Genomic DNA, 115,343 nt, shown 5'->3' with positions numbered 1-115,343 from the left:
TTATATCGAATTACCGACAAAATCTACCGATATTGACCGATAGCGAGAGAAATAAAAAACCGCCGCATTATCATAATGCGGCGGTTTTTTCATGCTATAAAAACGTTCTCTGTACTTTTTCCCAGAAGGAATTGTTTTTTAATTTAACTGTTTTAATTTGTTTATCGCTTAAGCGTACAACAGCTTTTTCTACTTGTTTAATGCTAAGCGCTTCATTATCCATACCGATAACAGGATAATCGTTACCGTCTGGTCTTAGTTTTAAAGTTAGTGTACGCTTGTGATTTAAAATGAACGGTGAACCGAGCGTACGATATGTGTTGTTATTTAATGATGCTAGTTCGCTTACTTGGAAGCATGGGATAAGCGGATCAACAACGGCACCATGTAATGATTTATTGTAAGCTGTACTTCCTGTTGGGGTAGAAACAACTAAACCGTCCCCTCTAAATGTTTCGAAATATAGATCATCAACGTGAACATCTACAACGAATGTTTTAATGATGCTAGAACGTAATGAGAACTCATTTAAACAATGGAAAGATGTACTGTGATCTACATCTACCTGAATTGTTGGGTATTTTCGCACTTCAATTTCATTTTTTGTAATTTCTTGAAGGGCTGTATCAACGTGATCAATATGGAAATCGCAGTAGAACGAAATTTCATCTTTCGTAGAAATCCCTGCGTATAAGCAATCTTCTCTAAAACCAGTTTTACGAACGGCTTGTAAGAAAGTTGCATCATCTCCAACACTGACGATAGCGTTTGCATTTTTTGGATGATCTAATATGGTGAATCCATTCTCTTCCAAAATACGATAGATTGGTTTCATTTGTTCAACGAGCGTTGCTTTGTCATCACCATAAAAGAAAAATAAATTGCGACGATCTGCCATTATGTATCCCTCCACTGCAGTTAAATTTTCTGTTTTTCGTGCTACATATCATCCAAATAGGTCCGTGAAGATATGTTCAAATAATATATTTCGATATAAAATGTCAAAAACCCTTTTATTTTTAGAAAAATTTTTATATTCAATCTTATGAGATTCTGTTTAATGATGAATAAACTTGTCGATAATGGGTACGGAGTGAAAGGATGATACGTATGAAGTGGCTCGCAATTGGAATAATAATTCTTCTCCTTTTTATTTTGCTTATACTATTGTCGAAAATAAAGCTTAAAGTGACATTTTTATATTCAGAAATGGAAAAGCAATGTTTGTTTCAAGTGAAAATATGGATGATTCGATATACATTCGATGTATTGGAAAGAATTGAAAAGCAACAGAAGAAGACAGGACAAAAGATCGAGAAAGCTGAAGAGGACGGCGGATTAGATAATAAAATTATAGCGCAACTTGATAGTATGGGGGAGCTGATAAAAAAGCTGCAAGAAGTTCATACTATTGTTAAAGATTTTCTCAAACGAGTGAAAATCAATGGTTGGAGATGGCACACGCAAATTGGTGCAGGTGATGCAGCTAGCACCGGAATTGTCACTGGATATGCATGGGGGACAAAAGGAATGGCTGCTGGAGTTGTAGGACAATATATGCATATTGTCGATGTACCAGAATTTGAAATTACGCCTGTTTTTCAAGGGAAAGGATTTGCGTCAAGATGTGAGTTAACAGCATCTTTTCGTATATTCCGTACTGTAAAAACAGCGGTGAAATTGCTCATGTTTATGAGAAAGCAAAGATCTGGTATGACAGAAAAATCTGTTCAAGCATAGGGGGGATATAGAATGGACCATCCAATTCAAGGTTTAATGACAACCGCAATGCAGCATTTAAAACAAATGACTGATGTAAATACAATTGTTGGTGATCCGATTAAAGCGGCAGATGGAAGTGTAATTCTTACCGTTTCGAAAGTTAGTTTTGGATTCGCCGCTGGTGGAAGTGAATTTGGTAAAGAACAAGCAGGCCGTCATCCATTTGGCGGGGGAAGTGGTGGAGGAGTTTCTATTAATCCTGTTGCTTTTCTTGTTATAAATGGAGACGGTGTAAAAGTGTTGCATTTAGATAAGCAAACACACGTCATCGATAAAATAATTGAATTAGCGCCACAAGCTGTTGATAAAGTGAAGGAAATGATGGATAAACGAAAAGAAGACGATCCTGAATTTCAAATTTAACGAATAAAGAAGCTGATCAATGGATTGGCTTCTTTAATTTTTTTGTAAATAAAGCGATTTTATTTGCATTATCGATAGGGACAAACTATCATTTACAGTGTACATATTTTGTTTAAATAAGGGAGGATTTTCAAGTGGCAAACGTAACTTTTAAAGGTAATCCAATGACTTTAGTTGGAACAGAAGTTAAAGTTGGCGAGCAAGCGCCAAACTTCCAAGTATTAGCAAACGACTTATCTCCAGTAAGTTTAGAAACATACAAAGGCGAAGTGAAATTAATTAGTGTTGTACCTTCAATCGACACAGGTGTGTGTGATGCACAAACACGTCGTTTTAACCAAGATGCAGCAGGTATTGAAAACGCGAAAGTATTAACAATTAGCGCTGACTTACCATTCGCTCAAAAACGCTGGTGTGCAGCAAACGGTTTAGAAAATGTTGTTACACTTTCTGACCACCGTGACCTTTCATTCGGTGAAGCTTACGGCTTAGTAATGAAAGAGCTTCGTTTACTTGCTCGTGCAGTATTCGTAGTAGATAGCAACGACAAAGTAGTTTACGCAGAGTACGTAAGCGAAGGTACAAGCCATCCAAACTATGAAGCAGCATTAGAAGCAGCTAAGTCTGCAAAATAATGTGAAGGAAATGACCTCTTATAAAGAGGTCGTTTTTTCTCATATATTGCTGCGTAACGGTACCAATATATGAGAAAAAACGTTATATCGCATATAACTGAAAGGGGAGCTCTTTGCAGGAGGTCGCTTTTTCTTTTTGGAAAAAAACACTTTGTGGTATGATATAAGTTATGTGTAAAAGAGAGAAGGAGGAATGTACGTGAGTCAGACAGTAGAAACATTATTTTCTATTTTTGATTCTTCTGCGGTAGTTTTACGTAAAGAATTAGATGTAACATATTTAGAGGCGCTTGTAGAAACAGGTGATAACTTGTTTGAAGGAGCGATTTTACAAGAGGAATTATCTGAGTCAGCAATTGAAAGGCTGAATCGTGAATATAGTACGTTTAATGAAGAAACATATAAAGGTGAAGAAATTCGTAAAGCATTTCAGTTAGCCATTTTAAAAGGAATGAAAGAAGGCGTACAAGCGAATCACGAAATGACGCCTGATGCAGTTGGCATGTTCATGAGCTACTTATTCCATAAATTTATGCAAGGTCAAAACGAAATTACGGTGTTAGACCCTGCAATTGGAACAGGTAACTTAATGACTACAGTGTTTAATAGCGCCAAAGAAGGACTAGCAATGAGTGGGTTTGGTGTAGAAGTGGATGAAGTGCTAATTAAACTTGCTTTAGTAAATGCGAATTTACAAAAGCATGCAATCGAATTCTTCCATCAAGATGGACTAGCGCCACTTTATATCGATCCGGTTGATGCAGTCGTTTCAGACTTACCGATTGGTTACTATCCAAATGAAATCGGTGCAAGTGAATATAAGTTAAAAGCAGATGAAGGAATGTCGTATGCACATCACCTATTTATTGAACAAAGTGTGAAACATACGAAAGAAGGTGGGTACTTATTCTTCCTAGTGCCAAACTTCATCTTTGAAAGTGATCAAGCACCAAAATTACATGCATTTATTAAAGAAACATGTTTTATTCAAGGGTTATTACAGCTACCTGTTTCCATGTTTAAAAACGAGAAAAATGCAAAAAGTATATTTGTTCTTCAAAAGAAAGGCCCTAGTGTAACGATGCCAAAACAGGCGTTATTAGTGGAGTTACCTAAATTCTCCAACATGAAGGCGATGGAGAACATTATGGATCAATTAAATACTTGGTTTGCAACGCATAAATAAGGTTAGGTATATGTAACAGGGTTAGTAATTCAGGTAGTACAGTTTTATATGATATGTCATATTTTTAAATATATACTAGATTTAACTGAATTTTTTTGAAATCTGTAATATATATTTTTTCTTGGTGTTACAATTTTTTCACTTGAAATATATGTCGGACGATGTTTAAATTAAAATCGTGAGTATAAAATTTGCTAATGATGAAACGTTTTCATATGCAGTGAATTTAATTAGATAAAATCGAGCGGTTTGTGGAAACATCCACACAACTACCAAGAGAAAAAGGGGCGAAAGACTAGATGTCAAAAATCATCGCGATTAACGCAGGAAGCTCTTCCTTAAAGTTCCAATTATTTGAAATGCCAAGTGAAACAGTATTAACAAAAGGTTTAGTAGAACGTATCGGTTTAGAAGATAGTATCTTCACTATTACTGTAGATGGCGAAAAACAAAAAGAAATTACAAACATTCCAGATCACGCAGTAGCAGTTAATATGCTTCTTAAAAAATTAACTGAAAACGGAATCGTTAAATCTCTAGATGAGATTGGCGGTATCGGTCACCGTGTTGTTCACGGCGGCGAAAAATTTGCTGACTCTGTTTTAATTACTGATGAAGTATTAGCTGATATCGAAGAATTAAGCGATTTAGCACCACTTCATAACCCAGCAAACCTTGTTGGTATTAAAGCATTCCAAGAAGTATTACCAAACGTACCAGCAGTAGCAGTATTCGATACAGCATTCCACCAAACAATGCCGGAATCTGCATTCCTATACAGCTTACCATATGAGTACTATGAAAAGTTCGGCATCCGTAAATACGGTTTCCACGGAACTTCTCATAAATACGTAACTGAGCGTGCGGCTGAATTATTAGGTCGTCCACTTGAAAGCTTAAGCTTACTTTCTTGTCACTTAGGTAACGGTGCAAGTATCGCAGCAGTAGAAGGCGGTAAATCTATCGATACTTCTATGGGCTTCACTCCACTTGCTGGTGTAACAATGGGTACACGTTCTGGTAACCTTGACCCTGCGTTAATTCCATATATCATGGAAAAAACAGGCCAAACAGTAGAAGAAGTAGTTAACGTATTAAACAAGAAGAGTGGTATGTTAGGTCTTACTGGTTACTCTAGTGACCTACGTGACATCATTGCGAAAGAAGAAGAAGGCGACCACCGTGCGAAAGTAGCACTTGATGTATTCGTAAGCCGTATCCACAAATACATCGGTTCTTACACTGCTCGTATGAAAGGTGTAGACGCAATCATCTTTACAGCTGGTGTAGGTGAAAACAGTGCGATTATTCGTGAGCGCGTATTAGAAGGCCTTGAGTACATGGGCGTATACTTCGACGTAAAACGTAATAACGTATTTGGTGAAGAAGCATTCATCAGCTTCCCACACTCTCCAGTAAAAATTATCGTAATTCCAACTGACGAAGAAGTTATGATCGCTCGTGACGTACTACGTCTTGGAGATATTGGTTAATATATTATATAAAAAAAGACGAAATCCTATAGGATTTCGTCTTTTTTCTTTTGGATATAGTTTAAAATTCCATCTGGATAGAGTACTTTTTCATTCTGAATGAAAGTTGTAATGGGAATCCATTTCGCATACGATACTGTTTGCTCATCTTGTATATTCATTTTTTCATTTCATATAGTGATGTGTCTAATAAGCATACAGAATATAGTTGAATGATTTCATGACCCATTTCTCCATCAAGATGAAAGATGTTTTCTAAGCATCCTAAATAATTTGTGATTTCCACTTCTGTATGAAGCTCTTCTTTAAATTCACGAATAACGGTATGTGCTGATTTTTCACCAAGTTCAATTGATCCACCAAGAGGTCGGTAAAATGTTTCATCGCCTGTATGATATTCTTGTACGAGAAGGCGACCTTGATGTATAGCAAGACCAAAAGCTTTTGCACGTGGATACATATTGCAATCACTCCTTATTTATTTTGTATAAGGATGATTATAATGTGTTTTGTAATAAAAGGTGTCGTGTATTTAAGCTTGTGGTCTAATCGTTATCCCATCAAATAAGTCACTCCAAAATGCTTCATTATACTGAAATACATCCATAATAGGGCATTTTATAACACAAATGTTTTGTAATCCCCAATCGTCTTGGGTGATAGTTGGCACATCTTCAGGAATGAGTAATAGGACAGAGAATGTATGTTTAGCTATTTGAGATAAAATGTGTTCCAAGGAACGTGCTTCTTCGTATGTTCCTCCCGTTCGAATAAACAATGTGGATTCTGCCGTTTCAATTGTAGTTAGAAAACGATGAATTCGATGCTCATAGTTTAACTTAATTTCTGTATAAGAAGGCCAAGAAGTTGGTGTGTTTACATCTGTTTTAAAATCATGGCAGGAGTCGATTTCATATAGGTTATCACGGAGCCTTAATTTCGCATCATCATCCCAAAATGAGATGAAGGATAAGTTTTCGAATTGCAAAAAACGGTCAAATCGATTTTGTAATAATACATTCACTTTTTCTAATGAAGGGCTTAGCATAAAATCGATAACACCAAAAAATGGTGATAATTTGAATTGATATAAAGCCCAAGCAGGCCAGCAGTTTTGTCCTAAGCTGAATACTGCATTATATTCTTTTTTTATATTGGATAGATTCATGTGGTTCATCTCATCCTTTTTGTTAATATTTTATGTCATTAAAAAATGGTATGTGAATAAAGATAGACAAGCATATTTGCAAAGAATAAGCAGAAATATGTTACAATAGAAAAAAATCGAACGAGGTGGTTGTTACGATGCGATCGAAGCGAGAACAAGCCATTTTAGACAATATAAAAGAATGGGAATTGCAATTAGTTGAGCAAGAAGCGACTGACTTTCAAAAAGTGTTTGATAAATGGGTACATACGACAATTGCGAAATTACCTGAGAAAAAACGACAAGATTTCTTTACGAAAGCAGATGGATGGCTCTTTCATTTGCATGCATTGATTCAAAGTTCACAATCACAGTTAGATGCGCGTAATCGTATTTTAGGAACATCGAGATTATTTGATGAATCGATTGAGCAACTAGAAGATTTAAAAGCGTTATCTATTGATCAGTTAACATACATAGCAGAGCAGCAAACAGCACGACATCGTTTATATTCATTCGTACAAGGCGGAGCAACGGGTGCTGGAGGTTTATTATTATTAACGGCTGATTTTCCAGTTATGATTGCGTTAAATGTGAAGGCTGTCCAACTTATTGCCACATCGTTTGGACATGATGTGAACAAGCCTTATGAAATGATGCTTGCGTTAAAGGTGTTTCATGCGTCATTACTACCAGGAAGACTTCAGCAATATGCATGGTACAATTTACTGCAAGAGTTAGAGCAAGAAGATTCGTTCTTTTATGAAGGAGACGAAGCGGTGTTACAACCAGCTTCTACTGAAGTTGTGTTAAAACAAATTTTGAAAACATTTTCGATTTATGCTCTTCGTCGTAAATTATTCCAAGGTATTCCGGTAATTGGAATGGCAATCGGGTCTACAGTGAATTATCGTTTAACGAGAAGCGTTACTGAATTTGCAAATAGATTTTATCAAGTGCGCCACATAGTCGAGAAGGAAAAAAGAGCGTAAAAAAAGCGAGAGGCCGAAGCCTTTCGCTTTTTTAATTTGTTGCATGCTTTTTGGACATTGGAATAGATACTGGTTGCTTTTCTGCTTTCTTCTCTGCTTTTGGATAATAAATTAAATCCAATGTTTTTGCCTGTACGGCAATCGAAAGAATAGTAAAAGCAATTTCTGTCCAATTTAAATAATATAATGAAAGCGCAAGAACAATCGCGTCAAAGACGAAGAAAATTTGCCCAATTGTAAAACGAGTTCGTTTACTTAATACAATTGTTAAAATATCGTCCCCGCCGGTTGCACCGCCAAATCGCAATATAAAACCGAGTCCAATACCAGCTAATGCACCGCCAACTACTGCAGCTATAAATAAATTGTTTGATAAATCGACCGTAAATGGAGAATAATTTTCCATAAGAGAATAAAATACTCCGAATGAAATCGAACCTAGGAATGAATAGCCAACCATTTTTCTACCTAAAAATGAAGCACATAGTAAAATAATTGGGATATCCATAATTACAGTTGAAATAGATGGTGAAATATCATAAAAATTTTGGATGAATAGTGCAATTCCTACAAAGCCACCTTCTGTTAAGTGGTTTTGGAAGTGAATGTGATATAGCGCTGCTGCTAAAATAAATGAACCGATTAAAACCATAAAAATTTCTTTAATAATTTGTCGACTTTGGATGTTCCTCATCGTTATTCCTTCTTTCCGTAGTTAGTAGTCCTGTTTGTGTTGTAAACTAACTACGAGCTCACATGTAGCTTTCAGTTAGTTTACGAAAAAACTAACTACGCTATATGTCGCTGAAGAAATAACGAATAATCCTCTCGTCCATCAATTCTCCCTACCTTCGTTTTAGTTTAAGTCTTAAAACGACTAAACAAAACGTGGAGTAGGATTCTTCATTTAGCAATCCTGCTCTTCTTTGTTTTGTTTAGCTAGTAACAATTAAGTCCTAAACAAAACGCTATGTGTAAGAAGAGTCTTTTTTTTGCCAAATTATCCTTCGGGCAATCATAATTTCCCCACTCTCGTATTTTTTTCGCTAGACCAAAGTATCTGAGCTGAAAAATACGCTACGTGTATGATTCGTCAATACGATGCCACATGCTCCTTCGAGCGATCATGATATCAAAATCCCTTCCTTCAAGATTTATATTATTATATCATACTTTCAAAAAATGTATGCGGATGGAAACCGACAATAAACGGAGGGAATCTACAAAAATTGTTATGTTTAAATATTTTTGTAGAAAAGCCTAAGTTATTTCGCTAAGTCGGACAGGTTTTTAGTTTGTCCAATAAGTAAGAAAAGAAGAATTTTTATTCAGTTGTATTCTTTTCATCACTTTTATCTTTAAAAAACGTATCCCAGCTAATCACACTTAAAAACGTTAAAGCGATAATAACGAAAGCGCGCATAAATTTTAGACCTCCTTTTGTACACAGTATATGAATCGTTCACTTTGGAATGTGTCATTTTTTTACAAGTCTTAACTATTATGAGAGTATATTAATATAGACAGATGAAGGGGAGAGTGAAGATATGCTAAAAGACATGTTCAAAAGAAAAGAATTAACATGCGTTTCATGTCAGAAAAAGATTCAATATGAAGAAGAGTTAGTTGCTTTTGTAAAGTTGCCGAAAGAAAGAAGTATATTAGTCGGCCCATTTGATGTGTGTTTGGCGAAAACAGCACAAGAAATATATTGTAAATCGTGTTACGACAAAAAAGCATGACCCAAAGTAATTGAGGGGCATGCTTTTTTCATTGGTGTGCCTTCCCCTCAGATACATTTTGAGTGAGGCGATACCAAAGCCAAAGGTCATTAATGATGGAAGCAAGATCGGCAATTTCTGAATTCAGTTTGCAAGAAATTTCGAAGTCTTCTTCGTTATTTAAATGATGCTGTTTTGCATTAATAGAATGCTCGAGTTCTTTTATTCGATCAGGAATCTTTCCGCGAACTTGTTCCCATTTCAATAAAATAGCATGCTGCATTTTTTCGGGGATATCTTCCCAATCTTCTTGTAAATGAGGAATTTCAATTCCTAGATGATCATCGTATAAGAAATACTTTTCCATAAGTTCACCCCCGTTGTTCTGCTTATATTGTACATAAAAACAGAAAGAAGTTCGACGGAATTGTTTGAAAAAATTTGAAAATGACTCTTGATACATTTTGTAAAAGGTGTTAAAGTGTGAATTATTATAAAAGAAAATGAATATTTATTCTTTAGGGGGATGCAAAATGGAGAAGAAAAAAGTGGTATTAGCATATTCCGGAGGTCTTGATACTTCCGTTGCAATTAAATGGTTACAAGAGAAGAATTATGATATTATCGCGCTTTGTTTAGACTTAGGGGAAGGTAAAGACTTAGCATTTGTAAAAGAAAAGGCACTTTCAGTAGGTGCAATTAAATCATATATGATTGATGTTCAAGAAGAATTTGCAAATGAATATGCATTGATGGCGATGCAAGCGCACACGTTATACGAAGGGAAATACCCTCTCGTTTCTGCGTTATCACGCCCGCTTATCGCGAAAAAATTAGTAGAAATTGCAGAACAAGAAGGGGCGACTGCAGTTGCGCATGGATGTACAGGGAAAGGGAATGATCAAGTCCGTTTTGAAGTTTCTATTCAAGCATTAAATCCTTACTTAGAAGTGATTGCGCCTGTACGTGAATGGAAATGGTCACGTGAAGAAGAAATTGCCTATGCAAAAGAAAATGATGTACCAATTCCGATTAATTTAGATAGCCCTTTTTCAATCGATCAAAATTTATGGGGACGCAGTAACGAATGTGGCATTTTAGAAGATCCATGGGCAGCGCCGCCAGAAGATGCATATGAGATGACATTGGCATTAGAAGATACACCGAATAAACCAGAGTTTGTAGAAATCGGTTTTGAAGCAGGCGTACCGACGACTTTAAATGGTACTGCATATTCACTTTCAGAACTAATTAAAACGTTAAATGCACTTGCTGGAAAACATGGCGTTGGACGTATCGATCACGTAGAAAATCGTCTTGTTGGTATTAAATCGCGTGAAGTATACGAATGCCCAGCTGCAATGACGTTAATCACAGCACATAAAGAGCTGGAAGATTTAACGCACGTAAAAGAAGTAGCGCATTTTAAACCGGTGATTGAGCAGAAAATAACAGAACTTATTTATAACGGCTTATGGTTCTCTCCTTTAAAACAAGCACTTCATGCATTCTTACAAGAAACGCAAAAGAATGTAACAGGTACAGTGCGTGTGAAATTATTTAAAGGTCATGCGATTGTAGAAGGACGTAAATCTGAGTACTCTTTATATGATGAAAAACTAGCAACGTATACTGCCCAGGACGAATTTAACCATGATGCAGCAGTTGGATTCATTTCATTATTCGGTTTACCGACGAAAGTATACAGCCAAGTGAATCAAAAGAAGGTGGAAGCGTGAGCAAACTTTGGGGCGGACGTTTTACAGAAGAAGCAGAAGCATGGGTTGAAGAGTTCGGAGCATCCATCTCCTTCGATCAACAATTAGTAAATCAAGATATAAACGGGAGTATTGCACACGTAACGATGCTAGCAAAGCAAGGTATCGTTACGAAAGAAGAAGCAGAGAAAATAAAGGTGGGTCTTCAATATTTATTAGAAGAAGCGAAACAAAATAAATTACATTTTTCAGTTGAAGCAGAAGATATTCACTTAAACATTGAAAAAATGTTAATTGAACAAATCGGTGAAGTAGGAGGGAAACTTCATACTGGCCGAAGCCGTAATGATCAAGTAGCGACTGATATGCATTTATATTTAAAAGAAAAAGTAGAACATATTATAAAAGCTACAAAACAATTGCAAACTGTTCTTGTTCATCAAGCAGAAAATAATATTGAAACCATTATGCCTGGTTATACGCACTTGCAGCGTGCCCAACCAATTTCATTTGCACATCATATTCTCGCTTACTTTTGGATGTTAGAGCGTGATGTGAATCGCTATGAAGACTCATTAAAGCGCATTAACATTTCGCCATTAGGAGCAGGAGCGTTAGCTGGGACAACATTCCCGATTGACCGAGAATATAGTGCGGAACTTCTTGGATTTAATGGAATCTATGAAAATAGTTTAGATGCAGTGAGCGATCGTGATTTCATACTGGAGTTTTTAAGTAACTCATCTATGCTCATGATGCACTTATCACGCTTTTGCGAAGAACTTATTTTATGGAGTAGCCAAGAGTTTCAATTTATTGAAATGAGCGATCAATACGCAACGGGAAGCAGCATTATGCCGCAAAAGAAAAATCCAGATATGGCGGAACTTATTCGTGGTAAAACTGGCAGAGTATACGGTAATTTATTTAGTTTACTTACAGTCATGAAAGGATTACCGCTCGCGTACAATAAAGACTTACAAGAAGATAAAGAAGGAATGTTTGATACAGTAAAAACAGTAGAAGGGTGCCTTCATATTATGGCAGGCATGCTAGAAACGATGACTGTCAACAAAGAAAAGATGGGGCAAGCTGTAACCAAAGATTTTTCTAACGCAACAGAAATTGCTGACTACTTAGCAAGTAAAGGACTACCATTCCGTCAAGCTCATGAAATTGTTGGGAAGCTAGTGCTACACTGCACACAAAAAGGAATTTATTTATTAGATGTACCACTTGCAACGTATAAAGAAATGAGTTCGTTATTTGAAGAAGATTTGTATGAAGTTCTTTCACCGTATGCAGCTGTAAAGCGTCGTAACAGTGCTGGCGGAACAGGGTTTGAGCAAATTGAAAAAGCTTTGGAGAAGGCGAAGGGATTAATTGTAGAGTTTGTAGGTATTAAATGATGCATAATATAGAAGGTAAGGTGCTTTTTGAAAAGTACCTTACCTTTTTGTATTTAGATTTTTAGGGGAGTATCTATCATTTCATAGTTATGTTTCATAATCATAAAATGATGTTTTTCATGTATCGCTAATAGTTGAATAGATTGAATCAGGTTAGGGTAGTGAGCAATTGGATCTAAAAATACGATATGTCCTGCAATATTTTCTTCTATATTTTGAACGAGCTTTTTTATTTCATCTGTTTCACGTGTAAGTAATTGTTCTAATTCAGTTACATTCATAGAGTGATAGACTTTTTTTGAGGGGATTAAAATCCAAGGAGCTTTCATTCCTTTGCCATGCTTTTCTTTATATTCGGCATAAATGTCATGTATGTCAGTTGCAAATGGGGCATTTCTTCTTAGTTTTGCATAAGGGATAAGAGTGAAAGAGAATTTAATCGCTATTTTGAGCATCTTTGCAATTAAATATAAGTGATAAAAGTGTTCACCAGTAGACCATTTTTTGTCCGCTGTTCTATACCATAGTTCTTCTTGTGATAGTGAATGGAGCTGAGGAAGGAACTCGTTCCTTTGTACATGTAATGTATGAAAATGTTTTGATATATTTTCAGATTTCATATTTTCGTATCCTCCACACTTTTTCCTAATTATAACATTTTTCGTGTGAATGTAAGTAAGCCTAGAGCAATGTGCTCCAGGCTTATAATGTATCGATTAATCATATTTATGTCGATCTTCCGTAATTCGAATATACTCAATATCCATTAAATCTCGTAGTAATGCACCGTTACTTAGTTCAATTCCTTGTGTCTCTTTAAAATGTGCACGAATTGTCTCTAACATTTCAATTTCTTTTCCATTTACATCTAAAATAATACGTTCAGAATCATCCATATAGCATCCTCCTTTTTTAAACATATATATTTTGTCCGTCTATTTCTAAAAAATGTATGTTAACCTAAAGTTAGGAAATAAGAAAGGAATGGAAAATGAGACGTATTTATTTTGTAGGGTTAATTTTGTACACGCTAATCGTATTACACGGTGCATTCCCAACTATCTTTTCATTTGAGGATGTAGAAACAGTACACGTTGGGATATTTATCTTTATTCTATTTGTAGTAGATTGCTGTATTTCGATATGGCTTTCGAAAAGAAAACATGTACAAAATAAAAAAGAAATGGAACGGAAAAAGAGAAAACGTTCCTTTTGGATGATGACATACTGTTTGTCTTTATCGCTTACTGCTGTTTTTTTTAGTGAGCATATTCCATTAGAAAGATTAGATATTGGATTTGGAGCGTTTGTATTTGCATACTATTTTTTCATGCACTTTCTTCCTTATATGAAAGAAAAGCGAGGAGAAGAGGAAGATCCGCTTGTAGAAGAAGCGAGAGAACAAGAGCATAAGAGAATAGAAGAAGACATACAGAAACTCGGAGAACAAAAATGGTATTTAAAATCTAAAATCATATATGTTCTTTGCTTTATCACGCCCCCAATCGGTTATTTGTATGTGTTCTTGCTTCGTAAAAAAATGACAGAAGATGCAAAGCAAACATACTTAACGGTTGCGACAATCATGATGGCATTATGGTCTTTGAAGTTCTTACCGCCATATGTGCTGGCAGTAGCTGTTGTAGTGATTGTTTGTCTTGTGTTTATAGTGAAGTATGTGAAATGAAGAAAAACAAGAGCCTGTGTTATTATGCTAATAGATAGATGAAAGCAAGAAATGTTATACTATAATTTGCTTATTCAGTAATAATAGGAGGGATAATAATGGTTCAATCAATAGTTCATATTGCATTGGTAGTAAAAGACTACGATGAGGCAATAGAGTTCTATACAAAGAAACTAAATTTCACATTAGTCCAAGATATATATCAGCCAGAGCAAAACAAAAGATGGGTAGTGGTATCTCCTCCTGGTTCAGTCGGCACCACAATATTACTGGCTAGAGCATCTAAACCTGAGCAAGATTCCTTTATCGGTAACCAGTCAGGCGGCAGAGTTTTTCTTTTCTTAAATACTGACGATTTTTGGAGAGATTATAATGAAATGATTTCAAGAGGAATAGAATTTGTGAGAGAGCCGAAAGAGCAAGAATATGGAATAGTTGCAGTATTTAAGGATTTATATGGTAATTTATGGGATTTGTTACAACTAAAAGATAACCATCCAATCGCTCAAAGAATTAAGTAGAATACAGTTTAAACTTGATTAAACAATCAATTGACAAATGAGGATTTTAAAATCCATGTCGTGAAAAAAAGGAGTGAATTACCCACTCCTTTTTTCTTTTCTTATCATTGTTTAACAACATGTATTTATCGTTCATTCGAGCCTCAAGCTTCATTTCCCTTATCCTTCAGTAAAACATGTGGACTTGGTGTTTTATTTATAAATTAAAGATCACCTTGCTCCTCATCACCACGAACAACAAGGACATCGCATTTCGCATAGCGAATAATATGTTCAGAGACGCTACCAATTAGGAAACGCTCAACAGCATTTAAACCAGTTGCACCACACATAATTAAATCCACTTTATTGTTTGGAGCGATTTCTTTTGAAATTTTAGATTTAGGATTACCGAATTCTAATACAGTTTCAATTTTTTCAAGGCCAGCTTCAAGTGCAGTTTTTTTGTAGTCTTCTAATAAATCTTCTGCAAATAGATTTGCACGTTCAGCAATTGCACGGCTATAAGCTTCTACTGCTGAGTATGCTTTTACATCAACGATATGAGCAATTGTTAATGTTGCATTGTTTCGTTTAGCGACTTGAATTGCTTTTTTAAAGGCTTTTTCTGCTTCTTTAGAACCGTCCACCGCGATTAAAATATTTGTATATGTATTATTCATAGTAAATTCCTCCCAATCATTTTTATTACCGTTTACAACTTTATTATAAAACAAATTTTGGTAATGTGCTTGTCGGAAACGTTACAGAATTTTGAAAACTTTGTTTTAATTCATTTTAGTTGTAATTGGTGCGAGAACTTGTTACATATGAAGTATAGCAATTTAAAAGGAGGCATGTTTGTGAGACACGCGCTCATTACAGCCGGTACGAAAGGTTTAGGAAAGCAAGTAACAGAAAAGCTATTGGCTAAAGGATATTCAGTAACAGTAACATATCATAGCGATATAGCGGCTATGGAAACGATGAAAGAAACATATAAAAATATGGAAGAGCGTCTACAATTCGTGCAAGCGGATGTCACGAAAAAAGAAGATTTACATAAAATAGTAGAAGAAGCGATAAGCCGTTTTGGCAAAATTGACTTTTTAATTAATAATGCTGGTCCATATATATTTGAACGAAAAAAGTTAGTTGATTATGAAGAAGACGAATGGAATGAAATGATTCAGGGTAATTTAACAGCGGTGTTTCATTTGTTGAAACTTGTCATTCCTGTTATGAGAAAACAAAACTTTGGCCGTATTATTAATTACGGATTCCAAGGAGCAGATAGCGCACCGGGATGGATTTATCGTTCAGCTTTTGCGGCAGCGAAAGTAGGACTTGTTTCATTAACGAAAACAGTTGCTTACGAAGAAGCAGAATATGGTATCACTGCAAATATGGTATGTCCTGGTGATATTATTGGTGAAATGAAAGAAGCGACAATTCAAGAAGCGCGTCAGTTGAAAGAACATAACACACCAATCGGTAGATCTGGAACAGGTGAAGATATCGCAAGAACGATTTCGTTTTTATGTGAGGACGATTCCGATATGATTACCGGTACAATTATTGAAGTAACTGGTGCAGTAGATGTTATTCATAGACATCGATAGAGCGAAATAAAGTGAGGTTTCGAATAATTGGACAGTTTATCTTGTACGCTGAGAAGCGCAGATAATACTGTCCTTTAATATAAAATTAAATCTATCGGAAAACTTGTATTATTTTTTGTCAAATATTGAGATATTATGTTAAAATATAAGAGCGTAGAAAGCGCTTTAAAAAATGATTCAGGGGTCATTTCATAACTCAAGGGGGAACTAATAATGCGTATCGGTATTCCAACAGAAATTAAAAACAATGAAAACCGCGTGGCAATGACGCCAGCGGGAGCAGTACATTTAGTACACAATGGTCATGAAGTTTTTGTTCAAAAAGGAGCAGGTATAGGATCAGGCTTTACAGATGAAGAATACGTACAAGCTGGTGCGAAACTTGTTGAAACTGCTGAAGAAGCATGGAATCAGGATATGGTTATGAAGGTAAAAGAGCCAGTTGCAAGTGAATATGGTTATTTCCACGAAGGTTTAATTTTATTCACATACTTACACTTAGCTCCAGAACCAGAATTAACGAAAGCATTAATTGATAACAAAGTGGTATCAATTGCATACGAAACAGTGCAATTAGACAATCGTTCTTTACCATTACTTGCACCTATGAGTGAAGTAGCTGGTCGTATGTCTGCACAAATCGGTGCACAATTCCTTGAGAAAAACAAAGGTGGTAAAGGTATTTTACTTGCAGGCGTTCCAGGGGTAAAACGCGGCAAAGTAACAATTATCGGCGGTGGTCAAGCTGGTACAAACGCAGCGAAGATTGCAGTAGGTTTAGGTGCAGATGTAACAATCATCGACTTAAGTGCAGAACGTCTTCGTCAACTAGATGACATTTTCGGTAACCAAGTAAAAACGTTAATGTCTAACCCATACAACATTGCAGAAGCTGTAAAAGAATCTGACCTTGTGATTGGTGCGGTATTAATTCCAGGTGCAAAAGCGCCAAAACTTGTAACAGAAGAAATGATTCAATCAATGGAACCAGGTTCTGTCGTTGTAGATATCGCGATTGACCAAGGTGGTATTTTCGAAACAACTGACCGTATTACAACTCACGACAACCCAACTTACGAAAAACATGGTGTTGTTCATTATGCAGTTGCTAATATGCCAGGTGCGGTTCCACGTACATCAACTCTTGCATTAACAAACGTAACAGTACCATATGCAGTACAAATTGCGAACAAAGGCTACAAAGATGCTTGCTTAGGTAACACTGCATTACTAAAAGGTATTAACACATTAGACGGATATGTAACATTCGAAGCAGTTGCAGAAGCACACGGCTTACAATACGCTGATGCGAAAGAGCTTCTTGAAAAAGCTCCTGCTTTATCATAATAGAAATACATGTAAGCCCCTCCTTTTGTAAGGAGGGGCTTTTTATTTGAGTTAATTGTCTAGTTTCTTTACAATTTTCAATCCGAACATCATTGTAAAGAAAAGAATGCCGAATAAGTAATACAAGGCATACTCAACTCGTATCATCGAATTTTTGTCAGTGATATATAAAATAAATAGTATCGCAGAACCGATTAAATGAGAGAGGCCGAAAATTTGCGCCATAAGTTTTAAACTCATCTTCTCGATTCTTTCATCCATTTCAGGTAATGGATACTTCTCGGGAGCGCTCTTTTTTTTCTTAAAGAATATTCGTTTCACTACGAATAGTATCAAGGCTAAGAGTATGTATACGCCAGTGAATAGAAGAACAGAACTAATCTTTTCTTCATCATTACTATTGAAATAAAGAAAAGTTGAACCTAACAATAAAATGGTAAGATGCGAAATGAACTCTTGATTAAAAGTATTTTTCATTCTTTTTCCTCCCCAGTTTTATCTAATTGAAATAAATCTTCTACTTTACAGTTGAAAAACTCACATAATTTCAATGCTAATTCTAAACTTGGGTTGTATTTGTTTTTTTCGATAGCGATGAGGGATTGTCTAGTGATTTGAACAGAGGAAGCTAATTGTTCTTGGGTGATGTCTCTAACGACGCGGAATTGTTTCACCTTATTTTTAATCAAATATACAAAGTCTCCTTTTTGTAAAATTGTTACATTTATTATATCCATTTTTAGGTAATAAGTAAATAAAACTTTACAAAAAGTAAACAAAACTTTACGTGAAATATAGCTTGTTATGATGTTGTTTTTTGTGATAATTTGGAATTGAATGAAAAAATAAGTCAAAAGAGGGGGATTGGATGGGAAGAACTATGGAAACAGTAAATCTATTAGAGTTAACACAAGATATTAAAGATCAACATAAAAACTTCGTCGTTTCAAATATAAATAATCATTGCTTACGAATCGCTGTATTTACTGGTGAATATGATTGGCACTATCATTCTAATTCGGATGAATTATTTATTGTATTAGAGGGAGAACTACTTATCGATTTTGAAGATGGAGAAACAGCGGTTTTAAAGCCGAATGATTCGATCTTAATTCCAGCATGCACGATTCATAGAACGAGAGCATTAAAGAGAACAGTAAATCTTTGTTTTGAAAATATAGAAGCTGATACGATTAAAGTGGAGCAATTATGAAAAAATTATCTGTAGCCGAGTATAGAAAAATCATTCCGATTTTAGAAAGTAATACAAGAACGACGACGTTTGCTTATGCGGTATGTGACCAAGTGATAGATGGTGAGATTTTTGCCAACGAGAAGTTAACAGCAGGATTAATTCGTACAGCTAACGGTATCTATTATTTATTTGGTGATACGGATGATCAAAATTATAACGAAGATTTATTTATGTATTTAAAAGTGGCTATTGAAAAAACAGAGAAGAGATTTACACTCTTCACTTCAATTGAAGAGTGGGAAATAATGATTGAAGGGCGTTTTAGTAATGTACTTCGGAATATGCCGCGAATGAAATTCCAAAGAGACATTTCTGAAGAGAGAAAACGAGATGCAAACAAAAATACATATGAAGTGAAGCGTATTGATAAAAGTGATATAGAACGAAGCAGTGAATTTACAGAGGAGTACTACAAAGAATATTGGGGATCAAAAGAAATGTTTTTGAACGGTGGTTTTGGATTTTGTATAGAACAAGATGGGATGATTATAGCTGAATGCGTCTCAATATTTAGAGGGAATAGTTTTGCTGAAATTGATATTGCAACGCATAAAGCATATCAAGGGAAAGGATTAGCTCAAGCTGTTGCAACGCGGTTCATTGAACATTGCATGCAAAATGATATTACACCGTGCTGGGATTGTTATGTAGATAATATTCCTTCGCAAAAATTAGCTCGTAAATTAAGCTTTCATAATCCAATAGAATATAGATTGTTTGTACGGAAGAAAACGGGGGAATAAAAATGAATGTGGAGTTAACGAGATTTAAAGTGAAGCAAGGTAAAAGTCATCGTGTAGATGAATGGATGCAGCTTCTTAATGACAATATGAAAGAAGTGCTTTTGACACTAAACGACGAAAAGATGTACGTTGAGACAATTTTCCGGGAAATAAGAGATGGAGAAGAGTACTTATATTGGTATTCTGTGCAAGGAGAAGGCGGGGCTCTTGTCGAAAATTCTCATCATGAAGTTGATAAAAAGCATTTGGAATTTTGGTATGAGTGTATTGATGAAGAAGCACCCTCTGTTGATATGAAAACAGAAGTCGTTATGATTCAAGATGTTGTGAAGGAAGCGATGAAATAATAGAATAGTATGTTGGAGAGAAGCGCATCAAAATAGATGTGCTTTTTTATTTTGAAAAAAATTATAGAAAAGCTGTATACATTTTACGCTCTCAAACGTTGAGTATATAGAAAGGAGAGCAGGATGAGCTATGATACGTTTGAAACATTATTAATAGAGAAGTCAAAAGCTGTGTTTGGATATTTAATTAAGATTGGAGCAGATAGAAAAGAAGCAGAGGATATTGTGCAAGATACGTTGTACAAAGCTTTATTACTTATGGAGGAAATACCGTTAGAGCATTTAACACCGTGGCTCTTTAGAGTTGCGATAAATCAGCACCGAGATTTACACAGGAAAGAAAAAAGACTAAATCCCATTGCGATTGAATCTGTCGTTCTTATTGGTCAAAAGTCGTTAGATGAAGTGCTTTTAACAAGTGAATTACAAGGTGAGGTACAAGAAACATTGGAGACGATGACGGAGGATTATCGTCATATTTTACTGTTGAAATATGAATATGAACTATCTTATAAGGAAATTGCCATTTTATTAAGTATGAAAGAAGAAACAGTGAAAACAAGTTTGTACCGTGCAAGAAATCAATTTAAAAAATTGTATAGGAGGAGAAACGATGAGTCGGAAGGACTTTGATTTGAATATGGATGATAAGCAGATGAAAGTTTTGATGAAGAGAGCGAAGCGGAAGCAACTTTGGAGAAATTGGCTTATTTCTATTTGTGCGTCCATTATTGTTATAGTAAGTTTGTTTTTGGGAGCAGCTTACTTTTCTCAGCAAACGTTTAGAAAAATGGAAAGAGAAATGAATGCACTACATAGGGTTCAAGGGCCTAATATCCGTTTCAGCGGAAGCATGTATTTAAGCCTTGGTATGACAGGAAGTACAGTAATATATAACTCTTATAAAAATATAGCCGGTCAACCAGTGAAATGGGTAAATGATATATACGAATCTGGTATATGGGATTATAGTATGAAACACTACAATGGTGAGCTTGTTAGTTTAGATGAGGAAAAAAGAGGTGAAGAGGCTGTTACGATACCAGATTATAATGTGCAAACAATGCAAAGGGAAATGAGGTTTTATTTACCTTTCGTTACTTATAAAAATTATGTAGATGACTTGAAAAATATTGGGGATTTGCAAAATAAAGTTGCAGAAGTAGCCTTATCTTTTGATAAATCGTATACAGCTGAACAAATTACTGAGATGCTTCCGAAAAGTGTACAGCCAGTTTGGTTTTGGGTAGATACATATAATGAACAGAAAAGTGATTCTTATGTAGGGTTAAAAGATCCTAAAAATGGCGCAATATTAAATGCGGAAATGGCTAAAAATGTTTTTGGATTTGAAGGAAGTTATGCAAAAGTAAAAGAAGATGTGAAAAACGATTTAACAATAAACTCAAAAGAGTTTCTATACCAAATGAAGTATTTAGCAAAAAATAGTGAAGGTATACCAAGTGATTATTTTGAACAATATTATAAAGAAATAAAAAACACCAAACCAAAAGACTTACCAATATACGGTGTAGTTGTAACAGGCAAAACAGAGGATTTACAAAGTTTACAAGGAGCACCATATATTAAGGCGGCTGTTAGAGGTGTAACAGTTGAGAAATATTAATCACAAACGATTAATGTGAATAATCAGAAAATTTATGTTATAATATGGGAAAAGGAGGTTCATATGAGGCAAATACATGGAGCAATTTATATTTACATAACAATGTTTTTCGTGGCTATATCTTATGGATTAGGGCACGTGTATTCGCATCCTATACTAACTTTTTTAAGTGGAGCATGTATGGCGTTTGCGCTTCTTGTCCACCTTTTCTCAGTTTGGATCGTGAAATTTCAATTAAATATTAGTGAAATAGAAGAAGGCACTTTTTAAGTGGCCTTCTTTTTTTAATAATATTTTGGAAGCTCTTGTAGCAATTTTTCAATTTCGCATTCGGTTTCTTTACATATAGACAGTGTACGTAGTCTAAAAAATAAGCCACGTAAGAAAGATTTTATATTTCCGTATAAGTACTCATACGATTTAATATGTAATGTTTGTTTTTGGGCGGGTAATTGAGCTACTAAATCATGAAGGGCTAATATGAGAGCCTCTTCCTTTAAACCATTTTGTAGCATTGAGACAATCGGATAAACGAGGCGCTCGTCTTCTTCATATTTGTAGTAAATAGAATGGACACAAACTTTGTTTAATAAAGTTTGTAATATTTCTTCGTAATATAAAGTTTCCAGCTTAGGACTACGAACGAGCGCCTCAAATGTATCAGAAGCATGAGCGATACTATGTGCCCAGCCGTGGTCTTGAACATATCCACGGAAATCATGTTCATTGTTCATATATAGAATCAATTGATCTTTTACAATTAAAATATCATTCTGTGATAAGAAATTATATTTTGTATCAGCATCAATAATGAGCGCAAGTAATAATGTCGTAAATGCGCGGGTAAATACAGCATCTTCGTCATCCGAATGAATGCTATACAATAAATATTTTTCACTAATGCTTTCTAATAATAGTTTCTGTAATTGTGTGTGTGAAATGTAGTCCTTTTTGATGAGATGATAAAAAGTAGAGTAGATGAGTTTGTCTCTTAAATAGCTATCAGTAACACCGATATGTTTAAGCATATTTGAACTTAAAGCATCAATGTTAATTGTGTTATCCATTATGTAATTATTATTACGAATTTCTTCTAACTGTTGTTGTAACATATAAACCTCCTGTTTTAGAAAATTCTGTATTTTTATAATATAATAAGAGGAAGAAATAGACAATAAATAAATGCTTTTGAATGGAGGGGTATTATGAAGAGAGCATTATTCTTTTTTATTACTATTTTCTTTTTAGGGAGTTGTTCAATTTGGTATGTTACTTTTTCTAGCGAGAGCAAAAGTTGGACGGGACAATATAAGGGCCATATTAAGGACGACAGTGAAGATGGAGTGTTTACGTTTCAGTATAAGGGCGGAGATGGGAATACAGAATTTAAGAATTTAGAGATTGCTATTAATGGAGCCTTTAGCACAATGACACAAACGTCAGAAGTTCATAAAGGAGCAAAGGTTGAAATGAAGTCTTCTTGTGTCAGTTGTGCGCCCCTATCCAAAGATGAACCGATAGAGGTTGTGATTAAATGGGATGATAAGTATGAGGAGAAGATGGTGTTAAATTTGAAATAGCCTAGAGTAAGGAGTTAAAAATGAATAGGCATATGAAAAAAATAATGTTTTTAAGTTTATTTCTAATCATATTATCAGCGTGCACTACAAAACAAGTAGAGGTAAAAAAAGTACCTGAAGAAGGGTATGTCATAGTAAGAAATGACACGGTATTTTTCGTCAATGATAAAACGTATGAAACAAAAATAGAGTTACAAAATTATATAGAACAACAAATGAATAAAGAGTATCCATCACATATAGTTTTGAGCTTTAAAGATAAAGGTGCATATAAACAGTTAAAAACAGGGGATAAAATAAAAGTATGGACTTCTCAAACGCTTGAAAGCTATCCAGCAAAAATGATTGTAGAGAAGTTTGAAATATTAGAGAAACAGAAAAAGGCAGCAATCACGCTGCCTTTTTTCTTATTTCACAAATTGTAATTCTTTCGGGAACTTCGTTAAAATTTCTGATCCGTCTTTTGTGATATAAATATCATCTTCAATACGAACGCCACCTACGTTTGGTACGTAAATACCTGGCTCGATTGTGAAGACCATACCTTCTTTTAATGGAGACTCGTTACCAGCTTTCACATCTGGATATTCGTGTACGCTAATTCCAAGTCCGTGACCAAGGCGGTGCGGGAAGAAGTCGCCGTAACCTGCATCTGCGATCACAGAACGAGCAGCGTTGTCGATTGCGCCAAGTGTAACACCTGGTTTACATGCTTCAACTGCTTGTAGTTGTCCAGCAAGTACAGTGTTATAAATGCGAGTTTGTTCTTCTGAAAGTTCACCGAATGCTACTGTACGTGTAATATCAGAGCAATAACCTTCAATGATTACGCCTAAATCAAATAGTACGAAATCGCCGCGTTTCATTTTGTTTGCACCTGGAATACCGTGTGGAAGAGCAGAGTTTGCACCTGCTAATACCATCGTATCAAATGACATTTTATGTATGCCCTTTGTTTTTAATTCGTGTTCAATAATTGCTAGTACTTCTAGCTCGCTACGATCTTCTTTAATTGCATTTACACCAACTTCAACAGCGTAGTCCGCCATTTTAGCTGCTTCACGTAAAATAGAAAGTTCTTTTTCATCTTTAATTAAACGAAGTTCGCGAACTTTTTCTTCAGCTGATTTGAAAGCTGCATTTGGGAATAGTTTTGTTAATTCTTCGTAACGTTCTACGTTTAAATGTTCTTTTTCAATTGCAACTGCGTTTGCATTGATGCCGCGGTCTTTAATTGCTTTTGCAATCATATCCCATGGTCTGTCAGTATCAGTAAATCCGATAATTTCATGTGCCCAGCCAGCGTTACGCGCTTGACCTTCTTCCATTTTAGGACAAATTAAAATAGGCTCTTTTTCTTGGAATACAAACATACCAAGAAGTCTTTCGTGTGGTTCACAGTGGAAGTTTGTCATGTAGAAAACGTTTGGTGTAGAAGTTAAGAACGCAGCTTCTACGTTTTTTTCTTTTAGCCATTGCATTAAATTTTCTAATCTAGCATTCATCGATTGGCACCCCCGAGATATTTAATTACAAATATAACTTTACATCGGAGGAAAGCGTTATGACAAGTAAATAGATGTTAGAAAAGACAGGGAATTTAAAAATCATGTAGAATAAAAAGTGAGAATGTGAATAGGGGAGGAATGTAGTAATGAAAGTATCTTATCACGGGCATTCAGTTGTAAAGATTGAAACGAATGGAAAAGTGATTTTAATTGACCCATTTTTAACTGGAAATCCTACAACAGATTTAAAGGCTGAAGATGTTAAAGTAGATGCGATTCTTTTATCGCATGGACATGGTGATCATGTTGGAGATACAGTAGAGCTTGCGAAGAAAAATAATGCAGTTGTTGTGGCACCATTTGAACTAGCGACCTTTTTAAGTTGGCAAGGTGTGAATACACATCCGATGCATATTGGTGGTTCGCATGAATTTGACTTCGGAAAAGTGAAGTTTACACAAGCATTCCACGGTTCTAGTTATATTGATGAAGAAAATAAGACGATTACATATACAGGTATGCCAGCAGGAATTTTATTTACAGCAGAAGAGAAAACTGTGTACCATGCAGGAGATACCGCTCTATTCTCTGATATGAAATTAATTGGGGAACTGAACAACATTGATCTAGCATTTTTACCAATTGGTGATAATTTCACAATGGGACCAGAAGATGCTGTTTTAGCAGCAAAATGGGTTCAGGCGAAAACTGTTGTACCGATGCATTACAATACGTTCCCAGTAATTGAACAAGATCCACATCAATTTGTAGAAAAGCTACAAAATTGTACAGGGAAAGTATTAGAGGCTGGAGAAAGTATTACACTATAGAAAAGAAACCCTTCATTTGAAAAGACAAGTGAAGGGTTTTTTACGTGTGTAGGACAGCTTTTAAAGTTTGTACTTGTTTTGGTGATTCTTTTCTTTTTGGAAGTGGTTGTTCAGGAGTTTCATTCAATTCCATTGCAACTTTTTTCCCGTCTACGAAAGCTAAAAATACAGCACCTACAACTTCTAATAATTTTTTCATCATGTATCCGCTCCTTTGTTTCATTTCTTGTCTTCATTGTATATTGAAGCGGCTGGACAAACTATCGAACGAGATGACAATACCATTACATTGTTGTAATAGAAGAAGTAGTATAATGTAAGGCGTATTTTGTTATAAAAAAAATAGTACAGACATACAAAGAGAGAGTGTAACAGTTTTGAAAATATAGTATACTAAAAATACAACACATGAAGAATTTAGGGAAAAGAAAGTATGGTGAAACCATTTGGCTACCAAGCATAACCAAATTTTAGAACATATTAATGGCCTGCCAGTAGGGCATAAAATTTCTGTAAGGCAAATTGCGAAAGATTTGAGTGTAAGTGAAGGGACAGCTTACCGGGCAATTAAAGATGCAGAAAATAAAGGATATGTTAGTACAATTGAACGTGTCGGAACAATTCGAATTGAACAAAAGAAGAAAGAGAATATTGAAAAACTGACATATGCAGAAGTCGTTAACATTGTCGATGGTCAAGTACTTGGGGGCAGAGAAGGACTACATAAAACGTTAAATAAATTCGTAATCGGGGCAATGAAATTAGAAGCGATGATGCGCTATACAGAAGCTGGAAACTTACTTATTATCGGTAACCGTACGAACGCACATCAATTAGCGCTAGAAGCCGGAGCTGCGGTATTGATTACGGGTGGATTTGATACGGAAGATCATGTGAAGAAATTAGCAGATGAATTAAAACTGCCGATTATTTCAAGTAGTTACGATACATTTACAGTTGCGACGTTAATTAACCGTGCGATTTACGATCAGCTTATTAAGAAAGAAATAGTACTCGTTGAAGATATTTTAACGCCAATTGAAGAGACGTTATATTTAAAGCCGAATGATACAGTACAGCAATGGCATGCGTATAACGAAGAGACGATGCACGGAAGATATCCAATTGTTGATGAAAACAAAAAGGTATTAGGTATTGTAACTTCAAAAGATATGATCGGTGTAGCGAAAGAAACACCAATTGATAAAGTGATGACAAAACATCCAATTACGGTAAATGGAAAAATGTCTGTCGCGGCTGCGGCACGTATGATGGTGTGGGAAGGTATTGAGTTACTGCCTGTTGTTGATGAAGGAAATAAACTGCAAGGTATTATTAGCCGTCAAGATGTACTTCAGGCGTTGCAAATGATTCAGCGTCAACCACAAGTTGGGGAAACAATCGATGATATTGTAACGAATCAATTCATGACACCAAAAGAAGCAAAAAATGAACATCTATATCAATTTTCAGTGACGCCGCAAATGACCAATTCAATCGGAACGTTATCTTACGGTGTATTCGCAACGATTGTGACGGAAGCAACGAATCGCGTTATTCGTGCGCAAAAGAAAAGTGATTTAATTGTTGAGAACTTAACAATTTATTTCGTAAAACCAGTTCAAATTGACAATGTTGTATCGGTTCATCCGAAAGTATTAGAAATTGGACGTAAATTTGGTAAGGTGGATGTAGAAGTACATCATGAAGGCAATGTTGTCGGGAAAGCATTACTTATGGTGCAGTTGATCGATAAATAAAAAGATGGAGCAAGCCGCTTTGGTTTGTTCCATTTTTTTTTAAGAACGCTATAGTAGGGAGTTTTTAAATGTAGTCAGCAACTGAATCTATCACGTTCTGTTTCATATTTATAAGTAGGGGCACGCAATCACTTGAAGATGCTTGAACAATAATTGTTGAGGTGTCGAATGGGAGTAATAGTTCTTGTTTTAGGGGTAGTATTTGCAATAACTTTTCATGTGTTAACACATAGAAGAATGGATTCAAATAAAAAGAAATTGTATGTAGTGAGTTTGGTTTTCGCTATTATTTGTTCCTCTATCCTTACAACTGGAGAAAATAAGAGTGATTTTCTTTACTTTGGTATACCAGCAGAAAATTTCATTTATTATGGTGGATGGGAAATTTCGTTTAATCCATTAGGTTTTTTCTTTAACTTTATTTGGTTTTGAAGTTAATACTTAAGCTACGTAAGAGTTCGGATAAAGAAGTGAAAAAATAGAAGGATATGTATCAATGTGGATAGAAAATTGGTTGTTAGTCGATTACGCTACTAATCGTTAAAAGATAACAATCGTGGAGTTGGATAGGGAAATGATTCTTCACTATATGAACTAGGGGGAAAAGAATGGATTTTCACACTAAAGAGCAGTTATGTAAGCAATATAATTTAAATAGTCTTACGAAAGTTTCATTGTTGCATGGGGGAGAAAATCAAACATATATATTCGAATCGGGCAAAAATAAATTTGTAGTTAGGCAGTATAGAGAAGGACGTTATATAGCCGAGCAAATAGAGGCTGAAATACATTGGTTAATAGCGATGCAAAAACAAATGTTAGTACCAGAAGTAGTTGCAAATAAAAATGGTGATTGGATCACATCTGTTATGAAAGATGAGGGAAGTATTCGGTATTTTGTTGTCTTTAGGTTTATAAACGGAAGTGAAATTTTAGAACCAAGGGATAAGGACTATGAAAAACTTGGGTCACTAATGCGAATGTTTCATGAAAAAACAAATGAAGTGCTCAAAAGAGTGCCGCAAACTTGGAGAGGTTACGAAAGGCCAATATATAGTGAGCAAAAGCTAATCCACGAGCCTTTACAGCGATTACTAAATGCTTCATTTCTATCGCATGCTGATAAGCATAAATGCATGAAAATTGCAGAAAGAATACAAGAGCTCACAAATTCAACTCAACTAGGAGAAAAACAATTTGTTCATGGTGATATGCACTTTGGTAATGTTCTTGTAGACAAAGAGGATTGGTATTTACTTGATTTTGATGAATGTGGATTTGGGTATAAAGAGTTTGATATTGGTGTTCCGAGATTACATTTAATTGCTTCGGGACAGTTAGAAGACATATGGGGGAATTTCATGATGGGATATGGGGAAAATATTTCGGAAGCAGCCATTCGACTTGGGACTGCCTCAAGAATTTTTTATATGGCGGGAAAGATTCCGTTAAGGCTTGATATCGAGCCTATTAGAAAAGATCCTGGTGCTTTTATTAGGCGATATGTTCAGTACGCTGAAGAGGAATTATGTGGTGAGACAATTGTATAACTAAAAAACAGAATATTAATTCAATTAGGTTTTATACTATGTTATAATTATATTGTAATAAAATGGATTTTGAGAAGGTGGTATGCATTATGTCATCAGCAGTGCTCTTTTTTGGTGGAATCGCACTATTTTACTTTCTTGTGATGATACCGTTTCAATATTTATACTTACAAGGTTTACATGAAAAAAAGAAACGAACAGGATTATCTCAGCGAGAACTGTATGAAAAAATGTCTTTTGAGGAAGAACAATTACATTTTCACGTACAAGGAAATCCCTTTAATATACCATCTGCGTTTGTCGCATATATGATTTTAAAAGTTAGGGGACGTAAAAAAGCATCACAATATTGATGCTTTTTTTACGTTGCTTCAGACAGATTCAGCTTCTTCAACGGCTAATGGTAAGAAATGTTTGTATTGGCGAAATCCATTAAATACACTTGCACTACCAAATAGAACAAATAAAACACCAACGATAATACGAGCGGTTGAAAGTTCTAAAAAGAATTGGTTTATCCCGAAGAATAAGACGAATGAACCGAGTGCCATTGCGGATTTTCCTGAGAGCCAACCTTTCTCCATTGGGCGGTTTGTACGAAAGTATTTTGTTTTGTAGAAGAGGTACAACATAAATGAGACGATAATACAGAAGACTAATACTGGCATAATGCACACTCCCATCGCTTTATGAAAAATAATAGTGGAGAAAAAAGAAATATCTAAACTTTCTAACTTTTATTATAAAGCAATTGTTCGCATGTATGAAATACTTTCCGTTATAATGGAAGATAAAGTGAAGAAGTTGAGTAAAAAGGAGATTATACATATGCATGAGCAAATTTTAGGAGCAATTAAAGAGTTTGATACAATTATTATTCATCGTCATGTACGTCCAGATCCAGATGCGTTAGGTTCACAGGGTGGTCTTGGTACCATTCTACAAGAATCGTTTCCAGAGAAAAATATTTATACGGTTGGGTATAATGAGCCGTCACTAGCATACTTACGAGTAATGGATGATATTGAAGATAGTGTATATGAAAATGCACTTGTTATCGTATGTGATACTGCGAACCAAGAACGTGTTGACGATCAACGCTATGCAAAAGGGAAGATGTTAATTAAAATTGACCATCATCCGAATGAAGATCCGTACGGAGATATTACGTGGGTAGATACGACAGCAAGTTCTACAAGTGAAATGATTTATGAGTTTTATAGTTATGGAAAAGATAAAGGATTACAGATAACAAAAGAAGCAGCTCGTCTTATTTTAGCGGGTATTGTTGGGGATACAGGTCGTTTCTTATTCCCGAATACAACAGCGAAAACACTTCGTTATGTAAGTGAACTTGTTGATATGGATGTGAAATTCACAGATTTATACAATGAAATGTATAAGACGAAAGAAAAGATTGCTCGTTTGAACGGCTATATTTTACAAAACTTTACGATGGTAGAAGAAGGAGCAGCTTACATTAAATTAACGAAAGAAGTATTAGAAAAGTTTGATGTACTTCCTTCTGAGGCATCTGGCGTTGTTGGAGCACTTGGTAATATTGATGGATTAAAGTCGTGGGTTCTATTTTTAGAGGAAGATGATGTGATTCGTGTTCGTCTTCGCTCAAAAGGACCAGTGATAAATAAATTAGCAATGCAATATAATGGCGGAGGGCATCCGATGGCTTCTGGTGCAAAAGCATCTTCTTGGGAAGAAGCGGATCGTCTTTTTGCTGATTTATGTGAGTTGTGTAGATAAAAAATTGTATATTGAACGAAAAAAGAAGGAGGGCGTTTAAGCCCTTCTTTTTTTGTTTTTAAATTTAAATATCAATAAATAGGGATTTTTTGTTATTTATGAGATTAATTTGATGGAATAATAAAAAACTCCCAAAATCGTCTTTTTTTATGTTTTAATGGGGAAGAAGCTAACAAATACAAATCAACACTCACTTTGAACTATTAATTTGATGGGGGAATGTATATGCATCATAATTTTAGACATCGATTCCGAAGGAAAAATAATACTCTGAACAAAACTACTTCATTTAAGGATAAAACATCATCATTTCCAGACCACATATCTCCCCAAGTAGAAAGCATGCAAAAAAAATATGAAGAAGCTGAAGAGCAAATCGCTCATTTGAAAAATATTATTTTTCATCAAGAAAGATTATGTTTAGTAGGCAGGTTTGCTGCTGGAATAGCTCATGAAGTAAGAAATCCTTTAACGATTATAAAAGGTTTTATGCAATTATTACATAAAGATTTGGAGAGGATCGACAAAAAGGATTATGCGGAGATGGTTATTTCTGAAGTGAATCGTGCGAATCATATTATTGAAAATTTTTTAACCGCTGCAAAATTCAATGAATCCTCAAAGAAGAAAGTGTACTTAAAACAGTTCTTTGCAGAAATTGATGCACTAATACAAAGTGAAGCTTTATTAAGAAATATTCAAATCTCTATAAATCTTGAACAAGTGGAACCAAATTGTGCTACGCAGATGGATTCTCAAGAGATAAAGCAAGTATTCCTCAATTTACTAAAAAATAGTGTTGAAGCGATTGAAGATAGTCCCAATAAGAATGAAGGGTATATTTGTATCAAGGTAATTCAAAAAAATGAATATATCAAGATTAGTATAAATGATAATGGAAAAGGAATGGATGACGCAGTTTTAACAAATTTGTACACCCCTTTCTTCACAACGAAAGAGGAGGGAACGGGATTGGGTATGGCTTTATGTAGAGAGATTATACACAATCATAATGGGAAGATAGAGGTTGAGAGTGAAGCAGGAGTAGGGGCAAGGTTTGATATATATTTGAATCGTTCTGAATAGGTTGAAATAAGCGTCTAATGACCTATTAGTAAACCCAGAAATATAAAGAGAACGTAGGGGGGAAATGCAATATCTAGTGGAACCCTCATGACGAGAATAAAATAAAAAGCCCCTCCATTTATCGAGTTATATGTGTCGATAAGGTGGAGGGGTTTTATTTTTCTTTTTCTATAGCAATGCTAATTTCAAGCACGGTATCAAAAGATATTGTATCGACTTTAAATCGGTATAGACGATCGTAATGTTTATACGTTTTATTTTCGATTGCTTTTTTGAGCAGGTCTTTATTTTTTGCGATACTTTGTATGTTTTTCGTTAAAAGGTGCTGGAGGTCATTATGAATAGAAGTGGTCATATTTTCGAGTGTAAGATTGTCTAAATCGTATTTTTCTCGATTGATTATTTTTATTTTAATCTCTTGAATAGTTAAGAGTCGTTTATTTTCTGTATTCAATTTTTCTTGATCTTCGAGAAGGACGTGGAGCTTTGCTTCTTGTTTTTCTATAATTTCTCGTTGCTCTGCTATTTTACTAGCTTGTTCTTCTTGAAAAACACCGTATATGTACAAAAAAATAAACCAGCTCAATACGCCTCCAACAGCAGCACCAGCTAAAACTAAATACCATTTTTTTGCTGTATTGGCACTTGGTACTCTCATACATGTTCCTGCGTTAGCCATTTAATAATAGTAAGACCTGTTTGCATACCACCCGTTGCGAAAAAAATAAGGAGAATTTGTTTTACGATATCTTTCATATCTCCGCCAAAGAAACTTCTTTCAAAGCTATAAAAAGTATCAAATGTTCCGCCAATTGCTGCAACGAGTGCCCAAATCCTTAAATTTTGGGCGAATTGATTAATGTAGGTTAGAGTTGGTTTTCCGATAAGAAATGCACCAAATCCGCCAATTAATGAACCACCGAGTATAACCCCAAAGGCAATAAAATAACTAATAATAAGCAGAGAGAAAAAAGTGTGTTCTCTTACATCCATCGTCATTCCCCTTTCTTCTTCATATATATGGACAAAGTATAAGAAGTATGTTTTGATTTCCGCTTTCCTCATCACCTATAATAAAAGTAGTCAAATTGGTAAAGAGAGGGTACAACAGTGAAGTTTGTGCATTTACAATGTCAAACCGTTTTTAGTTTATTAAAAAGTGCTTGTAAAATTGATGAGCTTGTAGTCAGGGCGAAAGAACTTGGTTTTTCATCACTCGCTATTACGGATGAAAATGTTATGTATGGCGTTATTCCGTTTTATAAAGCATGTAAGAAACATGGTATACAGCCTATTATCGGCTTAACAGCTTCTATTTTTAGTGAAGAAGATGAAAAGTCTTATCCGCTTGTTTTACTTGCTGAAAATGAAATAGGCTATCAAAATTTATTAAAGATTTCTAGTAGCATTATGACGAAGTCAAAAGAAGGTATTCCGAAAAAGTGGCTTGCCCATTATGCGAAAGGATTAATTGCTATTTCGCCAGGTAAAGATGGAGAAATTGAACAATTATTATTAGAAGACAAAGAGAGTGAAGCTGAAGAAGTAGCTCGCATGTACCAAAGTATGTTCAGCAATTTTTATATGAGTTTGCAGCATCATGCGATTCAAGATGAACTGCTTTTGCAAGAGAAATTACCTGCATTTATGAGTAGGATAAATGTTCCAGTCGTTGCAACAAACGATGTACGCTACATCAATCAAAGTGACGCACTTGTTCATGAGTGCTTATTATCTGTTGAAAGTGGATCGAAAATGACGGATCCAGATAGACCGAGGCTGAAAACAGATCAATATTATTTAAAATCATCAGATGAAATGGAAGCACTATTTTCTCACGTAGAAGAGGCGATTTACAATACAGTAGAAATTGCAGAACGTTGCAGAGTAGAAATACCGTTTCATGTAAATCAATTACCGAAATTTCCTGTTCCAGCTAACGAGACGAATGATATGTATTTACGCCGTGTTTGTGAAGAAGGATTGCAGAAACGTTATGGTACGCCGAAAGAAGTACATATCCAGCGTTTAAATCATGAATTAAACGTTATTTCTAGTATGGGGTTTAGCGATTATTTCCTCATTGTATGGGATTTTATGAAGTATGCGCATGAGAATCATATTTTAACAGGACCAGGACGTGGATCGGCAGCTGGCTCACTCGTTTCTTACGTATTAGAAATTACAGATATTGATCCGATTGAATATGATCTATTATTTGAAAGATTTTTAAACCCCGAACGTGTGACACTTCCAGATATTGATATCGATTTCCCAGATATAAGACGTGATGAGATGATTCGATATGTGAAAGATAAATATGGTCAGCTTCGTGTTGCACAAATCGTAACGTTTGGGACACTTGCAGCAAAAGCGGCAATTAGAGATATTGCGCGTGTAATGGGGCTTCCGCCGCGAGATATTGACATATTCTCAAAACTTATCCCATCAAAGCTTGGTATAACGTTAAAAGATGCATATGAGGAGTCGCAATCACTCCGTGAGTTCATACAAGGGAATCTTCTTCATGAGCGTGTGTTTGAAATTGCAAAACGTGTAGAAGGCTTACCACGTCATACGTCTATTCATGCAGCTGGCGTTATTATGAGCCAAGAGCCGTTAACAGGAAGCGTTGCAATTCAAGAAGGGCATAACGATGTGTATGTGACGCAATATCCAGCTGATGCATTAGAAGAACTTGGTTTGTTAAAGATGGACTTTTTAGGATTACGTAATTTAACGTTACTTGAAAATATTATAAAGTTTATCGTGAAAAAAACGGGGACACAAATTGATATAAGAAATTTACCACTTCAAGATGAAAAGACGTTCCAATTGTTAGGTAGAGGGGATACAACAGGTGTATTCCAGCTTGAATCAGGTGGTATGCGAAATGTACTTCGTGGGTTAAAACCGAATGAATTTGAAGATATTGTCGCTGTTAACTCGTTATATAGACCAGGACCAATGGAACAAATTCCGACCTTTATTGAATCAAAGCATGGAAAAAGAAAAATTGAATATTTACATCCGGACTTAAAGCCGATTTTAGAAAGAACGTACGGTGTAATTGTATACCAAGAACAAATTATGCAAATTGCGTCGAAATTAGCAGGATTTTCGCTCGGAGAAGCAGATTTATTACGCCGTGCAGTGAGTAAAAAAAATCGTGATATTTTAGATCAGGAACGTAAGCATTTTGTGCAAGGGTGTTTACAAAATGGTTATGACGAGACATCTGCAGAGAAAATTTACGATTTAATTGTAAGATTTGCGAATTACGGTTTTAACCGAAGTCACGCAGTTGCCTACAGTATGATTGGATATCAGCTTGCCTACTTAAAAGCGAATTATACGCTGGAATTTATGACAGCACTATTATCAAGTGCAATTGGAAATGAAGATAAGATTGTGCAGTATATACGAGAAACGAAGCGAAAAGGTTTTCACGTTTTACCGCCATCTCTTCAGAGGAGTGGTTACAATTTCCAAATAGAAGGCAATGCGATACGTTACAGCTTGCTTTCCATTCGAAACATCGGAATGGCTACAGTGACAGCATTACTTGAAGAACGAGAGAAAAAAATATTTGAAGATTTATTTGAATTTTGTCTTCGCATGCCATCAAAGTTTGTAACAGAGCGAAATTTAGAGGCGTTTGTCTGGTCTGGATGTTTTGACGATTTTGGTGTTTCGAGAACAAATTTATGGAAAAGCCTTAAAGGAGCGTTAGAGTACGCAAATCTTGCACGTGATTTAGGAGATGCTGTTCCGAAATCGAAATACGTACAAGGAGAAGAGCTCTCTTTTATTGAACAGTTAAATAAAGAAAAGGAAGCATTAGGCTTTTATTTATCAAGCTATCCGACAGCGCAGTATGTAAAGTTAGCGAAAGAATTAGAAATTCCATCTCTCGCTCAGGCGATGCGGCATAAGAAAAAAGTACAAAGAGCAATCGTGTATATAACCAGCGTGAGAGTAATTCGTACGAAAAAGTTGCAAAAGATGGCGTTTATTACATTTTGTGATCAAAATGATGAAATGGAAGCAGTTCTTTTCCCTGAAACGTATATACATTTCTCAGATAAGTTACAAGAAGGTGCAATTGTATTAGTTGACGGCATGATTGAACTTAGAAATCATAAGTTGCAATGGATTGTAAACGGGCTATATCCGTTAGAAGAAATGGATGTGTATGAAGAAAAGAAAGACGCATCTGTTTACGTGAAATTGCCGTCTCAGTATGAGAAAAAGTTGTTAAATCAGGTTACTAAAATATTGTTTGACTATTCGGGTTTTGCGAAAGTACTAATTTATTATGAAAAGGAACATAAAATGGTACAATTATCACGAAGTTTATCGATTCATCCAAGTGAAGAATGTTTAGGAGCACTTCGTGAAATTGTCGGGGAAGAAAATGTGGTTGTGAAAATATAATGGACAATTTCCCTACACTTCGATTATTATAGTAGTAGTGTTCGTGGTCAGACCACTTGGAGAAATTGATATCAGCTAGAATAATTTGAGGAGAGTGGATAGTTTGTCAACACTTCGTGAAGAAGCACTTCACATGCATAAAGTGCATCAAGGAAAATTAGAAACTGTATCAAAAGTAAAAGTAGAAAATGCAAAAGATTTAAGTCTTGCATATTCTCCAGGGGTTGCAGAGCCTTGTAAAGAAATTTATGACGATAAAAGTAAGGTATATGAATATACGATGAAGGGAAATATGGTAGCAGTTGTGACTGATGGAACGGCTGTACTTGGTCTTGGTAACATTGGACCTGAAGCATCTCTTCCAGTAATGGAAGGTAAAGCTGTATTATTCAAGAGCTTTGCTGGTGTAGATGCATTCCCAATTGCCTTAAATACAAACGATGTAGATAAAATTGTTGAAACTGTAAAATTAATGGAGCCAACTTTTGGCGGCGTTAACTTAGAGGATATCGCAGCACCAAACTGCTTCATTATTGAAGAACGTTTGAAAAAAGAAACAAATATTCCTATCTTCCATGATGATCAACACGGAACAGCTATCGTAACAGTAGCAGGTCTTGTGAACGCGCTAAAATTAGTTGGAAAGAAAATGTCTGACATTAAAGTTGTCGCAAATGGCGCAGGTGCAGCAGGTATTGCAATTATTAAACTTTTATATCGCTATGGTGTACGCGACATTATTATGTGTGACCGTAAAGGTGCGATCTATGAGGGTCGTCCTACAGGTATGAATCCTGTGAAGGATGAAGTTGCAAAATATACAAATAAGAATCGTATCGAAGGTTCTTTAGCTGATGTTGTACAAGGTGCGGACGTATTCATTGGTGTATCTGCAGAAGGTGCATTAACAGAAGAGATGGTTCGTACAATGAATGACGATGCAATTATTTTTGCAATGGCGAATCCAGTTCCAGAAATTATGCCAGAATTGGCAAAAGCAGCGGGCGCAGCTGTTGTTGGAACGGGTCGTTCTGACTTCGCAAACCAAGTAAATAATGTACTAGCGTTCCCTGGTATTTTCCGTGGTGCACTTGACGTACATGCGACACAAATTAACGAAGAAATGAAGATGGCAGCTGTACAGGCCATTGCTGAGCTTGTAGCAGAAGATGAGTTGAATGCAGACTATATCATTCCTGCACCGTTTGACGCGCGTGTAGCGCCTCAAGTGGCAGCTTACGTTGCGAAAGCTGCAATGGAGACAGGAGTAGCTCGCCGTCAAGTAGATCCAAATGAGATTGCTGAGAAAACAAAACAATTAGCGCTGATTGGTAAAGAATAAGCGAGGAATTTCCATTGACATCATCAAATACAAAAGTATATCTCGAAATTGTAAAAAAAATCCGTTCCATTATGGAAGAAGATGGATTGGTGGCGGGGGATCGTTTGCCGTCTGAGCGTGAGTTAAGTTCACGTTTAAACGTAGGGCGTTCCTCTGTAAGAGAAGCATTGCGTGCTTTAGAACTGGTAGGATTGATTGAAACGAGACGTGGTGAAGGGACGTTTATTCGAAACTTTTACGATAACGGTCTTGTACAATTGATTGCGCCATTCTTGCTGCAAGATGAGAAAACAATTCGTGATTTATTACAAACAAAACGATTGCTTGAGAAAGATATGATTCGAATTGTATGTAATTTACCGAAAGAAACGTTTTCTAAAGTGCTAAGTAAATTACACAAAGTACTTGAAGAAAATGAAAACTCAATTCCAATGCTTCATCAAACGTTCTTTAAAACACTTATTGAACAAGTCGATAATTATTTACTTTATCGCATTTGGATGATCGTAAATGATTACGTATCAACTCTTTCTTGTAAAGTTTCAGGAGATACTATCGATATGTATAGAAAGCTTTATGCTACTTTGGAAGAAAAACAAGAAAATGATGCACTAAAAATTTACGATGAATTAGTAGAGAACATACAGTTTCACTCGTAATGTATAAAATTTGTCGAAATGACCATGACACGTTATGACAAACATTCTATCGCGTAGCGGTTAAAGTTAAACGTAAAGAGTGAGGTTATTAGACAGATTGAGAAGATAAGGCTAACATCAAACTTTGGTGTTAGCCCAATTTTCTTCTTGCGCTAACCTTAGCTCTCAACGAAGGGGGTCAAATTGTGCTAAGAGATTTATTCGTGAAAAAGAAAAAGTACGCTGCAATACCTTCAGAACAAGTACGAAAAGATGTACCGGATGGCGTTATGACAAAATGTCCGAAATGTAAAAAAATCATGTATACGAAAGAGGTTCTAAAAAACTTAAAAGTATGTGTGAATTGTGGATATCATCATCCTATGAATGCATGGGAACGTCTTGATAGTATATTGGACGAAGGGTCATTCCGTGAGTATGACAAAGAAATGGTTTCATTAAATCCACTCGAGTTTCCAGGATACGAAGAGAAACTAGAGAGCGATCGTAAGAAGACTGAATTGAACGAAGCGGTTGTAACTGGTGAAGGAACAATTGATGACATGCTTGTTGTTGTTGCAGTAATGGATTCTCGTTTTCGAATGGGCAGCATGGGCTCTGTTGTAGGAGAGAAAATTGCCCGTGCAGTTGAAAAAGCATACGACTTACAAGTTCCATTTATTATCTTTACTGCGTCGGGTGGTGCTCGTATGCAAGAAGGGATATTAAGTTTAATGCAAATGGCAAAAACAAGCGTAGCTTTGAAAAAGCATAGTAATGCAGGAGGATTATTTATTTCTGTTATGACTCACCCAACGACGGGCGGGGTTTCAGCGAGTTTCGCTTCACTTGGTGATTACAATCTTGCAGAGCCAGGTGCACTTATCGGATTTGCTGGTAGACGTGTAATTGAACAAACAGTGCGTGAGAAACTACCGGAAGATTTCCAAACGGCAGAATTTTTATTAGAGCACGGTCAATTAGATGCGGTGGTGCATCGTGATGATATGAGAGAATCGCTCCGTAAGATTTTAGAAGTTCATCAAGGAGGGGAAATGGCTGTATGGCAGAGCTAGAATTTGAGAAACCAGTTGTTGAGCTAAGAAATAAGATTCGTGAACTGAAAGACTATACGAAAAACAGCCAGATGGACTTCAGCGAGGAGATTCGTATTTTGGAAGACAAGTTAGAAAAATTAGAGGAAGATATATACGGCAATATGAAAGTATGGGACCGTGTTCAAATTGCTCGTCATGCAGAACGACCGACAACGCTCGATTATATTGAGCACTTATTTACTAATTTTTTTGAATGTCATGGAGATCGCCTATTTGGCGACGATGCAGCGATTGTCGGCGGCATTGCGAAATATAAGGGGATGCCAGTAACTGTAATTGGGCATCAACGCGGAAAAGATACGAAAGAAAATATTCGTCGTAATTTTGGGATGCCTCATCCAGAAGGATATCGAAAAGCATTGCGTCTAATGAAACAAGCGGAAAAGTTTAATCGTCCTATTATTTGTTTCATCGATACGAAGGGAGCTTATCCTGGGAAAGCAGCTGAAGAACGTGGACAAAGTGAAGCGATCGCCCGTAATTTATTTGAAATGGCGGGTTTAACTGTACCTGTTATTTGTATTGTTATCGGTGAAGGTGGTAGTGGTGGTGCGTTAGGCCTTGGAGTAGGAGATTACATTCATATGCTGGAAAATTCCACGTATTCTGTTATTACACCAGAGGGTGCGGCAGCAATTCTTTGGAAAGACGCTGGTAAAGCAAAAGAAGCTGCAGAAGCGATGAAAATTACAGCATTAGATTTGAAAGAATTAGGTGTAATTGACGAAATCATTCCAGAGGCAAAAGGCGGAGCACATCGTAATATTTTAAAACAATCAGAAAATATAGATTTAATGCTTAAGAAAACTTTTGAACAATTAAGTGGAATTTCGAAAGATGAATTAATCGAAAAACGTTATGAAAAATATATGAAAATTGGGCAAGTTTCGTTTTCAAACGCTTCCATTGGGATAAAATAATAAAAGCGTGCGTTCCTCTTCGCGAATGCACGTTTTTATTATGAAAAGACACATCTTCTCCATTGTGTTTTTATATTTTTTCGTGTTATTTTATTATAAGGCAAATAATCTTTATGAGGTGAGTACAAATGAAACGTATTGGTGTATTAACAAGTGGTGGAGATTCACCTGGTATGAATGCTGCCATTCGTGCAGTTGTTCGTAAAGCGATTTTCCATGATATTGAAGTATATGGTATTTACCATGGATACGCTGGTTTAATTTCTGGTCATATTGAAAAATTAGAACTTGGTTCTGTTGGCGATATTATCCACCGTGGTGGTACAAAATTATATACAGCAAGATGTCCTGAGTTTAAAGATCCAGAAGTACGACTAAAAGGTATCGAGCAATTAAAGAAACACGGTATCGAAGGACTTGTTGTTATTGGTGGAGATGGTTCTTACCAAGGTGCTAAAAAATTAACTGAACAAGGATTCCCATGTGTTGGTGTACCAGGTACAATCGACAATGATATTCCTGGAACAGACTTCACAATTGGTTTCGATACAGCTTTAAATACTGTTATTGATGCGATTGATAAAATTCGTGACACAGCTACATCTCATGAACGTACATATGTTATCGAAGTAATGGGACGTCATGCTGGAGATATCGCATTATGGGCTGGTTTAGCTGATGGTGCTGAAACAATTTTAATTCCAGAAGAAGAGTATGACATGGAAGATGTTATTGCTCGTCTGAAGCGTGGTAGTGAACGTGGTAAAAAACACAGTATTATCATTGTGGCTGAAGGTGTTGGAAGTGCAATTGACATCGGTAAGCATATTGAAGAAGCAACAAACTTTGATACTCGTGTAACTGTGTTAGGTCACGTACAACGTGGTGGATCACCAAGTGCACAAGACCGTGTATTAGCAAGTCGTCTTGGCGCAAGAGCAGTTGAATTATTAATTGCTGGTAAAGGTGGACGTTGTGTAGGTATTCAAGATAATAAACTTGTTGATCATGACATTATCGAAGCGTTAGCTCAAAAGCATACAATCGATAAAGATATGTATCAATTATCTAAAGAATTATCCATCTAATCGGCTTAATGTCGGATATTTGGGAACGGTTTCATAATTTTCGGAGGTGCAATATGCGTAAAACTAAAATTGTATGTACTATAGGTCCTGCTAGTGAAAGTATTGAGAAATTAGAACAATTAATCGAAGCGGGTATGAACGTTGCTCGTTTAAACTTCTCTCATGGTAGCCATGAAGAGCACGGTGCTCGTATTAAAAATATTCGTGAAGCTTCAAAGAAAACTGGTAAAACAGTTGGTATCTTACTTGATACAAAAGGTCCAGAAATCCGTACTCACGACTTCGTAGACGGACAAGCTGAGCTTGTAACAGGTGCAGAAGTAGTTCTTTCTACTGAGCAAGTATTAGGTACTGCAGAGAAGTTCTCTGTATCTTATGCTGGTCTTTATGACGATGTAGACCCAGGTTCTCGTATTCTAATCGATGACGGTCTTATCGAACTAGAAGTAATCGAAAAGGCTGACGGAAACATCCGTACAAAAGTTCTTAACAGCGGAACTGTAAAAAATAAAAAAGGTGTTAACGTACCAAACGTAAGCATTAAGCTTCCTGGTATCACTGAAAAAGACGTAAAAGATATCGTTTTCGGTATCGAGCAAAAAGTTGATTTCATCGCAGCTTCATTCGTACGTAAAGCATCTGACGTATTAGAAATCCGTGAATTATTAGAAGAACATAAAGCTCAATACATCCAAATCGTACCAAAAATTGAAAACCAAGAGGGTATCGATAACATCGATTCAATCTTAGAAGTTTCTGACGGTTTAATGGTAGCTCGTGGTGATATGGGTGTAGAAATTCCACCAGAAGAAGTGCCATTAGTACAAAAACGTCTAATCAAAAAATGTAACGTGTTAGGTAAACCAGTTATTACTGCGACACAAATGTTAGATTCTATGCAACGTAACCCACGTCCAACTCGTGCGGAAGCAAGTGACGTAGCTAATGCAATCTTTGATGGTACAGATGCAATCATGCTTTCAGGTGAAACAGCTGCTGGTCAATACCCAGTAGAAGCAGTAACAATGATGGCTAACATTGCGGTACGTGTTGAAAAATCATTACAGTATGAAGATATGTTCAAAAAACGTATTAAAGAGTTCACTCCAACAATTACAGATGCAATTAGCCAATCTGTTGCGCATACAGCACTTGCTCTTGATGTAGCTGCAATCGTAGCTCCAACAGAAAGTGGATATACTGCAAAAATGATCTCTAAATACCGTCCGAAATCTCCAATCGTAGCTGTAACATCTGACGAGCAAGTAGGACGTCGTCTTGCACTTGTTTGGGGTGTACAAGCATTTATGGCTGGAAAACGTGCAGCGTCTACTGACGAAATGTTAGATACTGCAATTCAAACAGGTATGGATGCAGGTCTAATTGGACTTGGAGACACTGTAGTAATCACTGCTGGTGTACCAGTTGCTGAAACAGGTACAACAAACTTAATGAAAATCCACGTTGTTGGTGAAGAAGTTGCAAAAGGACAAGGAATCGGTCGTAAAGCTGCAAAAGGTAAAGTAGTTGTAGCGAAAACAGCTGCTGAAGCTGTAGCGAACGTAAACAAAGGTGATATCCTTGTTACAACAAGCACTGATAAAGATATGATTCCTGCAATTGAAAAAGCTGCTGCTCTAGTTGTAGAAGAAGGCGGCCTAACAAGCCACGCGGCTGTTGTAGGTGTATCAATCGGTATTCCTGTTATCGTTGGTGTAAACGGCGTAACAGCAACTTTAAAAAATGGCCAAGAAGTAACAGTTGATGCGGCACGCGGAATTGTTTATAATGGACATGCGGAAGTGCTATAAGTAATACGGAGAGAAGGATCGGAGTCCTTCTCTTTTTTTTACACAAAATGAGGTATAACTAGCTTGAGACGTCTGAAATTGCTTTTAAAAGCTATTTATTATGAGGTTTGATATATGAAATCTGTTCAGCTTTTATATGGTGTATATGAGCGTTGTGAGGGCGTTTAAAGTGATGGTATATGAGAGGAGTGTAGAACTATGAAGTGGTTACTATTCTTGTTTATTTTAATACCCGCGATTGAGATTACAGTCTTAATTGGATCGAGTCATGTAATAGGTTTATGGTCTACGTTCGCTATGATTGTATTTACGGGTGTTGTAGGTGTCTATTTGGCGAAAAGACAAGGATTTAAAGTACTTGGAGAGATTCAATCTAAGTTGAATAGAGGAGAAATGCCAGGAGCGGCAGTACTCGATGGTATTTTTATCTTTGTAGGAGGTATTCTTTTGGTACTTCCTGGATATGTAACGGATATAATAGGTTTGATCTTTGTTATCCCTGTGACGAGGGCTTTATTGAAGCCATTTGTTATGAAATGGATGGAATGGAAGTTTAGAAAGAACTCTACTATTATTGTTCAGAAATAGTGCTTAGATTATAGCGATCTAAGCACTATTTTTTTTGCTCGCAAAAGGATGAGGAGGGTGATTAAAGCTAAGTTAATTAAAGATGCACTTTATCCTACCTTAACATCTGGTAAGTGCGAAGGAGTTAAGTGGAAATCGGACTGCTTATGAAAGTTCATAATCGGTGGTGGGCAAAATTCTTATTAATTGTTGACTTACTTTATTGTATTCGCTATGTGTTTTGTTATTGGATATGTGATTTGGGGAGTTGGTAGCTTTTAATGAGTGTGCTGCAAGGAAAAAATGTGAACTCAAACTTGTTTTTGTATATAAAAAGAATCAATTGCCATCGAAAAAGTTAGATACGAGTAGGGAAGTTATTAGTTTAAGTCTCATTCCACGCTATTTTGTATATTTATTCATTTACATAAAAAGTAATAAATGTAAGTAATAATTATAAAAATAATAGAATAAATATGTAAAAAGACCTCGGAATATGCGTTTTTTATACAAAAAAACAAGAGAATGATCCTTTTTGGGTGCAATTCTCTTGTTGGATGTAATGAGTATGAAAAATAAGTACAAGGAATAATCAGTGGGAAATTCCCACTGATTACATGTAAGTTTTTGTTGTATATGAATTAGAAACTATTATTTTGAAGGTGAGCCTTTAATATATTTCCACAAATCATGGAATACACGAGCTTTGTGCAATGTATTAAGTAGTACTAAGGTGACTGGACCGATGATTAATCCTAAAAAGCCAAAGAGTTTAAAGCCGACAAATAGAGCAATCAGTGTTGCTAATGGATCGAGGCCGATATTAGAAGAAAGTACTTTAGGCTCCATAATTTGTCTTTGGACAATCACGACGATGTATAAGATGAGAAGACCGATGGCGAAAGCAGTGTCGCCAGTGAAAAATACGTATATAACCCAAGGAACGAAGACGGCGCCTGTTCCTAGATACGGGAGTAAATCTACAACCCCTGTAATAATCGCGATAGTAATGGCGTATGGTACGCGTAATATTAACAGTCCGATTAGTACGATAACAGTTGTCATAGATACGAGTGTAAGTTGAGCTTTAACAAAACCAAATAAAGCTTTTCTTAAATCAACAAAAATAGTTTTTCCATAGCCATGAACACGATTTGGCAAAAATTTTCTTACTTTCTGAGCAAGACGGTGCCAATCGTAACTAATGAAGAAAGTGGCTAATAAAACGAATACAAGAACAGTCAAAGTTGTTGGTAATGCACTAATGAAATTTGTTAACCCGCTTATAATAGCAGTTAAAAGTTCTTTCATTTGTGTCGTTGCTTCGGTTCCTAAGTTTTGAATGTTTTGTGTAATCGTATAGCGCTGTGGTTCTCCAAGGTGATTAAATTTAGAAATTAAATCATCATAGAGAGGCATAATATGATTAAGTGCAAATTGTTGCGCGAATGCAACGATATCTGGAAACTTTACTGTAACAAGTTGTAGTAAGTATGTTGTGGCAGATATTGCTTCTGTTACAAGATATGTAACGAGTCCGACGATAGCTCCGAATACGAGAATTAAGCTAACGAGTACTGCTAGTGCGCGAGGAAATTGTAGTTTTTGATTAAGGAAATTGACGACAGGATTAATCAAATAAGCAAATGCGAAAGCGATAATAAAAGGGTAGATAAGTCCTGACATATATAGTAATGCATAGAACCCGGCTACCGTTGCTACAATGACAAATATGAGTCGCAATATTATATATAGTAAGTTTCGGTTCAAAGATGTATACCTCCCATTCCAATTTGGATTATCCTAATTCGTTCAACTTATAACGAGTGTGTCGCCACTGATTAAAGTTTCACTTTATGTTATAGTGGAATGATGGATTTTTCCTGCTTTTTCAGTGCATGAGTGACTGTAAAAGCTTGGTGTTGATGCTTCTACTATATGGTAAAAACTTCATTTTCTCTTCTTTTTATTTTACCTGTTTCTTATTAGAAAAGAAAGGAGAGACGACCGTTTTTAAAAATGTATACACGCTTAAATTTTTTGATGGTGAAAGTCTCAGTTAGTCATTTTAAAATACATAAAAAATGAAGTGATTATTGTTGCATATACATCGATATAGCATGTATAACGATAGGTTTAAAGGTATTTTTGTTTGGAAATGAGTTCATTATTTTCAGAAAGGAAGTGCAAACATGATTAGTCAGTCAACGTTATTTTTATTCATACTACTTATTATAGGACTTATTGCGAAAAACCAATCGCTTACTGTAGCTATTGGTGTGTTGTTTTTATTGAAATTTACGTTTTTAGGAGACAAAGTCTTTCCTTATCTACAAACGAAAGGGATTAACCTTGGTGTTACTGTTATTACAATAGCAGTGCTCGTACCGATTGCGACGGGGGAAATAGGTTTTAAACAACTTGGAGAAGCGGCGAAATCGTATTACGCATGGATTGCTTTAGCTTCAGGGGTAGCGGTTGCTTTGTTAGCGAAAGGCGGCGTACAATTATTGACGACGGATCCTCATATTACAACTGCGCTCGTTTTCGGTACAATTATAGCGGTTGCTTTATTTAATGGAGTTGCTGTAGGTCCATTAATTGGGGCTGGAATTGCCTATGCAGTTATGAGTATTATACAGATGTTTAAATAAGGAATTTTATAGTAATATAAAATTTTTGAATTCTTTCTGTTCACAAAAGTCAGATAATTGTTTATAATAGGATTAGAAACTTTGAAAAGTTACATAACAGCAGAGACTTTACACCAGATAAAATAAAAACAACATAAAACAATTTTATAATGATATTGTTTTATGTTGTTTTTATCATAAAACTCTTCGGAATTAATTTTCCTCACTAACTTGTTGTTTTGAGCGTGAGGATTCGGGGAGACATTCACGCTCATGCTTTCCATGTAAACAATGGACATAAGAGGGGAACATCGCAACAAATTTGCATGATCGTGCATTTTGCTTGCCTAAAGAGTGAACGGGCGTTCATAATTCAAAAGGGGAGCAAATAGATATAAGGAGCAAGGTTGGGAGAATTTTCAGGAAAAGGAGAGAATGTCATGACTGTTATTCGAGGTTTAGAAGGGGTAGTAGCAACAACATCATCTGTGAGCTCTATTATTGATGATACATTAACGTATGTTGGGTATAATATTGATGATTTAGCTGAGAATGCTACATTTGAAGAAGTAGTGTACTTATTATGGCATCGCAAGCTTCCTAATGAACAAGAACTAGCGAAATTTAAAGAAACTGTATCGGAATACTATAAAGTTCCAGGTGAGATTTTAACATATTTGAAACAAGTAGATTTAAAAATTGCACATCCGATGTCTGTTTTACGAACTGCAATTTCCATGCTATCATTATACGATGAGAGCGCTGAAATTATGGATGAAAACTCCAATTATTTGAAAGCGGTTAAATTGCAGGCTCAAGTAGGAACTTTAGTTGCTGCTTATGCAAGAATTCGTAAAGGTTTAGATGTTGTTGAGCCTAGAAACGATTTATCATTAGCTGCAAACTTCTTGTATATGTTAAATGATCGCGAGCCAAATGAAGTTGAAATTGAAGCTTTTGATAAGGCGCTTGTACTTCATGCAGATCATGAGTTAAATGCTTCTACATTTACTGCACGTGTTTGTGTAGCTACACTGTCAGATGTATATTCTGGTATTACGGCAGCAATCGGTGCGTTAAAAGGTCCTCTTCACGGCGGGGCAAATGAAAATGTAATGAAGATGTTAACTGAAATTGGCGAAGAAGAAAATGTAGAATCATATATTCATAATGCTCTTCAAAATAAAGTGAAAATCATGGGCTTTGGCCACCGTGTATATGAGCAGGGTGATCCACGTGCGAAACATTTACGCGAAATGTCCAAGAGATTATGCGTGCTTTTAGGAGAAGACAAATGGTATAATATGTCTATCAAAATTGAAGACATTGTAACAAAAGAAAAAGGTCTTCCACCAAATGTTGATTTCTATTCAGCTTCTGTATACCATTGTTTAGGAATTGACCATGACTTATTTACACCTATTTTTGCAATTAGCCGTATGTCAGGCTGGTTAGCTCATATTCTAGAACAATATGAAAACAACCGTTTAATCCGTCCACGTGCTGATTATAATGGACCAACACATCAAGTGTATGTTCCAATTGCACAACGATAAGCGAAAAACACTATTTTGATAGTGAAAATACGCTTTCAAAAGTCTGATTTTTTCGGAAAGACGTAATGATTAGAATATTTTAATTTGAATAACGGTTTGAACTGAGGGGTTATTCCCTCAGTTTCATACATATGAAATTTCAAACATGGGGGTTATCACATTGACGACAGGTGAAAAAATTACTGTAACTAACGGTGTTATGAATGTACCAAACAATCCGATTATTCCATTTATCGAAGGAGATGGAATTGGTCCTGATATTTGGGCAGCTGCATCTCGTGTACTAGAAGCAGCAGTTGAAAAAGCTTATGATGGTGAGAAGAAAATCGTTTGGAAAGAAGTGCTTGCAGGGGAAAAAGCATTCAACCAAACAGGCGAGTGGTTACCAGAAGAAACTTTAAATTTAATTCGTGAATATTTAATCGCGATTAAAGGTCCACTTACAACTCCAGTTGGCGGTGGTATTCGTTCTCTAAACGTAGCACTTCGTCAAGAATTAGATTTATATGTATGTCTACGTCCAGTTCGTTATTTTGAAGGTGTTCCTTCACCTGTAAAACGTCCGGAAGATACTGATATGGTTATTTTCCGTGAGAATACAGAAGACATTTATGCTGGAATTGAATATGCACAAGGATCTCCAGAAGCAGAAAAAGTTCTTGCTTTCTTAAAAGAAGCAATGGGTGTTAATAAAATCCGCTTCCCAGAAACATCTGGTATTGGTATTAAACCAATCTCAGAAGAAGGGACAAAGCGTCTTGTTCGTGCTGCAATTCAATATGCAATTAACGAAAAACGTTCTTCTGTTACATTAGTTCATAAAGGAAACATTATGAAATTTACAGAAGGTGCTTTCAAAAACTGGGGTTACGAAGTAGCGGAACAAGAATTCGGCGACAAAGTATTTACTTGGGCTGAATATGACCGTATCGTTGAGAAAGATGGTAAAGATGCAGCGAATAAAGCGATGGCAGACGCTGAAGTGGCTGGAAAAATCATCGTAAAAGATTCTATTGCAGACATCTTCTTACAACAAATTTTAACTCGTCCACGTGAGTTCGATGTTGTTGCAACAATGAACTTAAACGGAGACTATATCTCTGATGCACTTGCTGCACAAGTAGGTGGAATTGGTATTGCACCTGGTGCAAACATTAACTATGTGACTGGACATGCTATCTTTGAAGCTACACACGGTACAGCTCCAAAATATGCAGGTTTAGACAAAGTAAACCCATCTTCAGTTCTTCTTTCTGGTGTATTATTATTAGAGCACTTAGGATGGAACGAAGCTGCGAAATTAGTAACTGCTTCTGTTGAGAACACAATTGCTTCAAAAGTAGTAACTTATGATTTCGCACGCTTAATGGAAGGTGCAACAGAAGTGAAATGTTCTGAGTTCGCTAATGAACTTATTAAAAACATGGATGTAGCGATAATCAAAAACGCATAATTAAAGCGGGGGGTAAATTATGACAATCAAACGCAAGAAAGTTTCAGTCATCGGTGCAGGATTTACAGGAGCAACAACAGCATTCTTATTAGCACAAAAAGAACTTGCAGATGTTGTATTAGTGGATATTCCACAACTGGAAAATCCAACAAAAGGGAAAGCGTTAGATATGTTAGAAGCGAGCCCAGTACAAGGTTTTGATGCTAACATTATTGGAACATCTGATTACGCAGATACTGCTGATTCTGACGTTGTCGTTATTACAGCAGGTATTGCACGTAAGCCTGGTATGAGCCGTGATGACTTAGTAGCAACAAACTCTAAAATTATGAAAAGTATTACGCGCGACATTGCAAAACATTCACCAAATGCGATTATTCTTGTATTAACAAATCCAGTTGATGCAATGACATATTCTGTATTTAAAGAAGCAGGATTCCCGAAAGAGCGTGTTATCGGTCAATCGGGCGTATTAGATACAGCTCGTTTCCGTACATTTATTGCACAAGAATTAAATCTTTCTGTGAAAGACATTACAGGATTTGTTCTTGGTGGTCACGGTGACGATATGGTACCTCTTGTACGTTATTCTTATGCAGGTGGCATTCCGTTAGAAACGTTAATTCCGAAAGAGCGTTTAGAAGCAATTGTAGAACGTACCCGTAAAGGTGGCGGCGAGATTGTAGGCTTATTAGGAAACGGTAGTGCATATTACGCACCAGCTGCTTCTTTAGTTGAAATGACAGAAGCAATCTTAAAAGATCAACGCCGTGTATTACCGGCTATTGCGTACCTTGAAGGTGAATATGGTTATAGCGACCTTTACTTAGGGGTACCAGTAATTCTAGGTGGTAACGGAATTGAAAAAATTATTGAATTAGAACTTCTTGCAGATGAAAGAGAAGCGTTAGATCGCTCTGTAGAATCTGTACGTAATGTTATGAAGGTTCTTGTTTGATAATTAAATATAAGCGGAAAAAGATTCGGGGCCCCGAATCTTTTTCTACTATTTATTCAAATGTTTTTTTGAAATAATATGAAAACGCTATCATTTGGTGTATCCTATAATGAAACTATAGATTTATACTATACATTGCCCTCATCATAGTAAATTTCGGATTAGGTATCGGTTTTAGTAGGATAATAAGGTGGAAAAATCGGAGGGGGTTGTAACATGTTAAAGAAAAAAGTTCAAATTGGTCGTAGAATGGATGAAATTACAGTAGGAGAGAAATTATCTATCACTGAAAAAATTGAGGATAAAGATTTGTTATTGTACTTAGGGTTAACAAATGATGCCAATCCATTATATATTCAGCATGATTACGCATCCCAAACTCCGTATGAAAAGCCGATTGTACCAAGCATTATGCTAACGGGAATGATTACAACGGCAGTTACGAAATATTTACCAGGTCCAGGTAGTCATATTACAAGGAAGGACCTTACGTTCGTGAAGCATGTTCACCATTATGAAACGTTACAAATCCACTTTGAAGTTGTGGCTGTTTCCGAGGAGGAACATACAATTGATATGCTTGTATCTGCCCATGATGAAAAAGGAGAAACGGTTGTAAAGGGCTCTTTAACAGTAACGCCACCTTTTAAATCAGTTTCTATTATGGAAAAAGCATTAGATAATTTTTAAAACATGAAAATATGAATAGCGCTAGCATACCTTTCTATAAGGGGGCTAGCGCTATTTTTAGTTGAAGAATCCTTGTGTGAATCCTTCGGCGAAATCGGAACAACCTGTTTTAATCGTGTCCCAGCTTGGGGCGTTGAATGTAAGAATGCACGTTACTATTAAAGATAGAATAGGTAGCACTAGTCGCATAATAGAGTCTCCTTATCTTTTATATCAGGATTTTTAGATTAACAATATTTACTATATCGTGATTTGATAATTGAAGTCAATTGAAGGAGTGGTTTTTTAAGATGAGGTGGAAAAAAGAAGACGTTATCTTTGAAACGATGAGAGAAGCTGAAGTGTGGGCAGACGCGGTCGCGAATGAAATGTACGGAAGAGTATTTGATGGATATGAAACACTAGACTATAAAATAGCGTATGCTCTTGCTTTTTTTTAGCGCAAAATCGAGAATTTAATATTTATACGAATGTGGAGTTTAATAACGATATAAAAGTGTATAAAGTATGGATAATAACAAATTAATTAAGCCGAGTATAATTGTTTTTAGGAATAATGATAGTACAAATGAGCTCCATGTATAGACAATTATATTGAGAGGGACCTTGTTTTCTAGTATGATGAGAATAACGGGGAAAATACTAGGATGAAGAAGGTTTCAAGTCTATAACTTGGAGGAAAAGAATGAACAATCGTATTTTAGTAGTTGATGATGAGGAGTTTATCTTAACTTTAATTGAATTTAATCTACAACAAGCTGGGTTTGAAGTGATAACAGCGATGGATGGAGAAATGGCGCTTCAAAAGGCGACAACAGAACGCCCAGATTTAATTATATTAGATTTAATGCTTCCAAAAATGGATGGTATGGAAGTGTGTAAAGAATTACGATTGCAGCGCGTTATGACGCCGATTTTAATGTTAACAGCAAAAGATGATGAATTTGATAAGGTGCTAGGTCTTGAACTTGGGGCAGATGATTATATGACGAAGCCGTTTAGCCCGAGGGAAGTTGTTGCGCGTGTGAAGGCAATTTTGCGCCGCACGAAATTGCAACAAGAAGAACAAGTTAAAGAAACATCAGATGAAGAGAGCATCACAATTGCTGAACTTAAAATTTTGCCGGAATTTTATGAGGCTTATTTCCAAGGAAGAAAGCTTGAATTAACACCAAAAGAATTTGAACTACTTGTTTATCTTGCGAAAAATAAAAGTCGCGTGTTGACACGTGATCAATTATTAAGTGCTGTATGGAACTATGATTTTGCTGGTGATACACGAATTGTTGATGTTCATATTAGCCATTTGCGCGATAAAATTGAACAAAATACGAAAAAACCGACGTACATTAAAACGATACGTGGTTTAGGATATAAATTAGAGGAGCCAAAAGGGGATGAATAAATTTCGTTCCAGGCTTCTTTTTACATTTGTTTCTCTTATTGTTTTTATTTTAGTTGGACTAGGTTTATTACTGGAAACTGTGTTTGAAAACTACTATATAGAACATGCCAAAGAGAGAATGGTAAAAGAGACAGAGTATGTTGCGGTATTAGCAGAAGAACAGGGTTTTGATGATGTTTTAAAAAATCCATATGTATTTGAAAAGTTAGAAGAAAAAATACAGGCTTCTATTGCATTTGTAGATGAAAAAAAGAAAGTGCAATATAGCGGCGGAGAGCAGTCTGCGTTTAGCCAAGGGATAATTAAAGAACTTACTTCTGAAACAACGAAGCAAAGAAATAAAGTCATTACGAAAGAAACAGATCAGAATAATGAATTTTACCATGCTGTGTTCGTTCAAGATGTGGCAGGGAAACAAGGGTATATTTTGGTGAAAAGTACAATTGAGCCTTTGAAAGCTGTTCATCAAAAAACGTGGGGATTATTAATTATCGGATTTGTTATCGCTTGTCTTGTAGTCGTATTTTTAGGTATGAAAATTACAGGGCAATATATTAGGCCGATTGAATCCGTTACGAAAGTGGCTATCGAATTAGCGAAGGGAAATTATAAAGCACGCGCTTATGAAAGTCATTCGGATGAAACAGGAATGCTGAGTAAAGCGATTAATATTTTAGCTCGTAATTTACAAGAGATGACACTTGAGCAAGAAATGCAACAAGATCGTCTGCATACGCTAATTGAAAATATGGGCAGCGGAATGATTTTAATTGATAGCCGCGGTTATATAAACCTTGTAAACCGTTCGTATAAGGAGACTTTCCACGTAACAGATGAAGAATATTTAGATCGTTTATATTATGAGTCGTTTCATCATACAGAAATTATAGAGCTAGTGGAAGAAATCTTTATGACAGAAGTGAAAGTGCGTAAACAAATGTTATTGCCGCTTGGAATTGAGCGAAAGCATTTCGAAGTATATGGAGCACCGATTATCGGGACGAACCATGAATGGAAAGGGATTGTCCTTGTATTCCATGACATTACTGAGCTAAAGAAATTAGAACAAATGAGAAAAGACTTTTTAGCGAATGTTTCTCATGAACTAAAGACACCAATTACTTCTATTAAAGGTTTTTCAGAAACGCTCTTGGACGGTGCGATGGATAATAAAAAATTCTGCGAACATTTCTTGCACATTATTTTAAAAGAAAGTGAACGCATGCAAGGGTTAATTGAAGATTTATTAGATTTATCAAAGATTGAGCAACAAGGATTTAAATTGAGTATGGGGACCGTTGATATGAAGGGACTTCTTGAAGACATTCATATGGTGCTTGATAATAAAGCAGGAGAAAAAGAAATTTCTTTACAAGTAAATGCGCTAAAAGGAGTCTCAGTCATTGGAGATCCAAGTCGTTTGAAGCAAATCTTTATTAATTTAATGAATAACGCAATCGTATATACGCCGGCTGGAGGCGTTGTTTCTGTAGAATTAGCAGAAGATAAATATAATGCTTATATAAAAGTATCAGATACGGGAATTGGTATTAGTAAAGATGAAATTCCGCGTATTTTTGAACGCTTTTACCGGGTGGATAAAGCGAGAAGTAGAAATACTGGTGGTACAGGCCTTGGGTTATCAATTGTAAAGCATTTAGTTGAGGCGCATCACGGTACGATTACAGTGGATAGTGAAGTTGGGGAAGGGACAACATTTACAGTTGTTTTACCAAAATCAGCAACTGAAAAATAGGATGAAGGATGTTTACAATATATTAACAATGGCTTAATTAAATATTAATAAAGCTCTGTTAATATAATACATGAAAACCCCTTCATCCAAGGAGTAATTTTGGACGAGAATAGTTATGCTGTTCTCGTCACTTCCCTTTTATATTAGTAAACGTTTGTATATATAATAGAAAATAGCCGTTATTTTTCTTCTCTCTATTAGTCATGTTAATATAGAGAGAGGAAAGGAACGGTTTTTTTCTGTGAAAAAAATCATTTCAAATTTGTATGGGGAGGTTTCTGTTTTGGAAAAAAAGGTCGTATTAGTAGATGGTAATAATATCGCGTATCGTGCTTTCTTTGCACTACCGCTTTTAAATAACGACAAAGGTATACATACGAACGCAATTTACGGTTTTACAATGATGTTAATGAGAATATTAGAGGAAGAAAAACCGACGCATATGTTAGTAGCGTTTGATGCGGGTAAAACAACGTTCCGTCATAAAACGTATAGTGATTATAAAGGAGGACGTCAAAAGACTCCACCTGAATTGTCAGAGCAATTCCCGTTTATTCGTGAGATGCTTGATGCATTCAACGTACCGCGTTATGAATTAGAAAATTATGAAGCGGATGACATTATGGGAACGCTAGCGAAAGAAGCGAGTGAACAAGGGTTTCATGTAAAAGTTATTTCAGGAGATAAAGACTTACTGCAACTTGTTTCAGATAATACACTCGTATGTATTCCTCGAAAAGGGATTACGGAAGTAGATGAATATACGAAAGAAGCCTTATTTGAGAAATACAGCTTATCACCAAAGCAAATTATCGATATGAAAGGTTTAATGGGAGACCAATCAGATAATATTCCAGGGGTACCAGGAGTTGGTGAAAAAACTGCGATTAAATTGTTAACACAGTTTGGAACGGTTGAAGAAGTGTATGAAAACATAGAGCAAGTAAGCGGAAAGAAATTAAAAGAAAAACTGGAAGCAAATAAAGACCAAGCTCTTATGAGTAAAGATCTTGCAACGATTATTACAGATGCGCCGATTACAGTACATGTGGATGATATGGAGTATAAAGGGTATGAAGCAAGTGATGTCATTCCAATGTTCGAGAATTTAGGATTTACATCTCTTTTAAATAAATTAGGTGTCACGCCAGAAGAAACGGCTCCAGCTGAATTAGATGATATTACATTTGATATTGTGGAAGAAGTTACAGAAGAAATGCTTCAGCAAGATAGTGCGCTTATTGTTGAAGTGCAAGAAGATAACTATCATAAAGCGGACATTCAAGGTTTTGGTATTCAAAATGAAAATGGCTGTTACTTTATTCAGAAGGACATTGCATTTGCATCGGATGCTTTCAAAGCGTGGCTTGCAGATGGAGAAATGAGAAAGCACACATTTGATGCGAAGCGTGCGATCGTGGCACTTAAATGGAATGATATAGATATGCAAGGGATTGACTTTGATCTATTAATCGCTGCTTATTTACTTGACCCAGCTGATACGGATAAAGATTTCCGTACTGTAGCGAAAATGAAAGAAACGCATGCCGTGAAATCCGATGAAGAAGTTTACGGAAAAGGTGCAAAGCGTGCGGTTCCAGAGCTAGAAGTAGTAGCGGAGCATGTAGCTCGTAAAGTGCACGTATTATATGATGTAAAGCAAACATTCGTAGAAGAGTTACAAAAGAATGAGCAATATGAACTGTTTACAGAGTTAGAATTACCACTTGCGCGTGTATTAGCTGATATGGAAGTAAAAGGTGTAAAAGTTGATACGGAGCGTCTTCGTAATATGGGAGAAGAACTTGCGGGTAGATTAAAGGAAATGGAACAGGAAATTTATAAGCTTGCGGGAACAGAATTTAATATTAATTCACCGAAGCAGCTTGGTGTTATTCTGTTTGAGAACTTAAACTTACCGGTTATTAAAAAGACGAAAACAGGTTATTCTACGTCAGCTGATGTACTAGAAAAGCTTATGGATCGCCATGAAATCATTCCAAACATTTTACATTATCGTCAATTAGGGAAACTAAATTCAACTTATATCGAAGGTTTATTAAAAGTTGTACATGAAGATTCATCTAAAATCCATACTCGTTTCAATCAAGTATTAACACAAACAGGTCGATTAAGTTCAACGGATCCGAACTTGCAAAATATCCCGATTCGATTAGAAGAAGGAAGAAAGATTCGTCAGGCATTCGTTCCATCAGAAGAAGGATGGATTATGTATGCGGCAGATTATTCACAAATTGAACTTCGCGTATTAGCTCATATTGCAAATGATAAAGGGCTAGTGGACGCGTTCCAACATGACATGGATATTCATACGAAAACAGCTATGGATGTATTTGGCGTTGAAAAAGATGAAGTAACTTCAAATATGAGACGACAAGCGAAGGCTGTTAACTTCGGAATTGTGTATGGTATTAGTGATTATGGTCTTTCACAAAACTTAGGAATTACAAGAAAAGCAGCAGCGGAATTTATTGAAAAGTATTTAGAAAGCTTCCCTGGTGTACAAGAATACATGGACGACATCGTAAAAGATGCGAAACAAAAAGGATATGTGGCTACATTATTAAATCGCCGCCGTTATATTCCGGAAATTACGAGTCGTAATTTCAATTTACGTAGTTTTGCTGAGCGTACAGCTATGAATACACCAATTCAAGGTACTGCAGCAGATATCATTAAAAAAGCGATGATTATTATGGCAGATCGTTTAGAAGAAGAAGGATTACAAGCGCGTCTTCTTCTGCAAGTACACGATGAATTGATATTTGAAGCACCACAAGAAGAAATTGAAAAATTAGAGAAGCTTGTACCAGAAGTAATGGAGCATGCGATTGAACTTGCAGTTCCGCTGAAAGTTGATTCTTCTTACGGTCCAACTTGGTACGACGCAAAATAAGGAAGTGATGAGATGCCTGAATTACCAGAGGTTGAAAACGTCAGACGGACACTTGAAAATCTTGTAACAGGAAAAACGATTGAAGATGTCATTGTTACGTATCCGAAAATAGTAAAACGACCGGATGATGCAGAAATCTTTAAAGAAATGCTAAGAGGCGAGAAGATTGAAAATATAAAGCGAAGAGGAAAGTTTTTGCTTTTATATGTAACGAATTATGTTATTGTTTCACACTTGCGTATGGAAGGTAAGTTTTTACTGCATCAAGAGGGTGAACCAATTGATAAGCATACGCACGTCCGTTTCTTATTTACAGATGGAACTGAATTACATTATAAAGATGTGAGAAAGTTTGGTACGATGCATCTCTTTAAGAAAGGTGAAGAGTTGAATCAAATGCCTCTTGCTGACTTAGGTCCGGAGCCGTTTGATGCTGAATTGACACCGCAGTATTTACAAGAAAGATTGCAAAAGACCAATCGTAAAATCAAAGTTGTATTATTAGACCAGCGTCTTTTAGTAGGGCTTGGAAATATATATGTAGATGAAGTTTTATTCCGCTCTCAAATTCATCCGGAACGAGAAGCATCGTCTTTAACAGCAGAAGAAATTGAACGAATTTACGAGGCGACTGTTACAACGCTAGGCGAAGCAGTGAAGCGTGGCGGAAGTACAATTCGAACGTATATCAACTCGCAAGGGCAAATTGGTTCGTTCCAAGAACTTCTAAATGTATACGGAAAAAAGGGAGAACCGTGTGTAACTTGCGGTACCATATTAGAAAAAACAGTTGTTGGCGGAAGAGGAACGCATTACTGCCCAATTTGTCAGCCAAGAATATAGAAAAGAGATAACATCGGATAGGCATTTGTCATATACATACAGCAGAGCTATGTATAAGGGAGGAGCTTACCGATGTACCTTTATTTATCTCTTATTTTATTAGCTTTTACATTAAGCTTAGATAGCTGTAGTGTAGGGCTAACATATGGTTTAAGAAGCGTAAGAATTCCACTAAGATCTATTATAATTATCGGAATGTGTTCAGCGGCTGTTATGCTTGTTTCCATGGGAATTGGACATATGATCGCGAAAGTATTTTCACCTGTTATCGCAACGCGTATCGGTGGGCTTGTTCTTATTGGAATAGGAATTTGGGTATTATACCAATTTTTTCGAAGTGAGAAGAAAGAAGAACCGAAGCAAGAGGAGAAGGTATGGAAATTAGAAATTGCTTCGCTCGGGCTAGTGATTCAAATTTTACGGAAACCGACTGTTGCAGATTTTGATAAATCAGGCACCATTTCTGCAGGAGAAGCGCTACTTCTTGGTATCGCTCTTTCTATAGATTCGTTCGGTGCTGGAATTGGTGCATCTTTATTAGGGTATGCACCTGCTATGATGGCGATGTTAGTTGCGGTTATGAGTTCTTTGTTTTTATTTATTGGAATGAAACTTGGAACGGTTTTATCAAATATGAAATGGTTACAAAAATTTACATTCCTGCCTGGGGTATTACTCATTATTATTGGAATTTGGAAAATGTAAGTATGGGCGTGGAACATTAGTTTCGCGCCTTTTATATTGTGAGGAGGATTATGATGACAGTAGTAATTGGATTAACAGGAGGCATTGCAAGCGGGAAAAGTACGGTATCAGACATGTTTCGTGAACTGAGTATACCAGTTATTGATGCAGATATTATTGCGAGAGAAGTTGTAGAGCGAGGAAAACCAGCATATAACAAAATAGTAGAAGTGTTTGGAACGGAAGTATTACAAGAAGATGGAGAACTGGACCGGCCGAAATTAGGAGGTGTCGTTTTCTATAATGAAGAAAAACGATTGCAGTTAAATAAAATTGTTCATCCTGCAGTGCGTGAGGAAATGAATATGCAAAAGGAAATGTACATAAAGGAAGGCATGCAAGCGGTTGTGTTAGATATTCCTCTTCTGTTTGAAGGGAAATTAACAAGTCTCGTTGATCGTGTTTTAGTTGTAGCAGTTAAGCCACATACGCAATTAGAACGTTTAATGAAACGAAATAATTTTTCAGAAGAAGAAGCAACGGCGCGTATTCAATCTCAAATGCCGTTAGAAGAAAAAGTGAAGAATGCAGATGAAGTGATAAATAATGATGGCACAATTATGGGAACGAAAACACAATTACAGGTGATTTTAAAGAATTGGAACATTATTGACTAAAAAATTGTGAAATTAATGAAAATGCTTAGTGACATATCCCCTTTTTGTGTTATACTATTATTGGGATTGGAGATAAATAGTATAACGCATTCAAGGGGGATAACATATTATGACTCGTGTGGCAATTAATGGATTTGGACGTATTGGGAGAATGGTATTTCGTCAGGCAATAAAAGAAAGCGCATTCGAAATTGTAGCAATCAATGCAAGCTATCCATCTGAAACGTTAGCACATTTAATTAAATATGATACAGTTCACGGTAAGTTTGACGGAACAGTAGAAGCATTTGAAGATCACTTATTAGTTGATGGGAAAATGATTCGCCTTTTAAACAACCGCGATCCAAAGGAATTGCCTTGGACAGATCTAGGTGTTGAAGTTGTAATTGAAGCAACTGGTAAATTTAATTCAAAAGAAAAAGCAATTCTTCATGTTGAAGCTGGAGCGAAAAAAGTTATTTTAACAGCGCCTGGTAAAAATGAAGATGTAACAATTGTAGTTGGTGTGAATGAAGACCAATTAGATATTACAAAACATACTGTTATTTCAAATGCATCTTGCACAACAAACTGTTTAGCGCCTGTTGTTAAGGTGTTAGATGAGCAGTTTGGAATTGAAAACGGTTTAATGACAACTGTTCACGCTTATACAAATGACCAAAAAAATATTGATAACCCACATAAAGATTTAAGAAGAGCGCGTGCTTGCGGACAATCAATTATTCCGACAACGACAGGTGCTGCGAAAGCGCTTGCAAAAGTTCTTCCGCACTTAAACGGAAAACTTCATGGTATGGCACTTCGTGTACCAACACCAAATGTGTCTCTTGTTGACTTAGTAGTAGATGTAAAACGTGATGTGACAGTTGAAGCTATTAATGAAGCATTCAAAACTGTTGCAAACGGTGCATTAAAAGGTATTGTAGAATTCAGCGAAGAGCCTTTAGTATCTATTGACTTCAATACAAATACACACTCAGCTATCATTGATGGTTTATCTACAATGGTAATGGGTGATCGTAAAGTGAAAGTACTTGCTTGGTATGATAACGAGTGGGGCTACTCTCGTCGTGTTGTGGATCTTGTAACGTTAGTTGTTGACGAATTAGCGAAACAAGAAAATGTGCAACATATTTAAGTGAATAAGGGAGGGGGCAATTGAATATTTGCCCTCTTTTTTTTATTTTTTTCTGAAAAGGAAAAAAATTATATAAGTATATTTTTGAAAGTGGACATACCACGAAACGTTGTGATTACTGTATTTGTGAATCATTTATTTTTTTTAGGGAAAAGTAAAGAGGAAAATATGACAGAAAATCGAAAAAACTGTTGTTGCAAAATGAAAATAAACAAAGTATACTAACACTCGTAAACTTAAGAGCTGAGGTACGTAGTCACTACTTAAAGGGTTAGGACCTCTCTGGACTAACTTTCCCCCGTGGTAGTGGAGCAAGCCAAATTGCAAATTAGTTTTCAATTCGAACAGTTAGAATAAATTTACAAGGGGGAACTGTAGAATGGATACTATGGATACGATGGGTCGTCACGTGATCGCTGAACTTTGGGATTGCGATTTCGACAAGCTTAATGACATGCCGTATATTGAACAATTATTTGTGGATGCAGCACTGAGAGCTGGTGCTGAAGTGCGTGAGGTGGCTTTCCATAAATTTGCACCACAAGGTGTAAGTGGAGTAGTAATTATCTCGGAATCACATTTAACAATTCATAGCTTTCCGGAGCACGGTTACGCAAGTATCGATGTTTATACTTGTGGGGATCGTATTGATCCAAATGTTGCTGCAGAATATATTGCAGAAGGTTTAAACGCGAAAACGCGTGAGAGCATCGAGCTTCCTCGAGGCACTGGTAGCTTCGAAATTAAGCAGAGAGAAACAAAAGCTCTTTAAAAAAGAACATAATTGATTTAAAATGTAAAGAGGTGTATAATGCACCTCTTTTTTAGTTTATAAAAAAGGAAAAATATAACGTACTCGTTAGTTAGATAAATTGAGCTCTTATGAATAAGTTAACGCCTCGTCTCCCATCTTATTTTTGAAAACGAGATGATAAAATAATGTGCGTAAACTTAAAGTGGTAAGAGAGTTAGAATGAGTTATATAATATTGTATATATATTGTCAGATGAAGTAAGTAGAGGAAAAATAAAGAGTATAGTGTAAAGGAGTGAATATATTGCGTTGTCCATCCTGTTCTCATAATGGTACAAGAGTGTTAGATTCGCGTCCGGTAGACGAGGGGCGCTCTATTCGAAGAAGGAGAGAGTGTGAAAGTTGTTTAAGTCGCTTTACGACATTTGAAAGAGTAGAAGAGTCACCTCTTATCGTTGTAAAAAAAGAAGGAACACGTGAAGAGTTTAATAAAGAAAAGATTTTACGCGGCTTAATTAAAGCGTGCGAAAAAAGACCAGTATCTTTAAGGCAATTAGAAGAAGTAACTCAAAGTGTGGAACGTGAACTTCGTAATTTAGGTATATCAGAAGTGAAAAGTGATATGATTGGTGAAATTGTTATGGAAGAACTGCGTGATATTGATGATGTTGCTTACGTGCGTTTTGCTTCTGTATATCGCCAATTCAAAGATTTAAATGTATTTATTGAAGAATTAAAAGATATACTGCAAAAAGAAAGAGAGTAGAAGCTGTATTTTATTCTCTTTACATACCGTAAGGAATGAGATAAGAGAGCTAGAAGCGAAAGCTAATAGCTCTTTTTCGCTAAGAAATTATATAATGAAGATAGAACGAATGAAGTAGAGGATAGATTGGATGAGAGAAAGGAAAAGCAAGAATGGAAAAACAGTCATGGATGGAGCTATTGCCAATTGATCGTTATAAAGTAAGTGCGAAAGGGTTACTGCATAATTACGACCGAAAAGTGTTAACGATGTTGTATCAGCCGTTAGTAGGTAGTAGAGCTTTTAGCTTGTACATGACGCTATGGGGAGAGTTAGAGCAAGATCGTGTGTTTGGAAAAGAGAATACACATCATTCCCTTATGGTGACTATGCAAATGCAGCTTCCCGAAATATACGAGGAACGAGTAAAGTTAGAGGCAATTGGACTTTTGAAGGTATATATTAAGAAAGAAAAAGATATTCGAATGTTTATATACGAATTGCAACCACCTTTATCTCCGAAACAGTTTTTTGATGATATTGTGTTAAGTATCTTTTTATACAATCGATTGAGTCGGACAAAATATAATCAAGTAAAGCAATATTTCTTAGAAGAAGAATTTGATTTTGCTTCTTATGAAAATGTTACGCGTTCTTTCAATGATGTGTTTGGTTCGTTTAATCCAGGGCAGCTTGAGCATGCGCAAGAAGATCTTCGTATTCCAAAAACGACAGCTATGCCAAGTAACGAGAAGGGAGACGCTCCAAAAGTTTGGAATGATTTCTTTGATTTCTCCTTATTTGTAGATGGCTTGTCCGCTCTTGTCCCTAAAAAGGCGATTACAGATCAAGTGCGAGAATGTGTCATTACACTTGCTTACGTGTACGATGTAGATGTGTTATCGATGCAAAATATCGTTCTTGGTACGGTGACAGAGATGCAGACAATTGATATCGAAAGGCTTAGAAAAGGAGCACGTGATTGGTATCAGTTCGAAAACGGTCAAGCGTTACCTGTATTAAGTGAAAGAGTACAACCTCACGCTGCACGTATGATGGAAGGGAAAGAGCCTTCTACGCAAGAAGAGATGTTAATAAAACAGTTAGAGGAAATCTCACCAAAACAACTATTGAAAGAAATCTCTGGTGGTGCAGAGGCGACAAAGGCTGACTTGCAGATCGTTGAAGATGTAATGATCAATCAAAAATTAACGCCAGGTGTTGTGAATGTACTTATTTATTACGTTATGCTACGCTCAGATATGAAACTTGCGAAAACGTATGTGGAGAAAATTGCTGGGCATTGGGCACGTAAAAAGGTCGGTACAGTAGCTGAAGCAATGGCGTTAGCGAAAGAAGAAAATCGTCAATATCAAGAATGGGCTGAGACGAAGAAAAAAGGCCGTACGTCGAAGAAAACGATAAGAAAAGAAATGGTACCAGATTGGCTGAAAGAAGAGCCGAAAGAACAAGAGAAAGAAACAGTGAAGAAAGATGTAAGTAAGAAAAAAGATGCAAGTACGTTAGATGATGAACGAAAACGACTAGAAGAAGTGTTAAAAAAATATAAGCGTGATTAATAGAAGAGAATGAACGCTCTTTGAGGTGAGAAAATGGAGCATATTCAAAATTCATTTGCAAAGTTAATGGAAAATAAAAATTTTAAAAATAGATATGAAGTATTAAAGGCGGAAGTAATGGCACATCCGCGTGTGAAAGAATTTATAGACGAACATCAAGGTGAAGTAACAACTTCTATGATTGAGCGCAGCCTTGTGAAGTTATACGAATATATCGGGCAAAGTGTGGGTTGCGCAGATTGTCCGGATCTAGGTTCGTGTAAAAACATGCTGCAAGGATATGAGCCAAAGCTCGTTATCCAAGGGAAGATGATTGATATTCAATACGATCGTTGCATTAGAAAAGTAGCGTATGACGAGAGAAAGAAATATGAAAAACTCGTTCAAAGTGTATATATGCCAACTGACATTTTGCAGGCAACGATGGAAAACTTAGATCCTTCAGATTTAGATGCGCGTATTGATGCAATTGGTGCAGCTAATGAATTTTTAAGTACATATGAACCTGGTAAAAAAGTACAAGGTTTATATTTGTACGGTAAATTTGGTGTAGGGAAAACGTATTTGTTAGGAGCAATGGCGAATGAACTTGCTCAAAAGAAAATAAGTTCGATGCTCGTATACTTCCCTGAATTTCTACGTGAAATTAAAAGTTCAATTCAAGATAATTCGATTGGGGAAAAGATTGATGCGGTGAAACGCGTACAAGTTTTAATGCTAGATGATATCGGAGCAGAAGCGATGTCAAGCTTTGTGCGTGACGATGTACTTGGTGCAATTTTGCAATTCCGTATGTTAGAAAACTTACCGACGTTCTTTACGTCTAACTTTGATTTCAAGGAATTGGAACATCATTTAACGTATACACAGCGTGGTGAAGCAGAACAAATGAAAGCAGCGCGTATTATGGAACGAATTAAATACTTAGCGAAGCCAATTCCAATTGGCGGGAAAAACCGACGTCATAAGTAAAGAGTAAGCTGAAAAGCTTGCTCTTTTTTCGTTTTGAACACTTTTTAGACTAGGTGAATTGTAAAACGAAAAGTTCTTATGGAAAATTCATTGTAGCTTGTATCATTTTTTTCTCCCTCCCTTAATATATATAAAATTAGCAAGCCATATCGAGTGGATTTTCTAACGATAGGAAATGTAATTCTACTAAGAGTGAACTTCACGCGGAACGGACTCTTATAGGATTTGTAACGTATAGATACAATCCTTTAGAGCAGGGATAAAAGGGGGGACAAAAGTGATTGAAATTTGCTTCGAAGAAAAAAATGATGCTATGCATGTATATAGACAACTATTGAAAAGAGCTGAACTGTTATATAAGGAAACGAGTGTGTATTTACAGGAACAAAAAGTGGTGATTCACATACCAGTATGTGAATCGAATTATATTGAAAAGATTTTATTGCCAGTTATGGTATATTTCATTGTGAATGTAAAACAAAATGAGTGGATTTATACAATCTTAAAAGAAAAGTTTTTTTATGAAGAAGAGGAAGAGTGTCATCAAATATTGCATATGGCACAAGAGATTTTAAAGGGAAGAAGAAAAGGGATTGCTCATGAATTAACACGTCATACATTTGAATCATATATTAAAACCTCTTTAAATAACTGGCTTTGTGATCCGCTTTCGTTCTCGTTTTCATCATATGTTCGTTTTCGCCTTCGTACATATAGGGAAATGGTATCTAAGCTTGCTGAAGTGTCGATTGATGAGTATAAGTTGGAACAAGAATATCAAATGTTTATTGAGACGCTAAGGCAACAAGTGCGTAGCCGAAAATCACGTTTGTCCTGTGTGCATCTTATTTTTGATGAAAGTTTTATTTTCTATGATGATAAAGGTAGACGTTTAAAACAGGAGAAATTGGTTCAATATATAGATGAGGAATTATTAAAGCAAAAGGATGTATATATTGATACGAAAGTAATTGCTCCACTTCTTTCTATTTCGCCGAAAAAAATTTATTTATATACGAAAGAACAAGACCATAATATGATTATTACTTTGCGAAATGTATTTCAAGAACGGGTCCAATTACATGGATTACATGAGTTTGAGCGCAATGTGAAAAATTTAAAAAATAAAGGTAACGCCCTTGATTTTCTAAGTTTTTGAGCATATAATTACCTACATAAATGAAATATATTGAAATGTCATGATGAGGACATGAGTAGTTTTCTACGATTTTCAGAGAGGGAAGCCTTAGGGTGTGAGCTTCCTAGTACGGGATTATTACTTACCACCTCTAAACTTTAGCAGTGAACGGTTTTTCTAGTAATTGCTAACGGACAACACCGTTATGTTGAACTTGAGCAATTAACAATAAGGTTAATTGGAACAAGGGTGGAACCACGAATTCAACACTCGTCCCTTTTTACGGGATGAGTGTTTTTTATTTTGAAAAAAAGAGGAGTGACCAGTGATGGCAGATGTAGTTAAAATTACTTTCCCTGATGGAGCTGTGAAGGAGTTTCCAAAAGGCGTAACAACTGAAGAAATCGCAGCTTCTATTAGCCCAGGCTTAAAGAAAAAAGCTGTGGCTGGAAAATTAAACGATGAGATGATCGATCTTGTTACACCAATCGAAGAAGATGGTGCAGTTTCTATTATTACATTAGATTCTGAAGATGGCTTATACATTTTACGCCATTCAACAGCCCACCTTTTAGCACAAGCGTTAAAACGTTTATATAAAGATGCTAAGCTTGAGCTTGGTATTGGTCCAGTAATCGAAAATGGCTTCTACTACGATATTGATATGGAAGAAGCAATTACAGTTGAAGACTTCAAGAAAATCGAAAAAGAAATGCAAAAAATCGTGAACGAAAACTTAGAAATCGTTCGTCATGAAGTACCACGTGCAGAAGCACTTCGTCGCTTTGAAGAAATCGGCGATGAGTTAAAATTAGATTTAATTAACGATCTTCCAGAAGATGCGGTTATTTCAATCTATGAGCAAGGCGAATTCTTCGACCTTTGCCGTGGTGTTCACCTTCCATCTACAGGGAAAATTAAAGTATTTAAATTATTAAGCGTTGCAGGTGCTTACTGGCGCGGCGACAGCAATAATAAAATGTTACAACGTATTTACGGTACTGCATTCGTTAAGAAAGCAGAATTAGATGAGCACTTACGTATGCTTGAAGAAGCGAAAGAGCGCGATCACCGTAAATTAGGTAAAGAGTTAAAACTATTTACTAATAGCCAAAAAGTAGGACAAGGTTTACCACTTTGGTTACCAAAAGGTGCAACTATCCGCCGCATTATCGAGCGTTATATCGTTGATAAAGAAGCAAGCTTAGGCTATGATCACGTATACACTCCAGTACTAGGAAGCAGAGAGCTTTATGAAACTTCTGGTCACTGGAATCACTACCGTGATGGTATGTTCCCATCAATGGAAATGGATAATGAAGAGTTAGTTCTTCGTCCAATGAACTGCCCTCACCACATGATGGTTTATAAAAATGATATTCACAGCTACCGTGAATTACCAATCCGTATTGCGGAACTTGGAACAATGCACCGCTATGAAATGTCAGGTGCGCTATCTGGATTACAACGTGTACGCGGAATGACTTTAAACGATGCGCACATTTTCGTTCGCCCAGATCAAATTAAAGAAGAGTTAAAACGTGTTGTAAACTTAACTCTAGAAGTGTACAAAGATTTCGGTTTAGAGAACTATTCATTCCGCCTATCTTATCGTGATCCAGCTGATACTAAAAAGTACTATGCTGATGATGAGATGTGGGAAAAAGCACAAGGTATGTTAAAAGAAGCTATGGATGAAATGGGTCTTGATTACTATGAAGCTGAAGGTGAAGCGGCATTCTACGGTCCAAAACTTGACGTTCAAGTTCGTACTGCTCTTGGAAAAGACGAAACACTTTCAACTGTACAATTAGACTTCTTACTTCCGGAACGCTTTGAATTAGCTTACGTTGGTGAAGACGGTAAACAACATCGTCCAGTTGTAATTCACCGTGGTGTTGTATCAACTATGGAACGTTTCGTAGCCTTCTTAATTGAAGAATACAAAGGTGCATTCCCAACTTGGTTAGCTCCAGTTCAAGCGCAAGTAATTCCAGTTTCTCCGCAAGTACATTTAGACTATGCGAAGAAAGTACAAGATGAGCTACGTCGTGCTGGTATCCGTGTTGAATTAGATACTCGTGAAGAGAAGATCGGTTACAAAATCCGTGAAGCACAAATGCAAAAAATTCCGTACATGCTTGTAGTAGGTGACAATGAAGTAACTGAAAACGGTGTAAACGTACGTAAATACGGTGAACAAAAATCAGAAACAATCGCATTAGATGCTTTTGTTGATATGATTAAAGTAGAAGGAAAACGATAAGACAGAGCCGCGGTATACCGCGGCTTTCGTATGTATTATAAAAAAGAAAAACTAGAAAAAATAACCAAACCATACTTATCATAAAAAAGTATTGCAAGTATGTTAGTTGTTTGTTACAATATTTCTTGTTGTTAGTAAAACACATCGCGTCTTCTTGACAGACGTCATGTCCTATGATAAACTCATCAAGGATAATAGAATATTGTTTTGTGGAACAAGTAGAAGCACCCGCTTCTCACCTGATGGACGCATTCGCAGTTTACAGGTAAATGTATTTCTTACTTAAGAATTTACAAGTGTGGGTGTCGTATGCCCGCACTTTTTTTGTCGGGTTCTATGACTACAAAATATGTTCTGAGAAAACCTTGGAGGTGGCTTACTATTAGCAAGGATATGATGATTAACGAGCAAATTCGTGCACGTGAAGTACGTTTAGTTGGTGCCAATGGCGATCAACTTGGAATCAAGTCTCGTAATGACGCTTTAGACTTAGCTGCAAATCTTAATCTTGATTTAGTATTAGTTGCTCCAAATGCGAAACCGCCAGTATGCCGCATTATGGACTACGGTAAATTCCGCTTTGAGCAACAGAAGAAAGAAAAAGAACAGCGCAAAAATCAAAAAGTAATTAGCATGAAAGAAGTTCGTTTAAGTCCAACAATTGATGAACACGACTTTAACACAAAACTTCGTAATGCTATCAAGTTTTTAGAGAAAGGCGACAAGGTTAAAGCGTCAATTCGCTTTAAAGGACGTGCCATTACTCATAAAGAAATCGGTCAACGTGTTTTAGATCGCTTCTCAGAAGCTTGTGCTGAAGTTAGTACAATTGAATCTAAGCCTAAAATGGAAGGACGTAGTATGTTCTTAGTTTTAGCACCGAAAAACGATAAGTAATAGATAGAGGAGGAAATACCTATGCCTAAACAAAAAACTCATCGCGGCTCTGCAAAGCGTTTCAAAAAGACTGGATCAGGTAAACTGAAACGTTCTCACGCTTACACAAGCCATTTATTCGCTAACAAATCTACAAAAGCTAAACGTAAACTACGTAAAGCTGGTGTAGTAAGCGCTGGTGACTTCAAACGCATTCGTCAAATGCTTGACAACTTAAAATAAGTTCGGCTGATATATAGAACAATTAGGAGGTAATATTATGCCAAGAGTAAAAGGTGGTACAGTTACTCGTCAACGTCGTAAAAAAGTTATAAAATTAGCAAAAGGTTACTACGGTTCTAAGAGTACATTATTCAAGGTTGCTAACCAACAGGTTATGAAATCTCTAATGTATGCATTCCGTGACCGTCGTCAAAAGAAACGTGACTTCCGTAAATTATGGATTACACGTATCAACGCAGCAGCTCGTATGAATGGTCTTTCTTACAGCCGCTTAATGCACGGTCTTAAAAATGCTGGCATCGAAGTTAACCGCAAGATGCTTGCTGACTTAGCTGTTCATGACGAAAAAGCTTTCGCTGAATTAGCAACAGTTGCAAAAAACAACATTAACTAATTAATTAGTTGAAACCTTAGAAGATTTTTCTTCTAAGGTTTTTTTATTTGTATGCAAAGAGAAGTATGTCGTTATCGATATGACAAAATCAATATAAAAGCTATAGCGATATAGAAGAATATATATATGAAGCCAGGAGAATTCTCCTGGCTTTTTTCAATTATCTCCCTTTGGAAAGAAGAGTATCTTTCCTACCTGAAACGACACTGCTATAATGGAAAGATGATATGGAACTTTCATCAGATAAAATAAAATTTTTTATCAGTGGACAATCCCCGGATAATGATTAACTATCACCAATCGGAGTGAACAATCTAATCGTGATGATTGAAACGTATTTGTAAATTAAGGACAAGCTATTTTGTAAAGAGATAAATGGCTGACTTATTAATAAGAAACGAAAAATAATAATGAACTTTGAGATGAAACAACATTGTTGCGTAAAATGCGATGTTGGAGGAGGACAATAGAATGGACTTACTACAACTATTTAAATTACAAAAAGAATTAGATGACCGTATTGTGAAAGAGCATGATTTACAACCGAAAAAGTTGTTAAAAGAAAAAATGTTAGCTCTTCTTGTGGAAATTGGAGAACTTGCAAATGAAACACGTTGTTTTAAATATTGGAGCAACAAACCAGCGTCAGAACGTGAAGTAATATTAGAAGAATACGTAGATGGTTTGCATTTTATTTTATCAATCGGAATTGATTTAGGTATTGATAAAAACTTCCTATTCTATAAGTGTGCACAAACGAATAAAACACAAGTAGAAATTTTCTTAGACACATATGCGAAGGTGATTCGCTTTACAGATCAACCATCTATTACGAACTATATTGAATTATTTACAAGCTACCTTCGACTTGGACAAGCGCTAGAGTTTGAACAAGAAGAGATTGAAAAGGCATATTTAGATAAAAACGAAGTAAATCATGAGCGTCAAACACAAGGATACTAATTTAATTTTTGAATATTTCAATTTCCTTTTGTATAATGAAGTGACTGAAGAAAAAGGAGGGTGTTGGCAATGACAAAATTAGACGCGACATTGACAATGCTAAAAGAATTAACAGATGCACGTGGTATTGCGGGTAACGAGCGTGAACCACGCGAAGTAATGAAGAAATATATTGAGCCGTTTGCGGACGAACTTTCTACTGATAATTTAGGAAGCTTAGTTGCGAAAAAAGTAGGGGAAGAAAACGGCCCGAAAATTATGGTTGCAGGTCATTTAGATGAAGTTGGCTTTATGATTACGCAAATTGATGACAAAGGCTTCCTTCGTTTCCAAACAGTTGGTGGCTGGTGGTCACAAGTTATGCTTGCACAGCGTGTGACAATTGTAACGCGTAAAGGAGATGTAACAGGTGTAATTGGTTCAAAACCACCGCACATCTTACCTCCAGAAGCGCGTAAAAAACCAGTAGATATTAAAGACATGTTCATCGATATTGGTGCTTCTAGCCAAGAAGAGGCAATGGAGTGGGGCGTACGACCAGGAGATCAAGTTGTACCTTACTTTGAATTCCAAGTGATGAAGAATGAAAAAATGTTACTTGCAAAAGCATGGGATAACCGAATTGGTTGTGCAATTGCAATTGACGTATTAAAACAATTAAAAGATGAAAAGCATCCAAACGTTGTATATGGCGTAGGGACTGTACAAGAAGAAGTCGGTCTTCGTGGTGCGAAAACATCTGCAAACTATATTAAACCAGATATCGCGTTCGCAGTAGATGTTGGTATCGCTGGTGACACGCCTGGTGTAACGGCAAAAGAAGCGCAAAGTAAAATGGGTGATGGACCACAGATTATTTTATATGATGCGTCTGTTATTGGTCATACTGGTTTACGTGACTTTGTAGTTGATGTTGCTGACGAATTAGAAATTCCGTATCAATATGATTCAGTAGCGGGCGGTGGAACGGATGCAGGTGCAATTCACATTGCTGTAAATGGTATTCCGTCTATGGCAATTACGATTGCAACGCGCTACATTCATTCTCATGCGGCAATGTTACACCGTGATGACTATGAAAATGCAGTGAAGTTAATTGTAGAAGTTATTAAACGTCTTGATAAAGAGGCTGTACATAACATTACATTTAATTAATAGAAAAAGCGAAGGAGTCTCTCCTTCGCTTTTTTATGTTTTAAAAAGGTCTCTCTAATCCAGCGGCAGTATGAGCTCCTAAAATAATTAAACGAGTTAATTGCATGGCCATAAAATGCGGAGTATATATCATCCCTCTTTTTAACCATGACATAATCATCCCGATATGAGCCCCTGTCACATAGCTAATCAAAATATCACGAGGAACCATAAGATCTTTATCATCTGGCTGTGAAATCGATAAGCTTAACGTTAAATGAGTTTGTATTGTTTTCATCATTTTATAAGAGTAGTTTCCAGCGGCTTTATCACCAAGCATAACGTTATAGAAGTTCACATTTTCTGCAATATGTTCAAACAAAGCTAAAAAGGTTGGATTTGGTGAATCAAATGTAAGTTGAAACTCTTCTTTATTTCTATTTTTTGGTTTAATAACTTCTGTTAATTTCTCTAACATTTCTTCGATGCTTTTGTCTAATAGGTCATACTTATCATGGTAATGGCTATAAAACGTAGCACGATTTACAGGAGCACGTTCTGCGATATGTTGAACAGTTACATCGTCAAATCCTTTTTCGCCTACTAAAGCGACAAAAGCATCCTGTATGAGTTGTCTCGTCCGCTTTACACGTGGATCATTTGTATTTTTAATAGACATTTTTACTTCTCCTCGTTTAATTTTATATACTTAAACAACATATTGTTATTATATTGTTGTTTAAGCAACATTTCATACGTAAATTGTCGGTTGTAGATTCGAAATAATTATTTATAATTATAAACGATAGTCCTTCAGAAATCAGCACCGCTCGCAGGTAGATAAATTTCGATTTACACCGCAGATGGTGTGATTTTTTTGTTTAAAAGTTAATATAATTAACAATTAAACAGTCTAAACAATAAGGACGTAAATAGTTTAGAAAAAAATTATATGCGATATAAGGAGAGGAATGCAATGAATCAGTTTCGAAGAATGGTAATTATCAACATTATCACATTAATTGTACTAGTTGGCGGCGGTATTGGCGGTTACTACTATTACAACCAAACGGAAAATTACTTAAAAACAGACAATGCAAAAATTGATGGAAAGGTAATTCCGGTTGCTTCACCAGTAGCAGGTAAATTAACGGATTGGAAAGCTGAAGTAGGTAAGAACTACAATGAAAACGATAAATTAGGTGCGGTTACTGTAGCGGCAGCAAATGGAGAACAAACAGTAGACGTAACAATTCCGCAAAATGCAACAGTTGTACAATCAAACGCAACGACAAATGCTTTCGTTGGAGCAGGTAGCCCAATTGCTTATGCATTTGATATGAACAATTTATGGGTAACAGCAAACATTGAAGAAACAGTGATTGACGATGTTCAAAAAGGTCAAACAGTAGATGTATATGTAGATGCATACCCAGATACAACGTTAACAGGGAAAGTAGAACAAGTTGGATTAACAACAGCAAATACATTCTCAATGTTACCATCAAGTAACGCAACAGCGAACTATACAAAAGTAAAGCAAGTTGTACCAGTTAAAATTTCTTTAGACCATAGTAAATCAGTAAATATTGTTCCTGGAATGAACGTGTCAGTTCGTATTCATAAGTAAGGGGGAGATGAGATGTCCTCAATTGCAATTGTAGGATATGCACTATTTTGTATAATCGTCTTCTTCCTTGTAAATCGTCTTTTACGAAAGAAAAAAACGAACGTGGGAGAAGAACAAGTCCCAGCCGTAAGTAAAATAGAAGTAAGTAAAGTAGAAACAGAAGAGAAAGAAATAGAACAAAAGCAAGAAGTAGAAATTTCTAATGTGGTTGAATTAGAAACAAGCAAGCAAGAAGAAGTAAAACAAGAAAAAGAAGTACCGAAAAAACAAACGTCTATGCCTATAGAGAATGTAAATGTAAAAGCAGTTGTAACAGTGTTAATTCTTGGTATGTTCGTTTCTATTTTAAACCAAACGATCATTAACGTTGCGTTGCCACCGCTAATGAATGAATTTAACGTGTCAACATCAACAGCACAGTGGTTAATTACAGGATTTATGCTTGTAAATGGTATTTTAGTACCGATTAGTGCCTTTTTAGTTTCACGATTTACGTACCGTAAATTATTTGTAGCGGCCATGTTATTCTTCACGGTAGGATCTATCATTTGTGCTACATCAGGAAACTTCACAATGATGATGACAGGCCGTATTATTCAAGCGGTCGGTGCAGGTATTTTAATGCCGGTTGGTATGAATATCTTTATGACATTATTCCCGCCTAATAAGCGCGGAGCAGCGATGGGATTACTAGGCGTTGCAATGATTTTAGCACCAGCTATCGGGCCAACTGTAACGGGCTGGGTTATTGAAAACTACAGCTGGAACTTAATGTTCTACGGAATGTTTGTAATTGGTTTAATTATTACGTTCTTATCTTTAAAATTCTTTACACTAGCTCAGCCAGTGTCTAATACGAAATTAGATGTATTTGGTGTAATTAGTTCAAGTATTGGACTAGGTAGCTTACTGTATGGATTTAGTGAAGCTGGAAATAATAGTTGGACTAGTGCCGAAGTTGTTATTTCACTTGTTATCGGTGTAATTGGTTTAGCGTTATTTATTTGGAGAGAGTTAACAACAGACAATAAAATGCTTGATTTACAAGTATTTAAATATCCGGTATTTACTTTTACTTTAGTTATTAACGCAATCGTTACGATGGCATTATTCGGAGGTATGTTATTACTTCCAGTATATCTGCAAAACATTCGCGGCTTTACGCCGATTGAATCAGGTTTATTATTACTACCAGGATCATTAATTATGGGTATCATGGGACCTATTGCAGGTAAACTATTTGATAAATATGGTATTCGTCCGTTAGCGATTGTTGGATTAGCCATTACAACGTTTGCGACATATAAATTCACAACGTTATCGATGGATACACCATATAGTGTTATTATGACGGATTATATTATACGTTCAATTGGTATGTCATTCATTATGATGCCAATTATGACAGCTGGTATGAATGCATTGCCGATGAAATTAATTTCTCACGGTACAGCAACGCAAAATACGTCAAGACAAGTAGCTGGTTCAATTGGAACGGCGATATTAATTACACTTATGACGCAACAAACGACTGCTCACGTAGCAGATTACGGCAACTTGTTAACAACGTCAAATCCAATTTTAGTTGATAAAGTACACGGTATGGGCCAAAGTTTAGCAGCGATTGCTGGATCGGCTCAAGCAGGAGATGCGATGAGCGCGCAGCTATTATTTGGACAAATTTCGAAGTTATCTGCAATTAACGGTATTAACGATGCCTTCTTAATTGCAACGATACTCGCAGGTATTGCTTGGGTATTATCGTTCTTCTTACCATCAGGCAATAAACCAAGTAGAAAAGCAGGGAATTAATTTCCCTGCTTTTTTGTCTTTTTAAAGAGTGAGATATAAAAAATGATAACCAGTTACGGAGCACAGCCCTGTTATAAACAAAATTGTCCCCATAGCACGAATGCTTGATATTTGTCTTCCGCTTATAATAGCTAATAGTCCAGCTAAAGAGAAGAAACTCCAATATAAAGTTCCTGAAATTGGAACGATCCCCTCTAAATCTATTCCAGAACCTATACAAATGATAGGAACAACGATAAGCGATATGCTAATTAAACCAGCTATAATAGTAAGTGACTTCCGACATTTAATACCAGCGATAATTAAAAAAATGCCAACGATAAATGCGCATAGCATCAAAGTAAGAGCTAAAATCATCCAAGTTAATATTCCGAACACTTCTGTATTACCTCCGATTTATGCGTTTCTAAAAAATATTATATATAGTATGAATCACCTACAGTCATGAGTAACCAGAAGATAACCCCTAATACTCCAGCAATAAAAATAATGAATCCCATATTACGTATACTTTTAATTTTTGTTTGTAATCCACTTAATCCTGCCAATAATCCAGTTAAAGAAAACAGAATCCAATATAAAGTAGTTGAAATAGGGAGGATTGTATTGCTCTCCATTCCCATGCCCCAAAAAACAAAAGGTAGTGTGACAAAGGAGAAGCTAAGTAACCCCATTAAACCGACAAATAATTTACGATGTTTCATGCTAGTAATAATTAAGAAAATACCACCGAAAAATCCACATAAAACAAGAAGTGGCATATAAACAACCCAAAGTAAGCTCAACATATATAATCTCCTTCTATGTAATCAGTTATATTTTACTACATGAGGTTTATTTTGGATATTATTAATAAATATGTATAAATTGATAGAAATGAGAAGTGATGATACGAATTAATAGATATAGAGAACGTTAGAGAGGAGGGTGTATATGAAAATTACAGAAGAGAACGTTGCAATGCAGCTAAGGAAAAGGAATGAAAAAGCATTATACTTTATTATCGACCAGTACGGTGGACTTATAAAAAGTATTATTCAGAAGCATTTAGCTTCGTTTCAAGATGTACAAGAGGAATGTATGGATGATGTGTTATTAGCGATTTGGAATCATATTGAAAAGTATGATGAAGAGAAAAATACTTTAAAAAATTGGATCGCGGCTATTACAAAATACAAATCTATCGATTATGCGAGGAAATATGCGAAAACAGTAAATGAAAAAGGGTTAGATCAAATAGGTGAAATCGCGATGCATACCGATACGATTAAAAATGAAATTAGTAATGATATGGAACATATATTAGATCATTTAAAGAAGAATGATAAAGAAATCTTTATGAAGCATTACGTGGAAGAAGATAGTGTAGAAAATATTGCAGAGAAAATGGGAGTGAAAACTTCTTTTATATACAATCGTCTATCGAGAGGACGGAAGAAGTTAAGGTCATTATTTTTACATAACCGGATGAAATAAATAAGAAAAGAGGTGAAGAAAATGAAAGATCCATATGAAATGTTAAATGATATAAAAATGGATGAGAATGAATATGAAGAGGTTAACTTAACTCACATAGAGAAACAGAAAATAAAAAAGCGAGTTCATAAAAAAATAAACAAGAACAAAGTTCATACGAAACGGAATGTAGCGATTGTAACATCGGCTGCGGCATTATTTATTATGATGATGACTGTAGATATGAGAAGGATGATTGCGGATATACCGTTAATCGGAAGTAAAATGGAAGACTACGTAAACAGTAGAGGAGAACCTTTAAAAGAATATAAAACGACAATAGGGCAAACAGTTTATGATAACGGTGTAGAAGTGCGGTTAGATGAAGTGATGATAGATGAAGGGCAGATTATTGTTAATAGTACGTTTAAGTCTAGTCGAATCAATTTAGAGGGTTCTTATCCTAGTCCTGATATTTATATAAATGGAAAACAGTTAAATGGCAGTGGTAGTGGTGGAGACAAGAAAATAAATGAGTACACGTATACATTTTTCTCAAATATAGATTTAAAAGATGATGAAATGAATCCTCTAGAAATTCGTGGAGAATGTGATGTACAAGTTGTATATAGGGATATTTCTTTAAAAGAGGGCAATTCAACATGGAAAGGAGAATGGGGCTTTTCCTTCAAAGCGTCTGGAGACAAAATAAAAGCAGAAACGAAAACAATCCCAATCCATAAGCATTTTAAATTAGAAAATGGTCAAAAAATAGAAGTGGAAGATTTAAAAATTTCTCCTATATCTGCGAAGTTGAACTATAAAATGTTGAATGGAACGAAATTAGAGGTGAGATTTATCGCGAAAGATCAAGATGGAAAAGAGTTAATACCACATTCAGGTCTTACATTATCGAAAAATAGTTATTGGCGTTTTGAAAAACTAGAAGACAGTGTAACGAAAATTGTACTGACACCTGTCCTAACTTCTGGTGAAGAAGGAGAAAGGAAAACGGATTATCGAAAAGTGTTAACGGAAGAAGAGTTTGAAGTTGTGATAAAAGAGTAAAAAGAGGTATCGCGATGATACCTCTTTTTAACTCAAGAACGCCAACACATTATTCATAATATGAAATAACATAGCTGGAATAATGGATTTTGTTTTTTTACATAAAATAGCCATTAATAATCCCATGAAGAAAGTAATGACCATTACGCCAAGAGAGTATGTATGAGCGATACCGAAGAAGAAACTTGTTATGATGGCTGCAATCCAAAATGGAAATCGCTCTGAGAAGAAGCGAAGTATAAAGCCACGGAAAATAAGTTCTTCAAAAATTGGTGTGAGTATTGCGAAGCCGAGAAGTAATAATATTTGATACTGCTTAAAAACATCTAAGTTAAGTGCGGAAGATTGCTGCTTTGTTGCGTCTTGGAACATATAATTTAACAAGATGTAATTGAGTATAATGTTTATAGCGAAGAAAAGAAGTAAGTATACGTATGTACGCCATTCTTTAAGTGCTTTAAAGTTAAAAGATTTTAGTAGTAATTTTTTTGCGGGTTCGAATTTAAAAATGAAGAATAACAACACGGCTAGTTGTAATACGATACTTGCAGTATTTACGATCGATTCATACAGGGCAATTTGTTTTTTATCTGTAAGACCGGCTGTGTAAATTGTTAAGGGCATTGCGAGGAACACAGTAATAAGTCCGGTTCCGAAAAAAGCGAATAAAACCGAGCTAATAAATTGTCCCCATGACATAGAGTATTTCTGTTCATTAGAAAGTTGTGTAGCGGGTTGCATTTGTAAAATCACCTCTTTATATTTGTATATTTAATTATAAAGTATTTTACTTTTAGTTGTAATGTTTAAATATTACATACAAAGGTGTATTTTTCGCAAAATAATAAAAGAGGTATCACCCTATAGTGATGCCTCTTTCTCATTGATAACTATGCTCTGCCTTGTTATGCGATTTCGATTGATCTATTTGCAATTCACGTTCTACCAATCGGTCTAACTGTTGAATAGCTTTTAATGCTTTTTCGTAAGAAATCGTTCTATAATGGTGCGCTCCGCCCGGTTCTTCATCTGCTTCGTCTGCCCATTTAATAATGTTTTGAAGAGATGTTCTTTCAATTTCTTGCTGTACTAAGAAAGAATCTGTATGAAGAAGAATCGCGATAGAAATTTCTTTTGCTAGTTTCGGATGTTCTCCTAATCTAATAAGCAATTTATGAGCTCTTTCTGCTCCTTTAATCGCATGTATATCATTCTTTTTATACAAGTCATAGTCCCATTCTCCCTCACTGTACCATGTGTGATGTCCGATATCATGAAGGAAACCAGCTTTTGTTGCAGCATCGACTGAGGCATGATGCTTTTTTGCTAAGTGAAACGCATGGTAAGCGACAGCAATCGCGTGGACCATTCCGGAACGGTTCACATATTTTTGTGTAATGTGGTGTTTAAAAACTTGTTCAAGCGTAATACGTTGCATAAAACATTCACTCCTTTTTATCTAATGGTGTCTATAAGAAAATCGATCGGTTTAAATGTATTTTGAACATTGTACTCCATCGGGGTAGCGTTAGTAAAGTAGAAATGTTTAGGAGAAGAAAAAATTTATAGACATAAAAGGTCACCTTAGGAAAAAAACTAAGGTGACCTTTTATTACTTATTTTTTTAAACCTTGCTCCAGTGTTCCTAACATTTCGTGTTTTTCATTTTCATCAGCGTTTTTCCAAATGACTTCGAATAAAACACCAAGACCTGGAAGCATTTTTTCTTCACCGCTTTGAATTGCATCGACAATTGTTTCTTGTAATTGATCTTGTGAATTTCCAGATACATTTGCTAATACAGCACCACGTAAATTAAAACTCATTGCTTTCACCTCTTCTTCAGAATTGAAACTGACGTTAGTTTTTGTTCTTTTTTATGTAAATATGTATGGAAAATAGGCTATAATGATAAGACAAGAAGAGAGGGAAATACATATTATGAAAAACATTGATTCAGTACAAAACCCGCGTGTGAAGCAGTGGAAAAAGCTGCAGACGAAAAAAGAGCGCGATAAAAAAGGTTTATTTTTTGTAGAAGGATTCCACTTAGTCGAGGAAGCTTTAAAAGCAGGAGTTGTAACAGAACTTATCGTTTCTGATCAGACAGATCTTCCGAAAGATTGGACAGTTAATGATGTGGAAATGTATATCGTACCTGAAGCAATCGTAAAAATACTTCGCGAAACAGAAACGACACAAGGTGTATTTGCTGTTTGTGAGAAACACGAGAGTGAAGTAGCTCTTGCTGATGGGAAGTTTCTTTTATTAGATGGCCTTCAAGACCCAGGTAACTTAGGGACAATTATTCGTACAGCTGATGCAGCTGGTATTCATGCCGTTGTGCTTGGAGAAGGATGCGTTGATGCATATAATAGTAAAGTGCTTCGCTCTACACAAGGTTCTATTTTCCATTTACCAGTTGTAAAAGGGAACTTAGAAGAATGGGTAGACAAGCTAAAAGAACAAAACGTTCCTGTATATGGAACAGCTCTTGAAAATGGAGTTCCGCACGTTGAAGTAACACCAGCGGGTAGTTTTGCATTAATTGTAGGAAATGAAGGAAGCGGCGTAAGCCAAGAAATTCTTGCGAAAACGGATCAAAACTTGTATATTCCGATTTACGGCGGGGCAGAATCATTAAATGTTGCGGTTGCAGCAGGGATTTTAACGTATTATTTGCAAAGCCCAGTTGCGAACAAATAAAAAACTTCTTATAATAAGTTGAAGTATATTATATTAAAAGTTAAATAACGAAAAACGTTGATAGAGAAGAGTAACTTACAAAATCGCCATATAGGGAGAGAATGCCTTAGACTGAAAGCATTCTTATGGTAGACGGAAGTGAATTCACCTCTGGAGTTGACGCCAGGACCATATATATGTAAAGGCGTTCCGGTCAGAATTGATCGTTATAACTAATGAGTGGGCAGACTTGTTCTGTCAATTTAGGGTGGTACCGCGAATTTACCTCGTCCCTTTTTGGGAGCGAGGTTTTTTTATTTTTAAAATTAGGAGGGTTCCAAATGGAAGCACGTTTAAAAGAGCTAAAGCAAAAAGCGTTAGAGCTTATTGAAGAAGCGAAAGAGCTAAAAGGCTTAAACGACGTACGCGTAGCGTACTTAGGAAAAAAAGGTCCAATTACAGAAGTATTACGCGGCATGGGAAAATTATCAGCAGAAGAGCGTCCACGTATGGGAGCATTAGTAAATGAAGTACGTGAAGCGATTCAAACGCGTCTAGAAGACAAAATTGGTAACTTAGAAAAAGCAGTAATTGAAGCGAAATTAGCTACTGAAACAATTGATGTTACACTACCAGGTCGTCCTGTTGAAACAGGTTGTCACCATCCGTTAACAGCTGTTGTTGAACAAATTGAAGATGTATTCATCGGTATGGGTTATGAAGTAGCTGAAGGAACAGAAGTAGAAAAAGACTACTACAACTTCGAAGCATTAAACTTACCGAAAGATCACCCAGCGCGTGATATGCAAGATACATTCTACATTACAGAAGAAACGTTACTACGTACACATACATCTTCTGTGCAAGCACGTACGATGGAAAATAATAAAGAAAAAGGCCCGATTAAAATTATTTGTCCTGGTAAAGTGTATCGCCGCGATGACGATGATGCGACGCATTCACACCAGTTCATGCAAATTGAAGGTCTTGTAATTGATAAAAACATTCGTATGAGTGACTTAAAAGGTACACTGCAAGTATTCGTGAAAAAGATGTTCGGTGAAGATCGTGAAATCCGTCTTCGTCCAAGTTTCTTCCCATTCACAGAGCCATCTGTAGAGATGGATATTTCTTGTATGATGTGTCACGGCAAAGGTTGCGGCACTTGTAAAGGAACTGGCTGGATCGAAATTCTAGGCGCAGGTATGGTTCACCCGAACGTACTTGAAATGGCTGGTTATGATTCAAAAGAATATCAAGGTTTCGCATTCGGTATGGGCGCAGAGCGTATCGCAATGTTGAAATACGGCGTAGATGACATTCGTCATTTCTATACAAATGATGTACGTTTCTTACAACAATTCAAACGAGCGTAAGGGAAGGAGAGGATAAGTATGTTCGTATCATATCGTTGGTTACAAGAGTATGTAGATATTAAAGATGTAACAGCACAAGAACTAGCAGACAAAATCACGAAAAGTGGTATTGAAGTAGAAGGTGTTGAAGTATTAAATAAAGGTGTAAAAGGTGTTGTAGTTGGTCACGTATTAGAATGTGAAAAACACCCAGAAGCTGATAAATTAAACAAATGCTTAATTGATATCGGTGAAGAAGAACCAGTTCAAATTATTTGTGGAGCTGCTAACATTGCAAAAGGTTTAAAAGTACCAGTTGCAAAAGTTGGTGCTGTACTTCCTGGCAACTTCAAAATTAAAAAAGCAAAACTACGTGGTGAAGCTTCTCATGGTATGGTTTGTGCTCTTCAAGAGCTTGGTATTGATGGGAAACTAGTTGCGAAAGAATACGCAGATGGTATCTTCATCTTCCCAAGTGACGCTGAAGTTGGTGCAGATGCACTTGAAATTTTAAACTTACATGATGAAGTACTTGAGCTTGGTTTAACACCAAACCGTGCAGATTGCTTAAACATGTTAGGTGTTGCATATGAAGTCGCTGCTATTTATGGCCGTGAAGTAAAACTTCCAGCTATCAGCTTACAAGAAGCAGCAGAAAAAACTTCTGATTACATTTCTGTAAGTGTAGAAGCGAAAGAAGAAAACCCATTATATATTGCAAAAATGGTGAAGAACGTAAAAGTTGGTCCATCACCAATGTGGATGCAAACGCGCCTTATGGCAGCTGGCATTCGTCCAATTAGCAACGTAGTTGATATTACAAACTACATTTTAATGGAATACGGTCAACCGTTACATGCATTCGATTACGATAAATTAGGTTCAAAAGAAATCGTTGTTCGTCTTGCAAAAGAAGGCGAAAAAATTGAAACGTTAGATGATCAAGAGCGTACATTACAAGAACACCACCTTGTAATTACAAACGGAACAAAAGCTTTAGCTGTTGCTGGTGTAATGGGCGGAGCGGATTCTGAAGTTACAAATGAGACAGTGAACGTTTTAATCGAGTCTGCATACTTTGCAGGTCAAACAGTACGCCGTACATCAAAAGACTTAGGTCTTCGCAGTGAATCAAGTGCACGTTTTGAAAAAGGAATCGATCCAACACGTACATTTGAAGCAATTCAACACGCAGCTGCTTTAATGGCGAAATACGCTGGCGGAGAAGCACTTGAAGGTGTAGTAGAAGCTGACAACTTACAAGTACAAGAGCGTACAGTATCTGTTACTGCTGAAAAAGTAAACCGTGTATTAGGTACAAATATTTCTGCAAGTGAAATGGGTACAATGTTCACAAACTTGAAGTTCCCATTCACAGAAGTAGAAGGAACATTCCATGTGAATGTACCAGCACGTCGTCCTGATATTACAATTTCAGAAGACTTAGTAGAAGAAGTGGGTCGCCTATACGGTTATGACCACATTCCAGTTACATTACCTTCTGGAACAATGACACGTGGTAAATTAACATCAGCACAAACGAAACGTCGTAAAGTACGTCGCTTCTTAGAAGGTGCTGGTTTATATGAAGCAATCACGTATTCATTAACAAGCGCTGACAAAGCGAAACAATATATGGTTGAGCCGAACGAAAAGGCGCCTGTAAACCTTGCGCTTCCAATGAGTGAAGAACGTAGCCAACTTCGTCTAAGCTTAGTGCCACAGTTGTTAGAAGCAGTTTCATACAATGTTGCACGTAAAAACGATAGCGTTGCTTTATACGAAGTAGGTTCTATCTTCTTACCAACAGAAGCAGGAGAACTTCCGAAAGAAGAACAACATCTTGCAGGTGTTATGACAGGCCTTGCTCTTCACCATGCATGGCAAGGTGAGAAGAAAGTAGTAGACTTCTTCGTTGTGAAGGGTGTACTAGAAGGATTATTCGACGTACTTGGCGTTGCGAACCAAATCATTTATGCACCAGCAAAACGTGAAGGTATGCACCCAGGTCGTACAGCTGACATCGTATTAGATGGCGAAGTAATTGGTTTCATCGGTCAATTGCACCCAGAAGCAGAAAAACAATTAGATGTGAAAAATACATTCGTATTCGAACTATCTCTTGTAAAAGTATTCGGTGCAGACGCAGAAGAAACTTACTACGCAGCAATTCCACGTTTCCCATCTATGACACGTGATATGGCTGTTGTCGTAACAAAAGAAACAAAAGCTGGTGAAATGAAGCAAGTCATTGCTGAAGCTGGTGGAGAACTTCTGAAAGACGTAGCGCTATTCGACTTATACGAAGGTGAAAAAATGGAAGAAGGCAAGAAATCACTTGCATTCTCTATGACTTACTTCGATGCAGAACGTACGTTAACAGACGAAGAAGTAACAGAAGCACATAACCGTGTATTAACAACGGTAGAAGAGAAATTTGGTGCGGAGTTACGTAAGTAATGAGAAATTGCCGGATTAATTCCGGCAATTTTTTTATGGCATGATTGTCGATATATGATAAAAATCGCCGATAAATATTAAGGCATCTTGCATCTTTCTCTCGAATGTAGTACATTAATTTTAGTTTAACAAAATGAAAGACGATGATAAGGAAAAGTAGTATATACTATAATCCAAAGCGAGTCAGGGACGGTGAGAGCCTGATGAGGCGGTATATGTGAAGAACACCTTGGAGTTGCTAACCGAAATTGAATCTTGTATTCAAGAGTAGACTTAGACGGGAATCCGGCCTGTTACAAACCGGGAAGTATGTATTACATACGAGTTAAAGTTGGTCTTTATGACAAATTGGGTGGTACCGCGAAGTTTAACCTTTCGTCCCTTTATGGATGAAAGGTTTTTTTGTATTTAAATATATGTGCAAAGGAGAATTTCACTATGGAAAACACATTAGTAAAAAGTCTGTATAGAGATACAGATAAATACGCAGGTCAAACAGTACAAGTATCAGGGTGGATTCGTAACTTACGTGATTCAAAAGCATTTGGTTTCATCGAATTAAACGACGGTAGCTTCTTCAAAAGCGTTCAAATCGTTTTCGATACAGAGTTAGAAAACTTCAAAGAAATTGCAAAACTTCCACTTAGCTCTTCAGTTAAAGTAGAAGGTACAGTAATTGCAACGCCTGGAGCGAAGCAACCATTTGAAATTAAAGCAGAAAAAATTGATATCGAGGGCTTATCAGATTCTGATTACCCACTTCAAAAGAAACGTCATACGTTTGAATACTTACGTACAATCGCTCACTTACGTCCAAGAACAAATGCATTCTCTGCAACGTTCCGTGTACGCTCTGTCGCAGCATTTGCGATTCACCAGTTCTTCCAAGAGCGTGGATTCGTACATGTTCACACACCAATCATCACTGGTAGTGATACAGAGGGTGCAGGCGAAATGTTCCGCGTAACAACGCAAGATTTAAACAACGTACCAAAAGGTGAAGACGGACAAGTTGATGAATCAAAAGACTTCTTCGGCAAAGAAACAAACTTAACAGTAAGTGGACAGCTGAACGCTGAAGCTTATGCATTAGCATTCCGTGACGTATACACATTCGGACCTACATTCCGTGCGGAAAACTCAAACACAACTCGCCACGCTGCTGAGTTCTGGATGGTTGAGCCGGAGATTGCATTCGCTGAATTAGGCGATGTAATGGATCTTACAGAAGATATGCTGAAATATGCAATGAAATACGTACTAGAGCATGCACCAGAAGAAATGGACTTCTTCAACAGCTTCGTTGATAAAACAGTTCTAGAGCGCATGAATAACGTAATCAACTCTGACTTCGGTCGTATCACATATACAGAAGCAATTAAAGTGCTTCAAGAGTCAGGTGCTGACTTCAAATATCCAGTAGAGTGGGGTATTGACTTACAAACAGAGCACGAAAGATACTTATCAGAAGAAATCTTCAAACGCCCTGTATTCGTAACTGACTATCCAAAAGACATTAAAGCGTTCTACATGCGTATGAATGAAGATGGAAAAACAGTAGCTGCTACTGACCTTCTAGTTCCTGGCATCGGCGAATTAATCGGCGGAAGTCAACGTGAAGAAAGAATGGACGTTTTAGTAGACAGAATTAAAGAACTAGGCATGAACGAAGAGGACTACTGGTGGTACTTAGAACTTAGAAAATACGGCGGCACAAAACACGCTGGATTCGGTCTAGGTTTCGAGCGCTTCCTAATGTACATCACTGGCATGGCTAACATCCGTGACGTAATTCCATTCCCAAGAACTCCAGGTTCTTCTGAGTTTTAAGATATGAAAAAAGCGAGAGCAACTGCTCTCGCTTTTTTTATTGGGAAAGGGTGTAACTACAACTCAAATTTTATTAAGTATTTCACAATTGGAAAAGATGTTGTTCATAGTTTTCTTCCCATTTCATATATAAGTAAAGCGAATGCGACATTTATAGGGAAGGGGTTTTGATGCAATGGGAGAAATTTCAAATCATACAAAGTGGTCATTGCGTGACAAGTATATAGTAATCACTGGTGCAACAAGTGGTATTGGATTAGCGGCAGCTAAGGTATTTGCAGAACGCGGTGCTAAGCTAGGAATCATTGCACGCAATGAAGCAAAAGCGAATGATGTTATGACTCAACTTGAACATCTAACGAATGGGAATACAGTGGTAGATATATTTTTCGCTGATATGGCTTCCCAGCAATCTATACGCCGGGTAGCCACTGACATTTTAGAAAGGTGTCCGAGAATTGATATATTAGTGAATAATGCTGGAGCTTTATTTCAAACAAGGCAAATTACGGAGGACGGTTTGGAGATGACCTGGGCGGTAAACCATTTAGGCCCATTTTTGCTCACAGATTTGTTGTTGGAGCGTTTAAAAGAAAGTGCTCCTGCTCGTGTCATTACCACTGCATCTCACGGTCACAAAATGGCTAAAAAGGGAATTGATTTCGGTGACCTAGATGCAGAACAACTGTATCGCGGTGTTAAGAAGTTCATGGGCGGTCCTACAATGCGTTATGCGCAAACAAAACTAGCTAACATTTTATTCACCTCTGAATTGGCACAGCGATTGGAGGGAACGGGTGTTAGTGCTTATAGCTTTGATCCGGGGCTAGTGAATACGAATTTTAACCAGGACAATGGTCTGGTTGCTCGCTTAACTATGGCGGCAATGAAACCTTTCTCTCGTACACCCGAGGAAGGTGCTGAAACTTTGATATGGCTAGCAGAATCAAATGGAATTATTGACCATAGTGGCTGTTACTATGCTGATAAGCAAATAGGAAAAACGTCTGAAGCCGCCTTGGATAAGGGTGTTGCAAAACGTCTATGGGACATTAGTGAAAAACAGACACGAGAGTAACAGAGTAGTGAGCGTCTGTTCAGACTACTATGTTGAATAGTTTTTTACCCTTAAGTAAAAAGTAATCTTGGGGGTGAGTGCAATGAGTAAAAAAGTGAAAACAGACCATTCTAGATCAAGCCTTGGTTCTCCAGAAGTAGAAGGACAAGGAACGACGGCACATGAAACAGGTTCTCATAAAGTATCTTCATCAAATAAGAAGCAGAAAAGAAGTTAACACAAAAAAGGAGAGTCTTGGCGGCTCTCCTTTTTTTATATGTATTACACCTTATTATCATTAATCTCTTTTGTAATCTTATCTACATCTTTGTCTAATCGATCTAAATAGAAAAACCATAGTAAGCTCATGAGCACGTAGTAGATGGCCATCACACCAAGATTATCAGATATATTTTCGAATGTGGATTTAGTAGTGAAAAAAGCTCCCCAAATGGTAGAAATAGTGAGGTAAGAAAGCGGACCAACGAGATGTACGAAAACATATAATAACTTTTTAACCTTTAAAGCGTTCATATGATTTCCCTCCCTATGTAAATAATCTTTTTCTTCTAATCATACATTCAAGTTCCTCACAGAAGTGTTGGAGTTTTGCTGGATTATGTATTAACAAGCGGGGGTCTTACTGCCCATTAAAGCGGGATAAATCTTCGAATCCGAAAGTTCAATAAGAAAGACCGGCCGTAACGCTTTATTAAATCGTTGAACTCTCGTTGCTCACTTAGTAGCTGAATGTTTTCTCTAATTTCAAACTATCTTTCGTGTGGATCACCTAGTAAAATATTTAGAATCATTTGTAGAAGTAGCAATGGGAATCCTCTCCGTTGTTGTAATTTAATTCTGTATATTTAGATTATAACAAAAATAGGGTTTTTTTGTAAATTTTATATGTTATGATGAAGTGAAAAGTGGTTTGAGGATGTTTATATGATTGAGGAGAGGGGGTAATACTTTGACAAACAATGCATTGTTTATATTGAAATTTCGTTATATGTTACTATATTTATTAGTTGGATTTTTCCTTATGGAGTGCTTAATTAGATTGCCATTGTTTCATGGAGCATCTATGGCGTTAAAGCAAGAAATTGGTTTGCTCAGTGTTTTGTATGTTATACCAGTTTTATTGTTTTATAAATATTGCAGAAAGCATAGTATAAATTTTCAGAGGACGTTTTTCGCAAAACCATCTGTAATATCTACTAGAATGGTTGTTATGCCAGTTATCATGTTATTAGTATTTCAACTAGGTTGCCTTATGGCGCTTGGTGTTCTAATATTGAGTGTTAGTTCTGGGGAATTAGCTACTTCAAGTGTTGCAAAAACGAAAGAAACAGCAGATGTATTACAAGTATGGATTCGTTGTATTGTGGTAGCATTTCTTGCACCTATTGCTGAAGAAATATTGTTCCGTGGGTATTTGTTACGTAAGTTACATTTGAAATTTAGTATGAAAACGAGTGTAATAATCTCCTCAATTACATTTGGAATATTGCATTTGCAAGCAACATTTAGCGCGGTTTTGTTTGGGGTAGTTATGTGTTTATTGTATATAAAATCTAGAAGTCTTGTCCTACCAATTATCGTACATATGATACAGAACATATTAATAGTAACAAAAGATGTTATTAGTATTTCTAATCCATCTGAATCTACCGGTGCAACTACTGCTCCTATGAGTATAACGATTGGAATTATCGCAGCAGTGCTCTTTTTAGGAGTCGGATTATTCTGGATTATTCCATTTTTTAAAAGAAATTGGCGTGACTGTATGGAGAAGGGGTTGCCGAAAATAATATATCATCCATAAAAGGCGAAAAGAATCCAATTCTTTTCGCCTTGTTTAGTTCATGCAAATCATGTCGATACTAAAAAGTAGTTATTTTTTCAATAAGCGAAGCGCCTTCTCCCTATTAGCGAAATGCATTTTCACAAACTCAGGTAATCTTTCTTCACCAAGTTTTTGAATTAATTTAGCAGCGGCGATATCAACTTGTTTACCGGCACCCTTTGGAAGTGGCATACCAGCTTTTTTGCTTAGTTCGTCAAACTGTTTTACGAATGAGTAACGAGCTAAAATAGAGGCAGCGGCTACTGCTAAATGGACACTTTCACCTTTCGTCGCGAAGTAAACATTTTCACGCTGTACCTGCTTTTGTTTTGCTAAATATTTGTAGTATGTATCAGGTTGTGTGAATTGATCGATTAAGACGCCTTCAGGTTTTGTAGGTGCGATTTTTGTTAATAAGTTTGTAATAGCTTTATTATGTAGTAAAGCTTTTAACTTACCTTGGTTGTTTCCTTTATCAAATAGCTCGTTATATTTTTCGTTATGAAGGACAAGAGAGCTGTAAGGAACAACGTGTAGAAGTTGTTTTGCAATGGCAGAAATTTGATCGTCATTTAAGTTTTTAGAGTCTTTTACACCAAGTTCTTTTAACAGTGGGATTTGCTTAGCGTCCACATATACAGCAACTACTGTCATCGGTCCAAAGAAATCACCAGTACCAACTTCATCTGACCCTACGATAGACATTGTACCGATGGAAGCGGGCGGTGCATAACGGTGTGAATCGACAGATTTTTTTACAGCTGTTTTCGGTGTTTGAGAGACAGATTGCCAACGAGAAGCTTCTGCTTCAGCACGTCCGCCCTGGAACATTACTTTTCCAGATTTATAAGCTGTAATCGTGCAAGATGGCACCTTTGCCATGAAGATCCCGCCTTGTGGAATTTTCGGGCTAAGCGCTTGTTTATATTGTTGTTTCATGTCTTCAATTACTGTAGAACTTGTTTGTATTACGATAGAATTTGACAAGATGGTCGCTCCTTTTTTTATATTGTTATTTTTATCATATCGGATTGTTCTTTCTGTTTCCATAATATGATGGTTCATGGTATGATAAACTTTAGGATTCTGTACGTGATTGGAGGCCGGTGAGTTGTCACAACAAAAGGGAAAGAAAAGTCGAATTAATGTAGAAATCTATGGTCAACAATATTCAGTTGTTGGCGATGAAAGTACAAGTCATATCCGCATGGTAGCAGCGATTGTGGATGATAAAATGCGCGAACTCAATGCCAAGAATCCTTCGCTTGACACGAGTAGACTAGCGGTATTGACGGCGGTAAACGTCATACACGATTACATAAAATTAAAAGAAGAACATGAGAAATTGAAAGAAAGTATGACAAAAAAAGGAATGGAATAACATGATTGATATTATTATCATTTTACTGCTTGTTATGGGATTTTTCCTCGGCTTACGCAGAGGGTTTATTCTGCAACTTGTAAAGTTAACAAGCTTTATTATCGCATACCTTGTTGCATACTGGTACTGTAAAGATTTAGCGCCAGCACTTGCGAAATTTATTCCGTATCCATTTGATAAAAACGTATCTGTTCCAGAATGGATTGATGCAAATAATATTGAAACAGTATTTTATCAAGCACTTGCGTTTATCATATTGTTTATTATTACAAAAATTGCACTTTCATTACTTGGTAATTTGTTAAATATGTTTGCAGAAATACCGGTTTTAAAGCAAGTCAATGCGTTTGCGGGGGCAATCCTCGGATTTTTAGAAGTATATATTATTTTGTTTGTTTTAATTATCGTTGGAAACATTCTTCCGATTGAACAAATACAAACACCATTACAAAAATCATCAATTAGCAAAATAATTGTAGACGATACACCGATTCTTTCTGAAAAGGTGAAGGAACTATGGCAGACAGGTAGCAGAGTATAACTTCTCTTTTTTCGGAAAGAGGAGTTTTTTTCTATGAAAGAAAGGCGGGGTAATGATGAAAGTAAATAAAAAACAAGTTATTAAATTATTAGAGACAATCGGCCTGTTTATGGAACTAAAGGGCGCGAACCCATTTAAAATATCTGCATTTCGTAAAGCGGCAGCAGCATTAGAAAGTGATGATCGTAGTCTTTCTGAGATTGAAGATTTCACGAAAATTCCGGGCATTGGAAAAGGAACAGCAGCAGTTATTCAAGAATATATAGAATCGGGAACATCTGAAGTGTTACAAGAGCTTGAAAAAGAAGTGCCAAGTAGCTTATTACCGTTATTAAAATTGCCAGGCCTTGGTGGTAAAAAGGTAGCTAAGTTATATAAAGAACTTGGTGTTGTTGATATGGAATCGCTAAAAGCGGTTTGTGAGGAAAATAAAGTACAAGCTTTAGCAGGTTTCGGTAAGAAAACAGAAGAGAAAATATTAGAAGCAATCGATCAAGTAGGATCTCGTCCAGAGCGTTTACCAATCGCAATGGTATTGCCTATTGCCGGGGAAATAGAGGAGAAATTGTCGAATATTGCTGAAGTAATTCGTTTCTCTCGCGCTGGTAGTTTGCGCCGTGTTCGTGAAACAGTGAAAGATTTAGACTTTATCATTGCAACGACAGAACCAGCTGCAGTACGTGAGCATTTACTGCAATTTGATAATATGATTGAGGTAATCGCAAGTGGAGATACGAAAGTTTCTGTTCGTCTTCAATATGAATATGATATTTCAATCGATTTCCGTTTAGTACAACCAGAAGAATTTATTACAACTCTTCACCATTTCACAGGATCAAAAGACCATAACGTAAAAATGCGCCAAATCGCAAAAGATAGAGGCGAGAAAATTAGTGAGTACGGTGTAGAAAACTTAGAAACAGGCGAAGTGAAGACATTTGAAACAGAAGAGGAATTCTTCGCTCATTTCGGTCTTCCATTTATCCCGCCAGAAGTGCGTGAAGATGGAAAAGAAATTGAATTAATTAAAGAGTATCCAAACTTAATTCAGTTCTCTGATATACAAGGTGATTTACATATGCATACAACGTGGAGTGACGGTGCCTTTTCAATTGAGGAAATGGTACAGGCATGTCGTGCTCGTGGATATAAGTTTATGGCGATTACCGACCACTCACAATACTTAAAAGTAGCGAACGGTTTAACGAAAGAGCGCCTTCGTGAACAAGCGAAAGAAATTGAACGCATGAACGAAAAGTATCCAGACATTACAATTTTACGCGGAATTGAAATGGACATTTTACCAGATGCCTCGCTTGATTTTGATGATGAAGTATTAGCAGAATTAGATTATGTCATTGGAGCGATTCATTCTAGCTTCTCACAAGACCGTGAAACGATTATGAAACGTCTTCGTGCTGCGCTAGAGAATAAGCATGTCACAATGATTGCCCATCCGACAGGACGTCTTCTTGGACGACGCGCAGGCTATGATGTGGATACAGATTTATTAATCGAGCTCGCAAAAGAAACAAATACAGTTTTAGAATTAAATGCGAATCCAAACCGTCTAGATTTAAGCGCGAAATTATTAAAACAAGCACAAGATGCTGGTGTAAAAGTAGCGATTAATACGGATGCTCATACACTTGAAATGTTAGAAGATATGGAAACAGGTGTAGCAGCAGCACGTAAAGGTTGGATTCAAAAAGATAACGTGATTAACACGTGGGATATTGAACGTTTATTAGACTATATTAAACGTAATAAGTAACACAAGGGGGACCTGCAACATGTTAGAAAGAACGTTGCGTGTATTAGAATACAATAAAGTAAAAGAACAATTACTTGAACATACAGCCTCTTCACTTGGCCGTGACAAAGTGAAGCATTTAGTGCCAAGCACTGATTTTGAAGAAATTGTAGAAATGCAAGATACAACGGATGAAGCGGCGAAAGTCATTCGTTTAAAAGGTAGTGCACCATTAGGTGGTATTACGGATATTCGCTCAAATGTGAAGCGTGCAAAGATTGGAAGTATGTTAAGCCCAAATGAACTACTTGATATTGCCAATACGATGTATGGTAGTCGCAATATGAAACGTTTCATTGAAGATATGGTTGATAATGGTGTCGAGTTGCCAATTTTAGCAACTCATGTCGCTCAAATTGTATCTTTATATGATTTAGAAAAGAAAATTACAAACTGTATCGGTGACGGCGGTGAAGTAGTCGATAGCGCAAGTGATAAACTGCGTGGTATTCGTACTCAAATTCGTACTGCGGAAAGCCGCATTCGTGAAAAGTTAGAAAACATGACGCGTTCTTCAAACGCGCAAAAGATGCTATCTGACGCGATTGTAACGATTCGTAACGAACGTTACGTAATCCCGGTAAAACAAGAATACCGCGGCGTATATGGCGGTATAGTTCACGATCAATCAGCTTCTGGGCAAACATTATTTATTGAACCACAAGTCATTGTAGAGTTAAATAACGCGCTTCAGGAAGCACGAGTGAAAGAAAAACAAGAAATCGAACGCATCTTATTGATGTTAACAGAAGAAGTGGCAGTAGAAGCGGATATCGTTTTATCTAACGTAGAAGTAGTTGCGAATCTTGACTTTATCTTTGCGAAAGCTTTTTATGCGAAGCGTATTAAAGCAACGAAACCAATCGTAAATAACGAGCGTTATATGGATTTAAGACAAGCACGTCATCCGCTTATTGATCCAGAAATTATCGTGCCAAATAACATTATGTTAGGTAAAGATTTCACGACAATTGTTATTACAGGACCGAATACAGGTGGTAAAACGGTTACGCTGAAAACAGTTGGTATTTGTGTATTAATGGCGCAATCTGGCCTTCACATTCCAGTAATGGATGAGTCAGAGATTTGTGTATTTAAAAATATCTTTGCCGATATCGGTGATGAGCAATCGATTGAACAAAGTTTAAGTACGTTCTCCTCACATATGGTGAACATTGTCGATATTTTAGAAAAAGCTGATTTTGAAAGCTTAGTTTTATTCGATGAATTAGGTGCTGGAACAGACCCGCAAGAAGGGGCTGCACTAGCAATTTCAATTTTAGATGAAGTATGTAATCGTGGTGCTCGCGTTGTTGCTACGACGCATTACCCAGAATTAAAAGCATACGGATATAACCGTGAGAAAGTTATTAATGCGAGCGTTGAGTTCGACGTGAACACATTAAGCCCAACGTATAAATTATTAATCGGTGTACCAGGACGTAGTAATGCCTTCGAAATTTCAAAACGCCTTGGACTATCTGATCGCGTGATTGATCAAGCTCGTAACCACATTAGTACAGATACAAACAAAATTGAAAATATGATTGCGAAGTTAGAAGAAAGTCAAAAGAACGCAGAGCGTGACTGGAACGAAGCAGAAGCACTTCGCAAGCAATCTGAAAAACTGCATCGCGAATTACAGCGTCAAATTATTGAATTTAATGATGAGCGCGATGAAAAATTATTAAAAGCGCAAAAAGAAGGGGAAGAAAAAGTCGAAGCTGCAAAGAAAGAAGCAGAAGGCATTATTCAAGAACTTCGCCAATTGCGTAAAGCACAGCTTATAAACGTGAAAGACCATGAGCTTATTGAAGCGAAGAGCCGTCTAGAAGGTGCGGCGCCAGAGCTTGTTAAGAAACAAAAAGTAAACGTGAAAAACACAGCGCCAAAACAACAATTACGTGCAGGCGATGAAGTAAAAGTATTAACGTTCGGCCAAAAAGGTCAATTACTTGAAAAGGTAAGTGATACAGAGTGGAGCGTACAAATTGGTATTCTGAAGATGAAAGTGAAAGAATCCAATATGGAATACATTAATACACCGAAACAAACAGAGAAAAAAGCAGTCGCAAGTGTGAAGGGTAGAGATTACCACGTTTCATTGGAACTTGATCTTCGCGGTGAACGTTATGAAGATGCAATGATGCGCGTTGAAAAATATTTAGACGATGCACAGCTTGCAAGCTATCCTCGTGTATCAATCATTCACGGTAAAGGAACAGGAGCACTTCGCCAAGGTGTACAAGATTACTTGAAGAAGCATCGCGGTGTGAAGAATTACCGTTACGGTGACATGGGCGAGGGAGGCCTAGGCGTAACAGTTGTCGAATTAAAATAGCAAACAACGAAACAAAGGGGAAACCATTATATGTTTATGGACAAACTTGCAAAAGTATTGTTAGCTTGTTGTGGAATATTTTTGGTGATTGGGGTTATTTATTTAGTTGTTTTTGCGAAATAAACGAGCGTCAATCGTGGCATAATGATATTGCCATAGATTGACGCTTTTAATATATATGAAAAGGAATAAAACATGAAAATCAACCAATACATAAGTGAAGCAAAATCTTGCTCAAGACGCGAAACAGACCGCCTTATTAAAGCAGGAAGCGTAGCTATTAACGGTGAAATTTGTAAGCACGGTGCACTCGTGAGTGATGGTGATGTTGTAACGATTGATGGACAGGTTATTGCCAAAGAAGAGAAGGAAAAGGTGTATATCGCCTTTCATAAACCAGTTGGCATTACTTGTACAGCAGCCGATCATATTGAAGATAATATTATTGATTATATTAATTATCCAGAGCGTATCTTTCCTGTTGGACGATTAGATAAAGCGTCGGAAGGACTTATTTTATTAACGAATGACGGCGGGATTGCGAATCGAATTTTACATGGTGATCATGAGCACGAGAAAGAATATGTTGTTACTGTCGATAAGCCGTTTACAGATTGGTTTATTAATGAGATGTCCAGCGGTGTAAAGATTAAAGATGGAATGACGAAGCCATGTAAAGTGACGAGAGTGGATCAATCTACATTTCGCATCGTTTTAACACAAGGAATGAACAGACAAATTCGTAGGATGAGTCGTGCTTTCGGGTTTACTGTAACTAAGCTAAAGCGAGTTCGTATTATGAATATAGAGCTAGATGATCTAGAAGTGGGAAAATGGCGTAGCGTTACAGCTGAGGAATTAGAAATATTGATAGGGCAGTTATAGGGAGGAAAAATTTTCTCCCTATATTTTTTTTGTCAGAAAAAATAAAACTATTGATTTTTTAAAAAATAGCCCATATAATAAAAAACAACAAGTTTCGACAAGATATTTTATAAAAGTAATGATGAGGACATGAGTTGTTTTTTACGATTCTCAGAGAGGGAAGCCTAGGCTGTGAGCTTCCTAATACGGAAAGGCAAATTTACCACCTCTAAACTTCAAGAGTGAACTGCATGATGCATTGTAATTCTTGGCGGATAAAACCGTTATCAATTTACACGAGCTATAAAATGAGCTTATTTTGTTATAAATTCATTTTATTAGAATAAGGGTGGAACCACGATTTCAACACTCGTCCCTTTGTTAGGGACGGGTGTTTTTTGCGTTCTTTTACGGGGAAGTATGCTTGAAAGAGGACATATGACGGATTTTAATTCAGAATATTTTGTTAATAAATCATTTAGGAGGTTAGTAGAAATGAAATCATCTTTAAAGTTTTCTGAGATGTTTGCAATAAGTTTAATGTTATTTGCACTATTTTTCGGTGCAGGTAATATGATTTTTCCGCCAGCGTTAGGACAAGGTGCTGGAACAGATGTATGGATTGCGTTGTTTGGTTTCATCGTAACAGGTGTTGGGTTGCCTTTATTAGGAGTTATCGTTATCGCTCTAAAGGGAGATATTAATGAGTTAGCAGGACGTGTGCACCCTATATTCGCATTAGTTTTCATCACTGCAATTTATTTATGTTTAGGCGTATTCGTAAGTGTGCCACGTACAGGAACTGTTGCTTATGAAATGAGTGTTGCACCGTTTTTACCAAGTGAGATAGCTGGTCAATCGTATCCACTTGTTATCTTTACATTCATTTTCTTTGCCGTAACTTTCTACTTAGCTTTAAACCCATCGAAATTAGTGGGCCGCATCGGTAAAGTATTAACTCCGATTTTATTAGCTGTTATTGCAATTATCGTAGGTAAAGCGCTTATTACTCCAATTGGAGAATTTGGTGCACCGACAGAAGCGTATAGTGCTCCGCTCTTTAAAGGTTTTATTGATGGATATTTAACTTTAGATGGACTTGCAGCACTTGTTTTCGGAAATGTTGTTATTAATGCTTTAAAAGCAAAAGGCGTTACAAATAAGAACAGCATTGCAAAAGTAACAATCTTTGCAGGATTTATTGCAGCGCTTGGTTTACTACTTGTTTACTTAGCACTTGCTTATCTGGGAGCTTCTAGTGTGTCTCTTGGAATGGGAGCAAACGGAGGAATTATTTTAACAAACGTTGTAAATCATTTATTTGGTAGTTACGGAACTTTATTATTAGGAATTGCAATTACAGCAGCATGTTTAACAACTTCTGTAGGTATTGTTGCAGCTTGTGGGGAATATTTTTCTTCCTTATTACCAAAGCTTTCTTATCAAAAAGTCGTTTTCATTTTCTGTGTATTAGCATTTATGGTAGCGAATCTTGGATTAACTCAGTTAAATGCATTAGCATTACCGATTTTAATTGCAATTTACCCAATTGGTATCGTGCTAATCGTATTATCACTTGTTGAAAACTATATTCGTCTTCCTTTAGTAATGTATGTAGGTGGTATTGTAGGAGCATTCATGATCAGCTTCTTTGATGGATTGCACAATGCAAATCTTCAAATTGAGGCATTAGCACCTGTCTTAAATAAAATTCCATTATATAGTGTAGGGATCGGTTGGTTAGTTCCTGCTCTAGTAGGTATTGTCATTGGATATGTCATTTCTTTGTTTCAAAAGCAAGAAGTTGCTGTAGAAAAATAGCGAAAAGAGGCTTTCTTTCATAGAAAGCCTCTTTTTTTGTAAAAAAAGACGCATATAGAGAAATTCAGATATTTAAAATTTTATACGTAATATAGTTGACAAAAAAATTATGAGTAGGCTAAGATTGACTTAGTTGTGGAAATATTGGAAGGAAAGTGAGGAGTGAAAGGTATAAGGTTTTCTATAACGATATCATTTTTGTAAATAGAGGTGATAGAGTAGGAGAATGGTTAGTTTTATTTTTTTGAGTTTCATTGAGAATGATAATCAACAAAAGAGATAGGGACTTATGTTAAAATATGAATCGCTCTTTATAAGGAATAGGGAGGGATATTATTTTTAACATGTAGTGAGAATGATAATCAATAATATCTATATTACATAAATAAATTACAAGTAAATAATGATAGAGGATTATTATTTTTTTCTTATAAAATGAGAATAATTATCATTTTCAAAAAGTATGGATGATGGATAAACAAGGAGGAAGTAAGCCAAATGAGAAAGATTTCTGTATTACCCGCTTTTATTATAACGTTCGTATGTATGCTAGCTTTTCTTGTCATGCCATATGGGAAAGTTTCAGCACAACTAGCTGACGGTACGTATGATATTAACTATGTCATTCAAAAAGCGGAAAATGATTCAGCTTCAATGGCAAATGATTATTTTGAGAAACCAGCTAAGCTAGTTGTGAAAAATGGCGAAATGAGAGTACAAATTCCGATGAATCATAGTGCTTGGATTACAGAATTTAAAGCACCTGAGAACGGGAACTTTGTTGATGCAAAAGTTGTTAGTAAAGATGAATCTGCTGATAAAAGAACTGTAGAGTTTAAAATAGATGATTTATCTAAACCGGCAGCTGCAAAAATTCACGTTGTTGTACCAAACGTAAATTATGACCATAACTACACAATCCGCTTTGCGTTTGATGCAAATGTAAAAGCGGTAGGTGGAGAAAATAAAGAAACTACTGTAACAAAGCAGAATGATCAAACAAAAACAGATACACAAGTAAAAGAAGAAGTGAAGAAAGAAGAGAGTAAAGAAGCAAATAAAGAGGCGAGCAAAGGAACAAATGAAAGTGGAAAAGCTGAGAAAACAGATAACCCAAAAACTGGCGATGAATCACGCATCGGATTATTTGCAGCGTTAATTCTTATTTCAGGTGTTTTCTTAATTCGTAAAGTGAAGTTAAGTAAATAAATCTTTTGAAGGGTGATGAATATATGTTTAAACAATTTAAAATGATTATTGCCGTATTTGCTGTTTTATTTACGTTTATAGCAACACTAGGTTTACAAGATACAAAGGCTGCTACAAAATTGGCTGATGGAAAATATAATATTGCTTTTACTGTATGGAAAGGCGATAAAGATGAATCATCTAGAATGAATAGTTATTTTGAAAGTCCGGCAACAGTAACAGTTAAAGATGGAAAACAATATGTTTCATTCAAGGTGAAAGATAGTACTTCTATTAAAAGTTTACAAGTAGAAAAAAATGGTCAATTCGTAGAAGCTACTGTGTTAAGTGAAAATACAAAAGAGAATACTAGAGTAGTAGAATTTGAAGTTGCTGATTTGTCAAAAAAACTAAATGGCAAGGTGAAAATTAATATCCCAATTATTAATTATGATGCTTCATATGATATTCGTTTTGTATTTGATGGGAACAGTATTAAATAATTAAAAAATTTTCAAAAGGGAGAGTCGTTCCATTGAACAGGTATGTAAAAATTATTGTTGCTATGTTTTTAATGGTATTTACATTCGTATCAACATTACAACCACTTGCAGTTCAAGCAGCTACCCAGTTGGCTGACGGTGAATATTCAATCGGTTTCAAAGTTCTTAAGGACACATCAGATGAAGAATCTATGATGAATCAATACTCTGTAAGTCCAGGAACTTTAAAAGTGAAGGATGGGAAGAAGAAGGTATCCTTTACGTTAGAACATAGTTCATGGATTACAAAGTTTGAAACAGAAAAAAATGGACAGTTTGTTGCGACAAATGTAAGTAGTGAAGATAAAGAAAAAGATACAAGAGTAGTAGAATTTGAAGTGGACGATGTAGAGAAAGTATTAAATGCGAAAGTAAAAGTAGACATAGACTTTTTAAATTATCATCATGACTATGATGTGCGCATTGCATTTGATCAAAATAGTATTACACCGATTCATGTAGAACAACCAAATGAAAAAGAGGACCCAGCTAATAAGCCAGATCCAAATGAAAAACCGGATCCAAGTCAGAAGCCCGACCAAAAGCCTGACTCAGATCAACAACCCAATTCTAACACAATTAACGATGGGAATTATAGCATTCCATTTAAAGTGTTAAAAGATAAGACAGATGAAGAATCTAGAATGAAAGACAAGTTAATAAGTCCAGCCGTATTAAAAGTAGAAAACGGTAAGAAAAAAGCGACTGTAACATTAACAGATAACGCATCAATTAAAAGTTTCCAAACAGAAAAAGATGGTTCATTTGTTGATGCAAAAGTAATCAGTGAAAATAAAGAGAAAAATACAAGAGTAGTAGAATTTGAAGTAGACAATTTATCTAAAAAGTTAAATACAAAAGTATTTATTGAAGTGGCATCACAAAATTATAAACAAACGCATGAATTACAACTTCAATTTAATGAAGAAAAACTTGAGCCAATTAAGAACGAAGAGAAACAACCGGAAGTAGAAAAACCAACTGTTGAAACAATTAAAGATGGAGATTATAGCATTCCATTTAAAGTGTTAAAAGACAAGACAGATGAAGAATCTAGAATGAAAGAAAACGTGGTAAGCCCGGCAGTATTAAAAGTGGAAAACGGTAAGAAAAAAGCGGTCGTAACGTTAAAAGATAGCGTATCAATTAAAAATTTCCAAACAGAAAAAGCTGGTTCATTTGTTGATGCAAAAGTAGTGAGTGAAGATAAAGAGAAAAATACAAGAGTAGTAGAATTCGAAGTAGACAATTTATCTAAAAAGTTAAATACAAAAGTATTTATTGAAGTGGCATCAAGAAATTATAAACAAACGCATGAATTACAACTTCAATTTGATCAAGAAAAACTTGAGCCAATTAAGAACGAAGAAAAGCAACCAGATGGTGATAAGAAGCCAGAGGTAGAGAAACCAGAAGTAGAGAAGCCGAATGTTGAAACAATTAAAGACGGCGAATACAGCATTAACTTTAAAGCGTTAAAAGATCAATCAGAAGAAATTTCAATGATGAACACGTACACGAAGAGTCCAGGTGTGTTAAAGGTGAAAGATGGTAAAAAATATGTATCATTCACATTAACGAACAGTGCGTGGATTACAAAGTTTGAATTTGAGAAAAATGGTTCGTTCGTTGATGCGAGTGTATTAAGTGAAGATAAAAAAGCTGATACACGCGTAGTGAAAGTAGAAGTAGATGATTTATCGAAAAAGTTAAATGCAAAAGTAAAAGTAGATATCGATTCAATGAATTATCATCATTTCTACGACATTCAATTTGCATTTGATAAAGGTAGCATTAAACCGTTAGACAACCAAGGTGGAAACGACAACCAAGGTGGAAATGACAACCAAGGTGGAAACGACAACCAAGGTGGAAATGACAACCAAGGTGGAAACGACAACCAAGGTGGAAACGACAACCAAGGTGGAAATGACAACCAAGGTGGAAACGACAACCAAGGCGGAAACAATAACCAAGGCGGAAACGACAACCAAGGCGGAAACAATAACCAAGATAATAACACAACCATTGATCCAAAAGCTCTTAAAGATGGTGACTACAGTATTGGCTTTAAAGTGTTAAAAGATAAAACAGAAGAAATTTCAATCATGAACACATATACAAAGAGTCCAGCTGTACTAAAAGTGAAAGATGGTAAGAAGTATGTATCGTTTACATTAACGAATAGTGCATGGATTACAAAATTTGAGTTTGAGAAAAATGGTTCATTTATTAATGCAAAAGTGTTAAGTGAGAATAAAGAGCAAAATACAAAAGTAGTAGAGTTAGAAGTAGATGATTTATCGAAAAAATTAAATGCAAAAGTAAAAGTAGATATTGATGCAATGAATTATCACCATTTCTACGATGTTCAATTTGTATTTGATGAAAACAGTATTAAAGCTTTAGGTAACCAAGGCGGAAATGATAACCAAGGTGGAAACGACAACCAAGGCGGAAACGACAACCAAGGCGGAAACAATAACCAAGGTGGAAATAACAATCAGGGCGGAAACGATAACCAAGGTGGAAATAATCAGCCAAAAGTAATAGTTGATCCAAAAAATTTAGTAGATGGTGAATATGATATTCCATTTAAAGTGTTAAAAGATAAAACAAATGAGATTTCAAAGATGCATGACTACACTGTACATCCAGCAAAATTAATCGTGAAAGATGGTAAAAAGTACATTGAAATGACGCTGAAAAATAGTGCGTGGATTACGAAATTCCAAACAGAAAAAGATGGTCTATTTGCTGATGCAAAATTAGTGAGTGAAGATAAAAATGCAAATACGAGAGTAGTGCAATTTGAAGTAAGTGATTTATTTGCAAAATTAAATGCAAAAGTAAAAGTTGATATCGACGAAATGAATTATCATCATTTCTACGATGTCCAAATTCAATTTGATACAAATAATATTGGTGGGTTAGGAACGATTAAAGAGGATACAAAAAAAGATCCGAAAAAAAATCCGAACAATCCAGTGATTACACCGAAAGTAGATAATATAAAAAAATTAGATAATCCTGATTTTAACCGAAATGCAGATGATAAGAAGAAAAAAGAAGACCAAAAAAATGATTCGAAAAAAGAGAAAAACTCAAAAACGGCAGATACAGCACAACTAGGCTTATACATGGTGCTACTGCTTGGGTCACTTGCTTTACTAGTTCGTAAATATAGAGCAGGTAGATTGTAATTTTTGAAGTCTTGATGCATGTTCGCATGCATCAAGACTTGTTTCATATTGTTCGGAAAGGAGTGGTGATTGAGAGTGAAGAAACTTGCAAGTGTACTAATGGCTATCATTTTATTAGTGAGTATAGCTGGATGCTCGGCGCCAAAAAAAGAAGTAGCAAAACAGGTGAAGAGTGAGAGTAAAGAGAGAGTTGTTGCCACGACAGTCGCTGTTACTGAAATTATGGATGCGTTAGAAGTCGATTTAGTGGGTGTTCCAACGAGTACGAAAGATTTACCAAAGAGATATAAAGGTTTACCTGAAGTCGGGAACCCGATGAGTCCTGATATGGAAAAGGTAAAATCATTAAAGCCGTCAGAAGTATTATCCGTGACAACGCTTGAATATGAATTAAAGCCAGTTTTTGATGGTGTGGGCATGAAAGCAAACTTTTTAGATTTAACAAGTTTGAAAAATATGCAAAATTCCATTAGTAAATTAGGTAAGCAATATGGACGCGAAAAACAGGCTGAAGCAGTTGTAACGAAGTTAGATAACAAAGTTGCAGAAATTAAAAAAGCAGTAAAGGGAAAGAAAGAACCGACAGTGCTTATTTTATTAGGTGTGCCGGGAAGTTATTTAGTAGCAACAGAGCATTCTTACATTGGTGATTTAGTGAAACAACTAGGTGGTAAAAATATTGTACAAGGTGAACAAGTAGAATATTTAGCTTCTAATACAGAGTATTTAAAAAAAGCAGATCCAGACATTATTTTACGAGCAGCTCATGGTATGCCTGATGAAGTTGTGAAAATGTTTGATAAAGAATTTAAAACAAATGACATATGGAAGCACTTCGCTGCAGTTAAAAATAACCGTGTTTACGATTTAGAAGAGCGTTTATTTGGGACGACAGGCAATTTAGCAGCAATTGAAGCGTTAGATGAATTGAAAAAAATGATGTATCCGTGATGCATTTTAATATAAAGGAAGAGTGGAATGAATAAAAAAACTTGGAGTTTCCTCATTGTTACTGCATTGCTTATTGTTATGACATCATTGTCAGCAATGAAAGGGAGTTTAGAAATAGGGATAGTGGACCTTGTACAAGGGATATTTACAGGGACCAATGAAGATGTTGAAGTAATTAAAGATTTACGTTTCCCGCGTATTATTATTGCACTGTTCACTGGAGCAGCTCTTGCTGTTTCGGGTGTGCTTTTTCAAGCTGTTATGAAGAATCCACTCGCTGATGCGGGAGTGATTGGTATATCTTCAGGGGCGAGTTTTATGACACTTGTTATTATTACGTTATTCCCGCAATTCTTTTTCTGGACACCAGTATTCGCCTTTTTAGGTGGTGCGTTCGCATGTTATCTCGTTTATGCATTTTCTTGGAAGTCAGGGTTAAGTCCACTTCGCATTATTTTAGTTGGTATAGCTATTAATGCGATGTTTACTGGATTAAATGAATCATTCATTACGATTTGCGGATATTTCATTAAGAGTATTAAGCAAACGACGACTTCTAACATAACGATGAAGACGTGGGGCGATGTAGAAATAATGGTTACGTATGGAACAATTGGTCTTATTCTTGCTCTGTTTGTAGGAGCTTGGTGTAACTTATTATCGCTACAAGATAAGACTGCGAAAAACTTAGGTTTGCACGTGACAAGAGTTCGTCTTATTATCTCTGCTATTGCAGTACTTTTAGCAGCAGTATCAACAGCGATTGCAGGAGTTATCGCTTTCGTAGGATTACTCGTTCCGCATATTTCAAGACAATTAGTCGGTTCAGATCATAAAGTATTAATTCCATTTTCTGCTCTTGCAGGAGCGTTATTAATTTTGACGGCGGATACGATTGGAAGGTTAATCGTGCCACCTAACGAAATTCCAGCGGCGACGATTATGGCAGTTATTGGTGGCCCATTCTTAATATTCTTGCTTAGAAAGAGTGATAAAGTTCATGGAAATTAAAAATGTAACCTTTTCGTATGATAATGTAACGGATCGATTAAAATCGGTTAGTAGTGAAATAGAAATTGGTAAAATTACAACAATTATTGGTCCAAACGGTTGCGGGAAATCGACATTACTTGGCGTGATGTCAAGAAATCACGACCCTCGTAGCGGAGAGGTAATACTGGATGGAAAGGCGATTAGCCAATATAAACCGAAAGAGTTTGCTAGAAAGTTAGCTGTTGTCCATCAACAAAATGAAGCACCAGCAGATATGACGGTGGAGAAATTAACAAGTTTTGGTCGTATGCCTCATAAAAATATTTTTTCTTCGCAAAGCGAAGAAGATAGAGAAGCGATCGAAAGGGCTTTAGCATGTACGAATTTGCTAAGTAAACGTGATAAAGAGATTCATGCTTTATCTGGTGGAGAAAGACAACGTGTTTGGATTGCTATGACGTTAGCTCAGAAAACACCAATGCTCTTTTTAGATGAACCGACAACTTATTTAGATATTTATTATCAACTTGAAATATTAGAGCTAGTAAAAGAGTTAAATGAAGTACATGGATTGACGATTGTTATGGTATTACACGATATTAATCAAGCGATTCGCTATAGTGATCATATCATCGTTATGAAAGACGGCGAGATGGTTACGAAAGGTAAGCCGAATGATGTTGTGACAGAAAGTATGATAAAGACGATATACGGTGTAGATGTCGTTGTAAAGCAAGATGAAGATACAGGATTGTATATGGTCCCAATGGGTATTTAAATATGCGAACAATCCGTTTTGAGGTGATAATTTGAGTAGTAAAAAAGAACGGAAGAAGAATTCTTTTTTTCAACGAATACTTACAGTTGTTTTTTTAGGTACCTTTTTCTATTCAGTATATGAATTAGGTGATATTTTCATGGATTACTATGAAAATCGTAAAGTAATGGCCGAAGCACAAAACATTTATGAAAAAAGTCCGATGGAAGAGCAATCACAAGACGGGGAAGTGCGTAAACAGTTCAAAGCTTTGCAGCAAATTAACCAAGAAATAGTTGGATGGATTACGATGGATGATACACAAATTAATTATCCAATCGTTCAAGCGAAAGACAATGATTACTATTTATTTCGTAATTATAAAGGTGAAGATATGAGAGCAGGAAGCATCTTTATGGACTATCGTAATGATGTGAAATCTCAAAATCGAAATACTATTTTATATGGTCACCGTATGAAAGATGGTTCTATGTTTGGAAGTTTAAAGAAAATGTTAGATGAAGAGTTCTTCATGTCACATCGTAAATTATATTACGATACATTATTTGAAGGATATGATCTTGAAGTGTTCTCGGTGTATACAACAACAACTGATTTTTATTACATTGAAACGGATTTTAGCAGTGATATGGAATACACATCATTTTTGGAGAAAATCCAAGAAAAATCGCTGTACAAAACGGATACAAAATTGACAGCAAGTGATCAAATCGTAACACTTTCGACGTGTGACTATGCACTTGATCCGGAAGCAGGAAGGTTAGTCGTGCATGCGAAACTAGTAAAAAGACAGTAAATAAAAAAGTATAGAATATGAGAAGTGGTAACGCTTCTCATATTCTATACTTTAAAAAAGAAATATGTTTACTGTGCTGCAGCCATTGGCATACGTACAACTTTCACATCATAGTAAGAGATTTTATTATCAAGAATATAATCTGGCATTCCACCTTGATGTGAGTGAGCTGCTTTAAATGCTGGGCTCTTCGTCCAACCTTGGAAATCTTCTTTTGCATTCCAGCGTGTGCTAATTGTTACTTCATCATAATCAACTGTATTTTGCGTTAAAAGAACTTCTAATCCTAAAAAGCCTGGCATCGTTTCAACTTGACCTACTTTATTAAAACGATCAATTAATTTATGTCCATTTCCCTTTGTAATTTTAGCTGTATTTGTAACAATAATCATGTTTTATTCCTCCTATTAAATGTAGCCTGTATTTTCGAGAACTCATATACATTAAATGATAATGAAAATCATTATCATTGTCAATGGTAAATGTGAAATATATAAGGATTTTTTCTATTATGTTGGACAGTAAGATTTCCATTTCAAAATGTAGTAAATATGTGGCCGTTAAGCGAGAGAATGGGCGAGTTGTACTAGCAAAGCAATAATATGGTATAGTGAAACGAGGTTATTTTTTAGCCTCGTTTTTTATATGCTTCCTACGAATTAGAAAGCATGCAAATGGAAAGGAAGTTATTATATGCGATCAGAAGTAACTGTAAAAATAAAACCGAAATTTATAAAAGAAATTAAAAGTGGATATCCGCTTATTTTAAAAGATGCAATTCAAAATTTAAATGATGTTCAGGAAGAAGGAACAATCATTAAAGTAGTAGATGAGAAGAATCAATTCATTGGAAAAGGCTATTATGGAAAACAAAATAAAGGATACGGCTGGATTTTAACGAGAAAAGAGAGTGAACAAATTAATCAATCTTTCTTTGAAAGTAAAATAAAATCTGCCTTACATAAACGAAAGCAATTTTACAAAGCAAGTGATACGACAGCATTCCGCGCCCTAAACGGTGAAGGTGATGGTCTTGGTGGCTTAATCATCGATTATTATGATGGCTATTATGTAGTAAGTTGGTATAGTGAAGGGATTTATACTTTCAGAGATGAGATTATAGCAGCTCTTCAAAAAGTAGCAAACTTTAAAGGCATTTATGAGAAAAAGCGTTTTGATACGAAAGGGAAATACATTGAAGGCGATGATTTCGTAGCAGGAGAGCGCGGCGAGTTCCCACTTATCGTAAAAGAAAATGGTGCGAACTTTGCGGTGTATTTAAACGACGGAGCGATGGTTGGTGTATTTTTAGATCAGCGTAACGTTCGAAAACAAATTCGTGATAAGTATGCAAAGGGAAGAACCGTATTAAATATGTTCTCTTATACAGGTGCTTTCTCTGTATTTGCAGCGCTTGGCGGAGCGAGCAAAACGACGAGTGTGGACCTTGCAAATCGTAGTTTAAGTAAAACGATTGAGCAGTTTAGTGTAAATGAAGTTGATTATGAAGCGCAAGATATTATTGTAGAAGATGTCTTTCTTTACTTCAAATATGCAGCGAAGAAAAAGATGAAATTCGATATGGTCGTACTTGACCCTCCAAGCTTTGCACGATCAAAGAAATATACATTTAGTGCAGCGAAAGATTATAAAAACTTGTTAAAAGAAACAATTGCGATTACAGAAAATAACGGGATTATCGTTGCTTCTACAAATTGTAGCGCATTTGATATGAAAAAGTTTAAAGGATTTATCGATACGGCATTTAAAGAAATGAATGGCAAATATAAAATATTAGAAGAACATTCTTTACCAGAAGATTTCCGTACCATTGATCAATTTAAAGAAGGAGACTATTTAAAAGTAGTTTTCATCGAGAAAATTAAAGGTTAATAAAGAAAAAGGAGCTCGAGTTTACTTGAGCTCCTTTTCTTATTGAACGATAGTTTGTACTCTACCGACTTGCCCGTCCTGCAATCGCACTTTAATGCCATGCGGATGGGAAGGGGAGTTTGTTAAAATATCTTTTACAATTCCACGTGTTAATTTGCCTGTTCGTTGATCTTGTTTTAATACAATATCAACTTCAAGACCGGGTGCGATATTAGAACGTTTTTGTCCGTTCATTTATACACCTGTACGTCTACGTTGGTTGTTTGTTTTCTTCGTTTGTTGGTTTTGTAATTTTTTTGTTTCTTGGCTTTGGTTTGTATTATTTGAACCATTTCCATTTCCTTGCTTTTTCTTTGCAAGTTGTTCGCGCATTAAATCAGCTAAGCTTACTTTTTTGTTTTCTGACATGATAAGTCTCCTTTATATAAAGTTAATTATGAACTATCGTAGTAAATTTCATCATATCATTGTTAGGGAAGGAAGGGAAGTTGGTTTGAAAATTCATATAATTCTTCACAGTGTTCAGTCATTACGATACAATTAAAATGTTAATGTTTGTAAAAAAGGGGATAGACATATGTCACATCATATTTTATTAGTTGAAGATGATATTTCAATTCAAGAGATGGTGGAAAAGTATTTAATAAAAGAAGGTTTTCAAGTAACAATTGCGTCTGATGGAGAAGAGGGCGTGAACACATATTTAAAAGGTTCATTTGATTTGATTATCCTCGACATTATGATGCCAAAGCTAGATGGCTTAGAGGTTCTGCGAATCATTCGAGAAAAAAGTGCTGTTCCGATTTTAATGATGTCAGCAAAAGATACCGATGTTGATAAAGCTGTTGGATTAGGACTTGGAGCAGATGATTACATCTGTAAGCCATTTTCTATGATTGAATTAGCTGCACGTGTAAAGGCAGGTATTCGGAGATCTACGAAATACTCGGCTACAGAATTAACAGAAGAAAAGATGATTCAAATTGGCGATTTAACAATCGATCCAATTAATTTTACCGTAGAAAAAAACGGGCAGTCGCTCAAACTTACTTTAAAAGAATTTGAGATTTTAAAACTGTTCGTAAAAAATCAAAATCGTGTATTTACAAAAGCACAAATATACACGTTAGTTTGGAATGAAGAGTATTACGGTGATGATAACGTTATTAATGTTCATATGAGAAGATTGCGTGAGAAAATCGAAAGTGATCCATCTAATCCAGAATATATTAAAACGTTATGGGGCATCGGCTATAAGTTGGAAGTGATGTAATATGGTCAATTTGTTACTGGGTCTTATTTTTATATTGTTATGTATCATTTACATACAATATAAAATGAGAAAAAATAGTAGTAAAAATTTACGATACACATATGAAAAATTGGGGAGTATTGTAAATGGACAAACAGGCGAGAAGTTACTCGTTATGACAGATGATCTAGAATTGCAAAAATTATTAGTGGCAATTAATCAATTATTAGATGCAAAACAGAAAACGAATGCAGATCATGCAAAAGTAGAAATTTCGATGAGAAAAATGCTTTCAAATATTTCGCATGATTTAAAGACACCATTAACAGTTATTCTTGGATATACAGAAATGTTAAATAAGGATAAAACGATGAATAAAGAAGAACAGCAAATATTACTTGAAAAGGTGCACGTGAAAACACTAGAAGTAATGGAACTGATTCATAAGTTTTTTGATTTAGCAAAATTAGAATCTGGTGACAAAGCAATTGAGATGACGAAAGTAAATATGAATGAAGTTTGTCGCGAGAAGATTTTATCTTTTTATGATTTAGTGACTGCGAAAGGGTTCCAAGTTCATATTGATATACCAGAAAGAAATATATATGCACTTGGAAATGTAGAAGTATTAGGCAGGGTGTTGAATAATTTAATATCAAATGCGATTACATATGGAGACGATGGAAAGACACTTGGTATGATGTTAAGAGATGATGAAACGAATGTGTATATAGATGTATGGGATACAGGAAAAGGAATTGATGAATCTCATATTGATAAAGTGTTTGAGCGTATGTACACACTAGAAGATTCCAGAAATAGATTATACCAAGGAAGCGGTTTAGGGTTAACGATTACGAAAAGACTTGTGGAAGCGATGGACGGAAAAATACATCTTTCTAGTAAGCCGTATGAAAAAACAATTTTTACAGTTGTATTAAAAAAGATGCTGTTTTAGCTTGTAGAGAAGTAGATTCTACAAGCTTTTTTTCAGCGTAAGGAATTTGTAAGGAACGGGTAAGAAAAAAGAGAATTCCGTTGTCTATTATAGAAGTATAAGGTAGTGCGAAAGGAGACAGTGACATGACATATATATTAAAAACGAATCAGTTAACGAAAGTGTTTAAAGGGAAAGAAGTTATTTCTAGTGTCAACATGCATGTGAAAAAAGGAGAGATATACGGTTTCTTAGGACCGAATGGTGCGGGTAAAACAACGATTATGAAAATGATCACAAATTTAATAAAACCGACGAGCGGTGATATTGAAATTTTTGGTGAGAAGTTAACAGATACATCTTATGAATTGTTAAAGCGTATGGGGACAATTATCGAATATCCAATCTTTTATGATAAATTAACGGCGAAGGAAAACCTAGAATTACATTGTGAATATATGGGGTATTACGATAAAAACGCAATTGATCATGCTTTACATTTAGTAAAACTGCACGGTATAGATGATAAAAAAGTAAAAGATTTTTCATTAGGGATGAAGCAAAGACTTGGTATTGCAAGGGCGATCATGACAAAGCCAGAATTACTCATCTTAGATGAGCCAATTAACGGTTTAGATCCAATTGGAATTAAAGAATTACGAGACTTATTTAAAATGCTCTGCAAAGAATATGGCATTACATTATTAGTTTCTAGTCATATTTTAGGTGAGATGGAACTAATGGCAGATACAATTGGTGTGATTCAAAATGGAAAACTAATAAAAGAAGTTTCAATGAAGAGCATTAACGGAAAACAAACAGAGTACATTGAAATTACTGTTCCTGATATGAAGCGTGCAGCTTATATTTTAGAAGATAAACTCGGTATAAAAAATTACAAAATAATGAGTGGAAACATGATTCGTGTGTATGATACGTCAGCGACGCAACAAGCTATTTCAAAAGCACTTATTATGAACGATGTAGAAATTGAAAGTATTAATAAGAAACATAGTTCCTTAGAAGAATATTTCTTAAATGTAATGGATGGAGAGGGCATTCATGCTTAATGGATTGTTAGTGAATCTAGTAAGTGGGTTGATCGTAATGTTCATAAGTGGGATTTTATATTATAGAAAACCAGAGCGGAAATGGGCGTTAATTTTACTAGTGATAGGGATATTAAGCTTCGTTACTGCTGGAATTAGAATGTTAGCAGCGTAGAGATAGTTATATAAAGAATGGAGGCGTGGTTTATATGTTTAAATTAATGAAGCTCGAATGGAAAAAGCATCGATTATCTAGTTACTTTAAAAGTGTAGCAATTTGTATTATAGCAATTTTCGCTGCAGTAAGCCTTATGGCATTAGGAATGAAAGCCGAGGGAGACGTGCTCTTCTCTGACTTCACACAGAACATGGCTTTAGCAAATATTTTTATTAGGATAACATTCATTATTTTTAGTTCGGTCATTTTATCACGTTTAGTAATTGATGAGTATAAGAACAAAACGATACAACTATCATTTATGTACCCACTGCAAAGGAAAATGTTAATGAGAGCGAAATTAACAATTGTTTTTTGTTTTTGTTTTGTGAGCACGATTATCGCTACTTTTATTATTAGTTTGCTCGTATATTTTGTGAGTCCAATGATGGGACTGATTGAAACGCCAGCTACGATAGGTGAAATAATAGCTATCGTTCCAACTACTATTATGAGTGCATTTATGATATCTGGTATAAGTTTAATTCCTTTATTTTTTGGGATGAGAAAGAAATCAACACCGACAACGATTACTTCGGCAGTAATAATTGGGATGCTAATTAGTGGTAACGTTGGGGCTGGAAGCGATCAAGTAAGTATGTTTGATTTTATAGCTATCCCAATAGTGCTTTGTTTATTAGGGATTTTCATTAGTTATCTATCGTATCGTAAAATCGACAAGATTGATGTGGCGTGAAGCAAGCATAAAACAACAATGAACTGGGGTATGAATGTTGAAAAAAATAATAGTAATTGCAATTTTATTTCTGACAATTGCTAGTGTGATTTTTGGTTTTAAGACATTTCAGGGGAAAGATTTTAAGAAAGAACAGTCTTTTGAGATAAATGAGATAAAAGAAATAGAAGTGGACAATGAAAACTGGGATATTGAATTTAAAAGTACAGACGCTAATAAAATAGTAATTTCCGCTCAAGGTCAACGAGTAGATAAAGAGGTAGATCCTGTCGAAATAGAACAAGCAGGGAATAAAGTTATAGTTAAGCAAAAACAAAAGGCGACCAGATTCTTTAATGGTTTTACGTTTAAGAAGAAAAATAGTATATCTATAGCTGTTCCGAAGAAAGAAATAGATAAAATTGTATTAAATAATAAATCGGGTGATGTGAAAATAAGGGATATAGAAGTGAAAAATATCGTGACAAAAAGTGAGTCTGGAGATGAAATGGTTGTAGGACTATCGGCAGATAAGGGTGAATTCACATCCGAAAGTGGAGATTTAATGTTAAAAGATAGTTCGTTGCAAGAAGTAAATATAACTGCTACTACTGGCGATAATTATGTGAAAAATATAAAAAACGAAAATATGAACATCACTTCAACATCCGGTGAAGTATTACTGAAAGATATGAAAGAAGGAAAATCACTCTTTGTAGAAACAAAATCAGGAGATATTGGCGTACGGTATAAAGGTGTTCCGACATCTTTAAAACTTACGGCTAAAAGTAATTCGTCTGACGTAATGGTGAATGTAAAAGGACTTAAGAAAGATAAAAATACAGAAAAGATAAAAGCAGGAACCATTGGTGATGCAAAAAATAAAGTGGAGATTTTAAGTGAAACAGGGGTAATTTATATCGATTAAAATGTAAATGAAAGGAGGACGATCATGCTACGTCTTATGAAGCTAGAACTGAAGAAGTTTAAGGTTGGGTGGTATGTGAGGGGAGCGATTATTGCAAATATCGCTATACTGGCATTACTGATCTTTACGAGCATCGTTTCTCAAATAGAAGGAGATCCAGAAATGAGAGATCCACAGATGGTTTTGTTAATGGCTAGTACATTAGTAAGAGCAACATTTATTATTTTTGGTAGTGTGTTAATCGCAAGGTTAATAATTAGTGAATATAAAAACAAAACAATACTACTTATGTTTTCTTATCCAATTAACCGAAAGAAAATGATGGTTAGTAAGTTGGTTATTACAGCAACATTAACATTTATAACAGTCATTTTATCTAATATTTTAGTAGTAGGAGTGTTCTTTGGGATAGATAGCTATTTTTCAATTCTTCCTAATTCATTCACAGTAGATCAATTGACGCGAGAAGGGATAAACCTTGTTCCGTTAGCTATTGCCACTGCTGGAATAAGTTTAATACCTCTATACTTCGGAATGCGTAAACGTTCAGTGCCAACTACAATTGTTTCATCTCTTATCGTTGTAGCAATTGCAATCAATAGCAACCCAACGTTTACTACAGCAACTTTTCTTCCTCTTCAACTAGTATTGGCAGCAATTGGAATTGTGATTGCATGTTACGGAATTAAAAATATAGAGAAGGAAGATATAACTGTCTGACAAGAATAAGAAAAAAGAGTTGGCGTTACACCAACTCTTTTTTGTATATGTATGCTTCGTTACTACTCTGTAAATTTGGAGTGTTTGCTTAAATACTCTTGTACTCCTGGAGAAATATTAAAGTTATTAGGACTTTTATATTCGATAGTAAACTCTCCGTCTTTACTTGTTTCAAAGGAGATTGCATAGCTATTCATTTTAGCATCGTAAGAAGTTTTTTTGACTTCCGCATCTAGATCAAAGTATTTTGTAATATATTCTTTTGATTCCGTAACTGCTGTTTGTTTTCCCCAAGGGGTGCCATAACTTGTGAAATAAAGAGATGCGCTAATAACCCCAATAATAGAAGTTAGTAAAATAGTTCCCATAACTATTTTTTTATTTTTTGTATTCAATTTGGTTGCTCTTCTTCATAATATGTATTCATTTTAACCTATCTTTTCCATAAAACAACCATTTAGTAAAAAATAGTTTCACATGAAACAAGTTACAGAAAAAGACAAGATGTGTAAACACCTTGTCTTTTTTTGTAGTTACATTTTAGGAGCTTCCATTCCAGCTGCAGCCCATTCTTCTTTTGCTGGGCCATATACGCCAGGAACTGTTAAGCCAGCTTGCCGCATTAAAACTGTCATTTGTCCGCGGTGATGATTTTGATGATTGATGAGTGTCATTAAAAATATAGAATTCGGCATAGGACGACCAAAGAAGTCATTAATAGTAGCTAAGTCTTTATCAGTCCATGCACCTTGAAGGGCTTCAACAAAAGCCGCATTCACTTTACGATACTCATCTGCAATTGTTACTGCAGAAGTTGGTACAGGATAATCTTTCGTCTCTCCGTCAAACTTAAGTCCTGTGCCAGATAGCATAACAGGCATTGCCGTCACGATATGCCAAGCAACTCTGCCTAACGTCCAGTGCCCAGGTGCAATTTCTTGTGATAAAGACTCATCTGTTAATGCATCGAGCATTTTTTGAGTAGACTCAGCCTCGTATGTCCATGATTGCAAGAAGCCTTCAATAGTTTGGTACATATTTATCCCTCCTAGTTATGTTCATAGGTTACATTCGTGAAAAAAAGATAGTTTCCTTTTGCCCTATAAGAACGAATAAAAAAGTAGGCTTTTGACAAGAAGCCTCTTTTTTAATTAATCTTCTTCCCACTCTTCCTCATCAACCATAAGAAATAAGGTGCTTCAAGTACAGCAACGTTCAAGTTTGTGCTAACGATAAAGATTTGAATTATCGCTGAGTCGAGAGCTGAAATAACGATTCTTATTAAAGAAAGGGCTGTTGGGCTAAATCCTAATTTTCATGAAAAGAAAAGACAATTTCAACTGTAAGTAGTCCTCCAATGAATGCACCAATTGGATTGAAGTTTATATGTATATGCAGAATAGAGAAAAAGGATTTCGTTTGAGCAAGAAGGCGAAAGTACAAGCAAAAGGAGTGAGAATCGCATGTAATAATTATTAGAATGTATGGAGTAAAGTTTTTCCGTGTTATTTGATAAGCGTTTTCTAAGTTGTTGTTTATACTTAAAAGATTGAATTTGAAGGAAGGGATCAACATGTATTCATGGAGTAATAATCAAAATGGATATTGTGGGTGTAATAATCAAAATGGTGTACATGTTGATTCATGCTGTTTTAGTTGTGATGGGACAGTTCCTAAGCTGGGCCCAACAGGTCCGACGGGTCCAACAGGATCAACGGGAATAACGGGAACGACAGGTCCAACAGGATCAACGGGAATAACGGGAGCGACAGGCCCAACAGGATCAACGGGAATAACGGGAGCGACAGGCCCAACAGGATCAACGGGAATAACGGGAGCGACAGGCCCAACAGGATCAACGGGAGCAACAGGTCCAACGGGAGCAACAGGTCCAACAGGAGCAACAGGTCCAACGGG

Annotated in this window: 120 protein-coding genes, 5 pseudogenes and 5 other annotated features; of the genes and pseudogenes, 93 read left to right on the top strand and 32 right to left on the bottom strand. The window is 36.0% G+C overall.

Annotated elements, in window-relative coordinates; all coding sequences use genetic code 11:
• Window positions 1–94: 94 nt before the first annotated feature.
• Window positions 95–898 (bottom strand): NAD kinase, encoded by an 804-nt coding sequence (locus tag MR115_RS09655; protein WP_097818382.1) that lies wholly within the window; start codon window positions 896–898, stop codon window positions 95–97.
• A 203-nt stretch (window positions 899–1,101) separates the two neighbouring features.
• On the opposite strand from MR115_RS09655, the gene MR115_RS09650 reads away from it, so the two are divergent.
• From MR115_RS09650 to ackA, 5 genes are all read left to right on the top strand, one after another.
• Window positions 1,102–1,740, top strand: a complete 639-nt coding sequence (locus MR115_RS09650; protein WP_242240992.1) for a DUF2953 domain-containing protein — start codon at window positions 1,102–1,104, stop codon at window positions 1,738–1,740.
• Window positions 1,741–1,752: 12 nt separating this feature from the next.
• A complete protein-coding gene (gene ytfJ / locus MR115_RS09645) occupies window positions 1,753–2,145 on the top strand; it encodes a GerW family sporulation protein (RefSeq protein ID WP_063260710.1) in 393 nt (130 codons plus the stop codon).
• Between the two features lie 134 nt (window positions 2,146–2,279).
• The gene (gene tpx / locus MR115_RS09640) at window positions 2,280–2,780 is read left to right on the top strand and encodes a thiol peroxidase (protein ID WP_097818379.1); all 501 of its coding nucleotides are present in this window, start codon (window positions 2,280–2,282) and stop codon (window positions 2,778–2,780) included.
• Window positions 2,781–2,979: 199 nt separating this feature from the next.
• Window positions 2,980–3,966: a class I SAM-dependent methyltransferase gene (locus tag MR115_RS09635; protein ID WP_000084362.1), complete on the top strand. Its 987-nt coding sequence runs from the start codon at window positions 2,980–2,982 to the stop codon at window positions 3,964–3,966.
• A gap of 299 nt (window positions 3,967–4,265) precedes the next feature.
• Window positions 4,266–5,459, top strand: a complete 1,194-nt coding sequence (gene ackA, locus MR115_RS09630; RefSeq protein WP_000034572.1) for an acetate kinase — start codon at window positions 4,266–4,268, stop codon at window positions 5,457–5,459.
• Between the two features lie 26 nt (window positions 5,460–5,485).
• Here ackA and MR115_RS09625 read toward each other — a convergent pair.
• Window positions 5,486–5,919, bottom strand: a pseudogene (locus MR115_RS09625) (NUDIX hydrolase).
• Between the two features lie 72 nt (window positions 5,920–5,991).
• Entirely contained in the window at window positions 5,992–6,627 is a 636-nt protein-coding gene (locus MR115_RS09620) for a DUF1796 family putative cysteine peptidase (protein WP_098870208.1), read from the bottom strand.
• 137 nt (window positions 6,628–6,764) lie between these two features.
• Here MR115_RS09620 and MR115_RS09615 point away from each other — a divergent pair, with 137 nt between their 5' ends.
• The gene (locus MR115_RS09615; RefSeq protein WP_098870209.1) at window positions 6,765–7,598 is read left to right on the top strand and encodes an EcsC family protein; all 834 of its coding nucleotides are present in this window, start codon (window positions 6,765–6,767) and stop codon (window positions 7,596–7,598) included.
• 31 nt (window positions 7,599–7,629) lie between these two features.
• On the opposite strand, the gene MR115_RS09610 is transcribed toward MR115_RS09615, so the two are convergent.
• A complete protein-coding gene (locus MR115_RS09610; protein WP_001244511.1) occupies window positions 7,630–8,292 on the bottom strand; it encodes a YitT family protein in 663 nt (220 codons plus the stop codon).
• Between the two features lie 853 nt (window positions 8,293–9,145).
• Here MR115_RS09610 and MR115_RS09605 point away from each other — a divergent pair.
• Window positions 9,146–9,340, top strand: a complete 195-nt coding sequence (locus MR115_RS09605) for a hypothetical protein (RefSeq protein ID WP_000910292.1) — start codon at window positions 9,146–9,148, stop codon at window positions 9,338–9,340.
• A 28-nt stretch (window positions 9,341–9,368) separates the two neighbouring features.
• Here MR115_RS09605 and MR115_RS09600 read toward each other — a convergent pair whose 3' ends face one another.
• Window positions 9,369–9,686: a hypothetical protein gene (locus MR115_RS09600; protein ID WP_063245305.1), complete on the bottom strand. Its 318-nt coding sequence runs from the start codon at window positions 9,684–9,686 to the stop codon at window positions 9,369–9,371.
• 166 nt (window positions 9,687–9,852) lie between these two features.
• Here MR115_RS09600 and MR115_RS09595 point away from each other — a divergent pair, with 166 nt between their 5' ends.
• Window positions 9,853–11,058 (top strand): argininosuccinate synthase, encoded by a 1,206-nt coding sequence (locus tag MR115_RS09595; protein WP_000412317.1) that lies wholly within the window; start codon window positions 9,853–9,855, stop codon window positions 11,056–11,058.
• On the top strand, window positions 11,055–12,446 hold the full coding sequence (argH, locus tag MR115_RS09590) for an argininosuccinate lyase (RefSeq protein WP_097865062.1): 1,392 nt from the start codon (window positions 11,055–11,057) through the stop codon (window positions 12,444–12,446). The genes MR115_RS09595 and argH overlap by 4 nt, the downstream gene beginning before the upstream one ends.
• 53 nt (window positions 12,447–12,499) lie before the next feature.
• Here argH and MR115_RS09585 read toward each other — a convergent pair whose 3' ends face one another.
• Together MR115_RS09585 and MR115_RS09580 are read right to left on the bottom strand one after the other, a co-directional pair.
• A complete protein-coding gene (locus MR115_RS09585) occupies window positions 12,500–13,066 on the bottom strand; it encodes a DinB family protein (RefSeq protein WP_097865061.1) in 567 nt (188 codons plus the stop codon).
• A 96-nt stretch (window positions 13,067–13,162) separates the two neighbouring features.
• Window positions 13,163–13,342, bottom strand: coding sequence for a ProA domain protein (locus MR115_RS09580; protein ID WP_141438533.1), 180 nt, complete (start codon window positions 13,340–13,342; stop codon window positions 13,163–13,165).
• Window positions 13,343–13,437: 95 nt separating this feature from the next.
• Here MR115_RS09580 and MR115_RS09575 point away from each other — a divergent pair, with 95 nt between their 5' ends.
• Window positions 13,438–14,133 (top strand): hypothetical protein, encoded by a 696-nt coding sequence (locus MR115_RS09575; RefSeq protein WP_097865059.1) that lies wholly within the window; start codon window positions 13,438–13,440, stop codon window positions 14,131–14,133.
• Window positions 14,134–14,231: 98 nt separating this feature from the next.
• On the top strand, window positions 14,232–14,654 hold the full coding sequence (locus MR115_RS09570) for a VOC family protein (RefSeq protein ID WP_063260720.1): 423 nt from the start codon (window positions 14,232–14,234) through the stop codon (window positions 14,652–14,654).
• A gap of 203 nt (window positions 14,655–14,857) precedes the next feature.
• On the opposite strand, the gene MR115_RS09565 is transcribed toward MR115_RS09570, so the two are convergent.
• The gene (locus MR115_RS09565; protein WP_001066674.1) at window positions 14,858–15,316 is read right to left on the bottom strand and encodes a universal stress protein; all 459 of its coding nucleotides are present in this window, start codon (window positions 15,314–15,316) and stop codon (window positions 14,858–14,860) included.
• A gap of 147 nt (window positions 15,317–15,463) precedes the next feature.
• On the opposite strand from MR115_RS09565, the gene MR115_RS09560 reads away from it, so the two are divergent.
• A complete protein-coding gene (locus MR115_RS09560; protein ID WP_097865079.1) occupies window positions 15,464–16,255 on the top strand; it encodes an SDR family oxidoreductase in 792 nt (263 codons plus the stop codon).
• Between the two features lie 213 nt (window positions 16,256–16,468).
• A complete protein-coding gene (gene ald, locus MR115_RS09555) occupies window positions 16,469–17,602 on the top strand; it encodes an alanine dehydrogenase (protein ID WP_061677019.1) in 1,134 nt (377 codons plus the stop codon).
• Between the two features lie 51 nt (window positions 17,603–17,653).
• On the opposite strand, the gene MR115_RS09550 is transcribed toward ald, so the two are convergent.
• Both MR115_RS09550 and MR115_RS09545 read right to left on the bottom strand, forming a co-directional pair.
• On the bottom strand, window positions 17,654–18,079 hold the full coding sequence (locus MR115_RS09550) for a hypothetical protein (RefSeq protein WP_097865058.1): 426 nt from the start codon (window positions 18,077–18,079) through the stop codon (window positions 17,654–17,656).
• A complete protein-coding gene (locus MR115_RS09545; protein WP_141438532.1) occupies window positions 18,076–18,339 on the bottom strand; it encodes a helix-turn-helix transcriptional regulator in 264 nt (87 codons plus the stop codon). The genes MR115_RS09550 and MR115_RS09545 overlap by 4 nt, the downstream gene beginning before the upstream one ends.
• A 143-nt stretch (window positions 18,340–18,482) precedes the next feature.
• Here MR115_RS09545 and MR115_RS09540 point away from each other — a divergent pair, with 143 nt between their 5' ends.
• From MR115_RS09540 to MR115_RS09515, 6 genes are all read left to right on the top strand, one after another.
• Window positions 18,483–18,815, top strand: a complete 333-nt coding sequence (locus MR115_RS09540; RefSeq protein ID WP_097865078.1) for a cupin domain-containing protein — start codon at window positions 18,483–18,485, stop codon at window positions 18,813–18,815.
• Window positions 18,812–19,600: a GNAT family N-acetyltransferase gene (locus tag MR115_RS09535; RefSeq protein WP_097865056.1), complete on the top strand. Its 789-nt coding sequence runs from the start codon at window positions 18,812–18,814 to the stop codon at window positions 19,598–19,600. Before MR115_RS09540 ends, MR115_RS09535 begins: the two co-directional genes overlap by 4 nt.
• Before the next feature lie 2 nt (window positions 19,601–19,602).
• Complete coding sequence (locus tag MR115_RS09530; protein WP_071724280.1) at window positions 19,603–19,947, top strand: DUF6176 family protein; 345 nt, start codon at window positions 19,603–19,605, stop codon at window positions 19,945–19,947.
• Between the two features lie 123 nt (window positions 19,948–20,070).
• Window positions 20,071–20,580: an RNA polymerase sigma factor gene (locus MR115_RS09525; RefSeq protein WP_097865055.1), complete on the top strand. Its 510-nt coding sequence runs from the start codon at window positions 20,071–20,073 to the stop codon at window positions 20,578–20,580.
• On the top strand, window positions 20,561–21,574 hold the full coding sequence (locus MR115_RS09520; protein WP_097865054.1) for an anti sigma factor C-terminal domain-containing protein: 1,014 nt from the start codon (window positions 20,561–20,563) through the stop codon (window positions 21,572–21,574). The genes MR115_RS09525 and MR115_RS09520 overlap by 20 nt, the downstream gene beginning before the upstream one ends.
• 63 nt (window positions 21,575–21,637) lie before the next feature.
• Window positions 21,638–21,844, top strand: coding sequence for a hypothetical protein (locus MR115_RS09515; protein ID WP_001248905.1), 207 nt, complete (start codon window positions 21,638–21,640; stop codon window positions 21,842–21,844).
• A gap of 14 nt (window positions 21,845–21,858) precedes the next feature.
• On the opposite strand, the gene MR115_RS09510 is transcribed toward MR115_RS09515, so the two are convergent.
• A complete protein-coding gene (locus tag MR115_RS09510; RefSeq protein ID WP_097865053.1) occupies window positions 21,859–22,686 on the bottom strand; it encodes a DUF2785 domain-containing protein in 828 nt (275 codons plus the stop codon).
• Window positions 22,687–22,779: 93 nt separating this feature from the next.
• Here MR115_RS09510 and MR115_RS09505 point away from each other — a divergent pair, with 93 nt between their 5' ends.
• Both MR115_RS09505 and MR115_RS09500 read left to right on the top strand, forming a co-directional pair.
• Entirely contained in the window at window positions 22,780–23,154 is a 375-nt protein-coding gene (locus MR115_RS09505) for a hypothetical protein (RefSeq protein ID WP_141438531.1), read from the top strand.
• Between the two features lie 20 nt (window positions 23,155–23,174).
• Window positions 23,175–23,579, top strand: a complete 405-nt coding sequence (locus MR115_RS09500; protein WP_097865051.1) for a DUF3221 domain-containing protein — start codon at window positions 23,175–23,177, stop codon at window positions 23,577–23,579.
• Here MR115_RS09500 and pepQ read toward each other — a convergent pair.
• Window positions 23,562–24,659 (bottom strand): Xaa-Pro dipeptidase, encoded by a 1,098-nt coding sequence (gene pepQ, locus MR115_RS09495; protein WP_061677028.1) that lies wholly within the window; start codon window positions 24,657–24,659, stop codon window positions 23,562–23,564. The genes MR115_RS09500 and pepQ overlap by 18 nt on opposite strands.
• Window positions 24,660–24,808: 149 nt before the next feature.
• Here pepQ and MR115_RS09490 point away from each other — a divergent pair, with 149 nt between their 5' ends.
• The gene (locus MR115_RS09490; RefSeq protein ID WP_097818362.1) at window positions 24,809–25,492 is read left to right on the top strand and encodes a metal-dependent hydrolase; all 684 of its coding nucleotides are present in this window, start codon (window positions 24,809–24,811) and stop codon (window positions 25,490–25,492) included.
• A 40-nt stretch (window positions 25,493–25,532) separates the two neighbouring features.
• Here the strand turns inward: MR115_RS09490 and MR115_RS09485 are convergent, their stop codons facing one another.
• Window positions 25,533–25,694 carry a hypothetical protein gene (locus MR115_RS09485; protein ID WP_000976299.1) on the bottom strand — a complete coding sequence of 54 codons (162 nt, stop codon included), beginning with the start codon at window positions 25,692–25,694 and terminating at the stop codon, window positions 25,533–25,535.
• Between the two features lie 244 nt (window positions 25,695–25,938).
• On the opposite strand from MR115_RS09485, the gene MR115_RS09480 reads away from it, so the two are divergent.
• The 4 genes and pseudogenes from MR115_RS09480 (at window position 25,939) to MR115_RS09465 (ending at window position 29,155) form a co-directional block, all read left to right on the top strand.
• The gene (locus MR115_RS09480) at window positions 25,939–27,252 is read left to right on the top strand and encodes a CBS domain-containing protein (RefSeq protein ID WP_000201565.1); all 1,314 of its coding nucleotides are present in this window, start codon (window positions 25,939–25,941) and stop codon (window positions 27,250–27,252) included.
• A gap of 168 nt (window positions 27,253–27,420) precedes the next feature.
• Window positions 27,421–27,734, top strand: a pseudogene (locus tag MR115_RS09475) (hypothetical protein).
• A gap of 126 nt (window positions 27,735–27,860) precedes the next feature.
• Window positions 27,861–28,802 (top strand): phosphotransferase enzyme family protein, encoded by a 942-nt coding sequence (locus tag MR115_RS09470; RefSeq protein ID WP_097818361.1) that lies wholly within the window; start codon window positions 27,861–27,863, stop codon window positions 28,800–28,802.
• 89 nt (window positions 28,803–28,891) lie between these two features.
• Window positions 28,892–29,155: a DUF3949 domain-containing protein gene (locus MR115_RS09465; protein ID WP_141438530.1), complete on the top strand. Its 264-nt coding sequence runs from the start codon at window positions 28,892–28,894 to the stop codon at window positions 29,153–29,155.
• An 18-nt stretch (window positions 29,156–29,173) separates the two neighbouring features.
• On the opposite strand, the gene MR115_RS09460 is transcribed toward MR115_RS09465, so the two are convergent.
• Window positions 29,174–29,470 (bottom strand): YtpI family protein, encoded by a 297-nt coding sequence (locus MR115_RS09460; RefSeq protein WP_001144772.1) that lies wholly within the window; start codon window positions 29,468–29,470, stop codon window positions 29,174–29,176.
• A gap of 160 nt (window positions 29,471–29,630) precedes the next feature.
• Between MR115_RS09460 and MR115_RS09455 the strand changes: the two genes are divergently transcribed.
• Together MR115_RS09455 and MR115_RS09450 are read left to right on the top strand one after the other, a co-directional pair.
• Complete coding sequence (locus MR115_RS09455) at window positions 29,631–30,563, top strand: DHH family phosphoesterase (protein WP_218011656.1); 933 nt, start codon at window positions 29,631–29,633, stop codon at window positions 30,561–30,563.
• A gap of 225 nt (window positions 30,564–30,788) precedes the next feature.
• Window positions 30,789–31,649 carry a two-component system sensor histidine kinase NtrB gene (locus tag MR115_RS09450; protein ID WP_170956881.1) on the top strand — a complete coding sequence of 287 codons (861 nt, stop codon included), beginning with the start codon at window positions 30,789–30,791 and terminating at the stop codon, window positions 31,647–31,649.
• A gap of 154 nt (window positions 31,650–31,803) precedes the next feature.
• Here the strand turns inward: MR115_RS09450 and ytrI are convergent, their stop codons facing one another.
• Both ytrI and ytrH read right to left on the bottom strand, forming a co-directional pair.
• Window positions 31,804–32,307 carry a sporulation membrane protein YtrI gene (gene ytrI / locus MR115_RS09445; protein ID WP_088028354.1) on the bottom strand — a complete coding sequence of 168 codons (504 nt, stop codon included), beginning with the start codon at window positions 32,305–32,307 and terminating at the stop codon, window positions 31,804–31,806.
• The gene (gene ytrH / locus MR115_RS09440; protein WP_073516695.1) at window positions 32,304–32,717 is read right to left on the bottom strand and encodes a sporulation membrane protein YtrH; all 414 of its coding nucleotides are present in this window, start codon (window positions 32,715–32,717) and stop codon (window positions 32,304–32,306) included. The genes ytrI and ytrH overlap by 4 nt, the downstream gene beginning before the upstream one ends.
• A gap of 42 nt (window positions 32,718–32,759) precedes the next feature.
• Here ytrH and dnaE point away from each other — a divergent pair, with 42 nt between their 5' ends.
• The 8 genes from dnaE to MR115_RS09400 all read left to right on the top strand — a co-directional run bounded on the left by dnaE (window position 32,760) and on the right by MR115_RS09400 (window position 43,591).
• Complete coding sequence (gene dnaE, locus MR115_RS09435; protein WP_097865047.1) at window positions 32,760–36,086, top strand: DNA polymerase III subunit alpha; 3,327 nt, start codon at window positions 32,760–32,762, stop codon at window positions 36,084–36,086.
• A 133-nt stretch (window positions 36,087–36,219) separates the two neighbouring features.
• A complete protein-coding gene (gene ystJ / locus MR115_RS09430) occupies window positions 36,220–37,428 on the top strand; it encodes an NADP-dependent malic enzyme (protein WP_168216092.1) in 1,209 nt (402 codons plus the stop codon).
• Between the two features lie 14 nt (window positions 37,429–37,442).
• A complete protein-coding gene (locus MR115_RS09425; RefSeq protein ID WP_063262647.1) occupies window positions 37,443–38,087 on the top strand; it encodes a FadR/GntR family transcriptional regulator in 645 nt (214 codons plus the stop codon).
• 185 nt (window positions 38,088–38,272) lie between these two features.
• On the top strand, window positions 38,273–39,142 hold the full coding sequence (gene accD / locus MR115_RS09420; RefSeq protein ID WP_000942872.1) for an acetyl-CoA carboxylase, carboxyltransferase subunit beta: 870 nt from the start codon (window positions 38,273–38,275) through the stop codon (window positions 39,140–39,142).
• Complete coding sequence (gene accA, locus MR115_RS09415) at window positions 39,130–40,104, top strand: acetyl-CoA carboxylase carboxyl transferase subunit alpha (RefSeq protein ID WP_000818786.1); 975 nt, start codon at window positions 39,130–39,132, stop codon at window positions 40,102–40,104. Before accD ends, accA begins: the two co-directional genes overlap by 13 nt.
• 128 nt (window positions 40,105–40,232) lie before the next feature.
• Window positions 40,233–41,192, top strand: coding sequence for a 6-phosphofructokinase (pfkA, locus tag MR115_RS09410; protein WP_000821161.1), 960 nt, complete (start codon window positions 40,233–40,235; stop codon window positions 41,190–41,192).
• 53 nt (window positions 41,193–41,245) lie between these two features.
• Window positions 41,246–43,003 (top strand): pyruvate kinase, encoded by a 1,758-nt coding sequence (pyk, locus tag MR115_RS09405; RefSeq protein ID WP_061677039.1) that lies wholly within the window; start codon window positions 41,246–41,248, stop codon window positions 43,001–43,003.
• A 198-nt stretch (window positions 43,004–43,201) separates the two neighbouring features.
• Window positions 43,202–43,591, top strand: coding sequence for an FxsA family protein (locus MR115_RS09400; RefSeq protein ID WP_097818355.1), 390 nt, complete (start codon window positions 43,202–43,204; stop codon window positions 43,589–43,591).
• Window positions 43,592–44,221: 630 nt separating this feature from the next.
• Here the strand turns inward: MR115_RS09400 and ytvI are convergent.
• Window positions 44,222–45,340, bottom strand: a complete 1,119-nt coding sequence (gene ytvI / locus MR115_RS09395; RefSeq protein ID WP_097818354.1) for a sporulation integral membrane protein YtvI — start codon at window positions 45,338–45,340, stop codon at window positions 44,222–44,224.
• Window positions 45,341–45,762: 422 nt separating this feature from the next.
• Between ytvI and MR115_RS09390 the strand changes: the two genes are divergently transcribed.
• From MR115_RS09390 to MR115_RS09370, 5 genes are all read left to right on the top strand, one after another.
• Window positions 45,763–46,224, top strand: a complete 462-nt coding sequence (locus MR115_RS09390) for a DUF441 domain-containing protein (RefSeq protein WP_000625507.1) — start codon at window positions 45,763–45,765, stop codon at window positions 46,222–46,224.
• A gap of 386 nt (window positions 46,225–46,610) precedes the next feature.
• Window positions 46,611–47,759, top strand: coding sequence for a citrate synthase (gene citZ, locus MR115_RS09385; protein ID WP_170956880.1), 1,149 nt, complete (start codon window positions 46,611–46,613; stop codon window positions 47,757–47,759).
• 160 nt (window positions 47,760–47,919) lie between these two features.
• Entirely contained in the window at window positions 47,920–49,212 is a 1,293-nt protein-coding gene (gene icd, locus MR115_RS09380) for an NADP-dependent isocitrate dehydrogenase (RefSeq protein WP_000206899.1), read from the top strand.
• Window positions 49,213–49,231: 19 nt separating this feature from the next.
• A complete protein-coding gene (gene mdh / locus MR115_RS09375) occupies window positions 49,232–50,170 on the top strand; it encodes a malate dehydrogenase (protein WP_061677042.1) in 939 nt (312 codons plus the stop codon).
• A gap of 216 nt (window positions 50,171–50,386) precedes the next feature.
• Window positions 50,387–50,860, top strand: coding sequence for a MaoC family dehydratase (locus MR115_RS09370; RefSeq protein WP_000914190.1), 474 nt, complete (start codon window positions 50,387–50,389; stop codon window positions 50,858–50,860).
• Between the two features lie 57 nt (window positions 50,861–50,917).
• On the opposite strand, the gene MR115_RS29815 is transcribed toward MR115_RS09370, so the two are convergent.
• The gene (locus tag MR115_RS29815) at window positions 50,918–51,049 is read right to left on the bottom strand and encodes a hypothetical protein (RefSeq protein ID WP_001241581.1); all 132 of its coding nucleotides are present in this window, start codon (window positions 51,047–51,049) and stop codon (window positions 50,918–50,920) included.
• A gap of 101 nt (window positions 51,050–51,150) precedes the next feature.
• Here MR115_RS29815 and MR115_RS09365 point away from each other — a divergent pair.
• The 19 genes and pseudogenes from MR115_RS09365 (at window position 51,151) to MR115_RS09275 (ending at window position 71,365) form a co-directional block, all read left to right on the top strand.
• Window positions 51,151–51,386, top strand: a pseudogene (locus tag MR115_RS09365) (hypothetical protein).
• A 159-nt stretch (window positions 51,387–51,545) separates the two neighbouring features.
• On the top strand, window positions 51,546–52,265 hold the full coding sequence (gene phoP, locus MR115_RS09360; protein ID WP_061677044.1) for a two-component system response regulator PhoP: 720 nt from the start codon (window positions 51,546–51,548) through the stop codon (window positions 52,263–52,265).
• Entirely contained in the window at window positions 52,258–54,021 is a 1,764-nt protein-coding gene (gene phoR, locus MR115_RS09355; protein ID WP_098870219.1) for a sensory box histidine kinase PhoR, read from the top strand. The genes phoP and phoR overlap by 8 nt, the downstream gene beginning before the upstream one ends.
• Before the next feature lie 283 nt (window positions 54,022–54,304).
• On the top strand, window positions 54,305–56,938 hold the full coding sequence (gene polA, locus MR115_RS09350; RefSeq protein ID WP_142331671.1) for a DNA polymerase I: 2,634 nt from the start codon (window positions 54,305–54,307) through the stop codon (window positions 56,936–56,938).
• Window positions 56,939–56,950: 12 nt separating this feature from the next.
• Window positions 56,951–57,781 (top strand): DNA-formamidopyrimidine glycosylase, encoded by an 831-nt coding sequence (gene mutM / locus MR115_RS09345; protein ID WP_061677047.1) that lies wholly within the window; start codon window positions 56,951–56,953, stop codon window positions 57,779–57,781.
• A 72-nt stretch (window positions 57,782–57,853) separates the two neighbouring features.
• Window positions 57,854–58,486: a sporulation membrane protein YtaF gene (gene ytaF / locus MR115_RS09340; RefSeq protein WP_061677048.1), complete on the top strand. Its 633-nt coding sequence runs from the start codon at window positions 57,854–57,856 to the stop codon at window positions 58,484–58,486.
• A gap of 53 nt (window positions 58,487–58,539) precedes the next feature.
• On the top strand, window positions 58,540–59,142 hold the full coding sequence (gene coaE / locus MR115_RS09335; protein ID WP_097818349.1) for a dephospho-CoA kinase: 603 nt from the start codon (window positions 58,540–58,542) through the stop codon (window positions 59,140–59,142).
• Between the two features lie 109 nt (window positions 59,143–59,251).
• Window positions 59,252–60,280, top strand: a complete 1,029-nt coding sequence (locus MR115_RS09330; protein ID WP_061677050.1) for a glyceraldehyde-3-phosphate dehydrogenase — start codon at window positions 59,252–59,254, stop codon at window positions 60,278–60,280.
• A gap of 388 nt (window positions 60,281–60,668) precedes the next feature.
• A complete protein-coding gene (gene speD / locus MR115_RS09325) occupies window positions 60,669–61,052 on the top strand; it encodes an adenosylmethionine decarboxylase (protein WP_002003660.1) in 384 nt (127 codons plus the stop codon).
• 285 nt (window positions 61,053–61,337) lie between these two features.
• Window positions 61,338–61,799: a transcriptional regulator NrdR gene (gene nrdR / locus MR115_RS09320; protein ID WP_001203687.1), complete on the top strand. Its 462-nt coding sequence runs from the start codon at window positions 61,338–61,340 to the stop codon at window positions 61,797–61,799.
• A 152-nt stretch (window positions 61,800–61,951) separates the two neighbouring features.
• On the top strand, window positions 61,952–63,358 hold the full coding sequence (locus MR115_RS09315) for a replication initiation and membrane attachment family protein (RefSeq protein WP_097818348.1): 1,407 nt from the start codon (window positions 61,952–61,954) through the stop codon (window positions 63,356–63,358).
• A gap of 33 nt (window positions 63,359–63,391) precedes the next feature.
• On the top strand, window positions 63,392–64,330 hold the full coding sequence (dnaI, locus tag MR115_RS09310) for a primosomal protein DnaI (RefSeq protein ID WP_097818347.1): 939 nt from the start codon (window positions 63,392–63,394) through the stop codon (window positions 64,328–64,330).
• Between the two features lie 277 nt (window positions 64,331–64,607).
• A complete protein-coding gene (gene ytxC, locus MR115_RS09305; RefSeq protein ID WP_097865043.1) occupies window positions 64,608–65,489 on the top strand; it encodes a putative sporulation protein YtxC in 882 nt (293 codons plus the stop codon).
• Between the two features lie 31 nt (window positions 65,490–65,520).
• Window positions 65,521–65,749 (top strand) — a binding site (T-box leader).
• 47 nt (window positions 65,750–65,796) lie between these two features.
• Complete coding sequence (gene thrS, locus MR115_RS09300; protein ID WP_000786073.1) at window positions 65,797–67,734, top strand: threonine--tRNA ligase; 1,938 nt, start codon at window positions 65,797–65,799, stop codon at window positions 67,732–67,734.
• A gap of 210 nt (window positions 67,735–67,944) precedes the next feature.
• Window positions 67,945–68,065 (top strand) — a sequence feature (ribosomal protein L20 leader region).
• A 62-nt stretch (window positions 68,066–68,127) separates the two neighbouring features.
• On the top strand, window positions 68,128–68,631 hold the full coding sequence (gene infC / locus MR115_RS09295) for a translation initiation factor IF-3 (RefSeq protein ID WP_000973214.1): 504 nt from the start codon (window positions 68,128–68,130) through the stop codon (window positions 68,629–68,631).
• Window positions 68,632–68,652: 21 nt separating this feature from the next.
• On the top strand, window positions 68,653–68,853 hold the full coding sequence (gene rpmI / locus MR115_RS09290; RefSeq protein WP_001125946.1) for a 50S ribosomal protein L35: 201 nt from the start codon (window positions 68,653–68,655) through the stop codon (window positions 68,851–68,853).
• Between the two features lie 37 nt (window positions 68,854–68,890).
• Window positions 68,891–69,247, top strand: a complete 357-nt coding sequence (rplT, locus tag MR115_RS09285; protein WP_001138364.1) for a 50S ribosomal protein L20 — start codon at window positions 68,891–68,893, stop codon at window positions 69,245–69,247.
• Window positions 69,248–69,718: 471 nt separating this feature from the next.
• On the top strand, window positions 69,719–70,210 hold the full coding sequence (locus tag MR115_RS09280) for a dUTP diphosphatase (RefSeq protein WP_000365056.1): 492 nt from the start codon (window positions 69,719–69,721) through the stop codon (window positions 70,208–70,210).
• A 69-nt stretch (window positions 70,211–70,279) separates the two neighbouring features.
• The gene (locus MR115_RS09275; protein WP_000163547.1) at window positions 70,280–71,365 is read left to right on the top strand and encodes a M42 family metallopeptidase; all 1,086 of its coding nucleotides are present in this window, start codon (window positions 70,280–70,282) and stop codon (window positions 71,363–71,365) included.
• Between the two features lie 40 nt (window positions 71,366–71,405).
• On the opposite strand, the gene MR115_RS09270 is transcribed toward MR115_RS09275, so the two are convergent.
• Window positions 71,406–72,023, bottom strand: a complete 618-nt coding sequence (locus MR115_RS09270) for a TetR/AcrR family transcriptional regulator (protein WP_000023656.1) — start codon at window positions 72,021–72,023, stop codon at window positions 71,406–71,408.
• A gap of 297 nt (window positions 72,024–72,320) precedes the next feature.
• Between MR115_RS09270 and MR115_RS09265 the strand changes: the two genes are divergently transcribed.
• Together MR115_RS09265 and MR115_RS09260 are read left to right on the top strand one after the other, a co-directional pair.
• Window positions 72,321–72,974: an HlyD family secretion protein gene (locus MR115_RS09265; RefSeq protein ID WP_016080108.1), complete on the top strand. Its 654-nt coding sequence runs from the start codon at window positions 72,321–72,323 to the stop codon at window positions 72,972–72,974.
• 12 nt (window positions 72,975–72,986) lie between these two features.
• On the top strand, window positions 72,987–74,786 hold the full coding sequence (locus MR115_RS09260) for a DHA2 family efflux MFS transporter permease subunit (protein ID WP_242240988.1): 1,800 nt from the start codon (window positions 72,987–72,989) through the stop codon (window positions 74,784–74,786).
• 21 nt (window positions 74,787–74,807) lie between these two features.
• Here the strand turns inward: MR115_RS09260 and MR115_RS09255 are convergent, their stop codons facing one another.
• Together MR115_RS09255 and MR115_RS09250 are read right to left on the bottom strand one after the other, a co-directional pair.
• A complete protein-coding gene (locus MR115_RS09255; protein ID WP_097818344.1) occupies window positions 74,808–75,164 on the bottom strand; it encodes an ammonia permease in 357 nt (118 codons plus the stop codon).
• Window positions 75,165–75,202: 38 nt separating this feature from the next.
• A complete protein-coding gene (locus MR115_RS09250; RefSeq protein WP_097818343.1) occupies window positions 75,203–75,574 on the bottom strand; it encodes a DNA-binding protein in 372 nt (123 codons plus the stop codon).
• 145 nt (window positions 75,575–75,719) lie between these two features.
• On the opposite strand from MR115_RS09250, the gene MR115_RS09245 reads away from it, so the two are divergent.
• A complete protein-coding gene (locus MR115_RS09245) occupies window positions 75,720–76,262 on the top strand; it encodes a sigma-70 family RNA polymerase sigma factor (RefSeq protein WP_088028340.1) in 543 nt (180 codons plus the stop codon).
• A gap of 21 nt (window positions 76,263–76,283) precedes the next feature.
• Window positions 76,284–77,309 carry a DUF4179 domain-containing protein gene (locus MR115_RS09240; protein ID WP_242240986.1) on the top strand — a complete coding sequence of 342 codons (1,026 nt, stop codon included), beginning with the start codon at window positions 76,284–76,286 and terminating at the stop codon, window positions 77,307–77,309.
• A 27-nt stretch (window positions 77,310–77,336) separates the two neighbouring features.
• Here the strand turns inward: MR115_RS09240 and MR115_RS09235 are convergent, their stop codons facing one another.
• The 3 genes from MR115_RS09235 to sspI form a co-directional block, all read right to left on the bottom strand.
• Window positions 77,337–78,050, bottom strand: coding sequence for a CPBP family intramembrane glutamic endopeptidase (locus MR115_RS09235; protein ID WP_097865039.1), 714 nt, complete (start codon window positions 78,048–78,050; stop codon window positions 77,337–77,339).
• 139 nt (window positions 78,051–78,189) lie between these two features.
• Window positions 78,190–78,747, bottom strand: a complete 558-nt coding sequence (locus MR115_RS09230) for an HD domain-containing protein (protein ID WP_088028334.1) — start codon at window positions 78,745–78,747, stop codon at window positions 78,190–78,192.
• A gap of 178 nt (window positions 78,748–78,925) precedes the next feature.
• Entirely contained in the window at window positions 78,926–79,135 is a 210-nt protein-coding gene (gene sspI, locus MR115_RS09225; protein ID WP_000009511.1) for a small acid-soluble spore protein SspI, read from the bottom strand.
• Between the two features lie 82 nt (window positions 79,136–79,217).
• On the opposite strand from sspI, the gene MR115_RS09220 reads away from it, so the two are divergent.
• The 6 genes from MR115_RS09220 (at window position 79,218) to MR115_RS09195 (ending at window position 86,934) form a co-directional block, all read left to right on the top strand.
• On the top strand, window positions 79,218–80,015 hold the full coding sequence (locus MR115_RS09220) for a TrmH family RNA methyltransferase (RefSeq protein ID WP_061677063.1): 798 nt from the start codon (window positions 79,218–79,220) through the stop codon (window positions 80,013–80,015).
• 48 nt (window positions 80,016–80,063) lie between these two features.
• Window positions 80,064–80,292 (top strand) — a binding site (T-box leader).
• Between the two features lie 43 nt (window positions 80,293–80,335).
• Window positions 80,336–81,370: a phenylalanine--tRNA ligase subunit alpha gene (gene pheS / locus MR115_RS09215; protein ID WP_000388220.1), complete on the top strand. Its 1,035-nt coding sequence runs from the start codon at window positions 80,336–80,338 to the stop codon at window positions 81,368–81,370.
• 18 nt (window positions 81,371–81,388) lie between these two features.
• Window positions 81,389–83,809, top strand: a complete 2,421-nt coding sequence (gene pheT, locus MR115_RS09210; protein ID WP_097818339.1) for a phenylalanine--tRNA ligase subunit beta — start codon at window positions 81,389–81,391, stop codon at window positions 83,807–83,809.
• Window positions 83,810–83,943: 134 nt separating this feature from the next.
• Window positions 83,944–84,195, top strand: a binding site (T-box leader).
• A gap of 52 nt (window positions 84,196–84,247) precedes the next feature.
• Window positions 84,248–85,639: an asparagine--tRNA ligase gene (gene asnS, locus MR115_RS09205; protein WP_097818338.1), complete on the top strand. Its 1,392-nt coding sequence runs from the start codon at window positions 84,248–84,250 to the stop codon at window positions 85,637–85,639.
• 175 nt (window positions 85,640–85,814) lie between these two features.
• Window positions 85,815–86,717, top strand: a complete 903-nt coding sequence (locus MR115_RS09200; RefSeq protein ID WP_097818337.1) for an SDR family oxidoreductase — start codon at window positions 85,815–85,817, stop codon at window positions 86,715–86,717.
• An 82-nt stretch (window positions 86,718–86,799) separates the two neighbouring features.
• Window positions 86,800–86,934, top strand: a complete 135-nt coding sequence (locus tag MR115_RS09195) for a YuzL family protein (RefSeq protein WP_061677066.1) — start codon at window positions 86,800–86,802, stop codon at window positions 86,932–86,934.
• 44 nt (window positions 86,935–86,978) lie between these two features.
• Here the strand turns inward: MR115_RS09195 and MR115_RS09190 are convergent, their stop codons facing one another.
• Both MR115_RS09190 and MR115_RS09185 read right to left on the bottom strand, forming a co-directional pair.
• A complete protein-coding gene (locus MR115_RS09190; RefSeq protein ID WP_061677067.1) occupies window positions 86,979–87,230 on the bottom strand; it encodes a hypothetical protein in 252 nt (83 codons plus the stop codon).
• A 13-nt stretch (window positions 87,231–87,243) separates the two neighbouring features.
• Window positions 87,244–87,460: pseudogene (locus MR115_RS09185) on the bottom strand (hypothetical protein).
• A 206-nt stretch (window positions 87,461–87,666) separates the two neighbouring features.
• Between MR115_RS09185 and MR115_RS09180 the strand changes: the two are divergent.
• Window positions 87,667–88,521 carry a CPBP family intramembrane glutamic endopeptidase gene (locus tag MR115_RS09180; RefSeq protein WP_242240984.1) on the top strand — a complete coding sequence of 285 codons (855 nt, stop codon included), beginning with the start codon at window positions 87,667–87,669 and terminating at the stop codon, window positions 88,519–88,521.
• A 69-nt stretch (window positions 88,522–88,590) separates the two neighbouring features.
• On the opposite strand, the gene rnhC is transcribed toward MR115_RS09180, so the two are convergent.
• Entirely contained in the window at window positions 88,591–89,529 is a 939-nt protein-coding gene (rnhC, locus tag MR115_RS09175; protein WP_242240982.1) for a ribonuclease HIII, read from the bottom strand.
• A 124-nt stretch (window positions 89,530–89,653) separates the two neighbouring features.
• Here rnhC and zapA point away from each other — a divergent pair, with 124 nt between their 5' ends.
• The 13 genes from zapA to srtB all read left to right on the top strand — a co-directional run bounded on the left by zapA (window position 89,654) and on the right by srtB (window position 105,754).
• Window positions 89,654–89,923, top strand: a complete 270-nt coding sequence (zapA, locus tag MR115_RS09170) for a cell division protein ZapA (RefSeq protein WP_000082701.1) — start codon at window positions 89,654–89,656, stop codon at window positions 89,921–89,923.
• Window position 89,924: 1 nt separating this feature from the next.
• Window positions 89,925–90,464 carry a CvpA family protein gene (locus MR115_RS09165; RefSeq protein WP_000565411.1) on the top strand — a complete coding sequence of 180 codons (540 nt, stop codon included), beginning with the start codon at window positions 89,925–89,927 and terminating at the stop codon, window positions 90,462–90,464.
• Window positions 90,465–90,519: 55 nt separating this feature from the next.
• Complete coding sequence (gene polX, locus MR115_RS09160) at window positions 90,520–92,238, top strand: DNA polymerase/3'-5' exonuclease PolX (RefSeq protein ID WP_097818335.1); 1,719 nt, start codon at window positions 90,520–90,522, stop codon at window positions 92,236–92,238.
• Window positions 92,239–92,257: 19 nt separating this feature from the next.
• Window positions 92,258–94,618 (top strand): endonuclease MutS2, encoded by a 2,361-nt coding sequence (locus MR115_RS09155; protein ID WP_098586003.1) that lies wholly within the window; start codon window positions 92,258–92,260, stop codon window positions 94,616–94,618.
• Window positions 94,619–94,813: 195 nt separating this feature from the next.
• The gene (locus tag MR115_RS09150; RefSeq protein ID WP_097818333.1) at window positions 94,814–95,503 is read left to right on the top strand and encodes a 23S rRNA pseudouridine(2604) synthase RluF; all 690 of its coding nucleotides are present in this window, start codon (window positions 94,814–94,816) and stop codon (window positions 95,501–95,503) included.
• A gap of 109 nt (window positions 95,504–95,612) precedes the next feature.
• Window positions 95,613–95,863: a binding site (T-box leader), on the top strand.
• A 114-nt stretch (window positions 95,864–95,977) separates the two neighbouring features.
• Window positions 95,978–97,303 (top strand): branched-chain amino acid transport system II carrier protein BrnQ6, encoded by a 1,326-nt coding sequence (gene brnQ6 / locus MR115_RS09145; RefSeq protein WP_097865034.1) that lies wholly within the window; start codon window positions 95,978–95,980, stop codon window positions 97,301–97,303.
• A gap of 498 nt (window positions 97,304–97,801) precedes the next feature.
• Window positions 97,802–98,512, top strand: coding sequence for a heme uptake protein IsdC (gene isdC / locus MR115_RS09140; protein ID WP_097818331.1), 711 nt, complete (start codon window positions 97,802–97,804; stop codon window positions 98,510–98,512).
• A 23-nt stretch (window positions 98,513–98,535) separates the two neighbouring features.
• Window positions 98,536–98,994, top strand: coding sequence for an NEAT domain-containing protein (locus tag MR115_RS09135; protein ID WP_061677075.1), 459 nt, complete (start codon window positions 98,536–98,538; stop codon window positions 98,992–98,994).
• 32 nt (window positions 98,995–99,026) lie between these two features.
• Window positions 99,027–102,236: an NEAT domain-containing protein gene (locus tag MR115_RS09130; protein WP_242240979.1), complete on the top strand. Its 3,210-nt coding sequence runs from the start codon at window positions 99,027–99,029 to the stop codon at window positions 102,234–102,236.
• Between the two features lie 69 nt (window positions 102,237–102,305).
• On the top strand, window positions 102,306–103,187 hold the full coding sequence (gene isdE, locus MR115_RS09125) for a heme ABC transporter substrate-binding protein IsdE (RefSeq protein WP_242240977.1): 882 nt from the start codon (window positions 102,306–102,308) through the stop codon (window positions 103,185–103,187).
• A gap of 27 nt (window positions 103,188–103,214) precedes the next feature.
• Window positions 103,215–104,198: a FecCD family ABC transporter permease gene (locus MR115_RS09120; RefSeq protein ID WP_097818329.1), complete on the top strand. Its 984-nt coding sequence runs from the start codon at window positions 103,215–103,217 to the stop codon at window positions 104,196–104,198.
• Window positions 104,188–104,958, top strand: a complete 771-nt coding sequence (locus MR115_RS09115; RefSeq protein ID WP_242240975.1) for an ABC transporter ATP-binding protein — start codon at window positions 104,188–104,190, stop codon at window positions 104,956–104,958. The genes MR115_RS09120 and MR115_RS09115 overlap by 11 nt, the downstream gene beginning before the upstream one ends.
• Before the next feature lie 31 nt (window positions 104,959–104,989).
• Window positions 104,990–105,754, top strand: a complete 765-nt coding sequence (gene srtB, locus MR115_RS09110; protein ID WP_097865031.1) for a class B sortase — start codon at window positions 104,990–104,992, stop codon at window positions 105,752–105,754.
• A 68-nt stretch (window positions 105,755–105,822) separates the two neighbouring features.
• Here the strand turns inward: srtB and isdG are convergent, their stop codons facing one another.
• On the bottom strand, window positions 105,823–106,146 hold the full coding sequence (isdG, locus tag MR115_RS09105) for a heme oxygenase (RefSeq protein WP_000587815.1): 324 nt from the start codon (window positions 106,144–106,146) through the stop codon (window positions 105,823–105,825).
• A gap of 301 nt (window positions 106,147–106,447) precedes the next feature.
• On the opposite strand from isdG, the gene MR115_RS09100 reads away from it, so the two are divergent.
• On the top strand, window positions 106,448–107,647 hold the full coding sequence (locus MR115_RS09100; RefSeq protein ID WP_242240971.1) for a class I SAM-dependent rRNA methyltransferase: 1,200 nt from the start codon (window positions 106,448–106,450) through the stop codon (window positions 107,645–107,647).
• A 39-nt stretch (window positions 107,648–107,686) separates the two neighbouring features.
• Here the strand turns inward: MR115_RS09100 and MR115_RS09095 are convergent, their stop codons facing one another.
• Complete coding sequence (locus tag MR115_RS09095) at window positions 107,687–107,881, bottom strand: YwbE family protein (RefSeq protein ID WP_097818326.1); 195 nt, start codon at window positions 107,879–107,881, stop codon at window positions 107,687–107,689.
• Window positions 107,882–108,055, bottom strand: a complete 174-nt coding sequence (locus tag MR115_RS09090) for a hypothetical protein (RefSeq protein ID WP_001293585.1) — start codon at window positions 108,053–108,055, stop codon at window positions 107,882–107,884.
• A 169-nt stretch (window positions 108,056–108,224) separates the two neighbouring features.
• On the opposite strand from MR115_RS09090, the gene MR115_RS09085 reads away from it, so the two are divergent.
• From MR115_RS09085 to MR115_RS09055, 7 genes are all read left to right on the top strand, one after another.
• On the top strand, window positions 108,225–108,920 hold the full coding sequence (locus tag MR115_RS09085; protein ID WP_242240969.1) for a response regulator transcription factor: 696 nt from the start codon (window positions 108,225–108,227) through the stop codon (window positions 108,918–108,920).
• A 1-nt stretch (window position 108,921) separates the two neighbouring features.
• Entirely contained in the window at window positions 108,922–109,857 is a 936-nt protein-coding gene (locus tag MR115_RS09080) for a HAMP domain-containing histidine kinase (RefSeq protein ID WP_242240967.1), read from the top strand.
• 125 nt (window positions 109,858–109,982) lie between these two features.
• Entirely contained in the window at window positions 109,983–110,906 is a 924-nt protein-coding gene (locus MR115_RS09075; protein ID WP_048544291.1) for an ABC transporter ATP-binding protein, read from the top strand.
• Window positions 110,899–111,060, top strand: coding sequence for a DUF2964 family protein (locus MR115_RS09070; protein WP_139242438.1), 162 nt, complete (start codon window positions 110,899–110,901; stop codon window positions 111,058–111,060). The genes MR115_RS09075 and MR115_RS09070 overlap by 8 nt, the downstream gene beginning before the upstream one ends.
• Before the next feature lie 34 nt (window positions 111,061–111,094).
• Window positions 111,095–111,799 (top strand): ABC transporter permease, encoded by a 705-nt coding sequence (locus tag MR115_RS09065; RefSeq protein ID WP_242240965.1) that lies wholly within the window; start codon window positions 111,095–111,097, stop codon window positions 111,797–111,799.
• A 34-nt stretch (window positions 111,800–111,833) separates the two neighbouring features.
• Window positions 111,834–112,706, top strand: coding sequence for a DUF4097 family beta strand repeat-containing protein (locus MR115_RS09060; protein WP_242240963.1), 873 nt, complete (start codon window positions 111,834–111,836; stop codon window positions 112,704–112,706).
• A 24-nt stretch (window positions 112,707–112,730) separates the two neighbouring features.
• On the top strand, window positions 112,731–113,426 hold the full coding sequence (locus MR115_RS09055) for an ABC transporter permease (protein ID WP_242240961.1): 696 nt from the start codon (window positions 112,731–112,733) through the stop codon (window positions 113,424–113,426).
• A 62-nt stretch (window positions 113,427–113,488) separates the two neighbouring features.
• Here the strand turns inward: MR115_RS09055 and MR115_RS09050 are convergent, their stop codons facing one another.
• Together MR115_RS09050 and MR115_RS09045 are read right to left on the bottom strand one after the other, a co-directional pair.
• Window positions 113,489–113,821 carry a YfjL-like protein gene (locus MR115_RS09050; RefSeq protein WP_097818319.1) on the bottom strand — a complete coding sequence of 111 codons (333 nt, stop codon included), beginning with the start codon at window positions 113,819–113,821 and terminating at the stop codon, window positions 113,489–113,491.
• Between the two features lie 138 nt (window positions 113,822–113,959).
• Entirely contained in the window at window positions 113,960–114,463 is a 504-nt protein-coding gene (locus MR115_RS09045; protein ID WP_097818318.1) for a DinB family protein, read from the bottom strand.
• A gap of 536 nt (window positions 114,464–114,999) precedes the next feature.
• On the opposite strand from MR115_RS09045, the pseudogene MR115_RS09040 reads away from it, so the two are divergent.
• Window positions 115,000–115,343 (top strand): annotated as a pseudogene (locus MR115_RS09040) (collagen-like protein); the annotation flags it as partial.

It is taken from the genome of Bacillus cereus group sp. BfR-BA-01309 (genome assembly GCF_022664315.1).
In the GTDB taxonomy this organism is placed as follows: Bacteria; Bacillota; Bacilli; order Bacillales; family Bacillaceae_G; genus Bacillus_A; species Bacillus_A mobilis.
The sequence above is the reverse complement of the archived record's forward strand: the minus strand, read 5'-3'. Positions and strand labels throughout refer to the sequence as shown.

Coding starts and splice junctions, on each gene's coding strand:
- MR115_RS09195 (WP_061677066.1), top strand. CDS start 86,800: ATGAGTAAAAAAGTGAAAACAGACCATTCTAGATCAAGCCTTGGTTCT.
- MR115_RS09235 (WP_097865039.1), bottom strand. CDS start 78,050: ATGCAACCCGCTACACAACTTTCTAATGAACAGAAATACTCTATGTCA.
- MR115_RS09095 (WP_097818326.1), bottom strand. CDS start 107,881: ATGAACGGACAAAAACGTTCTAATATCGCACCCGGTCTTGAAGTTGAT.
- MR115_RS09460 (WP_001144772.1), bottom strand. CDS start 29,470: ATGCCAGTATTAGTCTTCTGTATTATCGTCTCATTTATGTTGTACCTC.
- MR115_RS09230 (WP_088028334.1), bottom strand. CDS start 78,747: ATGCAACGTATTACGCTTGAACAAGTTTTTAAACACCACATTACACAA.
- ytfJ (WP_063260710.1), top strand. CDS start 1,753: ATGGACCATCCAATTCAAGGTTTAATGACAACCGCAATGCAGCATTTA.
- MR115_RS09530 (WP_071724280.1), top strand. CDS start 19,603: ATGAATGTGGAGTTAACGAGATTTAAAGTGAAGCAAGGTAAAAGTCAT.
- pyk (WP_061677039.1), top strand. CDS start 41,246: ATGCGTAAAACTAAAATTGTATGTACTATAGGTCCTGCTAGTGAAAGT.
- sspI (WP_000009511.1), bottom strand. CDS start 79,135: ATGAGTTTTAATTTACGTGGTGCTGTATTAGCAAATGTATCTGGAAAT.
- MR115_RS09465 (WP_141438530.1), top strand. CDS start 28,892: ATGTCATCAGCAGTGCTCTTTTTTGGTGGAATCGCACTATTTTACTTT.
- MR115_RS09585 (WP_097865061.1), bottom strand. CDS start 13,066: ATGAAATCTGAAAATATATCAAAACATTTTCATACATTACATGTACAA.
- phoR (WP_098870219.1), top strand. CDS start 52,258: ATGAATAAATTTCGTTCCAGGCTTCTTTTTACATTTGTTTCTCTTATT.
- MR115_RS09505 (WP_141438531.1), top strand. CDS start 22,780: ATGAAGAGAGCATTATTCTTTTTTATTACTATTTTCTTTTTAGGGAGT.
- MR115_RS09265 (WP_016080108.1), top strand. CDS start 72,321: ATGAATCAGTTTCGAAGAATGGTAATTATCAACATTATCACATTAATT.
- MR115_RS09595 (WP_000412317.1), top strand. CDS start 9,853: ATGGAGAAGAAAAAAGTGGTATTAGCATATTCCGGAGGTCTTGATACT.
- MR115_RS09655 (WP_097818382.1), bottom strand. CDS start 898: ATGGCAGATCGTCGCAATTTATTTTTCTTTTATGGTGATGACAAAGCA.
- ytrI (WP_088028354.1), bottom strand. CDS start 32,307: ATGAGAGTACCAAGTGCCAATACAGCAAAAAAATGGTATTTAGTTTTA.
- asnS (WP_097818338.1), top strand. CDS start 84,248: ATGGAAAACACATTAGTAAAAAGTCTGTATAGAGATACAGATAAATAC.
- MR115_RS09220 (WP_061677063.1), top strand. CDS start 79,218: ATGATAAGACAAGAAGAGAGGGAAATACATATTATGAAAAACATTGAT.
- MR115_RS09560 (WP_097865079.1), top strand. CDS start 15,464: ATGAAGTATAGCAATTTAAAAGGAGGCATGTTTGTGAGACACGCGCTC.
- MR115_RS09370 (WP_000914190.1), top strand. CDS start 50,387: ATGTTAAAGAAAAAAGTTCAAATTGGTCGTAGAATGGATGAAATTACA.
- MR115_RS09075 (WP_048544291.1), top strand. CDS start 109,983: ATGACATATATATTAAAAACGAATCAGTTAACGAAAGTGTTTAAAGGG.
- MR115_RS09060 (WP_242240963.1), top strand. CDS start 111,834: ATGTTGAAAAAAATAATAGTAATTGCAATTTTATTTCTGACAATTGCT.
- MR115_RS09615 (WP_098870209.1), top strand. CDS start 6,765: ATGCGATCGAAGCGAGAACAAGCCATTTTAGACAATATAAAAGAATGG.
- MR115_RS09525 (WP_097865055.1), top strand. CDS start 20,071: ATGAGCTATGATACGTTTGAAACATTATTAATAGAGAAGTCAAAAGCT.
- MR115_RS09330 (WP_061677050.1), top strand. CDS start 59,252: ATGACTCGTGTGGCAATTAATGGATTTGGACGTATTGGGAGAATGGTA.
- MR115_RS09570 (WP_063260720.1), top strand. CDS start 14,232: ATGGTTCAATCAATAGTTCATATTGCATTGGTAGTAAAAGACTACGAT.
- MR115_RS09190 (WP_061677067.1), bottom strand. CDS start 87,230: ATGAACGCTTTAAAGGTTAAAAAGTTATTATATGTTTTCGTACATCTC.
- pheS (WP_000388220.1), top strand. CDS start 80,336: ATGGAAGCACGTTTAAAAGAGCTAAAGCAAAAAGCGTTAGAGCTTATT.
- MR115_RS09470 (WP_097818361.1), top strand. CDS start 27,861: ATGGATTTTCACACTAAAGAGCAGTTATGTAAGCAATATAATTTAAAT.
- MR115_RS09400 (WP_097818355.1), top strand. CDS start 43,202: ATGAAGTGGTTACTATTCTTGTTTATTTTAATACCCGCGATTGAGATT.
- coaE (WP_097818349.1), top strand. CDS start 58,540: ATGACAGTAGTAATTGGATTAACAGGAGGCATTGCAAGCGGGAAAAGT.
- MR115_RS09485 (WP_000976299.1), bottom strand. CDS start 25,694: ATGATGAAAAAATTATTAGAAGTTGTAGGTGCTGTATTTTTAGCTTTC.
- MR115_RS09090 (WP_001293585.1), bottom strand. CDS start 108,055: ATGTCAGAAAACAAAAAAGTAAGCTTAGCTGATTTAATGCGCGAACAA.
- pfkA (WP_000821161.1), top strand. CDS start 40,233: ATGAAACGTATTGGTGTATTAACAAGTGGTGGAGATTCACCTGGTATG.
- accA (WP_000818786.1), top strand. CDS start 39,130: ATGGCAGAGCTAGAATTTGAGAAACCAGTTGTTGAGCTAAGAAATAAG.
- MR115_RS09085 (WP_242240969.1), top strand. CDS start 108,225: ATGTCACATCATATTTTATTAGTTGAAGATGATATTTCAATTCAAGAG.
- ytaF (WP_061677048.1), top strand. CDS start 57,854: ATGTACCTTTATTTATCTCTTATTTTATTAGCTTTTACATTAAGCTTA.
- ystJ (WP_168216092.1), top strand. CDS start 36,220: ATGCATAAAGTGCATCAAGGAAAATTAGAAACTGTATCAAAAGTAAAA.
- MR115_RS09165 (WP_000565411.1), top strand. CDS start 89,925: ATGATTGATATTATTATCATTTTACTGCTTGTTATGGGATTTTTCCTC.
- dnaI (WP_097818347.1), top strand. CDS start 63,392: ATGGAGCATATTCAAAATTCATTTGCAAAGTTAATGGAAAATAAAAAT.
- MR115_RS09565 (WP_001066674.1), bottom strand. CDS start 15,316: ATGAATAATACATATACAAATATTTTAATCGCGGTGGACGGTTCTAAA.
- MR115_RS29815 (WP_001241581.1), bottom strand. CDS start 51,049: ATGCGACTAGTGCTACCTATTCTATCTTTAATAGTAACGTGCATTCTT.
- MR115_RS09510 (WP_097865053.1), bottom strand. CDS start 22,686: ATGTTACAACAACAGTTAGAAGAAATTCGTAATAATAATTACATAATG.
- MR115_RS09135 (WP_061677075.1), top strand. CDS start 98,536: ATGTTTAAACAATTTAAAATGATTATTGCCGTATTTGCTGTTTTATTT.
- rplT (WP_001138364.1), top strand. CDS start 68,891: ATGCCAAGAGTAAAAGGTGGTACAGTTACTCGTCAACGTCGTAAAAAA.
- MR115_RS09575 (WP_097865059.1), top strand. CDS start 13,438: ATGAGACGTATTTATTTTGTAGGGTTAATTTTGTACACGCTAATCGTA.
- MR115_RS09245 (WP_088028340.1), top strand. CDS start 75,720: ATGAAAATTACAGAAGAGAACGTTGCAATGCAGCTAAGGAAAAGGAAT.
- MR115_RS09550 (WP_097865058.1), bottom strand. CDS start 18,079: ATGAAAAATACTTTTAATCAAGAGTTCATTTCGCATCTTACCATTTTA.
- MR115_RS09500 (WP_097865051.1), top strand. CDS start 23,175: ATGAATAGGCATATGAAAAAAATAATGTTTTTAAGTTTATTTCTAATC.
- MR115_RS09610 (WP_001244511.1), bottom strand. CDS start 8,292: ATGAGGAACATCCAAAGTCGACAAATTATTAAAGAAATTTTTATGGTT.
- MR115_RS09240 (WP_242240986.1), top strand. CDS start 76,284: ATGAAAGATCCATATGAAATGTTAAATGATATAAAAATGGATGAGAAT.
- MR115_RS09100 (WP_242240971.1), top strand. CDS start 106,448: ATGCGATCAGAAGTAACTGTAAAAATAAAACCGAAATTTATAAAAGAA.
- ald (WP_061677019.1), top strand. CDS start 16,469: ATGCGTATCGGTATTCCAACAGAAATTAAAAACAATGAAAACCGCGTG.
- MR115_RS09070 (WP_139242438.1), top strand. CDS start 110,899: ATGCTTAATGGATTGTTAGTGAATCTAGTAAGTGGGTTGATCGTAATG.
- MR115_RS09600 (WP_063245305.1), bottom strand. CDS start 9,686: ATGGAAAAGTATTTCTTATACGATGATCATCTAGGAATTGAAATTCCT.
- MR115_RS09250 (WP_097818343.1), bottom strand. CDS start 75,574: ATGTTGAGCTTACTTTGGGTTGTTTATATGCCACTTCTTGTTTTATGT.
- pheT (WP_097818339.1), top strand. CDS start 81,389: ATGTTCGTATCATATCGTTGGTTACAAGAGTATGTAGATATTAAAGAT.
- MR115_RS09650 (WP_242240992.1), top strand. CDS start 1,102: ATGATACGTATGAAGTGGCTCGCAATTGGAATAATAATTCTTCTCCTT.
- MR115_RS09545 (WP_141438532.1), bottom strand. CDS start 18,339: ATGGATATAATAAATGTAACAATTTTACAAAAAGGAGACTTTGTATAT.
- thrS (WP_000786073.1), top strand. CDS start 65,797: ATGGCAGATGTAGTTAAAATTACTTTCCCTGATGGAGCTGTGAAGGAG.
- phoP (WP_061677044.1), top strand. CDS start 51,546: ATGAACAATCGTATTTTAGTAGTTGATGATGAGGAGTTTATCTTAACT.
- MR115_RS09540 (WP_097865078.1), top strand. CDS start 18,483: ATGGAAACAGTAAATCTATTAGAGTTAACACAAGATATTAAAGATCAA.
- MR115_RS09065 (WP_242240965.1), top strand. CDS start 111,095: ATGTTTAAATTAATGAAGCTCGAATGGAAAAAGCATCGATTATCTAGT.
- isdC (WP_097818331.1), top strand. CDS start 97,802: ATGAGAAAGATTTCTGTATTACCCGCTTTTATTATAACGTTCGTATGT.
- MR115_RS09390 (WP_000625507.1), top strand. CDS start 45,763: ATGATTAGTCAGTCAACGTTATTTTTATTCATACTACTTATTATAGGA.
- speD (WP_002003660.1), top strand. CDS start 60,669: ATGGATACGATGGGTCGTCACGTGATCGCTGAACTTTGGGATTGCGAT.
- MR115_RS09275 (WP_000163547.1), top strand. CDS start 70,280: ATGACAAAATTAGACGCGACATTGACAATGCTAAAAGAATTAACAGAT.
- infC (WP_000973214.1), top strand. CDS start 68,128: ATGATGATTAACGAGCAAATTCGTGCACGTGAAGTACGTTTAGTTGGT.
- MR115_RS09620 (WP_098870208.1), bottom strand. CDS start 6,627: ATGAATCTATCCAATATAAAAAAAGAATATAATGCAGTATTCAGCTTA.
- polX (WP_097818335.1), top strand. CDS start 90,520: ATGAAAGTAAATAAAAAACAAGTTATTAAATTATTAGAGACAATCGGC.
- pepQ (WP_061677028.1), bottom strand. CDS start 24,659: ATGAATGCTAGATTAGAAAATTTAATGCAATGGCTAAAAGAAAAAAAC.
- MR115_RS09535 (WP_097865056.1), top strand. CDS start 18,812: ATGAAAAAATTATCTGTAGCCGAGTATAGAAAAATCATTCCGATTTTA.
- MR115_RS09605 (WP_000910292.1), top strand. CDS start 9,146: ATGCTAAAAGACATGTTCAAAAGAAAAGAATTAACATGCGTTTCATGT.
- MR115_RS09115 (WP_242240975.1), top strand. CDS start 104,188: ATGGAAATTAAAAATGTAACCTTTTCGTATGATAATGTAACGGATCGA.
- MR115_RS09450 (WP_170956881.1), top strand. CDS start 30,789: ATGCATCATAATTTTAGACATCGATTCCGAAGGAAAAATAATACTCTG.
- MR115_RS09515 (WP_001248905.1), top strand. CDS start 21,638: ATGAGGCAAATACATGGAGCAATTTATATTTACATAACAATGTTTTTC.
- MR115_RS09120 (WP_097818329.1), top strand. CDS start 103,215: ATGAATAAAAAAACTTGGAGTTTCCTCATTGTTACTGCATTGCTTATT.
- MR115_RS09155 (WP_098586003.1), top strand. CDS start 92,258: ATGTTAGAAAGAACGTTGCGTGTATTAGAATACAATAAAGTAAAAGAA.
- MR115_RS09270 (WP_000023656.1), bottom strand. CDS start 72,023: ATGTCTATTAAAAATACAAATGATCCACGTGTAAAGCGGACGAGACAA.
- MR115_RS09055 (WP_242240961.1), top strand. CDS start 112,731: ATGCTACGTCTTATGAAGCTAGAACTGAAGAAGTTTAAGGTTGGGTGG.
- MR115_RS09045 (WP_097818318.1), bottom strand. CDS start 114,463: ATGTACCAAACTATTGAAGGCTTCTTGCAATCATGGACATACGAGGCT.
- MR115_RS09520 (WP_097865054.1), top strand. CDS start 20,561: ATGAGTCGGAAGGACTTTGATTTGAATATGGATGATAAGCAGATGAAA.
- MR115_RS09315 (WP_097818348.1), top strand. CDS start 61,952: ATGGAAAAACAGTCATGGATGGAGCTATTGCCAATTGATCGTTATAAA.
- isdG (WP_000587815.1), bottom strand. CDS start 106,146: ATGATTATTGTTACAAATACAGCTAAAATTACAAAGGGAAATGGACAT.
- brnQ6 (WP_097865034.1), top strand. CDS start 95,978: ATGAAATCATCTTTAAAGTTTTCTGAGATGTTTGCAATAAGTTTAATG.
- mdh (WP_061677042.1), top strand. CDS start 49,232: ATGACAATCAAACGCAAGAAAGTTTCAGTCATCGGTGCAGGATTTACA.
- rpmI (WP_001125946.1), top strand. CDS start 68,653: ATGCCTAAACAAAAAACTCATCGCGGCTCTGCAAAGCGTTTCAAAAAG.
- mutM (WP_061677047.1), top strand. CDS start 56,951: ATGCCTGAATTACCAGAGGTTGAAAACGTCAGACGGACACTTGAAAAT.
- MR115_RS09580 (WP_141438533.1), bottom strand. CDS start 13,342: ATGGATGATTCTGAACGTATTATTTTAGATGTAAATGGAAAAGAAATT.
- MR115_RS09260 (WP_242240988.1), top strand. CDS start 72,987: ATGTCCTCAATTGCAATTGTAGGATATGCACTATTTTGTATAATCGTC.
- MR115_RS09490 (WP_097818362.1), top strand. CDS start 24,809: ATGAAAGTATCTTATCACGGGCATTCAGTTGTAAAGATTGAAACGAAT.
- MR115_RS09200 (WP_097818337.1), top strand. CDS start 85,815: ATGGGAGAAATTTCAAATCATACAAAGTGGTCATTGCGTGACAAGTAT.
- MR115_RS09080 (WP_242240967.1), top strand. CDS start 108,922: ATGGTCAATTTGTTACTGGGTCTTATTTTTATATTGTTATGTATCATT.
- ackA (WP_000034572.1), top strand. CDS start 4,266: ATGTCAAAAATCATCGCGATTAACGCAGGAAGCTCTTCCTTAAAGTTC.
- MR115_RS09150 (WP_097818333.1), top strand. CDS start 94,814: ATGAAAATCAACCAATACATAAGTGAAGCAAAATCTTGCTCAAGACGC.
- MR115_RS09280 (WP_000365056.1), top strand. CDS start 69,719: ATGGACTTACTACAACTATTTAAATTACAAAAAGAATTAGATGACCGT.
- MR115_RS09455 (WP_218011656.1), top strand. CDS start 29,631: ATGCATGAGCAAATTTTAGGAGCAATTAAAGAGTTTGATACAATTATT.